Annotated in this window: 127 protein-coding genes, 1 tRNA gene and 4 pseudogenes (2 of these 132 cut by a window edge); 67 read left to right on the forward strand and 65 right to left on the reverse strand. The window is 62.4% G+C overall.

The window, feature by feature from the left end; genetic code table 11:
* Window positions 1-60 carry the 3' portion of a DUF6149 family protein gene (locus tag P1M51_RS02290; protein WP_276246574.1) on the forward strand. 531 nt of this gene lie to the left of the window's left edge, so only the last 60 of its 591 coding nucleotides appear in the window; its start codon lies off the left edge, out of view; it ends in the stop codon at window positions 58-60.
* 5 nt (window positions 61-65) lie between these two features.
* On the opposite strand, the gene P1M51_RS02295 is transcribed toward P1M51_RS02290, so the two are convergent.
* Both P1M51_RS02295 and P1M51_RS02300 read right to left on the reverse strand, forming a co-directional pair.
* The gene (locus tag P1M51_RS02295) at window positions 66-269 is read right to left on the reverse strand and encodes a glycerol ABC transporter substrate-binding protein (RefSeq protein WP_276246575.1); all 204 of its coding nucleotides are present in this window, start codon (window positions 267-269) and stop codon (window positions 66-68) included.
* 80 nt (window positions 270-349) lie between these two features.
* Complete coding sequence (locus tag P1M51_RS02300; RefSeq protein WP_276246576.1) at window positions 350-742, reverse strand: helix-turn-helix transcriptional regulator; 393 nt, start codon at window positions 740-742, stop codon at window positions 350-352.
* A 130-nt stretch (window positions 743-872) separates the two neighbouring features.
* Here P1M51_RS02300 and P1M51_RS02305 point away from each other — a divergent pair, with 130 nt between their 5' ends.
* Entirely contained in the window at window positions 873-1,640 is a 768-nt protein-coding gene (locus P1M51_RS02305; RefSeq protein ID WP_276246577.1) for a hypothetical protein, read from the forward strand.
* Here the strand turns inward: P1M51_RS02305 and P1M51_RS02310 are convergent, their stop codons facing one another.
* Window positions 1,641-2,951, reverse strand: a complete 1,311-nt coding sequence (locus P1M51_RS02310) for an NAD(P)/FAD-dependent oxidoreductase (RefSeq protein WP_276246578.1) — start codon at window positions 2,949-2,951, stop codon at window positions 1,641-1,643.
* Between the two features lie 100 nt (window positions 2,952-3,051).
* Here P1M51_RS02310 and P1M51_RS02315 point away from each other — a divergent pair, with 100 nt between their 5' ends.
* The 3 genes from P1M51_RS02315 (at window position 3,052) to P1M51_RS02325 (ending at window position 5,555) form a co-directional block, all read left to right on the forward strand.
* A complete protein-coding gene (locus tag P1M51_RS02315; protein ID WP_276246579.1) occupies window positions 3,052-3,930 on the forward strand; it encodes a homoserine kinase in 879 nt (292 codons plus the stop codon).
* 100 nt (window positions 3,931-4,030) lie between these two features.
* Window positions 4,031-4,453: an SCP2 sterol-binding domain-containing protein gene (locus P1M51_RS02320; RefSeq protein ID WP_276246580.1), complete on the forward strand. Its 423-nt coding sequence runs from the start codon at window positions 4,031-4,033 to the stop codon at window positions 4,451-4,453.
* Window position 4,454: 1 nt separating this feature from the next.
* On the forward strand, window positions 4,455-5,555 hold the full coding sequence (locus tag P1M51_RS02325) for a zinc-binding dehydrogenase (protein WP_276246581.1): 1,101 nt from the start codon (window positions 4,455-4,457) through the stop codon (window positions 5,553-5,555).
* Between the two features lie 42 nt (window positions 5,556-5,597).
* Here the strand turns inward: P1M51_RS02325 and pdxS are convergent, their stop codons facing one another.
* The 3 genes from pdxS to P1M51_RS20085 form a co-directional block, all read right to left on the reverse strand.
* On the reverse strand, window positions 5,598-6,506 hold the full coding sequence (gene pdxS, locus P1M51_RS02330) for a pyridoxal 5'-phosphate synthase lyase subunit PdxS (protein ID WP_276246582.1): 909 nt from the start codon (window positions 6,504-6,506) through the stop codon (window positions 5,598-5,600).
* Between the two features lie 537 nt (window positions 6,507-7,043).
* Window positions 7,044-7,853, reverse strand: coding sequence for a hypothetical protein (locus P1M51_RS02335; protein WP_276246583.1), 810 nt, complete (start codon window positions 7,851-7,853; stop codon window positions 7,044-7,046).
* Window positions 7,854-7,885: 32 nt separating this feature from the next.
* Window positions 7,886-8,218 (reverse strand): twin-arginine translocation signal domain-containing protein, encoded by a 333-nt coding sequence (locus P1M51_RS20085; protein WP_369685078.1) that lies wholly within the window; start codon window positions 8,216-8,218, stop codon window positions 7,886-7,888.
* Between the two features lie 303 nt (window positions 8,219-8,521).
* Here P1M51_RS20085 and P1M51_RS02340 point away from each other — a divergent pair, with 303 nt between their 5' ends.
* On the forward strand, window positions 8,522-9,241 hold the full coding sequence (locus tag P1M51_RS02340) for a DUF1405 domain-containing protein (RefSeq protein WP_276246584.1): 720 nt from the start codon (window positions 8,522-8,524) through the stop codon (window positions 9,239-9,241).
* 1 nt (window position 9,242) lies between these two features.
* On the opposite strand, the gene P1M51_RS02345 is transcribed toward P1M51_RS02340, so the two are convergent.
* From P1M51_RS02345 to P1M51_RS02360, 4 genes are all read right to left on the reverse strand, one after another.
* Window positions 9,243-10,154 (reverse strand): DUF6293 family protein, encoded by a 912-nt coding sequence (locus tag P1M51_RS02345; protein ID WP_276246585.1) that lies wholly within the window; start codon window positions 10,152-10,154, stop codon window positions 9,243-9,245.
* Window positions 10,154-11,617: a sodium:solute symporter gene (locus P1M51_RS02350; RefSeq protein WP_276246586.1), complete on the reverse strand. Its 1,464-nt coding sequence runs from the start codon at window positions 11,615-11,617 to the stop codon at window positions 10,154-10,156. The genes P1M51_RS02345 and P1M51_RS02350 overlap by 1 nt, the downstream gene beginning before the upstream one ends.
* Window positions 11,610-11,828 carry a DUF3311 domain-containing protein gene (locus tag P1M51_RS02355; protein ID WP_276246587.1) on the reverse strand — a complete coding sequence of 73 codons (219 nt, stop codon included), beginning with the start codon at window positions 11,826-11,828 and terminating at the stop codon, window positions 11,610-11,612. Before P1M51_RS02355 ends, P1M51_RS02350 begins: the two co-directional genes overlap by 8 nt.
* Before the next feature lie 79 nt (window positions 11,829-11,907).
* Window positions 11,908-12,255 (reverse strand): tRNA-binding protein, encoded by a 348-nt coding sequence (locus P1M51_RS02360; RefSeq protein ID WP_276246588.1) that lies wholly within the window; start codon window positions 12,253-12,255, stop codon window positions 11,908-11,910.
* Window positions 12,256-12,461: 206 nt separating this feature from the next.
* Here P1M51_RS02360 and dnaG point away from each other — a divergent pair, with 206 nt between their 5' ends.
* Entirely contained in the window at window positions 12,462-13,778 is a 1,317-nt protein-coding gene (gene dnaG / locus P1M51_RS02365; protein ID WP_276246589.1) for a DNA primase DnaG, read from the forward strand.
* Here dnaG and P1M51_RS02370 read toward each other — a convergent pair.
* Window positions 13,767-14,177, reverse strand: a complete 411-nt coding sequence (locus P1M51_RS02370; RefSeq protein WP_276246590.1) for an N-acetyltransferase — start codon at window positions 14,175-14,177, stop codon at window positions 13,767-13,769. The genes dnaG and P1M51_RS02370 overlap by 12 nt on opposite strands.
* A complete protein-coding gene (locus P1M51_RS02375) occupies window positions 14,174-15,493 on the reverse strand; it encodes a DUF92 domain-containing protein (RefSeq protein WP_276246591.1) in 1,320 nt (439 codons plus the stop codon). Before P1M51_RS02375 ends, P1M51_RS02370 begins: the two co-directional genes overlap by 4 nt.
* Window positions 15,494-15,659: 166 nt before the next feature.
* Between P1M51_RS02375 and P1M51_RS02380 the strand changes: the two genes are divergently transcribed.
* Together P1M51_RS02380 and P1M51_RS02385 are read left to right on the forward strand one after the other, a co-directional pair.
* Window positions 15,660-16,571, forward strand: a complete 912-nt coding sequence (locus P1M51_RS02380) for a hypothetical protein (protein ID WP_276246592.1) — start codon at window positions 15,660-15,662, stop codon at window positions 16,569-16,571.
* A gap of 52 nt (window positions 16,572-16,623) precedes the next feature.
* Window positions 16,624-17,232 (forward strand): undecaprenyl diphosphate synthase family protein, encoded by a 609-nt coding sequence (locus P1M51_RS02385; protein WP_276246593.1) that lies wholly within the window; start codon window positions 16,624-16,626, stop codon window positions 17,230-17,232.
* Window positions 17,233-17,281: 49 nt separating this feature from the next.
* On the opposite strand, the gene P1M51_RS02390 is transcribed toward P1M51_RS02385, so the two are convergent.
* Window positions 17,282-18,202, reverse strand: coding sequence for a DMT family transporter (locus P1M51_RS02390; protein WP_276246594.1), 921 nt, complete (start codon window positions 18,200-18,202; stop codon window positions 17,282-17,284).
* A gap of 52 nt (window positions 18,203-18,254) precedes the next feature.
* On the reverse strand, window positions 18,255-19,178 hold the full coding sequence (gene uppS / locus P1M51_RS02395) for a polyprenyl diphosphate synthase (RefSeq protein WP_276246595.1): 924 nt from the start codon (window positions 19,176-19,178) through the stop codon (window positions 18,255-18,257).
* Between the two features lie 129 nt (window positions 19,179-19,307).
* On the opposite strand from uppS, the gene P1M51_RS02400 reads away from it, so the two are divergent.
* The 14 genes from P1M51_RS02400 to P1M51_RS02465 all read left to right on the forward strand — a co-directional run bounded on the left by P1M51_RS02400 (window position 19,308) and on the right by P1M51_RS02465 (window position 26,992).
* Entirely contained in the window at window positions 19,308-19,502 is a 195-nt protein-coding gene (locus tag P1M51_RS02400) for a cold-shock protein (RefSeq protein WP_276246596.1), read from the forward strand.
* Between the two features lie 2 nt (window positions 19,503-19,504).
* A complete protein-coding gene (locus tag P1M51_RS02405) occupies window positions 19,505-19,699 on the forward strand; it encodes a cold-shock protein (RefSeq protein WP_276246597.1) in 195 nt (64 codons plus the stop codon).
* Window positions 19,700-19,701: 2 nt separating this feature from the next.
* Window positions 19,702-19,896, forward strand: a complete 195-nt coding sequence (locus P1M51_RS02410; protein ID WP_276246598.1) for a cold-shock protein — start codon at window positions 19,702-19,704, stop codon at window positions 19,894-19,896.
* A gap of 93 nt (window positions 19,897-19,989) precedes the next feature.
* On the forward strand, window positions 19,990-20,388 hold the full coding sequence (locus P1M51_RS02415; RefSeq protein WP_276246599.1) for a DUF5778 family protein: 399 nt from the start codon (window positions 19,990-19,992) through the stop codon (window positions 20,386-20,388).
* A gap of 238 nt (window positions 20,389-20,626) precedes the next feature.
* Window positions 20,627-21,118, forward strand: a complete 492-nt coding sequence (locus tag P1M51_RS02420; RefSeq protein WP_276246600.1) for a hypothetical protein — start codon at window positions 20,627-20,629, stop codon at window positions 21,116-21,118.
* Between the two features lie 78 nt (window positions 21,119-21,196).
* Window positions 21,197-21,784, forward strand: a complete 588-nt coding sequence (locus tag P1M51_RS02425) for a hypothetical protein (protein WP_276246601.1) — start codon at window positions 21,197-21,199, stop codon at window positions 21,782-21,784.
* Window positions 21,778-21,954 carry a hypothetical protein gene (locus P1M51_RS02430; protein WP_276246602.1) on the forward strand — a complete coding sequence of 59 codons (177 nt, stop codon included), beginning with the start codon at window positions 21,778-21,780 and terminating at the stop codon, window positions 21,952-21,954. Before P1M51_RS02425 ends, P1M51_RS02430 begins: the two co-directional genes overlap by 7 nt.
* Before the next feature lie 47 nt (window positions 21,955-22,001).
* Complete coding sequence (locus P1M51_RS02435) at window positions 22,002-23,057, forward strand: Lrp/AsnC family transcriptional regulator (protein WP_276246603.1); 1,056 nt, start codon at window positions 22,002-22,004, stop codon at window positions 23,055-23,057.
* Window positions 23,054-23,710 (forward strand): bifunctional precorrin-2 dehydrogenase/sirohydrochlorin ferrochelatase, encoded by a 657-nt coding sequence (locus tag P1M51_RS02440; RefSeq protein WP_276246604.1) that lies wholly within the window; start codon window positions 23,054-23,056, stop codon window positions 23,708-23,710. The genes P1M51_RS02435 and P1M51_RS02440 overlap by 4 nt, the downstream gene beginning before the upstream one ends.
* Window positions 23,703-25,022 carry a glutamyl-tRNA reductase gene (hemA, locus tag P1M51_RS02445; RefSeq protein WP_276246605.1) on the forward strand — a complete coding sequence of 440 codons (1,320 nt, stop codon included), beginning with the start codon at window positions 23,703-23,705 and terminating at the stop codon, window positions 25,020-25,022. Before P1M51_RS02440 ends, hemA begins: the two co-directional genes overlap by 8 nt.
* A gap of 96 nt (window positions 25,023-25,118) precedes the next feature.
* Window positions 25,119-25,553 (forward strand): CBS domain-containing protein, encoded by a 435-nt coding sequence (locus P1M51_RS02450; protein ID WP_276246606.1) that lies wholly within the window; start codon window positions 25,119-25,121, stop codon window positions 25,551-25,553.
* 49 nt (window positions 25,554-25,602) lie between these two features.
* On the forward strand, window positions 25,603-25,878 hold the full coding sequence (locus P1M51_RS02455; RefSeq protein WP_276246607.1) for a 4a-hydroxytetrahydrobiopterin dehydratase: 276 nt from the start codon (window positions 25,603-25,605) through the stop codon (window positions 25,876-25,878).
* A complete protein-coding gene (gene lwrS, locus P1M51_RS02460) occupies window positions 25,875-26,246 on the forward strand; it encodes an LWR-salt protein (protein WP_276246608.1) in 372 nt (123 codons plus the stop codon). The genes P1M51_RS02455 and lwrS overlap by 4 nt, the downstream gene beginning before the upstream one ends.
* 68 nt (window positions 26,247-26,314) lie before the next feature.
* A complete protein-coding gene (locus P1M51_RS02465; protein WP_276246609.1) occupies window positions 26,315-26,992 on the forward strand; it encodes an HAD family hydrolase in 678 nt (225 codons plus the stop codon).
* Here P1M51_RS02465 and P1M51_RS02470 read toward each other — a convergent pair.
* The 3 genes from P1M51_RS02470 to glp all read right to left on the reverse strand — a co-directional run bounded on the left by P1M51_RS02470 (window position 26,989) and on the right by glp (window position 30,384).
* Entirely contained in the window at window positions 26,989-27,207 is a 219-nt protein-coding gene (locus P1M51_RS02470; protein WP_276246610.1) for a hypothetical protein, read from the reverse strand. The two genes, P1M51_RS02465 and P1M51_RS02470, sit on opposite strands and share 4 nt — an antisense overlap.
* A gap of 79 nt (window positions 27,208-27,286) precedes the next feature.
* Window positions 27,287-29,179 carry a molybdopterin biosynthesis protein gene (locus P1M51_RS02475; RefSeq protein WP_276246611.1) on the reverse strand — a complete coding sequence of 631 codons (1,893 nt, stop codon included), beginning with the start codon at window positions 29,177-29,179 and terminating at the stop codon, window positions 27,287-27,289.
* Window positions 29,167-30,384 (reverse strand): gephyrin-like molybdotransferase Glp, encoded by a 1,218-nt coding sequence (gene glp, locus P1M51_RS02480; protein WP_276246612.1) that lies wholly within the window; start codon window positions 30,382-30,384, stop codon window positions 29,167-29,169. Before glp ends, P1M51_RS02475 begins: the two co-directional genes overlap by 13 nt.
* 89 nt (window positions 30,385-30,473) lie before the next feature.
* Here glp and P1M51_RS02485 point away from each other — a divergent pair, with 89 nt between their 5' ends.
* Both P1M51_RS02485 and P1M51_RS02490 read left to right on the forward strand, forming a co-directional pair.
* Window positions 30,474-30,830 (forward strand): Hsp20/alpha crystallin family protein, encoded by a 357-nt coding sequence (locus P1M51_RS02485; RefSeq protein ID WP_276246613.1) that lies wholly within the window; start codon window positions 30,474-30,476, stop codon window positions 30,828-30,830.
* A gap of 15 nt (window positions 30,831-30,845) precedes the next feature.
* A complete protein-coding gene (locus P1M51_RS02490) occupies window positions 30,846-32,504 on the forward strand; it encodes an AarF/ABC1/UbiB kinase family protein (RefSeq protein ID WP_276246614.1) in 1,659 nt (552 codons plus the stop codon).
* A 130-nt stretch (window positions 32,505-32,634) separates the two neighbouring features.
* Here the strand turns inward: P1M51_RS02490 and P1M51_RS02495 are convergent, their stop codons facing one another.
* The gene (locus P1M51_RS02495) at window positions 32,635-32,814 is read right to left on the reverse strand and encodes a PLDc N-terminal domain-containing protein (RefSeq protein ID WP_276246615.1); all 180 of its coding nucleotides are present in this window, start codon (window positions 32,812-32,814) and stop codon (window positions 32,635-32,637) included.
* Window positions 32,815-32,914: 100 nt separating this feature from the next.
* Between P1M51_RS02495 and P1M51_RS02500 the strand changes: the two genes are divergently transcribed.
* The 6 genes from P1M51_RS02500 to P1M51_RS02525 all read left to right on the forward strand — a co-directional run bounded on the left by P1M51_RS02500 (window position 32,915) and on the right by P1M51_RS02525 (window position 37,622).
* The gene (locus P1M51_RS02500) at window positions 32,915-33,982 is read left to right on the forward strand and encodes an aminotransferase class I/II-fold pyridoxal phosphate-dependent enzyme (protein WP_276246616.1); all 1,068 of its coding nucleotides are present in this window, start codon (window positions 32,915-32,917) and stop codon (window positions 33,980-33,982) included.
* A gap of 42 nt (window positions 33,983-34,024) precedes the next feature.
* The gene (locus P1M51_RS02505; RefSeq protein ID WP_276246617.1) at window positions 34,025-34,402 is read left to right on the forward strand and encodes a translation initiation factor IF-5A; all 378 of its coding nucleotides are present in this window, start codon (window positions 34,025-34,027) and stop codon (window positions 34,400-34,402) included.
* On the forward strand, window positions 34,402-35,202 hold the full coding sequence (speB, locus tag P1M51_RS02510; protein ID WP_276246618.1) for an agmatinase: 801 nt from the start codon (window positions 34,402-34,404) through the stop codon (window positions 35,200-35,202). The genes P1M51_RS02505 and speB overlap by 1 nt, the downstream gene beginning before the upstream one ends.
* A gap of 222 nt (window positions 35,203-35,424) precedes the next feature.
* On the forward strand, window positions 35,425-36,189 hold the full coding sequence (locus P1M51_RS02515; RefSeq protein WP_276246619.1) for a Nif3-like dinuclear metal center hexameric protein: 765 nt from the start codon (window positions 35,425-35,427) through the stop codon (window positions 36,187-36,189).
* Between the two features lie 63 nt (window positions 36,190-36,252).
* Window positions 36,253-37,269: a deoxyhypusine synthase gene (locus tag P1M51_RS02520; protein WP_276246620.1), complete on the forward strand. Its 1,017-nt coding sequence runs from the start codon at window positions 36,253-36,255 to the stop codon at window positions 37,267-37,269.
* Window positions 37,270-37,325: 56 nt separating this feature from the next.
* Window positions 37,326-37,622 carry a hypothetical protein gene (locus P1M51_RS02525; RefSeq protein WP_276246621.1) on the forward strand — a complete coding sequence of 99 codons (297 nt, stop codon included), beginning with the start codon at window positions 37,326-37,328 and terminating at the stop codon, window positions 37,620-37,622.
* Here the strand turns inward: P1M51_RS02525 and P1M51_RS02530 are convergent.
* Both P1M51_RS02530 and P1M51_RS02535 read right to left on the reverse strand, forming a co-directional pair.
* Window positions 37,619-38,074: an NUDIX hydrolase gene (locus P1M51_RS02530; RefSeq protein WP_276246622.1), complete on the reverse strand. Its 456-nt coding sequence runs from the start codon at window positions 38,072-38,074 to the stop codon at window positions 37,619-37,621. The two genes, P1M51_RS02525 and P1M51_RS02530, sit on opposite strands and share 4 nt — an antisense overlap.
* A gap of 183 nt (window positions 38,075-38,257) precedes the next feature.
* Window positions 38,258-39,343 (reverse strand): GNAT family N-acetyltransferase, encoded by a 1,086-nt coding sequence (locus tag P1M51_RS02535; protein ID WP_276246623.1) that lies wholly within the window; start codon window positions 39,341-39,343, stop codon window positions 38,258-38,260.
* Between the two features lie 189 nt (window positions 39,344-39,532).
* Between P1M51_RS02535 and P1M51_RS02540 the strand changes: the two are divergent.
* Window positions 39,533-39,613: pseudogene (locus P1M51_RS02540) on the forward strand (IS6 family transposase); the annotation flags it as partial.
* Window positions 39,602-40,453: pseudogene (locus P1M51_RS20090) on the forward strand (glutamate--cysteine ligase); the annotation flags it as partial. The pseudogenes P1M51_RS02540 and P1M51_RS20090, both read left to right, overlap by 12 nt.
* A gap of 73 nt (window positions 40,454-40,526) precedes the next feature.
* On the opposite strand, the gene P1M51_RS02545 reads toward P1M51_RS20090, so the two are convergent.
* Complete coding sequence (locus P1M51_RS02545) at window positions 40,527-40,673, reverse strand: alpha/beta fold hydrolase (protein ID WP_276246624.1); 147 nt, start codon at window positions 40,671-40,673, stop codon at window positions 40,527-40,529.
* Between the two features lie 281 nt (window positions 40,674-40,954).
* Here P1M51_RS02545 and P1M51_RS02550 point away from each other — a divergent pair, with 281 nt between their 5' ends.
* From P1M51_RS02550 to P1M51_RS02565, 4 genes are all read left to right on the forward strand, one after another.
* On the forward strand, window positions 40,955-41,785 hold the full coding sequence (locus P1M51_RS02550) for a formate/nitrite transporter family protein (RefSeq protein ID WP_276246625.1): 831 nt from the start codon (window positions 40,955-40,957) through the stop codon (window positions 41,783-41,785).
* 247 nt (window positions 41,786-42,032) lie between these two features.
* Window positions 42,033-42,230, forward strand: coding sequence for a cold-shock protein (locus P1M51_RS02555; RefSeq protein WP_276246626.1), 198 nt, complete (start codon window positions 42,033-42,035; stop codon window positions 42,228-42,230).
* A gap of 246 nt (window positions 42,231-42,476) precedes the next feature.
* Window positions 42,477-43,559, forward strand: coding sequence for a sulfite exporter TauE/SafE family protein (locus P1M51_RS02560; protein ID WP_276246627.1), 1,083 nt, complete (start codon window positions 42,477-42,479; stop codon window positions 43,557-43,559).
* A 39-nt stretch (window positions 43,560-43,598) separates the two neighbouring features.
* Complete coding sequence (locus P1M51_RS02565) at window positions 43,599-43,847, forward strand: hypothetical protein (RefSeq protein WP_276246628.1); 249 nt, start codon at window positions 43,599-43,601, stop codon at window positions 43,845-43,847.
* A gap of 65 nt (window positions 43,848-43,912) precedes the next feature.
* Here the strand turns inward: P1M51_RS02565 and P1M51_RS02570 are convergent, their stop codons facing one another.
* Together P1M51_RS02570 and P1M51_RS02575 are read right to left on the reverse strand one after the other, a co-directional pair.
* Window positions 43,913-44,767, reverse strand: a complete 855-nt coding sequence (locus P1M51_RS02570) for a DUF4397 domain-containing protein (protein ID WP_276246629.1) — start codon at window positions 44,765-44,767, stop codon at window positions 43,913-43,915.
* 289 nt (window positions 44,768-45,056) lie between these two features.
* The gene (locus P1M51_RS02575) at window positions 45,057-46,631 is read right to left on the reverse strand and encodes a spermidine synthase (RefSeq protein ID WP_276246630.1); all 1,575 of its coding nucleotides are present in this window, start codon (window positions 46,629-46,631) and stop codon (window positions 45,057-45,059) included.
* Between the two features lie 143 nt (window positions 46,632-46,774).
* Here P1M51_RS02575 and P1M51_RS02580 point away from each other — a divergent pair, with 143 nt between their 5' ends.
* Window positions 46,775-47,440, forward strand: coding sequence for a helix-turn-helix domain-containing protein (locus P1M51_RS02580; RefSeq protein ID WP_276246631.1), 666 nt, complete (start codon window positions 46,775-46,777; stop codon window positions 47,438-47,440).
* Between the two features lie 8 nt (window positions 47,441-47,448).
* On the opposite strand, the gene P1M51_RS02585 is transcribed toward P1M51_RS02580, so the two are convergent.
* Window positions 47,449-48,594 carry a glutamate-cysteine ligase family protein gene (locus tag P1M51_RS02585; RefSeq protein ID WP_276274809.1) on the reverse strand — a complete coding sequence of 382 codons (1,146 nt, stop codon included), beginning with the start codon at window positions 48,592-48,594 and terminating at the stop codon, window positions 47,449-47,451.
* A 142-nt stretch (window positions 48,595-48,736) separates the two neighbouring features.
* Window positions 48,737-49,876 carry an FAD-binding oxidoreductase gene (locus P1M51_RS02590; protein ID WP_276246633.1) on the reverse strand — a complete coding sequence of 380 codons (1,140 nt, stop codon included), beginning with the start codon at window positions 49,874-49,876 and terminating at the stop codon, window positions 48,737-48,739.
* Between the two features lie 470 nt (window positions 49,877-50,346).
* On the opposite strand from P1M51_RS02590, the gene P1M51_RS02595 reads away from it, so the two are divergent.
* The 3 genes and pseudogenes from P1M51_RS02595 to P1M51_RS02605 all read left to right on the forward strand — a co-directional run bounded on the left by P1M51_RS02595 (window position 50,347) and on the right by P1M51_RS02605 (window position 54,314).
* A complete protein-coding gene (locus tag P1M51_RS02595) occupies window positions 50,347-51,861 on the forward strand; it encodes a phosphoenolpyruvate carboxykinase (ATP) (protein ID WP_276246634.1) in 1,515 nt (504 codons plus the stop codon).
* Window positions 51,862-52,012: 151 nt separating this feature from the next.
* Complete coding sequence (locus tag P1M51_RS02600) at window positions 52,013-53,329, forward strand: ferritin-like domain-containing protein (RefSeq protein ID WP_276246635.1); 1,317 nt, start codon at window positions 52,013-52,015, stop codon at window positions 53,327-53,329.
* Between the two features lie 142 nt (window positions 53,330-53,471).
* Window positions 53,472-54,314: pseudogene (locus tag P1M51_RS02605) on the forward strand (ion transporter).
* Window position 54,315: 1 nt separating this feature from the next.
* Here P1M51_RS02605 and P1M51_RS02610 read toward each other — a convergent pair.
* The 3 genes from P1M51_RS02610 to P1M51_RS02620 all read right to left on the reverse strand — a co-directional run bounded on the left by P1M51_RS02610 (window position 54,316) and on the right by P1M51_RS02620 (window position 57,282).
* Window positions 54,316-55,377, reverse strand: coding sequence for a hypothetical protein (locus P1M51_RS02610; RefSeq protein ID WP_276246637.1), 1,062 nt, complete (start codon window positions 55,375-55,377; stop codon window positions 54,316-54,318).
* Window positions 55,378-55,450: 73 nt separating this feature from the next.
* Window positions 55,451-55,822, reverse strand: a complete 372-nt coding sequence (locus tag P1M51_RS02615; protein WP_276246638.1) for a rhodanese-like domain-containing protein — start codon at window positions 55,820-55,822, stop codon at window positions 55,451-55,453.
* Window positions 55,823-55,884: 62 nt separating this feature from the next.
* Window positions 55,885-57,282 carry an FAD-binding oxidoreductase gene (locus tag P1M51_RS02620; RefSeq protein ID WP_276246639.1) on the reverse strand — a complete coding sequence of 466 codons (1,398 nt, stop codon included), beginning with the start codon at window positions 57,280-57,282 and terminating at the stop codon, window positions 55,885-55,887.
* 190 nt (window positions 57,283-57,472) lie between these two features.
* Here P1M51_RS02620 and P1M51_RS02625 point away from each other — a divergent pair, with 190 nt between their 5' ends.
* Window positions 57,473-58,936, forward strand: coding sequence for a Na+/H+ antiporter NhaC family protein (locus tag P1M51_RS02625; protein ID WP_276246640.1), 1,464 nt, complete (start codon window positions 57,473-57,475; stop codon window positions 58,934-58,936).
* Here the strand turns inward: P1M51_RS02625 and P1M51_RS02630 are convergent.
* Window positions 58,933-59,778 (reverse strand): alpha/beta fold hydrolase, encoded by an 846-nt coding sequence (locus tag P1M51_RS02630; RefSeq protein WP_276246641.1) that lies wholly within the window; start codon window positions 59,776-59,778, stop codon window positions 58,933-58,935. The genes P1M51_RS02625 and P1M51_RS02630 overlap by 4 nt on opposite strands.
* Window positions 59,779-59,828: 50 nt before the next feature.
* Entirely contained in the window at window positions 59,829-60,428 is a 600-nt protein-coding gene (locus tag P1M51_RS02635; RefSeq protein ID WP_276246642.1) for a hypothetical protein, read from the reverse strand.
* A gap of 129 nt (window positions 60,429-60,557) precedes the next feature.
* On the opposite strand from P1M51_RS02635, the gene P1M51_RS02640 reads away from it, so the two are divergent.
* The 3 genes from P1M51_RS02640 to P1M51_RS02650 all read left to right on the forward strand — a co-directional run bounded on the left by P1M51_RS02640 (window position 60,558) and on the right by P1M51_RS02650 (window position 61,925).
* On the forward strand, window positions 60,558-60,842 hold the full coding sequence (locus tag P1M51_RS02640; RefSeq protein ID WP_276246643.1) for a hypothetical protein: 285 nt from the start codon (window positions 60,558-60,560) through the stop codon (window positions 60,840-60,842).
* Window positions 60,843-61,125: 283 nt separating this feature from the next.
* Window positions 61,126-61,410: a hypothetical protein gene (locus tag P1M51_RS02645; protein ID WP_276246644.1), complete on the forward strand. Its 285-nt coding sequence runs from the start codon at window positions 61,126-61,128 to the stop codon at window positions 61,408-61,410.
* Between the two features lie 32 nt (window positions 61,411-61,442).
* Window positions 61,443-61,925 (forward strand): isoprenylcysteine carboxylmethyltransferase family protein, encoded by a 483-nt coding sequence (locus P1M51_RS02650; RefSeq protein ID WP_276246645.1) that lies wholly within the window; start codon window positions 61,443-61,445, stop codon window positions 61,923-61,925.
* Window position 61,926: 1 nt separating this feature from the next.
* Here P1M51_RS02650 and P1M51_RS02655 read toward each other — a convergent pair whose 3' ends face one another.
* The 4 genes from P1M51_RS02655 to P1M51_RS02670 form a co-directional block, all read right to left on the reverse strand.
* Window positions 61,927-62,361 carry an ester cyclase gene (locus P1M51_RS02655; protein ID WP_276246646.1) on the reverse strand — a complete coding sequence of 145 codons (435 nt, stop codon included), beginning with the start codon at window positions 62,359-62,361 and terminating at the stop codon, window positions 61,927-61,929.
* Window positions 62,362-62,447: 86 nt separating this feature from the next.
* Window positions 62,448-62,999 (reverse strand): carboxymuconolactone decarboxylase family protein, encoded by a 552-nt coding sequence (locus P1M51_RS02660; RefSeq protein WP_276246647.1) that lies wholly within the window; start codon window positions 62,997-62,999, stop codon window positions 62,448-62,450.
* Window positions 63,000-63,038: 39 nt separating this feature from the next.
* Window positions 63,039-64,457 (reverse strand): carotenoid oxygenase family protein, encoded by a 1,419-nt coding sequence (locus tag P1M51_RS02665; protein ID WP_276246648.1) that lies wholly within the window; start codon window positions 64,455-64,457, stop codon window positions 63,039-63,041.
* Window positions 64,458-64,500: 43 nt separating this feature from the next.
* Window positions 64,501-65,691: a redox-regulated ATPase YchF gene (locus P1M51_RS02670; RefSeq protein ID WP_276246649.1), complete on the reverse strand. Its 1,191-nt coding sequence runs from the start codon at window positions 65,689-65,691 to the stop codon at window positions 64,501-64,503.
* Window positions 65,692-65,816: 125 nt separating this feature from the next.
* Here P1M51_RS02670 and P1M51_RS02675 point away from each other — a divergent pair, with 125 nt between their 5' ends.
* Entirely contained in the window at window positions 65,817-66,251 is a 435-nt protein-coding gene (locus P1M51_RS02675) for a PaaI family thioesterase (RefSeq protein ID WP_276246650.1), read from the forward strand.
* Here P1M51_RS02675 and P1M51_RS02680 read toward each other — a convergent pair whose 3' ends face one another.
* A complete protein-coding gene (locus P1M51_RS02680) occupies window positions 66,252-66,701 on the reverse strand; it encodes a signal peptidase I (protein WP_276246651.1) in 450 nt (149 codons plus the stop codon).
* Window positions 66,702-66,806: 105 nt separating this feature from the next.
* Here P1M51_RS02680 and P1M51_RS02685 point away from each other — a divergent pair, with 105 nt between their 5' ends.
* Window positions 66,807-67,148 (forward strand): winged helix-turn-helix domain-containing protein, encoded by a 342-nt coding sequence (locus P1M51_RS02685; protein ID WP_276246652.1) that lies wholly within the window; start codon window positions 66,807-66,809, stop codon window positions 67,146-67,148.
* Here P1M51_RS02685 and P1M51_RS02690 read toward each other — a convergent pair whose 3' ends face one another.
* Window positions 67,149-67,583 (reverse strand): universal stress protein, encoded by a 435-nt coding sequence (locus P1M51_RS02690; RefSeq protein ID WP_276246653.1) that lies wholly within the window; start codon window positions 67,581-67,583, stop codon window positions 67,149-67,151. It lies immediately after the preceding gene.
* Between the two features lie 41 nt (window positions 67,584-67,624).
* Complete coding sequence (locus P1M51_RS02695; protein WP_276246654.1) at window positions 67,625-68,341, reverse strand: fumarylacetoacetate hydrolase family protein; 717 nt, start codon at window positions 68,339-68,341, stop codon at window positions 67,625-67,627.
* Between the two features lie 99 nt (window positions 68,342-68,440).
* On the opposite strand from P1M51_RS02695, the gene P1M51_RS02700 reads away from it, so the two are divergent.
* A complete protein-coding gene (locus tag P1M51_RS02700; protein WP_276246655.1) occupies window positions 68,441-68,959 on the forward strand; it encodes a gamma carbonic anhydrase family protein in 519 nt (172 codons plus the stop codon).
* 40 nt (window positions 68,960-68,999) lie between these two features.
* Here P1M51_RS02700 and P1M51_RS02705 read toward each other — a convergent pair whose 3' ends face one another.
* Together P1M51_RS02705 and P1M51_RS02710 are read right to left on the reverse strand one after the other, a co-directional pair.
* A complete protein-coding gene (locus tag P1M51_RS02705; RefSeq protein ID WP_276246656.1) occupies window positions 69,000-69,446 on the reverse strand; it encodes a pyridoxamine 5'-phosphate oxidase family protein in 447 nt (148 codons plus the stop codon).
* Complete coding sequence (locus P1M51_RS02710) at window positions 69,443-70,159, reverse strand: SOS response-associated peptidase (protein ID WP_276246657.1); 717 nt, start codon at window positions 70,157-70,159, stop codon at window positions 69,443-69,445. The genes P1M51_RS02705 and P1M51_RS02710 overlap by 4 nt, the downstream gene beginning before the upstream one ends.
* Before the next feature lie 106 nt (window positions 70,160-70,265).
* Between P1M51_RS02710 and P1M51_RS02715 the strand changes: the two genes are divergently transcribed.
* The 4 genes from P1M51_RS02715 to P1M51_RS02730 are packed head-to-tail and all read left to right on the forward strand — an operon-like array spanning window position 70,266 to window position 73,256.
* The gene (locus tag P1M51_RS02715; RefSeq protein WP_276246658.1) at window positions 70,266-70,967 is read left to right on the forward strand and encodes a thioredoxin domain-containing protein; all 702 of its coding nucleotides are present in this window, start codon (window positions 70,266-70,268) and stop codon (window positions 70,965-70,967) included.
* A complete protein-coding gene (locus P1M51_RS02720; protein WP_369685079.1) occupies window positions 70,964-71,554 on the forward strand; it encodes a hypothetical protein in 591 nt (196 codons plus the stop codon). The genes P1M51_RS02715 and P1M51_RS02720 overlap by 4 nt, the downstream gene beginning before the upstream one ends.
* A 50-nt stretch (window positions 71,555-71,604) precedes the next feature.
* The gene (locus P1M51_RS02725) at window positions 71,605-71,988 is read left to right on the forward strand and encodes a hypothetical protein (protein WP_276246660.1); all 384 of its coding nucleotides are present in this window, start codon (window positions 71,605-71,607) and stop codon (window positions 71,986-71,988) included.
* A gap of 47 nt (window positions 71,989-72,035) precedes the next feature.
* Entirely contained in the window at window positions 72,036-73,256 is a 1,221-nt protein-coding gene (locus P1M51_RS02730; RefSeq protein ID WP_276246661.1) for a TIGR00300 family protein, read from the forward strand.
* Here P1M51_RS02730 and P1M51_RS02735 read toward each other — a convergent pair.
* Both P1M51_RS02735 and P1M51_RS02740 read right to left on the reverse strand, forming a co-directional pair.
* On the reverse strand, window positions 73,253-73,525 hold the full coding sequence (locus P1M51_RS02735; RefSeq protein ID WP_276246662.1) for a hypothetical protein: 273 nt from the start codon (window positions 73,523-73,525) through the stop codon (window positions 73,253-73,255). The genes P1M51_RS02730 and P1M51_RS02735 overlap by 4 nt on opposite strands.
* Before the next feature lie 38 nt (window positions 73,526-73,563).
* Window positions 73,564-73,962, reverse strand: a complete 399-nt coding sequence (locus tag P1M51_RS02740) for a universal stress protein (protein WP_276246663.1) — start codon at window positions 73,960-73,962, stop codon at window positions 73,564-73,566.
* 157 nt (window positions 73,963-74,119) lie between these two features.
* On the opposite strand from P1M51_RS02740, the gene P1M51_RS02745 reads away from it, so the two are divergent.
* Both P1M51_RS02745 and P1M51_RS02750 read left to right on the forward strand, forming a co-directional pair.
* On the forward strand, window positions 74,120-75,430 hold the full coding sequence (locus P1M51_RS02745) for a phosphoribosylamine--glycine ligase (RefSeq protein ID WP_276246664.1): 1,311 nt from the start codon (window positions 74,120-74,122) through the stop codon (window positions 75,428-75,430).
* Between the two features lie 362 nt (window positions 75,431-75,792).
* Window positions 75,793-76,743 carry a phytoene/squalene synthase family protein gene (locus P1M51_RS02750; RefSeq protein ID WP_276246665.1) on the forward strand — a complete coding sequence of 317 codons (951 nt, stop codon included), beginning with the start codon at window positions 75,793-75,795 and terminating at the stop codon, window positions 76,741-76,743.
* Here P1M51_RS02750 and cruF read toward each other — a convergent pair whose 3' ends face one another.
* Genes cruF through P1M51_RS02765 form a run of 3 tightly spaced genes read right to left on the reverse strand, consistent with a single transcriptional unit; the run spans window position 76,744 to window position 79,968 of the window.
* Window positions 76,744-77,598: a bisanhydrobacterioruberin hydratase gene (cruF, locus tag P1M51_RS02755; RefSeq protein WP_276246666.1), complete on the reverse strand. Its 855-nt coding sequence runs from the start codon at window positions 77,596-77,598 to the stop codon at window positions 76,744-76,746.
* Window positions 77,588-78,484, reverse strand: coding sequence for a prenyltransferase (locus tag P1M51_RS02760; RefSeq protein WP_276246667.1), 897 nt, complete (start codon window positions 78,482-78,484; stop codon window positions 77,588-77,590). Before P1M51_RS02760 ends, cruF begins: the two co-directional genes overlap by 11 nt.
* On the reverse strand, window positions 78,481-79,968 hold the full coding sequence (locus P1M51_RS02765; RefSeq protein ID WP_276246668.1) for an NAD(P)/FAD-dependent oxidoreductase: 1,488 nt from the start codon (window positions 79,966-79,968) through the stop codon (window positions 78,481-78,483). Before P1M51_RS02765 ends, P1M51_RS02760 begins: the two co-directional genes overlap by 4 nt.
* Window positions 79,969-80,055: 87 nt before the next feature.
* On the opposite strand from P1M51_RS02765, the gene P1M51_RS02770 reads away from it, so the two are divergent.
* The 3 genes from P1M51_RS02770 (at window position 80,056) to P1M51_RS02780 (ending at window position 82,622) form a co-directional block, all read left to right on the forward strand.
* The gene (locus P1M51_RS02770; protein WP_276246669.1) at window positions 80,056-80,745 is read left to right on the forward strand and encodes an SDR family oxidoreductase; all 690 of its coding nucleotides are present in this window, start codon (window positions 80,056-80,058) and stop codon (window positions 80,743-80,745) included.
* Between the two features lie 39 nt (window positions 80,746-80,784).
* Window positions 80,785-81,618 carry a ZIP family metal transporter gene (locus tag P1M51_RS02775; protein WP_276274810.1) on the forward strand — a complete coding sequence of 278 codons (834 nt, stop codon included), beginning with the start codon at window positions 80,785-80,787 and terminating at the stop codon, window positions 81,616-81,618.
* A 92-nt stretch (window positions 81,619-81,710) separates the two neighbouring features.
* The gene (locus P1M51_RS02780; RefSeq protein WP_276246671.1) at window positions 81,711-82,622 is read left to right on the forward strand and encodes a hypothetical protein; all 912 of its coding nucleotides are present in this window, start codon (window positions 81,711-81,713) and stop codon (window positions 82,620-82,622) included.
* Between the two features lies 1 nt (window position 82,623).
* On the opposite strand, the gene P1M51_RS02785 is transcribed toward P1M51_RS02780, so the two are convergent.
* The 8 genes from P1M51_RS02785 to P1M51_RS02820 form a co-directional block, all read right to left on the reverse strand.
* Entirely contained in the window at window positions 82,624-83,133 is a 510-nt protein-coding gene (locus tag P1M51_RS02785; RefSeq protein WP_276246672.1) for a YkgJ family cysteine cluster protein, read from the reverse strand.
* Window positions 83,134-83,214: 81 nt separating this feature from the next.
* Window positions 83,215-83,553: a CBS domain-containing protein gene (locus P1M51_RS02790; protein ID WP_276246673.1), complete on the reverse strand. Its 339-nt coding sequence runs from the start codon at window positions 83,551-83,553 to the stop codon at window positions 83,215-83,217.
* An 89-nt stretch (window positions 83,554-83,642) separates the two neighbouring features.
* On the reverse strand, window positions 83,643-83,963 hold the full coding sequence (locus P1M51_RS02795; protein ID WP_276246674.1) for a transcription factor S: 321 nt from the start codon (window positions 83,961-83,963) through the stop codon (window positions 83,643-83,645).
* A gap of 32 nt (window positions 83,964-83,995) precedes the next feature.
* Window positions 83,996-84,370, reverse strand: a complete 375-nt coding sequence (locus P1M51_RS02800) for a hypothetical protein (RefSeq protein ID WP_276246675.1) — start codon at window positions 84,368-84,370, stop codon at window positions 83,996-83,998.
* Window positions 84,367-85,215 (reverse strand): hypothetical protein, encoded by an 849-nt coding sequence (locus P1M51_RS02805; RefSeq protein ID WP_276246676.1) that lies wholly within the window; start codon window positions 85,213-85,215, stop codon window positions 84,367-84,369. The genes P1M51_RS02800 and P1M51_RS02805 overlap by 4 nt, the downstream gene beginning before the upstream one ends.
* A 44-nt stretch (window positions 85,216-85,259) precedes the next feature.
* Window positions 85,260-86,096: an HTR-like protein gene (locus P1M51_RS02810; protein WP_276246677.1), complete on the reverse strand. Its 837-nt coding sequence runs from the start codon at window positions 86,094-86,096 to the stop codon at window positions 85,260-85,262.
* Window positions 86,097-86,127: 31 nt separating this feature from the next.
* Entirely contained in the window at window positions 86,128-87,096 is a 969-nt protein-coding gene (locus tag P1M51_RS02815; protein ID WP_276246678.1) for a beta-ribofuranosylaminobenzene 5'-phosphate synthase family protein, read from the reverse strand.
* A 51-nt stretch (window positions 87,097-87,147) separates the two neighbouring features.
* Window positions 87,148-87,858, reverse strand: a complete 711-nt coding sequence (locus P1M51_RS02820; protein ID WP_276246679.1) for a glycosyltransferase family 2 protein — start codon at window positions 87,856-87,858, stop codon at window positions 87,148-87,150.
* 127 nt (window positions 87,859-87,985) lie between these two features.
* On the opposite strand from P1M51_RS02820, the pseudogene ilvD reads away from it, so the two are divergent.
* The 3 genes and pseudogenes from ilvD to P1M51_RS02835 all read left to right on the forward strand — a co-directional run bounded on the left by ilvD (window position 87,986) and on the right by P1M51_RS02835 (window position 91,211).
* Window positions 87,986-89,712, forward strand: a pseudogene (gene ilvD / locus P1M51_RS02825) (dihydroxy-acid dehydratase).
* 35 nt (window positions 89,713-89,747) lie between these two features.
* Window positions 89,748-90,719 carry an NAD(P)-dependent oxidoreductase gene (locus P1M51_RS02830; protein ID WP_276246681.1) on the forward strand — a complete coding sequence of 324 codons (972 nt, stop codon included), beginning with the start codon at window positions 89,748-89,750 and terminating at the stop codon, window positions 90,717-90,719.
* A gap of 51 nt (window positions 90,720-90,770) precedes the next feature.
* Complete coding sequence (locus P1M51_RS02835; RefSeq protein WP_276246682.1) at window positions 90,771-91,211, forward strand: hypothetical protein; 441 nt, start codon at window positions 90,771-90,773, stop codon at window positions 91,209-91,211.
* A gap of 50 nt (window positions 91,212-91,261) precedes the next feature.
* On the opposite strand, the gene P1M51_RS02840 is transcribed toward P1M51_RS02835, so the two are convergent.
* From P1M51_RS02840 to P1M51_RS02870, 7 genes are all read right to left on the reverse strand, one after another.
* The gene (locus P1M51_RS02840) at window positions 91,262-91,444 is read right to left on the reverse strand and encodes a hypothetical protein (RefSeq protein WP_276246683.1); all 183 of its coding nucleotides are present in this window, start codon (window positions 91,442-91,444) and stop codon (window positions 91,262-91,264) included.
* 12 nt (window positions 91,445-91,456) lie between these two features.
* The gene (locus P1M51_RS02845) at window positions 91,457-91,660 is read right to left on the reverse strand and encodes a hypothetical protein (RefSeq protein WP_276246684.1); all 204 of its coding nucleotides are present in this window, start codon (window positions 91,658-91,660) and stop codon (window positions 91,457-91,459) included.
* A 616-nt stretch (window positions 91,661-92,276) separates the two neighbouring features.
* Window positions 92,277-92,349 (reverse strand) — tRNA-Pro (locus P1M51_RS02850).
* Window positions 92,350-92,404: 55 nt separating this feature from the next.
* On the reverse strand, window positions 92,405-93,289 hold the full coding sequence (locus P1M51_RS02855) for an RNA-guided pseudouridylation complex pseudouridine synthase subunit Cbf5 (RefSeq protein ID WP_276246685.1): 885 nt from the start codon (window positions 93,287-93,289) through the stop codon (window positions 92,405-92,407).
* Window positions 93,289-93,864, reverse strand: a complete 576-nt coding sequence (cmk, locus tag P1M51_RS02860; RefSeq protein WP_276246686.1) for a (d)CMP kinase — start codon at window positions 93,862-93,864, stop codon at window positions 93,289-93,291. The genes P1M51_RS02855 and cmk overlap by 1 nt, the downstream gene beginning before the upstream one ends.
* A gap of 36 nt (window positions 93,865-93,900) precedes the next feature.
* Window positions 93,901-94,815 carry a DUF106 domain-containing protein gene (locus P1M51_RS02865; protein WP_276246687.1) on the reverse strand — a complete coding sequence of 305 codons (915 nt, stop codon included), beginning with the start codon at window positions 94,813-94,815 and terminating at the stop codon, window positions 93,901-93,903.
* 83 nt (window positions 94,816-94,898) lie between these two features.
* Complete coding sequence (locus P1M51_RS02870) at window positions 94,899-95,531, reverse strand: adenylate kinase (protein WP_276246688.1); 633 nt, start codon at window positions 95,529-95,531, stop codon at window positions 94,899-94,901.
* Window positions 95,532-95,630: 99 nt separating this feature from the next.
* Here P1M51_RS02870 and P1M51_RS02875 point away from each other — a divergent pair, with 99 nt between their 5' ends.
* The 3 genes from P1M51_RS02875 to P1M51_RS02885 are packed head-to-tail and all read left to right on the forward strand — an operon-like array spanning window position 95,631 to window position 98,327.
* Window positions 95,631-96,014, forward strand: a complete 384-nt coding sequence (locus tag P1M51_RS02875) for a hypothetical protein (RefSeq protein ID WP_276246689.1) — start codon at window positions 95,631-95,633, stop codon at window positions 96,012-96,014.
* 42 nt (window positions 96,015-96,056) lie between these two features.
* A complete protein-coding gene (locus P1M51_RS02880) occupies window positions 96,057-96,737 on the forward strand; it encodes a TrkA family potassium uptake protein (protein WP_276246690.1) in 681 nt (226 codons plus the stop codon).
* Window positions 96,738-96,740: 3 nt separating this feature from the next.
* Entirely contained in the window at window positions 96,741-98,327 is a 1,587-nt protein-coding gene (locus tag P1M51_RS02885; RefSeq protein ID WP_276246691.1) for a TrkH family potassium uptake protein, read from the forward strand.
* A 117-nt stretch (window positions 98,328-98,444) separates the two neighbouring features.
* Here P1M51_RS02885 and P1M51_RS02890 read toward each other — a convergent pair whose 3' ends face one another.
* Window positions 98,445-99,980 (reverse strand): TrkH family potassium uptake protein, encoded by a 1,536-nt coding sequence (locus tag P1M51_RS02890; RefSeq protein ID WP_276246692.1) that lies wholly within the window; start codon window positions 99,978-99,980, stop codon window positions 98,445-98,447.
* Window positions 99,977-101,311 carry a Trk system potassium transporter TrkA gene (trkA, locus tag P1M51_RS02895; RefSeq protein WP_276246693.1) on the reverse strand — a complete coding sequence of 445 codons (1,335 nt, stop codon included), beginning with the start codon at window positions 101,309-101,311 and terminating at the stop codon, window positions 99,977-99,979. The genes P1M51_RS02890 and trkA overlap by 4 nt, the downstream gene beginning before the upstream one ends.
* Window positions 101,312-101,543: 232 nt before the next feature.
* Here trkA and P1M51_RS02900 point away from each other — a divergent pair, with 232 nt between their 5' ends.
* The 3 genes from P1M51_RS02900 to P1M51_RS02910 all read left to right on the forward strand — a co-directional run bounded on the left by P1M51_RS02900 (window position 101,544) and on the right by P1M51_RS02910 (window position 104,751).
* Window positions 101,544-101,972: a universal stress protein gene (locus P1M51_RS02900; protein WP_276246694.1), complete on the forward strand. Its 429-nt coding sequence runs from the start codon at window positions 101,544-101,546 to the stop codon at window positions 101,970-101,972.
* The gene (locus tag P1M51_RS02905; protein WP_276246695.1) at window positions 101,969-104,206 is read left to right on the forward strand and encodes an amino acid permease; all 2,238 of its coding nucleotides are present in this window, start codon (window positions 101,969-101,971) and stop codon (window positions 104,204-104,206) included. The genes P1M51_RS02900 and P1M51_RS02905 overlap by 4 nt, the downstream gene beginning before the upstream one ends.
* Window positions 104,207-104,268: 62 nt before the next feature.
* Window positions 104,269-104,751, forward strand: coding sequence for a hypothetical protein (locus P1M51_RS02910; protein WP_276246696.1), 483 nt, complete (start codon window positions 104,269-104,271; stop codon window positions 104,749-104,751).
* 8 nt (window positions 104,752-104,759) lie between these two features.
* Here the strand turns inward: P1M51_RS02910 and P1M51_RS02915 are convergent, their stop codons facing one another.
* A complete protein-coding gene (locus P1M51_RS02915) occupies window positions 104,760-105,731 on the reverse strand; it encodes a PrsW family intramembrane metalloprotease (protein WP_276246697.1) in 972 nt (323 codons plus the stop codon).
* A gap of 140 nt (window positions 105,732-105,871) precedes the next feature.
* On the reverse strand, window positions 105,872-106,045 hold the full coding sequence (locus P1M51_RS02920; protein ID WP_276246698.1) for a hypothetical protein: 174 nt from the start codon (window positions 106,043-106,045) through the stop codon (window positions 105,872-105,874).
* 351 nt (window positions 106,046-106,396) lie between these two features.
* Here P1M51_RS02920 and P1M51_RS02925 point away from each other — a divergent pair, with 351 nt between their 5' ends.
* Window positions 106,397-106,888 carry an SRPBCC domain-containing protein gene (locus P1M51_RS02925; protein ID WP_276246699.1) on the forward strand — a complete coding sequence of 164 codons (492 nt, stop codon included), beginning with the start codon at window positions 106,397-106,399 and terminating at the stop codon, window positions 106,886-106,888.
* Between the two features lie 19 nt (window positions 106,889-106,907).
* Here P1M51_RS02925 and P1M51_RS02930 read toward each other — a convergent pair whose 3' ends face one another.
* Both P1M51_RS02930 and secY read right to left on the reverse strand, forming a co-directional pair.
* The gene (locus P1M51_RS02930; protein WP_276246700.1) at window positions 106,908-107,249 is read right to left on the reverse strand and encodes a hypothetical protein; all 342 of its coding nucleotides are present in this window, start codon (window positions 107,247-107,249) and stop codon (window positions 106,908-106,910) included.
* A gap of 130 nt (window positions 107,250-107,379) precedes the next feature.
* Window positions 107,380-107,795, reverse strand: the final stretch of a protein-coding gene (gene secY / locus P1M51_RS02935; RefSeq protein WP_276246701.1) for a preprotein translocase subunit SecY. Its footprint extends 1,057 nt past the window's final position; 416 of the gene's 1,473 nt are visible here — the last part of the coding sequence; the start codon falls outside the window, past its right edge; it ends in the stop codon at window positions 107,380-107,382.

Here is a 107,795-nt window from a genome sequence, read left to right on the forward strand (position 1 = left end):
GAGGAACCTGCTGACGTAGACGTGAGCGACGCCCCGGGGATGCGCGGGCGAGACGAGTAATCGGCTCAGGCCCGTTCTTTTTCTGCGATTTGCTGGAGCGCCGAGGCAATCTGCTCGAACGCGCGGATGAACCGAATCGCGAGGTAAATCCACAACACACCGAGGATGACCATCGCCCCGAGGAGCAGTTGCTGGGCGATGAGGACGCTGTAGAGCATCACGAGCACGCTCGCGACGCCGATGAGGACGAGGAGGGACCGTTCTTCCATACTGTTGATTACTCAACTGGTGTCGATAAAACTACCGTGGCGAGTCAGCCATCTGCTGTCGCGAGCGCTTCGAGCCGGTCTTATTCGGTGGGGTCGTGGCCCGTCACGTTTCGATAATCTGCATCCAGTTCCTGCTGTCCCAGGTGCGTGATTTTGTAGAAGGTCTGGCGGCCGTCTGCGCCCTCGGGCGCACCGGTCCGCGAGATGAGCCCGACGTCGACGAGTTCGCCGAGGTGGTGGCTCAGGTCGAAACTGCTGTCGGCGACAGCCACTTGAATCTCTTTTCGTGCCATCTCGCCGCGCTCTCCGAGCAGAAATAGGATGGCGTACCGGCGGGTGTCCCCGAGCGCTGCCTTCCTCGCGACGTGGTCTGCGAGCGTCCCGATGCTGTCGTCGAACAGTCGTTTGTCCACGTACTGTTCGAGGTCGTGCCCCTCAGTCTCGGCCGGACTGTCTTCGTCTATCGCGGCCATGATTACCTGACACTACGTGGAACTCGTATAAGTGTGTACCGACTACAAAGAATATTTTCTTTATTTATCTTCTACATATAGCTGTTCTCGCCCTGCGGTTATTTTACCCGTCACAGAGATTCCGTGAATAATGTTCGACGGGCAGACGACCTTCCGGTACGACGGGCGCCCAATCGCCGATATCCTCGCAGAGCAGGCGCCCACACCCCCACAGTTCGGTGCGCACAACGATTTCACCGTGTACGTCATGGGGCCGTACACTGCATTCGACGCGACGTACGCCTACGACGACGCGGACAAACTCCGAACGCCGTTTCAGGCAGACCCACTGTTCGACCCGGACGAACACGTAACCGACGACGGAACCGGCGATATGGAACAGGCGCTCCGCGATTTCTGTGCGGAACTCCGCGAGCACCACAACTGCCGTGCGTTCATCGCGACAGACATCGATATTCCGACTCACCAGCAGGCTGCGGCGCGAAATCGAGCGCGTGAGCCCGGAACCTCCCGCGTCGAGGGCATGGACCCGCTCGCCCAGTCGGTCGCCTTCGCGGCCCACAGCGACGCCGTCATCTTTCTGTTCACCGCTGGCGGTCTGACCACCGGCGTCGGAACCGAGACGGGCGGCATCCTCGGAGAGTTTCACCTGCGTCGCGGAAACAGCGCACTCACGCACAAACCGGGCCAGCGAATCAGCGTCTACCGACACGCTGCGTTCACCAGCGCGACGGTGACGGAACTCCCGCAAGGCTACGACGTTCGATACGACACGTTCGAGGAGAAAGCTGGCCTCCACGACAAGGTGCGAAACTGGCTGGATAGCCTCTCTCGTGAAGCCCGCGACACGAACCTCCCGGTGTTCGTCACGGGCGACACCTACGCGCCGGACAGCTAATCAGCGCTTGCTCGCAATCGCGTCGGCGGCCTCGTAGCCGGCGACGATACCGCCGTTCAACGACCGTTCTGGGTACTGCGCCTTCGAAGCCATGCCGGCGTAGTAGATGCCCTCGGCCACCTCGTCTCCGAGGTCGTAGGGCACGACCATGTCGAGGTAGCCGCGTTCGTACACGGGTGCTGTCCGCGGGTTTCGTGCGGTCTTTATCCAGTTCACCGAGTCGCGGTCGAAGTCGGGGAACAGGTCTTCTAACCCGGAGAGCCAGATTTCCTCAACTTCCGCGTCGCTCGCCTGCCAGAGACGCTCGCTTGGCTCCTGAATGTACATCGGCGCGTAGAGGATGTGTTCGCCGCCGTAGCGCTCGGGCGGGATGTAGTTCGTGTGTTCGATGAGCGCGCCAAAGGGCGCGTCGTCCGCGATGTTGAGCCAGTAGGTGTCGGTGAGCGGTTCGTCCATCGAGATGACCGAACAGACCGTCCCCTGGAAGTCGATGTCGCACTCGTAGCCCGTGAGGTCCTCTAAGACGTTCGGCATCGAGGCGACGACGACCGAATCGACCTCGTGGTCGGTCGCTCCGTCTTCAGTCTCGACGGTAATCGAGCGTACTTGTTCGTCGAAATCGACGGTCGTCACGCGCGCGCCGGTCGTGATGTTCTCGCGACCCACCTCGTCTACGAGGGCGTCGAGTAGTTGCCCGAAGCCACCGATGAGGTAGCCGAGTGGTTCGCCCCGGAGCAGGTCGCGCTCGCCGCGGAACTTGATGCGCCCGAGCAGCCACGCCGCGGAGACGTCCTCTTTTTTGCTCCCGAACTTGGCGTCGAGCAGCGGTTCGAAGAAGTTCTCGTAGACGCCGCGGGTGGTGTGCTCGATGAGGAAATCCTTGATGGGCACATCCTCGAAATCTTCGAGCTTCTCGTAGGTGTCGAACTTCGGGATGCCGCCGCGCATGTCGATTTCCATCGTGAGCATCGTCAGCCGGAACTTGTCGTAGACGCTCATGTGTGGATAGGCGGCGATTTCCCAGGGCTTGTCGAGCGGGTGGATGACGCCGTCTACGTAGTAGGCGTTCTTGCCGATGGGCCACTCCAGGTTCTCGTCGAGGCCGAGTTCCTCGATGAGGTCGATGATGGTCCGTTCAGAGGCAGAGAGATGGTGGTAGAACTTTTCGATGCGGTCGCCGCGCGTCTCGTAGACGGCGGCGAGTCCGCCAACGTCGTCACTGGCCTCGAAAACGTGCACGTCGTGGCCGTGGTTCTGGAGGCGATACGCCGCTGCGAGTCCGGCGATACCGCCGCCGACGACCCCTATCATGCCCGGAGGTTTTGAACCGGCAACAATGTACGTTTTGGCTTCCTGTCAGGCGAAACGATGCTCCGCCAATTATAAACAGACTCTCACACAACCCTGTGCCATGCTTACCGTGCGGGCGCCTGCGACGAGTGCGAATCTGGGGAGTGGCTTCGACGTGTTTGGGGTGGCGCTCGAACGGCCCGCGGACATCGTCCGCGTCGAAAAGGCCGACCGAACGACCATCGAGGTGACGGGTACTGGGGCGCAGTACATCCCCGAAGACCCGAACAAGAACACGGTCGGGGCCGTCGCCAGAGCACTCGACGCACCTGCCCACATTCAAATAGACAAGGGAGTCCGTCCGGCCTCCGGACTCGGCTCCTCTGCCGCGAGCGCCGCGGCCGCCGCCGTCGCGCTCAACGAACTCTACGACCGGGGACTCACCCGCGAGGAACTCGTCCCCATCGCCGCGAAGGGGGAAGCCGTCGTCTCCGGGGACGCCCACGACGACAATGTCGCGCCCTCGATTCTCGGTGGATTCACCATCGCGACGCCGGACGGTATCGCGCAGATTGACGCCTCCATCCCGCTCGTGGCGTGCCTGCCCGACATCGTCGTCTCTACGCGCGACGCCCGCCGGGTCGTCCCCGAGCAGGCGTCGGTCTCCCAGCTCATCGATACCGTTGGCAAGGCCGCCACCCTGACCGCGGGGATGGCGCGAAACGACCCGGTCCTCGTGGGGCGGGGCATGCACGACACCGTCGTCACCCCGGCGCGCGCAGAACTCATTACGGGCTACGACACCGTCCGTGACTTGGCGCTCGAAACCGGTGCCACGGGCGTTACCGTGAGCGGGGCGGGTCCGACGATTATCGCCGCCTGCCACGAGGGCGACCAGCGCCCCATCGCCAACGCGATGCTCGACGGGTTCGCCGACGTAGGCGTTGACGCCCGGGCCTACCAGACGCGCATCGGGCAAGGCGCGACGCTGTTCCCGTGAGACACTCTTAAAACACGGCGGTATTCCGGGCCAATGTTTAGGTGTCAATCGGTCTGAGTGTGAGACGTTGTCGCATCACGCGACGGAGACCGTTTCACCAATGGCAATCGAATTTCCGAGCGACCGATGGATCAGCGAGTGGGAGGACCGACTGCAGAACAACGAAGAATACGCGAAAGCCAGTCAGGGCTGGGGTGTGGGATTCAACGGCGACTTCATCTTCCATCTGAAACCCGACGATAGACTGCCCGACGACCGCTACTTCTTCATCGGCTTAGAAGACGGCGACGTGTACGACTGCCGTCAGGTAGAGAATCCGGAGGCCATCGACTACGGGTTCGCCTATCGGGGCGACTACACCGACTGGGTGCGCCTGACACAGGGCGAGGTGGGAGCCATCGACGGCCTGATGAGCGGCGTGTTCAACCTCGATGGGGACATGCAGAAGGTGCTCCAGTACAGCGACGCTGCAGTCTCGATGGTCGAGACGGCGAGCGAAATCGACACGGACTACAAGTACTGAGATGTTCGGGAAAGTCGTCGTCAAGGGAGACGAACGGGAGGTGGACATCGTCGAAATCGACGAACGTCCCGACGTCGAAAAGGGGGCCGTCCTCACCGAAGTCGTCCAGACGAACGTCTGCGGCTCGGAACTGCACTTCTGGCGCGAGGAGTTCCCCGTGCCGTCGGGCGCGGTGTTCGGCCACGAAGCTGTCCTCGAAATCACCGAACTCGGCGACGACGTAACCTCAGATTCTGCAGGCAACCGCCTCTCCGAGGGCGACCTCGTCGTCCCCGTCTACTTCCAGCAGTGCGGAGAGTGTCGGGCCTGCTCGAACGGCCAGTTCTACGCCTGCGACCTGATTCGCTCGACCGGCGAGTGGATGCAACCCCACCACATCGCGCCGCACTTCCGGGGGACGTTCGCGACGCACTACTACATCCACCCGGACCAGTACTTCTACAAAGTGCCCGAGGGCGTGCCAAACGAGGTCGCGGCGAGCGCGAACTGCGCGCTCAGCCAGATTCTATTTAGTGTGGACCACGCTGGCGGCATCACCGCAGGCGAGGAGGTCATCATCCAGGGAGCCGGCGGTCTCGGCCTCCACGCCATCGCCGTCGCCAAAGAGAACGGCGCAACCGTCACGGTTCTCGAAGGCGCGGAAAATCGCCTCGAACAGGCCGAGAACTTCGGTGCGGACAACGTCATCGACATCACGGACTTCGAATCGCCCGGCGAGCGCATCCGCCGCGCACAGGAAGTGACCGGTGGCGGTGCAGACCTCGCCATCGAGGTCGCCGGCTTCCCCGAGGTGTTCGACGAGGGGACGCGCATGATTCGCTCCGGCGGGCGGTACCTCGAAATCGGGAACATCTCGCCGAACCTGTCTGGCGAGTTCACGCCCGCGAACCTCACGCTGAACCGCATCACGACGTACTCGGTGCTGTTCTACCAGCCGTGGTACTTAAAGCGCGCACTGGAGTTCCTCGACGCCCACATCGACGACTACCCCTACGAGTCGTTGCTCGACGCGGAGTTCTGCCTCGCAGATGCCCAGCAGGCCTTAGAAAAGAGCGACCAACAGGCTGTCACCCGCGCGACGCTCGTCCCCGAACGGGACTGAGCGGTCGCTTTTCACGAGCGAAACCGAGAGAATTCGAGGGGCTTAGACGCCGCGACCCTGCAGCTTCTTCTCTTCGGGGAGGTCGACGTTCGCCTCGCCTTTCATGCCCTTGCCGATGTTCGACGAAATCTCGGCGAGTTTCTCGGGGTTGTCCCAGTTGTTGACCGCCTCGACGATTGCCTCGCCCATGACCGGCGGGTTCTCTGCGCCGAAAATCCCGCTGCCGACGAAGATGCCGTCACAGCCGTGGTGCATCATGAGCGCCGCGTCTGCGGGCGTCGCGATGCCACCGGCGGCGAAGTTCACCACAGGAAGCCGACCCATCTCGGCCGTCTCGTGGACGAGTTCGGCTGGGGCGCTGATTTCGCGGGCGTAGGCCTCGCGCTCTTCGAAGGTCATACCTTCGAGTTCGCGAATCGCGCCGCGAATGGCGCGCTGGTGTTTGACGGCCTGATTCACGTCGCCCGTGCCGGCCTCGCCCTTCGTGCGAATCATCGCCGCGCCCTCGTTGATGCGCCGGAGCGCCTCGCCGAGGTCACGTGCGCCACAGACGAACGGCGAGGTGAAGTTGCGCTTGTCGATGTGGTAGGCGTCGTCCGCGGGCGTCAGGACCTCGGACTCGTCGATCATGTCCACGCCGATGGCTTCGAGAATCTGCGCCTCGGTCGTGTGGCCGATGCGGGCCTTGCCCATGACCGGAATCGAGACTTCCTCGATGATTTCTTTGACCTTCGCCGGGTCGGCCATGCGCGAGACGCCCCCGCGTTTGCGGATGTCCGCGGGGACGGCTTCGAGCGCCATGACGGCAACCGCACCAGCGTCTTCCGCGATGCGGGCCTGCTCCGCGTTGACAACGTCCATGATGACGCCGCCCTTCTGCATCTTCGCGAATCCGCGCTTCACCAGTTCGGTGCCGCGCTTCAGTTCCTCAAGATTGGTCTCCTCAGGCATACGCGACTGTAGCGGTTGGGAGGGTTAATGCGTACCGATTGTGGTAGGGCGGCGCACGAGAAGGTGAATGGGCTTTCTGGATGCACGCTACTCTTTGTCTGTGTATTCCTTTTCACGCGAAAAAGGTGGTCCTTGACCTCTCAGCTACCACGTTGCATACGCGTCCCAAAAACGCGAACCAGTATGTCACATCGCTTCCACTCTAGAACTACTTCTCATCGATAGTAAGTTGGAACTCGATCTCGAACCTCTCTCGATCTATTCCGATTTCATCTGAAAAGATATACTCGCCAGTTTTGACACATTCACCAGGCGGTCCCAACAGTACATATTCGCCAGTGATTGCTGTCCCCGATTCAACCACTACTTCTCGACCCATCTCGTAGACTGAAATCCTGGCACTCGCACTCCAACAATCAGAACGTAATCCATCGGGAATAACTGCTGTTTCAGAAGCGATTCCCTGCTCAAGATGGTCTATAAGGAATAGCTCATCATCTGTTAATTATTTGGGCGATGAAAGTCTGAGAAGGCGAATTAGATAGTGACGTTTAATTCATTCTCAATTTCTTCCATGAACGTGAACCAGCGCCAGTCCGGATTATTATCGTCTTTGCGACTGAGGACCCCACCAATAGTTGTCCAAGTTGAGTATGAGCCTGTTTGAGGTCGGTGGGATGGACCACCAGAGTCTCCTTTCTCAGTTGGATTGTTTGTTGCGTATTGGTCGCCACTCACGGAGGTTACGTTACCGAGAGAGGTACCCGTTGTACTACCTTGAAAAGTGAGCTTCCCCTGAGTTCCTTCCATATCTTCGATGTATTGACGAGAAAGAGTCCCAGCAATACCCATATCGCGGTACGTGCCACCATCATCGGCGAGGTCGTATTTGGTGCCAACTCCATCTGTTTCGATTACTGCGGCATCGAAGTAGGGGCTCTCTTCGAAAGTATATCGACCTAGGAATCCTTCATGATTATTGTCAACATCTGACTGGTAAACCAGAGTATTCTGTGGGATTACAAAGCAGTGAGCAGCTGAAATTAATACCCCTTCTCCGTTGCTAATGTTAGTGGCGGGTGTGGCAATTGTACAGCGAGCGCCACTTTCAGTACGGTACGCACATCCATCTGGAATAGGACGGTAATCTGTGTCATAGTACGTTTGATACGTGCACGAGGTTTCACGAACATAGACTGGGATGTCTTCCACTGTCACCGGTGCAGTACCATTTCGACCTGCAATTCCGTTAATCTTCTGTGGGAGGGCGTTTTCAACATCTTGCTTCGATACTGAAATCTGGTTCAATTCATTGTTTGGATCCTTCGATGGGACAAACACTTCCACCTGTTTCTCGCCATTTTTTTGGGTTGAAACTGCTACTTGAAGTTCGAGGCCGAGCGTCGATTTGAGATGGTTCTCGACTTGCTTGCGGACGTCGTGTGCGCTTTGAGTGACAGCCCACTCGTCGCGGGAATGGTGTAATAGACCGGTTCTCGCTCAGGTTTCGCACCGTTGTTTATAACGTCTTCATGGTTGGTATGTGTAAGTGACTCAAGCCGTGGAACCTCGTCGTGAGGGTTTTCAGTAAGTTCAGCGAGTGCATCTTGACTCATGTAGTTGAGAGCTGCTCCTGCAACACCCAGACCAGATAGAGATTTTAGAAATTGGCGGCGACCTTGACTTGAAATTTTACGAGTGGAATCTGACATGAGTTATACTACTCCACTCATAACTCAAACAAACAACATATAAAATTATTCATTTGATTTAATTTATTAATGATTCTATGTATTAATTCTAAGAGGGATTTTAGTGAGCCGACTTAAACTTATATCTCCGTTGTAGAACCTCCACTCTATAGTCCATATCTCTATTTTGCACCTACTTTCTATCAATCAATTCAATTATAAGCCAACGTCATCAGCCGGCGTTTTACTATTGATATAGATAAGTTGGGCGCACCTTCTCCTCTTCAGTAGCGTTTTTGCCCCACCCGCCCCTCTCTGCGGGCAATGGCCTCTGAAACCGGACGCGGACTCCTCTCTCGTCTCTTCTCGAAGCCGGTTCCCGAACCCGACGACCTGCCGTGGTACGTCGCGCCCCTCCCCAAATGGCTCGAAGACTTCGGCCTGCGCATCGCGTGGCTCATCGTCTTCGTCAACCTCGCCGGGACGGCCTTTGGCTTCTACTACTACCTGTTCCAGTTCTCCATCGAACCGGTGGTGATGTGGCCTCTGGTTCCTGATAGCCCCATTGCCACCCTGTTCATCGCCCTCGCGCTCGGGGCGTGGCTCCTCGGCAGACAGAACGACTACCTCTCAGCATTGGCCTTCTTCGGGTGTCTGAAACTCGGCGCGTGGACGCCGTTCGTCCTCGGCGTGTTCATGACCGAGTTCGGCTACCTCCACTGGGCGATGTACAACTTCCTGTTCTGGAGCCACCTCGCCATGGTCGTCCAGGGCTTCCTCCTGCACCGCATCACCAACTTCCCGGTGAAGGCCGTCGCCGTCGCCGCCGGGTGGTACCTCCTCAACGACGTCGTGGATTACTTCGTGCCCATCGTCGGGAATCCCCACCACACGCTGCTCCCGCCCGCGGTGGAGCCAATCGTAGACGGCGTCGTGACCCACGCGAGTCCGGGCCACGAAATCGCCGCCGCGGGGGCGATTACCCTCACGGTGCTCGCGACGTTCCTCGCGCTCGCCACCCGCGTCAAAAAACTGGAAAACTAACTTACCGGTCTGCGTGGGCGCGAACCCACAGGCTTCCGATTCGAGAGAGCTTCGTCCGGTAGGATTTCCCTTCTTCACGTTGCTCGATGTAGCCTTTCCCGCCCGGTCCGAGGCGGTCGACCGTGTAAATCACCCGCGAGCGGAAGCTGTCCGAATACTCCTCGCCCAAATCGGCGGCGAGCGCCTGGGCCAGTTCGCTCACGCTCTCGAACTCGCCGTCCTCTCCGAGTTTGAACAGGATGACCTCCTCGAACGGTTTCACGCTCGAAAACGAGGCCACCGGTAGTTCAACGATGTGACTGCCCTCTACGGGTTTCGCGCCGATGGTCGTCCCGCGCTCGTCGAACTCCGAGAGGAGCGACTGCGCTTCCGACAGCCACGAGGAGACGCGCTCGTCCTGGTCGTCGGTCTGGAGTTCCGAGACGAGGTCGGTGCCCCGGCGCAGGGTTTCTGCCAGTTCCGTCTCCAGGTACTTCTCCGGGGCGGTGTAGTAGGTGTGGATGCGTTCGCGGTCCTCCTGGCGCTCGACCATCACGGAGTGGGCGGCCATCGCGAAGGCGAAACTCACGGTCCGGGGCATCGCAGAGAGGTTCACCCAGACCTCGTTGCCGGCGTCGAGTTCGTCGTTTACGAGTTCGTAGGCCTGTTCGAAGGCGGTGTCGTAGTCGTAGACGTTCTCGATGACCAGTCGTTCGGTTTCCGCGCCGAGCAGGTTCGCGAAGTCGCGTTCGAGTTTCTCGGCGAGGCGTCTGCTGTACTCGACGTTCGCCTCGCTGCCCACCGCGCCTTCGAGGAGAATCACGCGGTCCACCGAGTGCTGGTCGCGCACGAGCGGCGCGATGAGTCGGTCGTAGTCGAAGCCGACGGGGACGACGTGCGTCTGGTCGTGAGTAGTCGATTCAGTGCGCGCCATCAGTCAGCGCGAACCTCCTCGAAGTAGACTGCTCGATTTTCGCTCGCCGCGGGGGCCGTGACGAGCGAGATGCCGACCGTCAGGATGAGGCCAATCGCCATACCGTACAGTGACGAGTCCCAGGTCATTATCGTTCGGGGAACCTGCACGAGGAACACCGAGAACAGATAAAATCCCTGTGCACCGATGATTCCCGCGAGCATCCCCCATTTGGTCGTTCGCGCCCAGTAGAGCGCGACGATGACCGGGAGTGCGAGTTGAGCGAAGCCGCCGAATGCAGTTGCGCCGATTTCGATGAGCGTTCCGGGTGCGAAGAGACTCGCGACGAACGAGACGATGGCGAACACGGCGACGCCGATCCGTGCGACCGTGTCCTCGCGACGGGCGCTGCTGACCACCTGTCGGTAGATGTCCCGGGTGAGGTACGACGACCCCGAGAGGAGCATGGAGTCAGAGGAACTCATCATCGCGGCCATTGCCCCGGCGATGACGAGCGCCGCGAACCACGCGGGCGTCGTATCACGCAGGAGCACCGAGAGGACGTTGCCGTTTTCGGGCACGGTGAGGTTCAGGCCCGCCGCCCACGACCCGAGCATGAACGCGGGGACGAACAGCAGGACGACGAGCAGCGGCCAGAGCGCGAACGTGCGCTTCAGGACTTTCTTCGACCCGGCGACGAAGAATCGCTGGTTCACCTGCGGGAACATCGTCACGCCGAAGGCGATGCTCACGGCGGTGCCGATGATGTACTGGGGTGAGTAGAGACCCCCGCCGAGTGAGAGAAAGTCTGGCCGTGCCGCGCCCATCTGCGCGGTAGCGGCACTCGGGCCACCGAGCGAACTGAGAATCCAGAGGACAGCCGCCCAAACCATGACCAGCATGAACGCACCCTGGAGGGTGTCGGTCCACGCGACGCCGCGCATTCCGGAGGCGACGACGTAGGCGATCATGAACAGCGTGATGCCGCCGGCACCGACCCAGTAGGGAATCGCCCCATCGCTCAGGGCGACGAGGGCGGAGCCCGCACCCATCTGCTGGAGCATCACGTAGGGGAACAGCCAGAAGATGCTGATTGCGGCGACGAGAATGCGGAGCGATTTCGAGCCAAAGCGATGGCCGAGCATCTCCCCGAGTGTCACGTAGCCGTGGGCCTTTCCGACGACCCACTGTTTGTAGCCGACGACGTACCAGAGAATCCCGAACAGGACGCCGTCCATCACCCCCATGACCAGAATCCACTCGGGGCCGGCGCTAAAGGAGATGTTCGGGCCGCCGAAGAAGGTGAACGCAGAGAGGAGTGTCGCGAACGTCGTAAACAGGAGAACGACGGTGCCAAACGTCCTGCTCGCGAGGTAGTAATCTTCGGCCGTCCTGTCCGTGAGGCGGTAGGCGACGAGCCCGATGATGAGCGTGAGCAGCAGGTAGCCGCCGATGATACCGAGTTGCAGGGCGACGTCAGCCACTGGTGACCCCCTCGACGCCGAGGCCCCACGCCCGCTGGGCGAAGACGTAGAACGCGCCTGCGGTCACGAACATCCAGCCGACGTGCCACCATATCCAGAGTGGCAAGCCAAACGCGACCCGCGAGTCCCCCCAGAGGAACCACGGAACCGAGAGCGCCACCAGCACGAGCGCCACGGCAATCCAGAGAATGTACTTCCATGTACCGGGCATTATCACTGGTTAATACCTTCTACTAGTATCTAAACATTGCTAAATGTGACCAAAATTGCGGTTTGAAGAAATTTTCCCTTCAATACACGCGGGTTCCGTTCGGCACCTCGCGTTCGGGTCGCAGGTGGACGACGGTGCCCGACTCGTCGTCTACGCCGGTGACGAGACACTGACTCTCGAACCCGGCAATGTTGACGGTTCCGAGATTGACCACGGCGACCACTTGCTTGCCGAGCAGGTCGTCAGGGTCGTAGTTCTCGGTCAGGCCGGCTGCGGATTGGCGGACGGTCCCACCGAAATCGACGCGGAGTTTGTACACGTCCTTTCTGGCCTCCGGAAACGGCGCGACGTCCACGACTTCGCCGATTCGCATCTCTACGTCTGAGAGAAACTGTTCGGGGTCGATGTCGGCTTCTTCGATACCCATATCCCCGTGTCTCACGGGCCGAGAAGGTGTAGTTTCGGGTGGACGCAAACGGCGCGCGAACCGCCGCAAAAACCGGACGAGAGCGCCCACGCGATACCGCCGACGACAAGGTATATGAATCGCGCGCGGCGAATCTTTATTTGTGTCCATGAACGCACTCATGGCCTCATCATCATCCAGCCCCGCACAGGGGCAGTTCATCACTCATGGAGGATTCAGCAAAATACCTCATTCACGCAGACATCACCGCCGACGGGGTGGTCGAACGGAGTGACGTCGTCGGGGCCATCTTCGGCCAGACCGAGGGACTCCTCGGCGACGATTTAGACCTCCGCGACCTCCAGAACTCATCGAAGGTCGGTCGGATAGACGTCAGTATCGACTCAGAACGGGGCAACTCGTTCGGCAACATCACCATCGCGAGCAGTCTCGACAAGGTGGAGACGGCCATCCTCGCCGCGGCGCTCGAAACCATCGACCGTGTCGGCCCGTGTCGTTCGACCGTCGAGGTGGCGAACATCGAAGACGTTCGCGCCGCGAAACGCCGCCGCGTCGTCGACCGTGCGAAGGACCTCATCGTGAGTGCCTTCGACGACAGCGTCCTCTCCAGTGAGGAACTGATAGAGGAAGTCCGCCGGTCGATTCGCGTCGAGGACATCACCGAGTACGAGGGCCTCCCTGCTGGCCCACGAGTCGAAGACAGCGACGCCATCATCGTCGTCGAGGGCCGCGCAGACGTGCTCACGCTGCTTAAATACGGCATCAAGAACGCCATCGCCGTCGAGGGGACGAACGTCCCCGAGGCGGTTGCAAAACTCACGAAGCGAAAGACGGTCACGGCCTTCTTGGACGGCGACCGCGGGGGCGAACTCATCCTGAAGGAACTGTCCCAGGTCGGCGACCTGGATTTCGTCGCGTTCGCGCCCTCCGGCCTCTCGGTCGAGGATTTGGACCGCCACGAGGTCATGGCCGCACTCCGCGAGAAGGTTCCCTACGACGAGGTGACGAACGCGGCGGCCGCCCGCGAGGCCATTGCCGCAACCGACGGAAGCGCCCGTCCCGCACCACCCGAGGCAGGCGGAACAGTTCTCGAAGAACCGGACGTCGCCGTCGAATCGGACGCCGAGGCGGACGAGTCGGAACAGGAAGCCTCCGAAGACGTCGCCGAAACTGACGAGACAAGCGACGGCGAGGCGAGCGACGACGCGGACGAACCGCGCCCCGAACCGGAGACACTGCTCGGTCACGTCAAAGCCGTCATCGGCGACGAGACGGGGCTCGTGCGCTTGCTTGACGACGACTTCAAATCGGTGTCCGACGCCCCCGCGGCGAACGCCTTTGACCTGCTCAAGGACGCAGACGTGCCGCCACACGCGGTCGTTCTGGACGGCGAACTCGGCCAGAAAGTGCTCGACGTGGCCGCCCAGCGCGGCGTCGAGCAAATCGTCACAAAAAGTGAAGGCGAGTTCGTGAAGAAACCGGCGGCCGTGCGGATTCGAACCGCAGACCAGTTACTCGCCTGAGTCGCGGACGAGCAACAGGCCGTCACCGCTTTTATAGTAGTCTTCGAGGCGTTCTTCGACCGCGAAGCTGTGGCTGTCGTAGAATTTCCGCGCCCCCTCGTCGAATTCCTGAACCGTCAGTTCGAGCCGGCCATTCGTCCGGTCGAGAACAGCAACGAGTAAAGCGGTTCCGTAGCCGTTTCGTCGCGCCGTTGGTTCGACAGCCAGTTCCGCCAGATACGTCGCCTCCGAGCTCGATATCGCCACGGCGTAGCCGACGGGTGCTGGGTCTTCCGCGACGAGAATGAGCGGACCGCCTGCGTCGGCAGTCGAGAGCAGGTCCGGCCAGGGTTCGTCGAGCGACGCTTGCTGAATCGCTCGCAGCGTGGGCAGGTCACTCTTCGTCGCCTCACGAATCATAGCCCGACCAGGCCGGTTGCGAGGGCGAGGCCAACGCCGACGAGGGCGGCGGCGAGCGTCGCGAGGAAATTCACGCCCTGATTCGTGAGGCGGGTGCCCTCGAGCGTCGCCCCGAGCAGGCTATCGACGGTCATGCCCGCCACGCCCGCGAAGACGACGATGCCAGCGCCGAGCGTGCCGACGGTTTCGAACAGCAACAGGGCGATGACGGCGATGAGCGCGGCCCCGCCAACGCCGGCGACTTCCCCCTGCCACGTCACGCCGCCGTCGGTACCGGCGGGGACGGGTTCGAGCGTCGTGATGAGCCGTGGCGTGTCGTAGAGGCCACCGATTTCACTGGAGAGGGTGTCGCTCATCGCGGCGGCAAGCGACCCCGCGAACGCGTAGAGGAACAGTTCCGGGTCGAGCGTCGTGAGCGCAGAACTCGCCGTGTAGCCGACGACGGCGGCGATGGCCACCGCAGCGTTCGCGAGGACGTTCCCGCTGCCGCGCGCGCCGTCGTTGTCCTCTGCGATGCCGCGCTGTTGTTTTTCGGCGTAGCGGAACTTCGTCGAGAGGCCGCCGAGGCCGAAGAAGGCGATCAGCATGGCGAACCAGCCGTAGCCGCCGAGGACGATGGTGAGGAGGCTGAGGAGCACGCCGGTGAGCATTCCCGGGATGGATGCGGTCTGGAGGGCGTAGGAGACGTAGCCGAGGATGACCGTGATGACGAGCGCGAGGAGCACCTGCTGGCTCGATACCTCGATGCCGAGGTCGACGAACAGCCAGAGCAGGAAGCCGATGGTGAGCATCACGAGCGGGTCGTCGCGCTCGAAGAGGACCTCCCGCAGGAGCGCTCCGAGCAGCGCTCCGCTCGCGGCGAGGAACGCGGCCAGCGGGAGAGACGTGGGTGCGATGTTCACTATAGAAAGGGCGAGCATGCTCGCCACGCCAGCGAGGAAGCCACCCGTCGAGAAGCCAACGGTCGCGAGAAACGGCTCGTCGCTCCCCTGGCGGACGAGCTCCTGGGCGAGGTTGCCGAAGGCGAGAATCTGCACGCTCGAGATGAACACGGAGACGGGAAGCTGGAAGATGGACGCGAGGATGGCGAGACCGGCGGCCGCGAGCGAGAAGGCCGCGAGCCCGTAGAGACGCTTGTCCTGGTGGTCGCCCGGTCTGGCGAACAACTCGAACAGCGGCCCCTCGTCTACGACGAACAGCGCGAGGACGGCGACGGCGACGAACGGAATCGCCGCGGCCCGTCCCAGAACCGGCGCGGAGAGCGAAAGCATTCCAACGAGTGCGAATGCGCCGGCCCGCCGGACGGTCGAAGTCACGTCTCCGTTTTTCCTGCGTCGGTTATTTAACCTTCCTGAAGCAGTGTCGATACCGAGCCGCCGCCTTCGGTCTATTGTTATCGTACAGCATGATGTACTCACCGAGGGGGAATCGTGATGCGACTCGAACCGAATCTATCAATCGACACGGCCGCCGTCGAAGCATTTGCCAGTCTCGGCAACGAGACGCGCGTGGCGAATCTTATACGCCCTCTGGGAGGCACGAACCGCGGACGGGTTGGCCGACGACCCGCTTTCGTTTGCCGACCTCAGACGCCGCGTCGGGACGCGCGACGGCTCGCAGTTCAACTACCACCTGCAGAAACTCGTTGACCGGTTCGTCTTTCACGACGACGCAGGGTACGTACTCACCAGACGCGGTGAACAGGTCATGGGAACGGTCCACGCCGGAACGATGACGGAGTCGGTCACGTTCGACGCAGAACCTATCTCAGATCCGTGTCTCCTCTGTGGGGGAGCCATCGTCCTCCACTATGGCAACGAGGCGAGTCCGGACAAGTTCACGGTTTGCTGTACCACGTGTGAGGGTGCATGGTTTAATCCTGGACTCCCTCCCGGCCTCCTGATGATCGTCGACCCGTTGTTGCCGGTCGGCATTCTGGACCGGACGCCAGCGGAGATGTACGAGGCCCAGTACACGGCCACGCAGTTGCACATCGCGTCGCTCGTCGAGGGCAACTGCCCGACCTGTACGGGTCCGGTCACGGCGACGCCACGGCTGTGCCCCGTCCACGAGGTCGCTCCGGGCACCGTCTGTGATACCTGTGGGACGATTTTCCCGCTTCGCTTCTGTAACGTCTGTTCTGTGTGCAAACACGATTTTCTCACGGCAGCGGACCGCCACCTGATTGCCCACCCTATCGTCGCTGCGTTCTACTACGACCACGGCGTCGATTTCGTTGACCACGGCTGGCTCAGCGTGAAGGCAGAGACGATCGTCGAACAGACGGTCCTCACCGAAGACCCGCTCTCCGTCCGGTTCGTCGCGGAAATCGACGGCGACCGCCTCGAAATGACGCTCGACTGTGCGGGACCGACCACCACCGTCTACGTCTGACCGCTCGCCCCATCCGTGAGGTTTACCCCACCCGGCCCAGAACCTGCGAGCAATGGGTCTCTACGACCGGTACCTCGCCATGCGCATCCGCCGCCACGACGCGGCCGTCCCCGAACGGGTGGCCGTCGTCCTCACGGAGCGCGACCTCTTAGAGCGCGGGGCCTACCGGACGCTCGAATCGTTCCTCGAGTGGGCGTTCGAACTCGGCGCAGAGCGCGTCATGGTCTACATCAGCGTGCTCGACCCCGCCGCGGTGCCGTCGCTCCGGCGTGCCTTCACGCAGGTCGAAAGTCCGCGCCCGCTCGCGGTTCGGAGTCGTGACGACACGGAACGTGCCGACACGCCGGTGCAGGTGAGCATCGGGCTTGGTGGCAAACACGAGTTCGCGAAGGCCGTCCGCGCCGCGAGCGAGGACGTGGCCGCGGGAACGCTCGACCCCGAAGACATCGACGAGGCGGTCATCGAAGACCACCTCGTCTTCCCGACCGACCCCGACCTCGTCGTTAAAACCGGGGCCGAACGGCTCTCTGATTTCATGATCTGGCAATCGGTCTACTCGGAACTCTACTTCACGGATGTAAACTGGCGAGACTTCCGCCGCCGAGACTACCTGCGTGCGGTACTCGATTACCAGAATCGCCAGCGGCGATTCGGACGATAGTCCGCACCTCGTGGTGAGCGAAGCGAGAGACGTGGTTCGCTTTTCCTCGTCAACTCTGTACTGTTTCACGCCGCGTCCCGCGGACCAGGTCGGCTATCGCCTCGCGTTTGAGCACGAGGAAGCCGGCGAAAACGACGAGGAAGCCAAGGACTGTGAGCATCGTAATCTCCTCGCCGAGCACGACCACTCCCACAATCGTCGCGACGACGGGGACGAGGTAGGCGACGAGCGACGTTTCGAGTGCGCCGCGGACTTCGAGCAGCGTGAAGTAGATGAAGAAGGCGACGGCGGTTGCGAAGATACCGAGGTAGGCAACGGCGGCGGCGGTCTCGACCGTCTCTGGCAGCGAGAACGGCTCGCCGATGAGGGTGCTAATCGCGTGAAGGATGAGGCCGCCGAGGAGCATCGACCACCCCGAGAGGGCAGCTTTGTCGAGCGTCGGTTTGGCCCGCTGGACGAGCACGCCGCCGAGGGCAACCCCGGAGACTTGCAGGAAGATGAGGAGTCGGCCGACCACGCTCGACCCGAGCAGGTTCGACGGGTCCGGCCGGACGATGAGCACCACGCCGACGAATCCGAGGAGGATGCCGACCGCACCGACCGGCGAGACGCGTTCTTCCGGCAACAGGCCGAGCGCCCAGAGCGAGGTCATGATGGGAACGAGGCTCTGCATGATGGCGGCCACGCCGCTCGGCACTGTCTGCTGGCCGATGAAGAGGAAGGCGTTCGCGGCGACGAGAAACAGGCCGCCGCCCGCGATGGCGGAGAGGTTCGCCCGGCCCGTCGGTCGCCAATCAGTTTTCGCGACCAGCGCGAAGCCGAGCAAGAGGACGGCGGCTACGTCGTAGCGAAACGCCGCGAACACCACGGGTTCGAGCGTTTTCAGGCCGACGGTGATGGCGAGAAACGACAGACCCCAGAGGGTTGCGAGGAGGGCGAAGAGGGAGACGGTTCCGAAACGGTGGTTCACGGTGGGGTGGACGGCCGCCGGACAATTATCCCTCTCGGTCGCGGTCAGTCTTTCAGTCGGCCTGCGTCTCGCGACCGTCGTCTACGTCCATGCCCTCCAGTTCGCCACTCGGTAACTGGTCGCGAAAACGGTCGATGATGCGCTTTGCTTCGTCTAACTCCGTCCCGCCGAATGACTTGACGAGCGCGACGGCGCGCTGGGCGCGGGTGCGTCGCCAACTCGCTTCGCGGGCCTCGTAGGTGCGAATCGAGCGCAAGAAGTCGATTTTCGAGAACTCCGGCCAGTAGGGCGTACAGAAGAACACGGCCGCCTCGTTGCCGTTTGCGTGCCAGGGCAAGAAGTTGCTCGTGCGCTCGTCGCCGCCCGTGCGGATGATGAGGTCCACGTCACGGGCGGGACCGTCGTAGATGCGCTCTTCCAGGGTTTCGACCGTGATGTCCGCCGGCGCGAGGGTTCCTGAGTGGACCGACCGCGCCACGCCGCGGCAGGCTTCGAGGAGCTCCGCCCGGCCGCCGTAGGCGAGCGCGATGTTCAGGCGGAGGCGGTCGTAGTCTTTCGTCCGCTCGTGGGCGTATTCGATGGCCTCCTGAACACGTGGGGGGAGCATCTCGAGTTGGCCGATAGCGCGGATGCGCACCTCGCCCTCGTGGACGCGGTCTGCGTCGGCGAACTCGGTGAGTTTCTCGCAGATGAGGTCGAAGAGGTACTCGCGTTGCTCTGGCGGTCGGTTGAAATTCTCTGTCGAAAAGGCGTACAGGGTGAGCTCCTCGATGCCGAGGTCGTCACACCAGTAAAGTAGGTTCTCGGTGGTCTTCGCCCCCTGCCGGTGGCCGTCGTTCGCTTCCTCGCCGTGTTCTGAGGCGTAGCGTCGGTTGCCGTCTTGAATCACGGCGACGTGCGTCGGCGCACCCGAGATTTCGCGTAACAGCAGTCGCTCGTACGTCCGCTGGAGTTGGGTCCGGACCCACGTTCGCATTCATCTGACCATCTGGCTCCGGCTGTATCAGTCTTGCGTCACCCACGTTAGCAAGGCGGACGTTCACTCGCTGCTGTATATAACTGGGCAAGCAGGTATTTACGTGTGGGCCATCAAAAGGCGGTTGCAATGGCAAAAGGTACGGTTGACTTTTTCAACGATACCGGCGGTTACGGTTTCATCAAGTCTGACGACTCTGATGAAGACGTGTTCTTCCACATGGAAGACGTAGGAGGTCCTGACCTAGAAGAGGGTCAGGAAGTCGAATTCGAAATCGAGCAGGCGGACAAAGGTCCCCGAGCGAAGAACCTGGAGCGGCTCTGACCATGGCGAAAGGTACGGTTGATTTCTTCAACGATACTGGCGGCTACGGTTTCATCAAGACAGAAGACTCCGACGACGACGTGTTCTTCCACATGGAAGACATCGGCGGCCCCGACCTCGAGGAGGGGCAGGAAGTCGAATTCGAGATTGTGCAGGCCGACAAAGGCCCACGCGCGAAAAACCTGGAGCGCCTGTAATCATGGCGAAAGGGAAAGTCGACTTCTTCAACGACACCGGCGGCTACGGTTTCATCAAGACCGACGAGTCCGACGACGACGTGTTCTTCCACATGGAAGACGTCGGCGGTCCTGACTTAGAAGAAGGGACCGAAGTCGAGTTCGATATCGTGCAGGCGGACAAGGGTCCGCGTGCGAAGAACGTAAAGCGGCTGTAAGGCGCTTTCGAGCGACTCACACCAACATTTTCTGCGACTCAGCAGGCGAGGAGCGACCGTGACGTGTAAGCCTCCCCAGTGCGGACAGCGGGTATGAGCGACGTACTCGACGAGGACCTCTACCAACGCACGAAGGCACTGCTCGAACCGGGCGACATCGAACTTAACGGTGCGGTCGTCCACACGGGGCTCACCAGCGCAGCAGATATCGAGATGCACCAGGCGACCCTCGACGTCGGCGACATCATCGCGAAATATGCCGGCCACGAGGGCGACACCTACGTTTACTCGGGCAATGATAACCCGAAGTTCTCCTCGAACCAGCACCAGGGGCTGACCATCGACGGCGACGAGTTCGTCTGGGAGTGCCAGCAACTGCTTCGCAACGGCACCTTCCACATCGTCATCTACTACGAGGCGGCCCACGACCACGAGGCTATTCTCGACGAGATCCGCGACCTCGGCTTCGAGGTTACGGGCGTTCAGGGCTGACGGACGACCCAATACGTACCTTCTGCACGCCATTTTCCCCAAAGCTATTCATTCACGAAAATAACAGTGTAGTGACGATAGTCACCACAGTGCGAACCCGCCTCTGGGCGCGGAGGCAATAAGATGGGTTCCACGAAGGGGGAAGCCGGCACAGGCGGACGTTCTGGGGTACGTACTGGTCACGGCAATGGTCGTTTCACTGGTCACGTTTTTGTTGGTGACGGCGTCGGGTGGCATCGTGAGCGTTCAGCGGTCTGCGGACACCAGTCGGGCGGAGACGGCCCTTGGCGTGCTCGACATGCGTGCGAGCTCGGTGTCGCTTGGCGACTCGGACCTCCAGACGGTCCGCTTTGGCAATACGGGTGACGGCTCGCTTTCGGAAAACGAGACGGAGGGGTCGCTCAAAGTCTTCCACTCCGACCTCGAAAATCGTTCGACTGAGATTTACAACGGGTCGCTCGGCGCGCTGGTTTACGAGAACCATGGCACCGAAATCGCCTACCAGGGCGGCGGCGTCTGGCGACACGACCCGAACGACAAGGCGCGCGTCGTCTCGCCGCCGGAAGCTCACTACCGCGAGGCGACGCTCGTCATGCTCGTCGTTCGCCTGACCGGCAACGGGTCACTGTCGGGCAAGAACGCCCAACTCCAGGCCACCCGCGGCGAACCGCTCAAGCGTATCTTTCCGAACACGAATCCGAGCAAACGCCTCGCCAACGGCGACCCCTGAACGAATCCCGGGTCTGCGGGACGTGTCGAAGTCATCGTCCAGTCGCGCTACTACGAGGGCTGGGCGCAGTACTTCGAGATGCGCACCACGGGAACGGTAACTACTGACGACGCGACCCAGACGACGACGCTTGACCTGACGGTTCCCTACGACATGGGCTGGTTCAAGATGCCTGCAGAGGGCGACTCGCTCAGACTCCGGGCCGTCGGGCCTGACCACCCGCTTGACCAGTTCGCTCTCACGATGTACGCGGACGACTCTGATCAGGCGTGGTACAACAACCTCAAGTGGTCGTTCGTAGCCAAGGAGGGCGACGAAGAGTTCGAGATTCACCTTCGCAGAGGGAGTGGCGACGCTCCGGATGACGGTGAGGACTGCGATAAGCGCTGGGTGGGCGTGACCATCTACTACGAGAACGGGATGGTCTACGAGGGCTGGGAGAACGAACAGGCGTTCAAAACCTCGTGTTACGACGGTGACGGCGACGGCGTCGAAGACGAGTCGTACCTCGACATCGACCTTCGGAGCATGGACGTGACGATGGAGTACGAGTCAATCACCAACAGTGATGTTATCGGCGGTGCCGAAGGTGTGAGCCTCGATGCGTCTCAGACCGCCGCAGCCGACGCCAGAACGGTGCCGACACGAAACTCGGCGACGTGCTGAGCTACTACCTCGGCGAGATGGGCCCCAATGTCGACCTCACGGTCGTCGACAAGAGCGCCCAGACCATCAACGAGGCTGAATCCGAGGGCGTTATCCACTACGACCAGCGTAACTACACGCTGTACTACCTGCACATCTCCGACAACGAGGTCGTCATCGACGTGCAGTAAGCGGCGCAAACGAGGTTCTTATGCCTCGTGACTCCTGATACCCAGGTATGACAGAGGCGGACCTGAGTCCGACTGACCGCGCCATCGTCAACGCCTTCCAGGGCGGTTTCCCGGTGACTGAACGGCCCTTCGAACCGGCCGCCGCGGCCCTCCGGGAGCGCGGTATCGACATTTCTGCTGGCGAACTTCTCTCTCGTGTTCAGACGCTCGACGAGCAAGGGGTCCTCACCCGGTTCGGGGCGCTCATCAACGCCGAAGCCATCGGTGGGACGGCCACGCTCGTCGCGATGCACGCGCCGCCCGAACGGTACGACGAGGTGGCAGAGCAAGTCAATACCTTCCGCGAAGTCGCCCACAACTACGAGCGTGAGCACCCCCATCTCAACATGTGGTTCGTCGTCTCCGTGGGCCATCCGGACCGCGTCGACGAGGTACTCGGCGAAATCGAGGAGACGACCGGGCAGCGAACGTACAACCTCCCGAAACAGCAGGAGTTCCGCGTCGAAGCCAAATTCCTCCTCGACGGTCCCATCTCGGAGGGTGACGTGGACCTCTCGCATCTCGGTCCCGACGTGACACCGACCGAGCGCACTACCCTCACGCCCGCGGAGCGCGACCTCGTGCTCGAAATCCAGGGTGGATTGCCCATCACCGCCACGCCCTACGCCGACGTCGCCGCCGCGATTGGGCAGGAGACGGAGTGGGTCGTCGCCACCATCAAGCGGTTCAACGTCGAAGGAAAGGTCCGTCGGGTGGGCGTCATCCCGAACCACTACGCCCTCGGCTACACCGAGAATGGGATGACCGTCTGGAACGTCCCCGACGAGTTGCTGGACGAGGTCGGGCCGGCCATCGCGAGCCTCGATTTCGTCACTCACTGCTACGAACGGCCCCGCCACGAGGGGATCTGGCCGTACAACTTCTTCGCGATGACCCACGGTCGAACCGAGGCCGAGAGTCAGGAACACATCGAAATGGTCAAAGAACGCATGCACGAGTACTGGGACGTCGGCGACGACGACTGGGATACCCTGTTCTCGACCCGCATTCTGAAGAAGACGGGCATCCGCATGACGGAACGCGCAAACGCAAACACCGAATGATACCACTGTTTCACGACTTCCACGGCGAGACGGTCCTCGTGTTCGGCGGCGGTGCCGTCGGCGCACGGAAAGCCCGCCGTTTCGCCCGTGAGGCGACCGTGGTCGTCGTGAGCCCGGACTTTTCGGCCGGTTCCTACGGCGGCGCGGCGAAAGTTCGCGCCGCACCGACACTGGCCGCGGTCGGCGGCTGGCTCGACCGCATCGACCCCATCCTCGTCGTCGCGGCGACCGACGAACCCGCGCTCAACGCCGCCATCGAGGACGCCGCCCGCGAGCGGCGCATCCTCGTCAATCGCACCGACGTTTCCGGCGAGCGGGAGGCGGGCAGTGTGGTGGTTCCGGCGACTGTCGACGACGACCCCGTCACAGTGGCAATCTCGACGGGAGCATCGAGTCCAGCACTCGCGAAGTACCTGCGAGAACGCATCGAGGCAGACGTCGAAGGAGCAGGCGAAATGGCCGAACTGACCGCGACGTTGCGCCTCGAACTCCAGTCGGCCAAGGTCGCCCCGGCGGCCCGTCGGGACGCCATCCGCGCAGTCGTCAATTCTGACCGCGTTTGGAAGGCTTTAGGTAGTGGGAAGGCAAAGGCCCGCAACGAGGCACAGACCGTGATAGACGAGACTCTCGTTGGTGGTGATTCTGATGCGTGAGGCCGGCGTCATTTCGGGCGTGAGCGTTTCCCACAAGGACGCCTGCGTCGAGACGATTGAGGCGGCTTGCGCACCGGACCAGCAGATAGGTGTCGAGACGCTGCTCGCACAGGAGGGCGTCAAAGAGGCGTTCGTCCTCCAGACGTGTAACCGCGCAGAGGCCTACGTCGTCACGGCAACGCCAGAACTCGGTCGGCGCGTCCTCGCGGACTATCTCGCAGACGTCCCCGAGGAGGCAATCACGGAACGAACCCACGAGGCCAGCCTTCGCCACCTCATGCGCGTAGCGGCCGGCCTCGAATCGCTCGTCATCGGCGAAGACCAGATTCTCGGCCAGCTCCGCACCGCGTATCTCGACGCCCGCGGGGTCGGCGCGCTCGGCCGCCTGCTCGACGACGGGATTGCGAAGGCCATCCACGTCGGCGAACGCGCCCGTACCGAGACCGAAATCAACGAGGGAACCGTCTCGCTCGCGAGTGCGGCAACCTCACTCGCCGCTCGCGAGATGGACCTCACGAACGCGACGGCGCTCGTCATCGGCGCGGGCGAGATGGGGTCGCTCGCGGCTACTTCGCTCGCCGACACCGTTTCTCGACTCTACGTCGCGAACCGGACGCTGCCGCGTGCACAGGCCATCGTCGACGTCATCGAGGCGGAGGCGACCGCCATCTCGCTCGCCGACGTCCCGGCAGTCGTCCCCGACGTGGACCTCGTGGTCACGGCCACGGGCAGTCCAACGCCGATTCTCGATGGCAACACGCTGTCGAAAGCGGGCGAGTTGCTCGTCATCGACCTCGCCCAGCCCCGCGACGTCGCAAAGCGCGTCGAAGGGCTCGACAACGTCACCCTCTGGGACTTAGACCGACTCGAATCGATAACCGACGAGGCCCACGAACAGCGCAAAGAGGCGGCAGAACGGGTCGCAGAGATGATCGACCGCGAGTTCGAACACCTGCTCACCCAGTACAAGCGAAAGCGCGCAGACCGCGTCATCGCGGCGATGTACGAGAGCGCAGACCGCCTGAAGGCGCACGAACTCGCCACGGCGTTCTCCCAACTCGAAGCGAATGGCGACCTGAACGAAGACCAGCGTGCGGTCGTCGAATCGCTCGCCGATTCGCTCGTCGGGCAGTTGCTCTCCGCGCCGACACGGAGTCTTCGCGACGCGGCGGAGGAAGACGACTGGACGACCATCAACACCGCCTTGCAGTTGTTCGACCCGGATTTCGGGTCTGAACCACCCGCGTTCGTGAAGGCGCTCAGCGAGGCAGACCGCCCGAACTCCGCCGCGACCAGCGCCGAAGACGACTGATTCTCGGAGTATCCCGGCGTGCTGAACTAGGTATTTGCGCTCACGAGACGTATCTTCGGATAACCGTTTTCCCGGAAAACCGGAGACGGGGGGAACATGACACTGAGAGATATCGCGCGACCACGAGAGGAACTCGTCTCCGCGTCGCCAGACACACCAGTTACCGAACTCGCAACCCAGATGCGCGAACGCACCGTCGGCAGCGTCGTCATCGAGGAAGCCGGAAAGCCAATCGGTATCGTCACGGACCGCGACCTCGCGATGAAAATCGTCGCGACGGGTAAAGACCCGCTGAACATGACCGCCGCGGACGTGATGAACGGGAACACCGTCACCGTAGACATCGACGCGGGCGTCTTCGACGTCTGCCAGACGATGCGCGAACACGCGGTGCGCCGGCTTCCGGTGATGGAGAACAACCAACTGACCGGCATCATCACGCTGGACGATATCATCGTCCTGCTCGAAGACGAACTCCACGACCTCTCTGAGGTCATCCGGTCTGAATCGCCGCCGTATGCGCTCCCCTGAGCCTCAGGTGGCGACAACGATTATTTCAATCGAGTGAATAGTGGTAGCCATGGCAGACTTGCTCTCAGAGGACGAACTCGAATCGCGACTCCCGAGCGGCTGGGAGAAAGATGGCGACGAAATCACGCGAACCTACGAGTTCGACGACTACTTGGACGGAGTCGAGTTCGTGAACGAAATCGCGGAAATCGCCGACGAGGAGTTCCACCACCCGGAAATCATCATCGGTTACAAGGAGGTGGAAGTGCGCCTCACGAGCCACGAAGAGGGCGGCATCACCGAGAAGGATACCCACCTCGCGGGACGATTCAACGACGTGCAGTGACCGACGCAAACTACGCCTTCTCGGTTCGGGTTCGCCCCCGTATCGGTCGACCGGACCTGCGACTTTCGCCCGCGGAATTCGAGCTGCAACTGTCGAAAACGGCCTCCCAGCCGGGTGACGACGGCTGGCTGTTCTTTCGCGACTACCTCTGGCGGGGCAATCTGAACGACGAGGAGTACTTCCGGCGCGAACTCGAATCGGCGCTCGATATGCGGGTGACGAGCGTCTCCTTTAGCGGCCTGCGGACGTCTCCGGAGTATCTGGAGGCGCTGAAGAGCGAGATTCGTGCGCACCTGGACCTGTTCAACGCTGAAACGGTCGAAGAAGTGCTGAACAAGTATCTCGGCAGTTCGATTCAGGTCGAGTAGACGCGAGCGTCCTGATTGACCAGTGGGGCGGAAAGGCACTTAGCAGTCGGTGTCGTACCTCTTGGTGAATGGTTGGGGCTGACTACGATTTTTGGCTATTCGATTTAGACGGAACGCTCATCGACGTCGACTGGGGGTACACCCGCGAGGTGTTCGACCGGGTCGGCGACCGGATGGGCCGTCCGTTCACCGACCGGGAGGCCGAAATCCTCTGGCACGGCCTCGGCGGCAAGCGCGACGATAGGCTCGTCGAATGGGGCATCGACCCCAACGAATTCTGGCCCGCGTTCCACGCCGTAGAAGACCCACAGGCCCGCGCCGAGGCGACCTATCTCCACGACGACGCCACGTTCGTCGCGGACCTCACGACGCCCGTCGGCATCGTCACCCACTGCCAGCCGTTTTTGACTGGGCCGGTTCTCGCGCATCTCGGCATCGGCGACTGGTTCGACACCGTCGTCTGTTGTAGCGACGACCTCGGCTGGAAACCGGACCCCGGCCCAGTCACCCACGCGATGTCGCAGCTCGATGTCGAAACCAGCGCACGCGGTGTGCTCGCTGGTGACGGGTCGAACGACATCGGCGCGGCGTGGAACGCCGGCCTCGACGGGATTCACGTCGAACGCCACGACCCGCACCGACGGGGAGAGTGCGTCCTCGGCGACTATCGCGTCGCGTCGTTCGACGAACTCTGGCGACTCGTAAAAGCAACGGCTGACCGGACTGCGACCGAAGCGACTGATTAGTCGTAGGTGTCCTGGGGGTCTTCCATGCGCGCTTCCATCACTGTCTCTTCGACCGACGAGACCTGCGTCTCGACTCGCAGGTCGTGACCACATTCAGGACAGGGTAGCGCCAGCGTCACCACGAGGGCGTCGCTGTCGTCTCGCTGTTCGATTGCTAATACCTCTGCATCTGATGGGTACAGGAACTCTGCGTCGAGTGGATGGGAGCAACTCATGGGACACCACCGGAAACCGGTGTCTGGTATAACGCCCCACGCATGGTTATACACTTCGGCGACCCAGCAGGGCGAATCGCTATGCCGTTTCGAAGCCGGGGAGGTCTGCGAACACGGCGTCACCGTCCTCGATGGCCGTTTCGAGCGCCGCGACCCCTGGTTTCGAAACTCGATCCGGATTCGCGAACACGCGAACCTGTTCGGTTCCGAGCGAGACGAATCCGAGGTCCAGTTTTTCCGCGGTCGCACGAAGACCGAGTCCCACGTCGGCACGCCCGTCGGCGACCTTCCGGGCCGGACTCTCGTGGGCTTTCACGGTGAGGTCGAACCCGGAAATTGCGCTCACGAGGTCGTGGCGCGTCTGGCCGCGCTCCTCGGCGAGTGTGGCGAGGGCGTCGGTAAACGAAGTTCTTAGGCCGGCGGCCGTTCCGCGGTTGATGAATCGCAGGTCGCGGTCCACGAGGTCTGCGAGACCGGCCACGTTTTCGGGGTTGCCCGCCTGCACCACCAGCCCCCACTCGCGGGTCCAGCCGCCGAGTTCCACAGTGTCGAACTCCGGCTCGCCGCCCGTCGTCGTCACCGCAACGTCGGCGATGCCGTTTCGCAGGCGGCGGAGCCCCTCTCTGCTCCCCACGGACAGATAGCGCGGCCGTTCGATGCGGTCGAGCAATCGCGAGAGTGCAGGGTCGTCCTCGCCGACGCCGAACACGGTTGGCGGCCTGACGTCGGGCGAGAAGAGGTCCACCTCGACTTCTTCGCCAGCGTCGAGAAATGCCGTGTCCGGGTGGACGACGACGACGCCGTCTGCCTCCACGAGGCTCGTCGTCGCGCCGCTGCCCTTGTCAACTGGGTAGACGAGCAAGTCGCCTGCCCCGTCTTCGACGAGGCCGACCGGCATGAGGCGCATTCGACCCTCGCCGTAGCGCTCGCGGACGGCCATCTTCCCCCGAGCGGTCGCGACGGCGGGGGCCTGAACTCCCGCCGCATCACGAATCGCCGGCGCGACGAACGTCTGGAAGATGGTGAGCGCGGAGACGGGATACCCCGGCAAGCCGATGTACGCGGACTCTTCGAGTCGCCCGACGAGCATCGGTTTCCCGGGTTTCACGGCGACGCCGTGTAACAACAACTCGCCTTGTTCCTCGACGACGCGGTAGATGACGTCCACCGCGGAGGCGCTCGTCGAACCCGACGAGAGGACGAGGTCGCACTCGGTGGCGGCTTTCGTCAGCAGTCGCTCCATCTCGTCGTAGTCGTCACCGGCATGGGGGTAGAGAACCGCCTCGCCGCCCGCGTCTTCGACGCCCGCCGCGACGGTGTAGCTGTTCACGTCGAAAATCTGCCCGGCGGCGCTGTTGAGCGATTGGCCGGGGCGAACCAGTTCGTCTCCCGTCGAGATGATGCCGACGCGGGGTTTCGCCCGAACTGGCACCGACTCCACGCCGAGTGCAGAGAGCAGCCCAATTTCTCGGGGCGTAATTCGAGTTCCCGGGCCGAGAGCACGCTCACCCGCGGCGATGTCCGCCCCTGCGAGCATCACGCTGTCGCCGGGGGCCACCGCGGTTCGCATCTCGATTTTCCCGTCGCGTTCGTCGGTTCGCTCGACGATGACCACCGCATCCGCACCCGATGGCATCACCGCCCCGGTCGAAATTTCAGCACACTCACCCTCTGCGATTTCGACGTCCGGTTCGACCCCTGCGTGGACAGCCCCGACGAGGTCGAGGACGGCGGGGTCCGCTTCGTCCGCGCCGAAGGTGTCCCGCGCTCGCACGGCGTAGCCATCCATGCTCGCCCGGTCGAAGCCGGGGACGTCCATCCCCGCGTCGATGCGTTCTGCGAGAACGCGACCACGGGCTTCGGCCAGCGGCACCGATTCTGACCCGCCACCGAGGTTCAGCGACGCGATTGCTTCACGGGCTTCCTCTGGCGACGCGAGCTCACGAAACTCCTTGCGGCTCACGCCGACCACTCCCAGTTCTGGACCGCGACAGTCTCACCTTCGGCGATTCCTTCGCTCGATTCTGGCACTTCGACCCAGCCGTCTGCCAGCGCGACGCTCGAGAGGACGCCAGAGCCACTCGCTCGCGTCGGCGTCGCAACCGGTTCCGACTCGTCGTCGGTGAGCCGAACGCGGACGAACGTCCGGTCGCCGACGTCGCTTCGAATCTTCCGCGAGAGGCGCGCCTCGACCGTCGGGAACTCCTCGAGGGGCATCCTACCCGCCCATTTGAGCGCGGGGCGAAGGAACTGGACGGCGTTGATGATGCACGCGACGGGATAGCCAGGAAGCATGATGATTGGCGTGTCTTCGACCACGCCCATCGCGACGGGGTGGCCGGGTTTGAGCGCGACACCGTGGACGAACACGTCGCCCATGTCGGCGACGACGTCCGGAATCAGGTCGCGCTCGCCGACGGAGGACCCGCCCGTCGTGACGACGATATCTGCGTCGAGATTCCCCGCTACGGCTTCGCGGAGCGCGGTTTCGTCGTCGGTGACGATTTCCTGATAGTCGGCGTCACCGCCCCATCGTTCGACCAGCCGAGACACCGTGAGACCGTTCGTCTCGACGACCTCGCCCGGTTTCGGGTCCGCCTCGACGAGTTCTTCGCCGGTCGGAATCACGGTCACTCGGGGCGGTTCGTACACCGAAACCGTGGCAACGCCGGTCGATTTCAACAGGCCGAGGTCGGAGGGTCGGAGTCGATGTCCGGCGTCGTACAACTGCTGGCCCGCTTCGACGTCTTCGCCCTCCGGGGCGACGTTCTCGCCCTCCGCAACCGCGTCGAACACTTCGAGGTCGTCACCGACACGGTCTACGTGTTCGACCATGACGACGGCGTCCGCACCTGGGGGTAGTTCGCTCCCGGTGTGGACGCGGACGCCGCTTCCGGGTGCGACCTCGCCGGTTGCCACGCGAAGTACGTTCGGCGACCGGTCGGAGGCGCCGAAGGTGTCCGCTGCCCGGACGGCGAACCCGTCCATCGCGGCCCTCCGGTAATGGGGGACGTTGCGGTTGCTGGTAATCGGTTCTGCGAGAACGCGCCCGTCTGCGTCTTCGAGGGGCACGGCGCCAGTTCGACCGTGGGGGGAGACTGCGTCCCGGAGTCGGTCGCGGGCCGCATCGACGCGGGTCAGTTGCTTGAACCCCGCGTCACGAAGTTGGTCGCTCATGGCACGTCCCTACGACGCGGCCGACAAAAAACACCCGGACGGATTCCCCTACCGGGGGCTTTTTCGCTCCGGCGTCCGTACCCATGCGTATGTCAGCGCTGCGCGAAGCCCTGCGTGACCTCCCGGACGCAGTGTTCGCAGACCTCCTCGAGAGCGACGACTCGTACCTCCTCGTTATCGACTTCCCCGGTGTCACCAAAGAGACCGTGGACGTTCGCGTCGAAGACGGCCGCCTTCACATCGAGGCGCGGCGCGAGAAAGACCTACCGACGGAGTATCGCTACCTCAAGGAAGACCGCTCTATGTTCCTCGACGTGGACCTCCCACTCCCACCGAAGGTGACCGGCACGGACGCAGAAGGAGCCGTTTCGCGAGGCGTCCTCGAAATCACCCTCCCGAAGCGAAGTGCCGCTCCCGGGACCAGCATCCCAATCAGTGACGAGTAGGGGGTCGCACAGTCTGTGAACCTCCGCCCGTACAGACGGTTTTTCACCGTCGCCAGACAGTTCTTGCCGCTTCTCATCGCGTACGCCCGGGACCGCCGCCGATTCCTGCTGTTCGGCGGTCGGCGGACGGTCACGCCAGAGATTCGCCGCCGCAGAGCGCGGGCACTGCTTGACGCCATGCTCACGCTCGGGCCGACGTTCATCAAACTCGGCCAGTTGCTCTCGACGCGCCCGGACATCCTGCCGCCGGAGTACATCGACGAGTTCACGAAACTCCAGGACAGCGTGCCACCGGCCCCGTGGCCTGAGGCAAAACAGGTCATCGAAGACGAACTCGGGCCGCTCGAAGCGTGGTTCGACGAGTTCGACACCGACGCGATAAGCGGTGCAAGTCTCGGGCAGGTGTACTACGCCGAAATCGACGGCCAATCCGTCGCGGTGAAGGTGCGCCGGCCCGGCATCGAGGAGCTCGTGGAAGCGGACCTCAGGGTCATCCGCTGGAGTCTGCCGTTGCTCATGCGCTTTATCGGCACCGCTCGGGCGTTCTCGCTCGAAAACCTCGCCGACGAGTTCGCGAAGACCATTCGCGAGGAGATGGACTACGGTCGGGAAGGGCGGATGCTCACCGAGATTCGCGGGAACTTTGCGGACGAAGACCGCATCGCGATTCCCCGCGTCATCGAATCACACTCGGACGCTCGCGTCCTCACGATGGAGTACGTGAGCGGGACGAAGATAAGCGACATCGAGGATATCGACGCGATGAACGTAGACCGCTCGGAACTCGCAGAGACGCTCCAGCGAATCTACCTCCAGATGATCATCGATGACGGTGTGTTTCACGCTGACCCGCACCCGGGGAACCTCGCGGTGCGTCCGGACGGCACCATCGTCTTCTACGACTTCGGGATGAGCGGTCGCGTCGATTCGTTCGTCCAGGACAAAATCGTCGAGTTCTACATCGCCGTGGCGAACCAGGACATCGAGGGGATTCTCGATTCACTCATCGAGATGGGTACGCTGAGCCCGGAAGCCGACCGGCGGGTGATGGGCGACGTGATGGAACTCGCGATTGCGGACGCTCGCGGTGAGAATATCGAGCAATATCGCGTCCAGCAAATCGTGAGCCAGGTCGAAGATACAATCTACGAGTTCCCGCTTCGGCTGCCGTCGAACCTCGCGCTGGTGTTGCGCGTGGCGACGGTCGTCGAAGGCGTCTGCGTGACGCTCGACCCGGATTTCGACTTCATCGCGGTCGCGACCCAGTACCTCACCGAACAGGGGTATCGCGAAGCAGGCGTAAAGCAGTTCATCGAAGACCGCGGCGACGAGGTGCGCAAGGCGGCTCAATCGACGCTGCGCAGCCCGCCGAAACTTGAGCGTGCGCTCGACCGAATCAACCGCGACGATTTCTACGTTCGGGCAGACATCGAGGACTCGAACGGACACCTGACGAGACTCGCGAAGCGAATCGTCCTCGGGATGTTGCTTTCGGTCGGTCTCATCATGACGTCAATTTTCTACGCGTTTGGGACGCTCGAAGCGACGCTTCTGTCGGGTGGGTTCTCGCTCGTGATAGCCGGCTGGCTCTATGTCTCGTTTCGCAAGCGCCGGGGGATTCGTGCGACGCCGCAGTTCACGCGGCAGAATCTCCGCCAGCGGCGGGGGAAGTAGGGGCGAACAGACGGCACGGTGGGGCGCGAAGCGGTGGCCGTACTCCCGCAGGCCGCTTCGCGGCGAGGTGTCAACGCATGGGGTCGGTGGCTGCGTTTCCGTATAAAAATGTGTGCGTGGTGGGGGACGACTATCGCCGGCCGATGAGGAAGTACAGGAATAGTCCGATGACACCGCCGAGAAAGACGACGACGGTCCACAGAAGTGTTCCCTTCGAACGCCGGTATTCGGCGTCCTGAAAGACCCACAGGGTCACGCCGAGCCAGACGACGAGGTAGAGCAGTCCGACGGTGACCGTGGTGTCGACCATGATTCTACTACGCTGACCAGTTTGATGAGCGTTGCTGGCTGGGCGATTTTGTTGGGTGTAAGCCACGGTACTTTTCTTCGGTTCGGGCAAAGCAGTGGGTATGGAAATCGACCCGTTCGGCCTCGAACGCTGGTTCGCGAAGTACGAACACGAGGCCGACATCATGCTGGCAGAGAGCGGGATTCGGTCGCTTCCGGCGACGCGCTTCGACACCGACCCCGGCGAACTTGGTTACGTCATCCCCACGAACGGCGACCCCGACCTCCGCGAGCAGCTGGCGGCACGATACGGGCGGACTACCGACGAAGTCATCTTCACCTGTGGCGCACAGGAGGCAAACTTCCTCGTCTTCCTCGCGCTGCTCGGTCAGGGCGGCCACACGGTGACCGTCACGCCGACGTACCAGTCGCTGCACGCGATTCCAGACGCCTTCGGGGAGGTGACGACGGTACAACTCGAACCCCCCGAGTGGGACCTCGATGTCGACGCCGTCGCGGACGCGATTACCGACGACACGCGCCTGCTCGTCGTCAACAACCCGAACAACCCGACCGGGAAATATCACGACGAAGCGACGCTGTCCGCGCTCTACGACCTCGCCGTCGAACACGACGCCTACCTGCTCGTAGACGAGGTGTACCGACTGCTCGCAGACGACCCTCACCCGCCGGCAGCGAGTCTCGGTCGGCGGGCCATCAGCACGGCGAGTCTCTCGAAGGCGTACGGCCTCGCTGGCCTGCGCTTTGGCTGGATTGTCGGGCCGCCCGAAGTCGTCCAGGCGGCCTGGCACTGGAAAGATTACACGACCATCTCGCCTTCCCAGTTCGGCCAGCACATCGCCCGCCAGGCGTTCAAGCAGGAGGACGAACTGCTCGCCGAGAGTCGCGCGGTGCGACAGACGAATCACGACATCGTCGCCGAATTCATCGCGGAGACGGGCCTCTCGTGGTACGACCCCATCGGCGTGAACGCCTTCATCGAGATCCCAAACTCGTTTTCGAGTGGCAAGGAGTTCTGCCGGGCGGTGTTGAACGAGGAGAGCGTTGTACTCGCACCCGGTGAGTTCTTCGGCTATCCAGACCGGTTCCGCCTCGGCTTTGGGCTTCCGACCGAAGAATTGGTCGAGGGTCTCTCACGCGTCAAAACCTGTCTCCAGCGTCACGAATAGCGTTCCAAACCGTTTATACAGTCTCGTGGAAAAAGCAGACACATGGCGAAGCAGCAAGGCGAGGTCCGCGACCTCCAGGAAGGTAGCTACGTAATGATCAACGACGTGCCGTGTCTCATCACCGCGTACAGCACGGCCAAACCCGGCAAACACGGCAGTGCGAAAGCCCGTGTCGAGGGCAAGGGCGTCTTCGACGGGAAAAAGCGCAGCTTCTCCCAGCCTGTCGACGCGAAAATCTGGATTCCAATCATCGAGCGCAAGCAGGGCCAGGTCGTGAGCGTCGAGAGCTCCGACGTCGCACAGGTCATGGACTTAGACACCTACGAGACCTTCTCCATCAAGGTCCCCGGCGACAAGACTCTGACTCCGGAAGACGAAATCGAGTACCTCGAGATGGACGCCCAGCGTAAGATTATCTGATGTTTCCTGGCGCGCTGACTTCTCGCACAGACGCTTCCTACGTCATCCTCGGCGCGCCGCTCGACATTTCTACGTCTTTTCAACCCGGGACTCGCTTTGGGCCCGACCGTATTCGACAATACGCAGAGAATTTTGACGACTACGACCACCGGACGGACTCCCATTTCACCGACCTCGGCGTGGCAGACGACGGCGACCTCCACGCGTGGGACGACGCGGCCGACTATCTCGACTTTCTGCAGGGCATGGTCACCGACATTCGGCGCGACGAGGCGCTTCCCATTCTCGTCGGCGGCGAGCACACGGTGACGGTGGCTGGCGTCAGAGCGACGACCCCCGATACGTTCGTCTGTCTCGACGCGCACCTCGACCTCCGCGAGGAGTACGCCGGCAACCCGCTGAGCCACGCGACGGTCACGCGCCACGCGCTCGACGTCGCAGACGAGGCCATCATCCTCGGCGCACGCACCGGAAATAAGGTCGAGTGGGAGCGCGCTGCGCAGGGCGACGTGACTGTCGTCCCGCCGGAGGACGTCGCAGACTGGACGTTCGACGGCGACGGGTCGGTCTACCTGAGCGTGGATATCGATGCCGCCGATCCCGGGTTCGCGCCCGGGACGGGGACGATGGAACCCTACGGACTCACGCCGCGGGAAATGCGCGACGTGGTCAGGCAAGTTGCACCCACCGCTATCGGATTCGACGTGGTGGAAGTCAACGACAGAGACGACGGGCAGGCGGCGACGCTCGGCGCGAAACTCCTCAGAGAATTCGTCTTTTCACACGCGGCGCAATCGTAGAAAGCGAACTCGGGCCGGTTATGACCCGGGGGTCACCCGGCGCACGAGTCCTTTTCCAGTTCGGACAATCCGATTCTTTGTTCGTCGAGGCAATCGACGCCAAACGAATGCGGCTTTGCGGAATTTACCCATAGGGAATCAACTCCGTTGTCCGTCCCGCAGAAAGCGGGTACGCTGTCTGTTATCGCCGTCTTTCTTAACGCTGGTGGCTAACGTGAGACTATGCAACTCAGCGAACTCGTCTCTCGATACGACGACCGCCTCCGAACGGCCGACTACGCCGCCTTCGACGCGAGCGCCAACGGTTTGCAGGTCGGGCCGGAAGACAAGGAAGTCACGACGGTGGCTTTCGGCGTGGACGCCGCCGTTTCGACCATCGAGGCCGCCGCACGAGCAGACGCGGACGTGTTCGTCGTCCACCACGGGCTCTCGTGGGGTGGCTTCGACCGCGTGACCGGCTCCACATACGAACGAATCCGCCTCCTCGTCGAGAACGACATCGCACTCTACGTCTCTCACCTTCCGCTCGACGGGCACGAGGAACTCGGCAACGCCGCCGGTATCGCCGACGTGCTCGAACTCGAAAACCGCGAGCGATTCGGCGCGGAGGCCACCGAGTACATCGGCGTTCGCGGAACCGCGCCAGAACCGTTCTCCGTGACCGACCTCCGCGAGGAACTCGTCGGCCTCGACAACGGTGGCCAGCGCGTGCAGGTACTCGAACACGGCCCCGCGGAAATCGAGGACATCGGCATCATCACCGGCAGCGGGACGGACTGGATTCCGGAGGCAGAAGCGACGGGCGTGGACGCACTCATCACGGGCGAGGGGAAACAGCAGGCGTATCACAACTCGAAAGAAGCGGGTATTCACGTCTTCCTCGCGGGCCACTACGCCACCGAAACCTTTGGCGTCCGTGCCCTCCAGCAACTCGCAGAGGAGTGGGGACTGGAGACGACCTTCATCGGAGAACCGACCGGACTCTGAGCCGGGTTGGTCGCCCGCTCCAGACCGCGCCCTTCAAACCTTCGTAACCCACAATCTGTGGCAATGAGCGACGACGCAGACCACGAACTCCCGCCCCGCGAGGAGTTCCACCACGACCCAATCGGACACACCGACGTGTGGGCCGGCATGACCGTTGGCGACCTCGTCTCCGAGTACGGCAAGGCAGGCATTGGCGCGGCGGACCTCCACGAAGCGGTGGACATCTACGCCGAGATGATCGGCGACGACGACGTGACCAACTTTTTCGGCCTCGCCGGGGCGATGGTCCCGACGGGGATGCGAAAAATCGTCGCCGACCTCATCCGCGACGGCCACATCGACGTGCTCGTGACGACCGGCGCGAACCTCACCCACGACGCCATCGAGGCAATCGGCGGCAAGCACCACCACGGCCGCGAACACGACGGCGAATCCTCTCCTCGCGAGTTCGACGAAAAGCTCCGCGACGAGTGGGTCGACCGCATCTACAACGTCTACCTCCCGCAAGAGCACTTCACCGCGTTCGAGGGTCACCTGCGCGCTGAGGTGTTCCCGAACGTAGACGAGACGGTCACCATCCAGCAACTCACCGAGGAACTCGGCCGAGCGAACGCCGTGGTCAACGAGCGTGAGGGTATCGAGGAGGACGCTGGCATCGCCGCGGCCGCCTACGAAAATGACGTGCCAATCTACGTTCCCGCAATTCAGGACTCGGTCCTCGGCCTACAGGCGTGGATGTACTCGCAGGTCAACGACTTCAGTCTCGACGCGCTCTCCGACATGACTGGCCTCACGGACATCGCGTTCGACGCCGAGAAGGCGGCTGCGATGGTCGTCGGCGGCGGCGTCCCGAAGAATTTCGTCCTCCAGACGATGCTCGTGGTGCCAGAAGCCTACAACTACGCCGTCCAGCTCACGATGGACCCACCGAACACGGGTGGCCTCTCCGGGGCGACGCTCGACGAAGCGCGGTCATGGGGAAAGTTGGAGAAGGCGGCGCGGAACGTTTCGGTGTATGCAGACGCCACAATCACACTGCCGCTGGTGGTTGCAGGGGCGCGTGAACGGATTTCGGAGTAAGCCGACCGCGAGTGACGGTTAGTCGAATTCGTCTCTTTCCCGGCGGTTTGGCGCGCATGTTGCATTCACGCCCGCCCGAGTTGGAGTTTTCACTCGTCTACGCAGCGTTCGCCACACCTGAGCCACTCCGCGAGTACGCGGCGAAGGTTTCGACCGGGGCCCTGCTCGGCATCGGGTTCAGCGTCCTCTTGACCATCGTCGCCGTCGGCTTCGTCATGCCACTCTGGTTGCAGGCTATGGGGTTCCCGATGGCTCCGCCCGTGCCAAATCTGCAGGTCCCGAGTTTCGTCGGACACGCGGTCTACGGCGTCGTCCTCGGGGCGCTGTACCCGCTGCTCGCGGCGAAGTTCTAAGCCCCATCGCATCGCTCATTCTTTGCGACATCCACCACCGCTTCCGGATAGAGCGTTCTGTCACCCGACTCGAAATCGGCGAGCGGTAGCCACCGAACCTCGAACTCCTCGTCTAATTCCTCCTCGTAGCCGGTCATCGACTCGGCTTCGTACACATCGTCGTCCGCGAGGTCGCCCTCGTACAGCAGGACGATTTCGTGGCCCTGCTCGCCGTCGAAGGTAAACCGATTCTCGATGTGTGAGAGGAACTCGACCGTTTCGAGTTCGACGCCGAGTTCTTCTTCGAACTCCCGGCACACCGTCTCCTCGCTGGACTCGCCGAACTGCATTCCCCCGCCGAGTGGTCGCCAGAACACTTCGTCGCTTTCGGGGTCGTATCCTCGACCCACCAGTATCTCGTCGTTCCGTCGGACGAGGCCGAGCACCACCGGGCGAATGTCGCGCCAACTCATGGCCTCTCGGTTTGCCCGACGGCGCGAAAAACGTTCTGCCAGAGGAAAACTGACTTGCCCACCGGTGGGTAACTGTCGGGTGGCCTGTGACGAGGCACCGACTCCGAACCGACCTAGGCAGTCGGTGATGTGGAGCCCTATGAGTGCCGAGGCCTCTCTCGAAAAACCAAAAAACAACACTCCCTACAACTCCTTCGCAACGAACCTCTGCCGACCAAACTTAAAAAGCGGCCACACGAGCGGGTTCGTCCCTCGCTCCCAGCGGAGGACTGGGACCGCTTTCGCGCCGTATTGGGTTTTGAAGCGAAACACCGAATTGTCGAAGTGAGAGCCTGCGGCGCCGAAACTGTACTCTTTGAACCCCTGTTCTATGCCCCACTTGATGGCGCGGGTGTGCATGAGTTCGGAGGGATAGTGGTCGTAACACTCGCGCTCTGGAATCGCCGAAAACCAATGATGAAGAATCGATTTTTCGGTATCGAGGAGGTAGACGTATCGACCTACTATCTCCCCGTCTACGGTGGCCGTGAACACACGCACGCGGTCGGGAACGTAGTCCCGAAGCGTTTCGAAAAACGAGAACGGGATGAGGTTTCCGCCTACCCGTCTCGTATTCTTCTCGTACATGTCGTACGTTCGGCACATGTCGGAGCCTATCGGCGTTATCTCGACGTGGTAGTCCTGTTCGTGTGATCGTCTGATGTCTTTTCGCCGAGATTTGTCCATCCCCGCGAGGATGTCCTCCCAACCCGCCGAAAGGTCGATAAAGAACGTGGCGACGTTCGATTTCGGTTCGTAGCCGCGGGACCGCAGATACTGCCCGTAGCGGATCTGTCCGAGGTCGGCCGTCGAGATAAGGTGATACAGGATTTGGGGTTCGGTCGTGGCTTCGAGGGCGTCGAAGAGCAGGTCGATGTTCTCGCGTTCGTTGTTGGTGATAATCGGGCCGCCGTATCCGATTCCACCCGACTTCATCACCGAGATTTCGAGCGACGAAGCGAGAAGATTAGCGACGTCGTTCGGGACTGCTAACGCCGAGACGAAGTTGGGCATGATGGCGACCGGATTGGTATCTTTGCGCACGACGACGTGGCGGGGTTCGTAGTCGAGTCCGTTCTCGATAGCCGCGAGCCACTCGTGGCGATGGAACAGCGTTCCCTGGTCGGCGTGGGTCACGAGGTTGTTCCACTGGTTCTCGTTCACCTCGTCGATACTCCTGAGGATAGCCACCCCTTTCGCCCCCGAGTCAGCAGAGTTGCTCCGGGCCATTGTCTGGGCAATTGAGGGGGAATGCTCTTCGTTATGGTTCGCCTTATGAGTGCCGTTGCGCCAATCGACGCGAGGGGTTCAAATGTGATTTAATCGATATGTCACAGGAGCTTTCACCACTCATTAAAAGGCACTGTCTAGTTAAGCCAGTTTGAGAAACGAGCAGGTCGTTGAGTTTCTTGTCCAAAGATGCTCGCAGACCTGCTCAGTGAGTCGTTTGCGGCGGATTTAGAAGAATGTTGGGAGCGTGAGCGGACGGCGACGCCGTTGTCTGACGCGGAGGTCACCGAGATACCCAGCGAACGCACGCGAATTCAAAACGAGGTGGTGGGCGGGGACTTCGAATATGTCCGCCACTGTGCCGGGACGCACATACACGTAGATCAGCAACCCGGGCACGAGGTCGACCAGATGAATGCGTTCGTCGCGCTCGATCCAGCGCTGGCGCTGGTCAACTCTTCGCCATACTACAGGGGAGAATGGCTGGCGACGGGCGCGCGTTCGAAAATGTACCGACGAGAAGCGTACGACAGCATGCCACATCAGGGACTGCTGTGGTCGTATATCGACGACAAGCGAGAGTGGACGCGCCGTCTGGAGCGTCGCTACGAGGAGTTCGTCGCCGCCACGCTGGACGCGGGTGTCGACCGGGCGACCGTTGAGGCGAATTTCGACCCAGAGAGCGCCATCTGGACACCGGTTCAGTTCCGCAAGCGGTTCGGTACCGTCGAATGGCGCTCACCGGACGCGGCACTACCGGGCCATGTCATTCAGCTGGCCGACCGGTTGGCCGACGTGACCGCCACCGTCCGCGACGGCGAGGTGCGTATCGAGGGCGAGACCGGCCGGTGGACCGGGGAGGAGGTTGTCCTCCCGTCGTTCGACGCCGTCCTCGAGTACGTCGACGCCGCCATCAAGGACGGCCTCGGCTCAGAGGAGGTCCGTGGCTACCTCGAACGGATGGGATTCGATATCGCGGCGTACGACCCTCTCACCGAGCACGTCGACGACGGGCCGACGATCACAGCCGAGGCAGCCCGGAATCGACGACTGGAGTGTGCCGACCTGCTCGAACAAGAAGTTCGCCGCCTGTCGGTCGATATCGACTGACGATGCGGGCAGTTGCTCCGCTACCAATCTGTCTGTATCCCTGCACAAGATTTTTTATGGCATTGCCCTCTCACTACAGAGAAAATCGTTTTAAAAACGACCGCAACAACGCATTGAACTCCTCCGGCTTCTCGAGCGGCGGCACATGCGCCGTCCCTTCCATGACTTCAACCTGCACATCCGCCAAGCCCGCGTCCAACACCGACGCAATGTCTGCCATGACCGGCGCTTTGAGCGCAAATCGACGGTTCCCGACTGGTGAGGGTATTGCGCCTCTCGCCGCCGTCCGCGGTGTGATGCGTCTCACGCCCGTACTCTGGTGATGCAGCGTGCCTCCCGTGTTTGTGACTCTCGATGAACAGAGCCTCGGCGGCGCTCAGAGCGGTCGAGGGAGTGGTCCGAAGCGGGCGGCCACCATTTACGAAGCGTTCAGGCGCTCGGACCGGACAGCCGGCGGGGCCCGTAGGCTCTTACACCTGGCTCCAGAATGGCCATTCAGTCATGAGTACTGATGGGGAGGGAGAGCCATCGGGGGCGTCGCTGTCGTACGAAAACGTCCTCGACCGCGAGATGGAGAACGCGCTAAAGGAATTGAGTCGGCCGAGTGAGGGATTGTTCCTCTCGGGACTCGCCGCCGGACTCAACGTCAGTTTCGGGGCGCTGTTCATGGGCATGGTATTGACGTTCTCGCCGTCGTTTCCCTCCCCGCTGGTCAAACATCTCCTGCTCGCGGGCGCATCGGCGGTTGGCTTTCTCTTCGTCATCCTCGGGCAGACCGAACTGTTCACCGCCCACACGACGCTCGCCGTGTTGCCCGTCCTCGACGGTCGGTCGTCGCTTGCGGACCTCGGGCACCTGTGGGGCGTCGTGTACGTCGCGAACCTCGTTGGATGTGGACTCTTCGCGGCGCTCATCGCCGTGCTCGGCCCGTCGCTCGGCATCGTCACGCCTGCGGCGTTCGCCAGCATCGCCGATTCGCTGCTCGGCCTTCCGTGGTGGACCGTCCTCCTGAGTGGCGTTGTCGCCGGGTGGCTCATGGGCCTCGTGACGTGGCTCGTCGCCGCGAGTCGAGACACCATCAGCCGGATTGTTATCGTTCTCGTCGTCACCACGACCATCGGGTTCGGGCCGTTCCATCACGCGCTGCTTGGGACGACCGAACTCCTCTCCGCGATGTTCCTCGGAACCGGGGTAACCGCTGTGCAGTACGGCACCGTACTCTTCTGGACGACGCTCGGCAATGTCCTCGGAGGGAGCGTATTCGTCGCCGGCCTCAATTACGGGCACGCCGCCCGGGCTGGCAAGGACGTGTCTGTAACCACAGACGCGTGACGGCAACGGTGTCATCGCTGGTTTCGCCACGGACCGGTTCGAATACTATCACTATACTGGAAATTTGGGATACGACAGAACCACCCGGTTGATGTGACTATTCAGTCGCTCTTGCCACGTAGAACCTGTCTTTCAAAAACAAATGGGTGAGAATCTGTGGAATTGAAATTCATTTGCGCGGAAAAATCGAATTTTTGCGGACGAATGCACAACCCTTATCCGTACACTCCAATTTTGTGTAGATGCAATGGTAAACGGTAAAGTTGATTTCTTCAACGACACTGGCGGCTACGGTTTCATCGCGACTGACGAATCTGACGACGACGTATTCTTCCACATGGAAGACGTTGGCGGCGAGGACCTCACGGAAGGCACCGAGATCGAGTTCGACATCGAACAGGCCCCGAAAGGCCCTCGCGCGAAGAACGTCACCCGCGTCAACTAACTTTTCCGCATAGTCGCCCACAGGCGACGACGCGAATTTTCAGTTTATTACATACTCATAGCGTGAGCACTCGCCCCGCCAGCGTGGACACCGCGTCAACCCGTCCCCGGTAGCGTGCATACTCCGCTCGGTTCTCAATAATTGTTTATTCGAATGTTGCCGGTTCAACCCGTCAGACGGCGAAATCTGCCACTTCTCGATGAAAAATTCTTTTAGGGACGAACCACTGCCACCCGAGCACACCAAATGACCGCGGCTTCACCTGCAAGTCGAATCCAACGGACATTCCTCAAGTACCAGCACGTATTCGTTTTCGCCGCGCCGGTTCTGTTCGTTCTCGGGGTATTCTTTGCCGCTCCGACGCCGACGGGGACTGACAGTGCCTACTGGCTCGAATACTGGTGGTTGTTCCCCTTCTTCCTGCTCGGAGCGACCATCGTCAACACCGTCGGCATCAGTGGTTCCGCCATGTTCGTGCCGTTTCTCATCTTCCTGTTTCCGGTGTTCGCGTTCAACCTGGAACCCGAGACTATCGTGAAAATCGGGCTCATCAGCGAGTCGTTCGGCCTGTCGAGTTCGGCCATCGCGTTCATCCAGTACGGCCTCGTCGACCGCCGATTAGCCCTCACGCTGGTCGGTGGCTCGATTCCGTTCGTCATCGGTGGGGCGCTCTTGTCGTTCGTCATCCCCGAGCCAATCTTCCAGTTCCTGCTCGGCCTCGCGCTTATCGCCGCGTCGGCGCTCCTGTTCAAAGCCGACTTGGGCCACGAGGATTCAGAGAGCACGGACAGTGGTGCTGACCCCGCGGTCACCGACGGCGGCCAGTCGCTCCCCGACGACGACGACAAACTCGGCCCGGCGGGCGTCGACGTAAATAACGGCACCGTCACGCGCGTCGACAAGGACGGGAACGCCTACCGCTACTCCCGTTCGGGATACGGCGAACGCTTCGCAAACTACAGCGTCGGCGGCGTGTTCCAGGGACTCGCTGGGTTCGGCATCGGCGAACTGGGCATCATCTCGATGCTTCGGTCGAACGTGCCCGTCAAGGTCGCCATCGGGACGAACCACATCGTCGTCGCACTCACGGCGGTGCTCGCCTCGCTCGTCCACGTCTTCGGCGGCGGCCTCGTCGGTGGTCACGAGATGGACCTCGCCTCTACACCGTGGAACATGGTCGTCTGGACGGTTCCGGCGACGGTGACTGGCGGACAGATTGCCCCGTACGTCGCTTCCAGCCTCGATACGGGCGCCATCAAGAAGGGCGTCGGCATGTTGTTCGCCATCATCGCGGTGGCACTGTTCGGCATCTCGGCCGGCGGCCTGTAACCCCGAGACGCCTTCTCGCTCGAACGCGTACCGCACGACGTGAACCACGACCGGATTCACGCGAAACGACCCGCCCACGACGCAGCGAGATTCACTCCCGGCACCATCGAACAACTCGAAACGCGCGACGACCACTGCGTCGTCACCGTCGCAGACGAGTCGGGGACGACCCACGACCTCTGGGTCACGCTCGCGGTCCGCGACCTGTTTTTCAGTCGTCTCGACCTCGCAGAAGACGACTCACCCATCGGAAAGACCGTCTGGTTCCGAAAACACGGCGGGTCGTAATCAGCAGAGGTTAGGCGGCGCTAGCGCTCACCTGTCGCGACCAAAAAATCGAGTTCGAGGTTCACCTAACTCGCAGGCGAGTCGGGATCTTCAGGCACTTCTCCGTCGTCGTCAGACGGCTCTTCACCGGGGAGGACGACCGTCACGGTGGCGTCCTCGATGAGGAGGACCTCGAACGGTGCGTCACCGGTTGCCGAATCGGGGTCGAGGTACCCAACGGCGAGCGCGGAGTAGGCGACGCCGCTTTCGAGGGTCACGTCGACAGAGGTGACCACGGTGCCGTTGTTATCGTCGGATGCGGCCCGGATGTCCACAGTGTAGTTGCCGGCAGGCACGGTCAGGTACTCCGTCCCGTTGCCAAAGCTCACGTTGTCAGCGAGGACGATGGTCGTGTTATTGACCGTCGTCGTCACGTCCACGGCTGGCGCGTCGGGCGACAGGTGGATGACGCTCAGCGCCGACTCGTTTTCGGCGGGCGTGTAGGCGTCGTCTTCGAACACCTTCGGGGCGAAGGCCGTGCTCTCGTTCGTTCCGAGCGCACTCACCTCACCGGTCGCGATGACCGTGTTGATGCTCCGTGCGTCAAGGGTGAGCGTTCCGTTGAACACCTCCGCTTCGCGGTCACCGGCTGCGGTAATCGTCACGTTGTACGACCCCGCGGCGAGCGTCAGATAATCGCTTACGGTCGAGAAGGACACGTTCTCGAGAACGCTCTCGTTCTCTACGTAGACGTCAACGCTCGGCGCGTCGGGCGAGGCGTGAATCACGCGAAGGTAAGTTCGTTCCTGTGTCGGGATTTCGTCTCCCGCTGTCGGCTCTTCCTGGGCGAACGCCCCGCCAATGGTGGCGACGCTCCCAATGACGGTGAGCGCGAGCAGTACGGCGAGTACTGCTCGATAGGTTTTGCAACATGCCAGCAATATAGTGGCAGTTTCGTGGCTTTGTTATGAATCGCCGCTTTCGCGGGAAACCGGCCTCTCTCGCGCCGAAAAATCAGTCAGAGTAGCGGTATTTCACGACTGACAACTCGGCGCGCACAGACAGTCAGCCGGATTGAATTCGACCGGATACGGCGCTTTCACGTGAATTCTTCGCTTACTCGCTCAGCAATCACAGAGTATTCGGTGAAACTGCCAGTTTCTCCGATTTTTCACCGACAACTGGCGGTCTGACCCGTGTGACTATCAGGTCTGCCACACTGGTCCGTGCTCACCCGGCGAGTGCAGCTGGCGCGACTGTCGTGCGATTGTCGGCCTCCTGGACCACGTATCGCTGGCCGATAAGCGGGTCGAGCAGGTCGTCGACCGGTGCGCGGTCGTCGCGCAGCACGGGCACGTTCTCGACGTTTTCGCTGTTGCGATAGGTCCGGAGTTCGCTGCTGAGGTCGATACCGATGTCACGGTTTGCGTTCCGGGCGAGCAACTCCTCCTGGGTGAGCACCGTCGCGTTCTTCGTGGCCACCACCTCGATGTTCTGGATGACCGTGGCGTCTACCGTTGGAAAACTGTACACCTGCGGAAACACCTGCGCCATCGTCTTGTACTCGGCGCGGTAGAACTGCGAGGCCGCTCCCTGTGGCGCGGAGATGATGTTCGCAAAGAGCACACCGTCATCTGAGAGCCGGCTTTCGGCCAGTCGCATGAACTCCTCGGTGGTCAACTGGAAGGGAACTTTGTCCATCTTGTAGGCGTCGAGGATGATGAGGTCGTACGTTTCGTCCGTCTGCTGGAGGAACTGACGGCCGTCCATGTTGTGGATGCGAAGGCGGTCCGATTCTTCGACCGCGAAGTACTCTTTTGCCACCGAGATGACCTCGGGGTCGATTTCCACCACGTCCACGGTCACGTCGTAGTCCTCGACGAACCGTTTCGGTCCGGTGAATCCACCGCCGCCGATGAACAGCACGCGGTCTACGTCGTCAGTCATGAGCAGCGGAAGGTGAAAATAGCGCGTGTAGGTGAACACGTGTCGAGAGGGATTGTCGAGGTCCATCGCGCTGTGTCGCTGGCCGTCGAGGTACAGCGTGCGCGTGCCGCCGAGGTCGATGACCTGGAGTTCCTGGTAGGGGGTTTGCGTCTCGTAGACGATGCGTCCCTCGATGCTGACCCCGGCTGCGCCGCTGCCGACAGCGGCGACGAGTAAGAGCGTCACCGCCGCGCTCCCGAGTGCCTGGTCGGTCGTGATGTCGGGGCGGGCGACGAGGACGGCCGCGCCGACGGCGATGAGGCCGAGAACGAGACCAATCTGGTCGATACTCAACTCAGGAATGAGGATGAACGTCGTCCCGAACGCCCCGACGATGCTGCCGACCGTCCCGACCGCGTAGACGCGGCCAGAGGCCGCACCCGTGCTCTCCGTCTCAGAGAGTTCGGCGGCGTAGGGGCTCACGAACCCGAGCAGGTAGGTCGGCGGCCCGAACAGGAGAACCACGGCGGGCAGCGACGCGAATCGGCTGGGGAGTGGAAACGCCCCTGCTGCACGCAACAGTACCTCGCCGGCGAAAATCAGGACGGCGACGTACAACGCGGTGCCGAGCAGGAGACGGACGAGGCGTCTGGTCGAGGCGCGTTTTGCCGCGAGGCGGCCGCCGCGGTAGTAGCCGAGACTGAGCGCCGCGAGAAAGACGCCGATGATACTCCCCCAGGTGAAAATGCTGCTTCCGTACTGTGGGGCAATCATCCGGCCGGCGAGGATTTCCAGTCCCATACTGGTCATCCCCGAGGCGAACACGGCCAGTTCCGGCTTTGGGGGTAACGCGGGCAGGCGGGCGGTGCGGGTGGCCATTGCCCTCTCCTACGCGCACCGCGACATTAAAGGGTGCACGCGAAGTGACAGGTCGCCCTCGAAACGAGTCGTCACGGGTGTCAGTCATTTTCGGTGGCAGGTGAGCAGTTACGCATAAACGCATTGAGCGAATCAAAGGGGATATGACCGTCATCGTACGCGGGTCCATCCCCGCAGATGAATTCGCCCTGAACCACGTCCTGTGTTCCTATCCGGATGTGGAGTTCGACATCGAACGCGTGGTGAAAAGCGGGGAAGACGCCGTCATGCCACTCGTCTGGGTTCGAGGGACAGACCGTGAGGACTTCGAGCAACTGTTGGAGGAAGACGAGACGGTCAATTCGGTCTCACTGCTCGCCGACCTCGGCGACGAGTACCTCTATCGCATGGAGTGGGTGGACCAGGTAATCTTGCTCCTCGATATGCTCACCAGTTCGAAAGCGACGATTCTCGACGCTTACGGCCGCAACGACCGCTGGACCCTTCGGGTGATGTACCCCGACCGCGAGCGATTTTCAGACAACTACGACTTCGCCGAAGACGTGGGCGTCACCTTCGAAATCGAATCCATCCGCGAACTCGACGAGGAACCCGCCGGCCGGTTCGGTCTCACGAAGAGCCAGTACGAGACGCTCATCACCGCCGTTGAACACGGCTACTTCGAGGTTCCACGCGACAGTTCGTTAGAAGACCTCGCCGAAAAATTCGACGTGTCTCACCAGGCGCTTTCAGAGCGCCTCCGCAGGGGCATGAAAGCACTCGTCGAAGACGCGCTCGTCATCGGGCACGTCGACGAAGACGAAGAATAGGTCGCGAGTCAGACGTTACTGTCTGCGTCCGCGACTTGCCGCGTGTGCCCGGCCATCAAGTTGCCGTCGCCGCCCGCACGGGGTGGTGCAGGGGTCGCCAGCAGTTCTACGTCTGCCCGGAGCCGGTCTGCGTACTGACGGCGAATCGTTCGCGCTTCTGACTCTTTAAGCGTGCCCGGCCCGCGCAATTCCTGGGAAATCGGCTCGTAGGCCGACGGGTCGAAGCCCATCGCTTCCAGGTAGTTGCACACCATCCCCGAATCGAGCCCCCACCGAATCGCCTGCTGGCTGACGGACTGCAACTGTTCGAACGTGGGGACGCCGATGCGGTCGAACTGGACGCCCGTCGTGCCAATTTCGAGTGGCTTCGTCTCCGTCTGGGTGACGACGTCGCGCACGTCCATGGCCAATTGAACCGCCTGGCTCGGCAGCGTCGAGTCGGGTGCCCGCCACTCGACGGTCGGCTGTTCGTGACGCAGACGGACCGGGTTCAACACGGTGTTCTCTGCGCTGAAGTGTTCACAGACGTCTTCCTCTGCCACACCGCGCTCTGCAGCGAGGGTTTTGAACGCCTCGTAGGCATCCTCGGTCTGCTCGTTCCAGGCCTCGACGTTGTCTGCGTACCCGCGCAGGTCGCAGTAGCGTTCGAAGTCCGATCCGCACTTCTTGCGGTAAGCAGCGGCCCGCGAAGAGTCCACCTCTCGCTCGCCGCAGTAGTACGGCGAGGAACTCACGAGCGCGAGTGCGGGGTCGAGCGCCGTAAGCAGGTTGAGTTGCCGACAGACGTTCCCCTTCTCGAAGTGAACGTGCGTGCCGGCGCAGTTTTTCGCGCTCTTGACGCCGTCTTCGTAGATGTCCTCGAAGAGATGCCCGCGCCCCTTCTTGGCCGGCACCGTTGCGTCGGTGAGCGGCGTCCCGAGTGGGACGAGTTGCTTTTCGAGCGTGTCCGCGTACTGAATCGTTTTCCGAAGCGTGTCCTGTAAATCTCGTCGGAGTGCAGTCGCTGTTTCGTGCGGGTCTGTCCGCACCTCGATCAGTGGCCCGACGAACTCGGGTTCCACCTTGTCATGCGCGTCAGTGAGATCGTGGCCGTTACAAAGTCGTCCGTCGTCGTCGACGACCCAGAACTCGATCTCGATTCCTGTATTCATCATAGTGGACCGGCGTGACTGCATCCCACCCCGGTCTTTCCTCTTTTCTGCTCATCCCCTCTCACTCTCCTGCTTGCAGGTGCAGTCTGTTTGTATCGGGGTCGATAACCCGTCAAAATACCACAGTGAACCGACCCGTCGGTTCTCAGTCCCAGTGGCTCAGATACTCGAAATCCGCGGTCCGGTCGTCGAACCGACCGAGTCTGAACTGTTCCATCGGGAACGGGGCATCCTCACCCGTCACGAGACTCCGTACTGCACGACCGGTCACCGGCGAGAGCATGACCCCTCTGCCGTGCAGGCCAGTGACGAACACGAGACCCTCCGGGACCTCGTCGGGCGCGTCGATGATTGGAAGTCCATCCGGCGAAGCACAATCGGCAGTCGGACAGCAGTCTTCCCGTCGGATGTCGCCCGCTTCGACCCCCGCGAGCAGCGGCGCGACGCGCTCCATCACGAGGTCACGAAACGATTCCTCGACGCCCATCGGCGTTTCCTCGGGGTCAGAGAGGAGGTGCTCGTTCCCGCCGATGAGCACGTCGCCGCGGGGTGTGGGCCGCCAGTAGACGCGCATTGTGGGTTCGGACCCGAGCGGTGCGTCCGCCGGCAACGGCGTGTCTGGTTCGACGACGACGGCGTTCCAGCGAAGCGGTCTGACCGGGAGTTCGACGTACTCAGCGAGCAGGTCGCGCGTCTTCCAGCCGGTTGCGTAGACGACGTGGGCTGCGTCCACGGGGCCGTACTCGGTTTCGACGCCGACGACGCGGCCGTCTTCGACCCGCAGGTCGGTCACCGCGTGGTCGCGGAACACGGCGGCACCGGCCTGCTCTGCGGCCCACTTGAGCGTCATCGTGTAGTCGAGGGCGTCGAGGTAGCCGGTTCCCTCGTAGGCGAGCGCCCCGCCGTAGGCGGAGAGGTCCCCGAAGGCGTCAGGGTAGCGTGCCAGGAGCTCGTCCTTGGGGAGGAATTTACCGCCCGTCGGGGCCTGTTCGGTGTATCGCGCCGCGTCTTCTTCGGGGACGAGGCGGACGGTTTTCTGTTCGGTGAACGAGAAGATGCCCTGACCGTCTAACTCCCGAAACTGCGAGAGGGCGAACGATGCCCATTCCTCGGGGAACGGTTCGAGCGAGAGAGAAATCATCCCAGACGCCCGCGAGGACGTATCGGCTGCAACGCCACCTTTGTCGAACACCAACACGTCGTGGTCCGGGGCCAGCTCCCGGGCGATTGCGAGGCCGGAAACGCCCGCCCCGACGACCACGACGCGAGATTCATCGCTTGGCATGCGTGGACACAGGACAACCCAGAATAAAACGCTACGGGATGTCGATTCCTCACTCGACGGCGATGGTTTCGTCGCTCACGACGACACGGTCGGCCGAGGATGAGGGGTTCCCACTGCCCCGGCGAGGACGGTCAGGACGGCGAGGAGGACGGGGACGATTCGGCGGGACATATAATGGGAGTTCGGAAACCAACGAATTAGTTGCTTTACAAACATTAGTCCCGCACCATGGCGAAAATATAGACTCGAATCTGAGTGCAATTTGTCTTCGAATTATCTCCGTCGAACCACAAACGAACGTCCAGCAACGGCAGCGGATTGTAGGCGTTTCGACGGTTGTTCACCCACCTTCTGTGTCGCGCGTGACAACACTCGAAAAACTCGCCAACGGGTGTTACACACTCTCTACCGCGAGAAATCGGCCGTGAATGTTGTATAGTTATACCCCCCACTCCCCGTTAGTGAACACAATGACTGACCTGGCTACAACAGTCCAGTCGCTCAAAACAGCGCTCCCGAATCCGCAAACAGCAGACAACGTCATCTACAATCCCTCTCTCGAGGAACTCCGCGAACTCGCTCGCGGACACGAGACGACGACTGAGTTCGGGTCGCCATCCTACGTGAGCGAAGAACGTTCGCGCAACGCGGACAAGACCAAGAACGCAGTCGATTCTGACTTCGACGACAAGGATTACGCCTACCTCGAGTCCGCGTTCGAGTACGCCGCAGCAGAAGAGATGATTTGCGTCGACCGCCAGATGGGTCGCCACGAAGACCACTCCTACCGCTGCCGACTGTTCGTCCAGAAGGAGTTCGCCCGCATCGGGCTCGCGTGGGCGAAACTGTTCGAACCCGTTACTGACGACGCAGAACCCGACTTCGTCACCGTCCAGATTCCAGAGTGGGACGAAATCGCGGTCCGCATCCTTCCAGACGAGGGACTCACAGCAGTCCTCGGCAGCGATTACACCGGCGAGGCGAAGAAGTCCTTCCTCCGCCTGCACATGTACTACGCGAAGCAAGCAGGCGGCCTCGGCCTCCACGCCGGCAGCAAGCGCGTCACCCTCAAAGACGCAGACGGCGACCTGAAGAACGTCGGGCAGGCGTTCCTCGGACTCTCTGCGACGGGCAAATCCACGCTCACCGCCCACGGCCTCTGGCTGGACGGTGACGAGGAAGCCTCAATGCTCCAGGACGACGTGTGTGCCCTCCTTCCGGACGGCACCATCGCGGGCAGCGAAGGAAACGGCCTCTACGTGAAGACCATCGGCTTAGACCGCGAGGAACAGCCGACGATGTACGACGCTGTGACTCACGAATCGGCCGTCCTCGAAAACGTGGACGTCGCCGAAGACGGCACCGTCGATTTCGACTCCGACCTCCACACGAGTAACGGCCGGGCCATCATCGTCCGCGACCAGCTCGCCTCCGCAGACGAAGACATCGACTTGGACGAGGTAGACCAGGTGTTCTTCATCACGCGCAACCCCGTGATGCCGCCAGTCGCCAAACTCACGCCCGAAGAGGCCGCCGTCGCGTTCATGCTCGGCGAATCCATCCAGACGAGTGCGGGCGACCCATCCGCCGCCGGTGAATCCATCCGCGTCGTTGGCACCAACCCGTTCATCATGGGTTCGAAAGGCGAGGAGGGCAATCGCTTCCGCGACCTCGTCTCCGACCTCGGCGTCGAATGCTACGTCCTCAACACCGGCCACCTCGGCGCGAAGGCAAAGGACATCGGCGTCACCGAATCCGTCACCATTCTCCGCGAAATCGCTCGCGGAACCGTCGATTGGCAGGAAGACGAGCAAACCGGCCTCACTATTCCGGCGAACGTCCCCGGCATCGACATCACCGAGTTCTACGTCCCGGACCACGTCGAGGACTTCGACCAGCAGCAAATCGACCTCCGCGGCGAGCGCCTCGCCCACCTGACGCAGTTCGAGGACTTAGACAGCGAGATTCTCGACGCCGTCTACTGAAGGCAGTTTTTCTCGTTTTCGTCGAATCGACCAGCCAGCGACGCGGATAGCGGCCAATTTCGAACGAATTTGGGTGAGACTGATGCGCCACTGCTGTCGCAGTTCGGCAAACGCTCTTGTGTCGATTTGCGCTCGAAACAGGTACCGCATCATGAGCAACACTGATACGACACCTGGCCGTCGCGGGCTTCGCTCGCGTAGAACCGTCCTCGGAATCATCGCGAGTATCGGCGGCGTGGCCCTCGCCGGCTGTACCGGCGGCACCTCCGGCGGCGACGGCATGACCACGACCGAAGACGGCACCACGACGACCACCGAAGGTGGAATGCAAACTACCGAAGACGGGTCGATGGACGAGAACCCGGACGTGGCCATCCTGAACTACGCGCTTACGCTCGAACACTTGGAGAACGCGTTCTACCGCGACGGATTGGCCGAGTTCTCTACCGACGAACTCATGCAGGCCGACGCGCTGAGCAAGTTCAGCGAAACCGTCCGCATGCAGGTTCCCGAGTACCTGAAAGCCGCCGGCGAGCACGAGGCGGCCCACGTCTCCGCGCTCGGTGACACCATCGAACAGCTCGGCGGGACGCCCGTCGAAGAAGCCGACTACGACTTCGGCTACGAGACGCCTTCCGAGTTCCTCGCGGTGGGGAAGGCACTCGAAAACACCGGCGTCGCCGCTTACGCCGGCGCGGCCCCGTCCATCGTCAACAACGACGTGCTGACCGCCGCGCTTGGCATCCACAGCGTCGAAGCGCGTCACGCGAGTTTCCTCAACCTCGTGAACTCCTCGTCCCCGTTCCCGAAGGCGGTAGACGAGGCCCAGACGATGGAGGAAGTGCTCGAAATCGCCAGCCAGTTCGTCACGGAGAACCCGAACGACAGCGCCGCACTGGAGCGCCACGACTCGATGGCGACGCCACAGCGCAAGGAAGACGACGGCACGAGCGACGTGGACATTCTGAACTACGCGCTCACCTTAGAACACCTGGAAGCCGTGTTCTACCGCGAGGGGCTGGAGACCTTCAGCGCCGACGAACTCCGCAACGCCGACGTTCTCTCCGACTACGACGAGCACCTCCGCATGACCGTCCCCGACCGTCTCGCAGCCATTGGCGACCACGAGGCGGCCCACGTGACGGCAATCGCTGACACCGTAGAACAACTCGGTGGGACACCAGTCGAGGAGGCGACCTACGACTTCGGCTACGAGACGGCCTCCGAGTTCCTCGCGGTGGGGAAGGCACTCGAAAACACCGGCGTCGCAGCCTACGCTGGCGCGGCGACCTCCGTCTCGAACGACGACGTGTTCGCGGCCGCCGCGGGCATTCACAGCGTCGAGGCCCGCCACGCGAGTTTCCTGAACGAACTCAACGTGTCGAACCCGTTCCCGATGGCCGTCGACGAACCGATGACTATGGACGAGGTGGTGGAGATAGCCGGACAGTTTATCGTAGAGGAGTAATCCTCTCGGTTGGCGATTCCTGTGTGCCATCCCCGGTGACGTGGCCTTTCTTCGCCACGTCACCACCCTTTTCTCTCGGCTTTCGCCCTGGTGGTCTCCGTCAGGGATATGCTATTTATCCGTCGAGTAAATACAGCGTACAATGACCGGTCACGCCGGGATCGATGGACGCACCTCCAGAGAGGTGGTACGCTTCTACCTGCGCGACCACCGGACGCCCGTCGGGAAGACCATCGACATTGCGCTGCTCGCGCTCATCTTCGCCTTCATCGCATTGTTTATCGTCGAAACCTACGCCTGGGCGACTCCTTACCTGCCCATCCTCTTTCAGCTCGAAGTCGCTATCGCGCTCGTGTTCTTCGCCGAGTATCTGCTTCGTATCTACGGCGCTCGCGACCGGCTCGCGGAAGTCACCGACCCGTACACCGTGGTCGACTTGCTCGCGATTCTGCCGACGCTCCTGTTGTTCGTCGTGCCCTCGGTCGAATCCACCGTCCTCAACATCGGCTACCTGCGGGCGCTGCGAGTGATTCGCGTGCTTCGCTTCTACCGTTTTACCAAAGACGAGGAGTTCTTCTTCGGAACCGTCTCCGACTCCGCCCTCCGAGCGATGAAACCCGGTCTCACCGTTCTGACGCTCTTTTTCGTCGCCGCCGGACTGTTCTACAGTTTCGAACAGGCGACGAACCCGACGGTAAACAACTTCGGCGACGCGTTCTACTTCGTCGTCGTCACGCTCACGACGGTTGGGTTCGGCGACATCACGCCCGTCACCCGCGCCGGGCGCTGGGTGACGGTTTCTGCCATCGTCGTCGGCATTATCCTCATCCCGTGGCAGGCGGGCCGCATCGTCAAAGAGTGGGCGCACAGAGACCAGGTGAACGTCGTCTGCCGGAACTGCTGACTGGCCTACCACGACAGAGACGCCTCCCACTGCAAGGCGTGTGGGAACGTTATCTACCAGCAGTACGACTCTCGCGAGTGAGTCACCGCGCCAGCACGAGCGACCGCTCTATCGATCCGAGCGAGAAGGGTAGGCTGTCCCACGAGTCGCCGTAATCGGCGGAGAACCACACCTTCCCGTCTGCCGCTCCAGCGACGACGAGTCCCGGTTCGCCGGGGAGCGTACAGAGGGCGTACGGCATCGCGGCGAACGGCCGGGGCAATCCGCCGCCAAGTCGCACCCACGGCCCGTCACCGCGCCAGCGATAGATGTAGGCTCTCGCCCGTCCTTCGCGGTGGGCGGCGAACGCTCCCGTAGAGGCCGACAGATACCACGTGTCCGGGTCTTCGGGGTCCGCTGCGACGGCCCAGCCGTACGACCGGTCGAGGCCGTGTGTGGGGGCAATCCACGTCGCCCCGCCGTCCTGACTCGTCGCGCCGCCACGTCCACGCAGGCCCGCCCCACCCTCGTAGAGCCTCGTTCCGTCGGTCGTGTGGAACGTAAGGGTGTGGCAGTCGCGTATCGCCCCCTCGCAGTGGCCCGACCACGTCTCACCGCCATCCGTACTCCGGACGACGGCACCGAATTCGATACCCGCCACGACGAGGTCCGGGTCGGTCGGCGAGAGCGCAATCGCCTGCACGTAGGGTGAAAGCGGCAATTCGGCGGGCGAGAACCAGAGGCGCTTCCCGGGAATCGAGTTGAACCCCGTCAACTCGGTCCACGTTAGGCCGCCATCGACCGACTTGAACATGCCCGCGGGTTTCACTCCTGCGTAGATTGTCGCGGAGTCGTGGGGACTCACGGCCAGCGATTTCACGACCCTGCCCGCGAGACCCAGGTCGTCCCAGGTCACCCCGCCATCGACCGATTGGAACACGCCCTCGCCCTGTGTTCCGGCGTAGCTGATGGCGGGCGTTGTCGGGTCCACGGCGAGACAGCGCACGTCCACGTGCGAGAGCGGGAGCGTGACTGTCCACTCGCCGTCGGCGAAACTGGCTCTCGCAATCCCCGCAGCCGTGGTAGCGAGAAACGTCGTTGCGAGGAGCGATTCAGGAACTGTGATGCCGCCAACGCGTGGCGGACTCCGGGTCTTGATTGCCATTCCCCATCCCTGCTAGACAGAGGATGTCGCGGGCGAAAAGTCTACGTCTCGAACAGGGACACCGAACTCTCCGTCAGGGGAGCAACTTGTTCACGGCTGATTTCAGACGATACCCGAGCGAGTTCGACTGGTAGCCACGCCATCCTCGCCAGCCGCCTTCGAGTGTCTTCGCCTCGTATCCCTCGGCTTCGAGGACCTTCGTCGCTCGTTTCGCGACGATACCAGCTTTGCACACGGTGACCACGTCTCTGTCCGCCGGAATCGCACCCAATCGGTCTTCGAGTGTGGCCGTGTTCCCCCTGCGCAGGTCGTCGTAGACGGGAATGTTTTGACTGCCGTCGATGTGTCCGGCGTGAAAGTTCGACTCGGGCCGAATGTCGAGGACGAACAGCTGCTCACCGCGTTCCAGCCGCGCGGCCAATTCGGCGGGACGAACCTTGCTCATCACCCACAATTCCGCACCCAGCCGCAAAAACGGTGTTGTCCGAAGAATCCGCAGCCTGCCGGTCAGGCCGTCGGCTTCACGTTCTGGTTCACCCGGAACAGGTTGTGCGGGTCGTAGGCCTGCTTTAACTCGGAGAGTCGCTCGTAGTTCGCGCCGTAGGCGAGTCGCTCTTCGCCCGAATCCTCGCTGATGAAGTTCACGTAGACGCCCTCCTGGGCGTTCGGTGATTGGGCGTCGTAGTACTCCCTCGCCCACGCCTTGCACGTGTCGTCGAGAGCCGGGTCGTCCCACCGGGTGTGGACGTTCATGATGTAGGTCGCATCCCGGTGTGGATAGGCCGTTGCCTCCGCTGGCACCCGTGCCATCTCACCGCCGACGTGGCCGAAGAAAATTTCCGACATCGGCGACGGCAGGTTGTCCGCGTACTGGATGGCGATGTCGATGACTTCGTCGGTCATGTCGGCGAAGTTGTGCGACTTCCAGTAGTTGCGAAGCCCGGGCTCAAGCAGTGGGTCGACAAGCTGTTGGAAGGCTTCGTACGGCACCGGTCCGACGCCGTCGCCGAGTGGCGTGGCTATCTCTCGAAGCGGTGCAACGAGTTTCTCACCTTCCGCCGGGTCACCGGCGTAGAAGGGGATGACGATGAGGACGTCTTTGCCGACGTCCTCCTCGGCGAGGAACGGCAGCGGCGGCGCTTTTCTGAGGACCACCCACGTCGAAAGCTCGTCGGGGGCGGTCTGGTTGAACTCGCGGACGAACTGGAGGACTGTCGTCCTGTCCGCCGTGTCGTATACGATTGGTCCGCCAAAGATCTCCGGACCGACTTCGTGGAGATCGTATTCGAAGGAGGTGACGATGCCGAAGTTGCCACTTCCCCCGCGAATCCCCCAGAACAGGTCGGGGTGTTCGGTTTCACTGACGTGCAGAAGCGTCCCGGCGGAGGTCACTATATCGACCGACTGCAGGTTATCGATCGTCATCCCGTACTTCCGGCTCAACCACCCGAACCCGCCGCCGAGCGTCAGCCCCGCGACGCCGGTCGTCGAGTTGATGCCGAGCGGTGTCGCGAGTCCGAACGCCTGCGCCTCGTGGTCGAAGTCGGCGAGTGTGGCTCCCGCCTCGACCCGGGCGGTCTTCGCCTCCGGGTCGACGCGAATTGCCTTCATCTGCGAGAGGTCGATGACCACTCCATCGTCACACAGAGCCGTGCCGGCGATGTTGTGCCCGCCGCCTCTGACCGAGACCAGCAGGTTATGCTCGCGGGCGAAGTTGACCGCCGCGATGACGTCTGCGACTCCCGAACACTGAGCGATAAGCCCCGGTCGCTTGTCTATCGCCGCGTTCCAAATTGCACGCGCCTCGTCGTACCCCGGGTCCTCGGGCTCGAAGAGTTCTCCGCGGAACGCAAGCTCGAGTGCCGCTATCGCGCCCTCGTCTATGCGCATTTCACGAACTGCCATAGCACCTAGAATTTCGATAAGCCGGGAGAAATAGTGTGTTTACTGTTAGCACGATATTCACGACCGCTGTTCGATTCACGCGAGAAGTTGAGCGGGCACAGGACAGCGTTTCGTGAGAGGTGCCACCACGAAACATGCTCGATACGAATAATCCAAAGGCGTTTTATGCACCAGTTGCATACGACCGGTGATGAGTTCACAGTCGTTCACGCCGCTCGGGTACGATGATATCGACCCCGACCGGCGACCGTCGCTCGCGATTGCGTTGTTGCCAGTGCTCGCCGTGCTGGTCTTCCTCGGCATCGGTTCTGCGGTGTTACAGCTTTCACCGCACGTCCCATTGCTCTGGAGCATCATCTTCGTCGGGGCGCTCGCGCGCTTCCACCTCGGTTTTCGCTGGGACACCCTCGCAGAGGGGCTGACTCGCGGCCTGCTCATGGGCAAACAGGCGCTGTTCATCATCTTCATCATCTACGCCGTCATCGCGACGTGGGTGAGCGCGGGGACGATTCCTGCGCTGATGTACTTCGGTCTCGACCTGCTCACGCCGGTCATCTTCCTCCCGGTCACCGCCATCCTCGCCGGGGTCGTGGCCTTCTCCATCGGCTCGTCGTGGACGACGGTCGGAACGCTTGGCGTCGCGTTCGTCGGTATCGGGTCCGGCCTCGGCGTCCCCGCACCGATGACCGTCGGCGCGATTCTATCCGGCGCCTACGCCGGTGACAAGCAATCACCGCTCTCTGACACGACGAACCTCGCCGCAGGCGTCACGAACACGAACCTCTACGACCACATCCGAGCGATGCGAAACAGCACGCTCGTCGCCTTCTCGCTCGCGCTCGTCGGCTACGCGGTTCTCGGACTTCGGGGAAGTGGTTCAATTCCGGCCGGTCAGGTCGCAGAGATTCAGGGCGCGCTCGCCGGTACCTACTCGCTCAGCCCGCTCGTGGTCCTGCCTCTACTCGTCACCTTCGGCCTCGCTCTCAAGCGGTATCCGGCGATTCCGACGCTCATCGCCGGCGTCCTCGCTGGCGTGTTCACCACCATCGTCGTGCAGGGCGCGTCGTTCACGGGTGCGTGGACGGTGTTCATGAACGGGACCGCGCCCGAGACGGGCAGCGAACTCGTAAACGGACTGCTCGCCACTGGCGGGCTAACTGGCTCTGCGTGGACGATTACTGTCGTCGTCGCCGCCCTCTCGCTCGGCGGCCTGCTCGAACGCATTGGCGTCCTCGCGGTGCTCGCCTACCATCTCTCGAAGGGCGTCGCGAGCGTCGGCGGCCTCGTCGCCGGGACGGGTGCGGCGGCCATCGTGACGAACTTGCTCACCTCCCAGCAGTATATGAGCATCGTGGTCCCGGGGCTTACCCTCCGCGACGTGTACGACGAGTACGGCCTCGACAGCGACGACCTCTCGCGCGCCATCGAAGCCGCCGGCACGCCGACGGGGGCGCTCATCCCGTGGCACGCCGGTGCACTGTTCATGGCGGAGGCGACGGGCGTCCCGACACTCGCTGGAAGCTTCGGGCTCGCCGGCTACGCGCCGTACTACTTCTTCGGATTCCTCTCGCCGCTCGTCCTGTTCGCCATCGCGGCGACGGGATGGAGCCTGCACCCGGGGACGAAATCCACCACTGCACAGCCTGCTGATTAGTCCCGGAAGAACTGGCGAATCGGCCGAATCTGTTCGGGCGTGTTCAGCGACGGGGCGTGCCCACACTCGATTTCGAGCGCCGCCGCCGCCGGTTTTCGTTCCTGCATCTCCTCGAACGTGTCTTTCGCGAGAATGTCAGAGGTCTCTCCGCGGAGGATGAACAGGTCGGCTTCGATGGCGTCCCACAAGTCCCACGGGTCGCCCTCCGGTGTCGCGGTCAACATCGGCTCGACGATACGCGGGTCGTAGGCAGGCGTGAACGCGCCGTTTTCGAGCCGTCTGCTCGACGTTTTGGTGAACCGCCGCCACTCTGCGTCGGTCATCGCGCTGTACGTCGCATACGTCTCTCGGTAGTAGGCTTCCAGTTCGGTAAAGCGCGCAAAAGAGGGCGGGTTGGTGAGGTACTCGATAATTCGGTCGAGGCCTTCGTCTGCGCCGTCGTCTTCGGCGGGGGCCGGACTCACGTCGTTCACCACCATGTGGGTGATGCGCTCTGCGAGCGGGCCGGCCGCGAGCGCGATGCCGAGGATGCCGCCCATCGACGTGCCGACCCAGCGCATCGTGTCGATGTCGAGCGCCTCGCAGAAGGCGACCAGCATCTCGGTCATTGATTCCGGGCCGTAGGTCGTATCCTCTTCAGCCCACTCGCTCAGGCCGCGTCCGGGCATGTCGGGACAAAGTACCCAGTAGTCGTCTTCGAGGTGTCGTGCGAGTGGGTCGAAGTCCCGGCCGACCCGCGAGAGACCGTGGACGCAGACGACGGGCGGGTCGTCCGTGTCTCCCCACGCGGAGTAGTGTAGTTCGGTGTCGGCGACAGTGACGAACTCGTCAGTTCGGGGCATGCGTGGGGGTTCGTCACACGGGGTCAAATGCCTGCGGGTGACCGTACTCGTCAGTTCTTCTCTGCTGCGTCGGACGCTTCGGGCGACTCATCTGTCGCCTCCGTTGCCTTCTCGGCCTCTCGTATCGCCTTCTTCGCCGCCCGTTTCGCTTCCGAGGCATCGACTGCGGCCTCGTCCGCCTTCTGATTGGCCGCGTTCGCAAGCTCTTCGAGCTCCGTCGCCCGCGCCGCTGCCTCGTCCGCTTTCGTAATCGCCTTCGCGGCTTCGAGCGTCGATTCCTGGGCGACTTCGAGGGCGTCCGCCGCGGTCTCCTCCGCTCGTACCGCAGTGTCGAAGGCCTCTTCTGCAACTTGCTCGTCCCCCGTCACGCCAGTCGCGTCGCCCACGCGCTCCGCGGCAGAGTTCGCGGCTTTAGCCACCCGCTCCCACCAGACGAAGAGGGCAATCGCGAGGAAGAACATCACCGTCCAGCCGACCAGCTGGCGGACGTCGCTCGGCCCGAGGACGATGTTGATGACTTTCTCTACGATTTTCGCCGCCCCGGCACCCACCAGCACCGCCCCGAGCAACTGCCGGCTGAAGATTTCGTCCAGCCGTCGGCGGACGATTGGTTCGCCCACCCCCGGCAAGTAATCACGGAGTTGCGTCACATCTGAATTTGGTCCAACCCGTAGAAATACCTGTGGCTGGTGTGGACTGTTCGCGTTTCACGAGTGTCTGTCATTTGGCGAACGCCGTATTTCTCCTCGTTCGACGTACTTCCCTGTGGTGACACCAACATGGCACACATGCTCATTCACCACCGGGTGAAAGATTATCCGACGTGGAAGAAAGTGTTCGACGAACACGCAGAAACCCGAAAGCAGGCGGGAGAGCGGTCACACGAACTGTTCTGTAGCGGCGAAGACCAGAACGACATCACGATTCTGATGGACTTCGAATCGGAAGACGGCGCCCGGTCGTTCGCTGAATCCGACGACCTCCGCCAAACGATGGAACGCGCTGGCGTGGTCGGGAAACCCGAAATCACCTACCTCGACCACATGGAACACTATGCGTCGTAAACACGCGCACACCCGGGTTTTATGACAAAATTCAGAGGCGTAGTGGTCACGACTACACAGCACTCGAACTTTGGACTATTCCCTGATAATCCGGCGACACTGGGGGTCAATTTGGGTCTAACTCGGGCTCATTTCGGGAGTAGTCTCGGAATATCTACATTAAGTCGATGGGCGTCTGGTGTCCCTAGAGGCAAACGACAATGCAACGACTCGACAAACTGACCGTGATTCTCGTCGCGGGCATGTTCCTCGTCGCAGGGGCGGGCCGAGATTGGAGACGGTCTTGCGCCTCAAACTCTTCCTCACGACGTTCAACGTCGTCCTGTTGTTCGTCCTCGCGAAGGGGTACGTCTCCATCTACCGCGCGCTTCCGAACTCCTTCACTCGGAGTCTCGTCCTGTTTAGGGTCGCACTCCTGTTCTACGCCCTCGCGGCGAACCCGGCAGTGCACATCCTTCTCGGCTACCCGCAAGCGGGACTAGGAACGCTTCTCGGACCGTTCACCAATCTCTCTGACCTCTTTGCCGCCATCGCCATCGTCGCGTTGTTGTATCAGAGCTATAAGTAGGCATTTTATCCCACCCTTGCCTAGTGGGTCGTATGCATCCGTTGGCCCGGTCTGCACTGTTTACGCTCGTTGGGCCGGGGACGGTCGCCGTGCTCGTTCCGTACATCATCCTCACCGGATTCCCCCCACTCTTTCTGCTGGCGCTCGGCCCGTTCCGGTATCTCGGTATCTCTCTCCTGCTCGTCGGTATCGGCATCTACGCGACCACTGTCGGCCTCTTTGCCGTCGCTGGTGGCACGCCCGCGCCCATCGACGAACCCGCCTCACTCGTCTCCGTCGGCCTCTACCAACTGGTCCGCAACCCGATGTACGTGGGTATCCTCTCCATCATCTTCGGCGAGGCGCTGTTCTTCGAATCCGGGTTACTGGCCGTCTATGGAATCGTCGTCTGGTTGCTGTTTCACGTCTTCATCGTGGCCTACGAGGAACCCCACTTGCGCAAGAAGTTCGGTACCGACTACGAGCACTACGTCGAGTCGACGCCGCGCTGGTTCCCACGACTCCCCCGGCAGTGACTCACTCGACAGGCTCAGAGACGAGGCCGAGTTGCCGATACAGGTGGAGGTAATCGGCCTGCACCCACATCTCGGCGAGTTTGCCGTCGGCAAATCGCTCTACGGTAATGCCGGACATCTCGGTCTCGCCACCGGTCGGTGACGGTCCCCCGCGGACCATGTCGTTGGCAGTATACACTGTCCACCGAGTTACGACCGTATCGCCGGCCGCGAACCGCTCGTGAACGTCGTACCTGCTGGTTCCGAGCGCCGCGCCGAAATACGACCGAAGACCGTCCGCGCCCACGAGTTCCCCGTCGTGCCCACCGAAACCGTGGCCCCGAAAGTCCGGGGCGACGAGGTCGTCCAAGATGTCGATACCGCCCATCAGGTACTCGTCGAAAAACCGTTCGCTGAGGGCGAGGTGCCGTTGTTCCGGTGCTGTGCTGCGTGTCATCGTCAACCTCCGAGTCAACCGACTCGATAACCGTGTGTAGGAATAGCATGGAGAAAATCGTCGTTCATCGGTTGCCGGACTATCCGTCAGTTTGGTCGTTCCAGATTTGCGAGGTCCCAGCCGACGAACTCGTCTTCGGGTTCGACTGAAAGTGCTGCGATGGTCCGGGAGAGGGCGAAGTACTCGCCGGCCAGCATCGCAACGCCCACGACGGTTCGGTCGTCTACGTGCTCGCGCAACCGGTCGTGAACCGCGTCGTCCACTGACTCGTGGACGTACGCGGTCACGTAGTCGACCAGTGCGGCGTCAAGGGGTGCGAGCTCTGCCACCGCGCCCGAACTGATTGCGAGGATGGTCTCTTCGGCCAGCCCGGCGTCGAGTGCGACGGAAACGTGCTGGTGCCACTCGTACTCGCAGTCCGTGGCTCGGGCGACGGTCAGTATGACGAGTTCGACCGCGCGTATGTCGATGCCCGCCTCGGCCCAGAGCGTTCCTGCGGATTTGGTCAGGGTTGCCAGCGCAGGCGGGTTGTTCGCGATGGCGCGAAACACGTTCAGCGGGCCGAGATTCGTCTCCTCGACAAGCGCGTCCACTGCTGGGTCGGGATCGGAAAAATCAACGTATGGGACACGTGGCATATCCCTCTCTCGGGAGCGACGAAGATAACGGTTCGCGCGTCACCAGACGCGGTCGAAAAACTGACCGTGGAAGTCAAAGGGGAGGACGTGCGGGAGTTCTGCTCTCGCAACCTCGGTGAACGTCTCGCCGTCGAGGACGAGCAGCGAAGACGCTTCGCGGTCTGCGTCGAGAATCACGGACAGGACGACGCCGTCGTCCTCTCGCGCTGGGGCCGGTGCGGGTACGAACACCGGTTCGCCACAGAACGTCGCCGACTCGCTCCAGCGCGTCCCGGTCCGTTCTTCGATGTCGGCCTTGACGAGGTAGTTAGAGAACGTGCCTCCCTCGACGAGACTCCCCTGCCCGTAGACGTACCGGTAGGGTTGCCTGCGGACGTGCGGGGAGATGGTCGGCAGTTCCATCGGCGTCTCGCATAGCGACTCGCTCTCGATACGCCCCGTGTCGCCCTCGGTGAGGGGAACTGTGTAGCGACGGAGTTCGCCGACGAGTCCCTCGTACTCGCCGCTCGCGAGGCGTTCGAGATAGAGGCCCTGGATGACACGCGGGTCCGGGTACGCTACTAGGTCGATGACGAGGTAATCGTCGCGCTGGAACGCGTTCACGTGGTGGAACACGAAGAAGGCGTCCGTCTCGGGCGTCGCGACCATCGCCTCGCGTTCGCGGTCTACGATGATGAACGTCGTCTTCTCCGCCGCGTCCCACGAGAAGTGGTCGATGAATCCGTCGTCGCCCGGTTTGAGGAAGCTGAGTGGGTTCACGGTGAACGGCACCTCGGTGAGCACCGCGTACCGGTCGGTGAGCGCGAAACTGTGCGTGTACGCCGGTCTCGGGGCTTCGATGGTGGCGACGACTTCGCGGGTCGCAGTCCCGTCCGGGAGTCGGTAGATGGTGTAGGTGTTTCGCCGTCCGAACTTCGTGAGCAGGCCAACGGTCTCCGCGCGCGCTGCGTCGTGGTGGACGTGCGCCGTAGAGAGGTGCCCGGTGAGGTCGTCGTCGAACGTGAAGTGTCCGACCGTTTCGAGCGTTCCCGGTTCGAACTCGACGACGTTCGGAACCTCGGTGAGCGCGACGAACCGGGTGCCAAACTGCGCGACGGTGACGTTCGCGTTGTCGGTGGCTTCGGGGAAGACGAACGACTTGAGTTTTTTGAGCAGTCCCTGCGACCCCGCGGTGCCGAACGTCCCCAGTCTGAGGTCGCCGTTCATGCGAGTTTGGTATGTCTCAGACCGCAGGAACCGATTGGAGTAGGACACGTCGCCACCGTGGATGGCGAACTTTCGCACCATTCCGAGCCCGTCGAACCAGTGGTTCACGCGCCCGTTGCCGACCTCGAAGTGGGCGGGGCCGTTTCGGAGCAGGGTCCCCGAAAGCCACTGCGGGAGGTCGCCCTCGACCGGGAGTGGGTGTGCTGTTATCTCTTCTGTGAGCGTCGAAAATCCCCGCCCGTGGCCGTCCATGCAACCCTTCGGCCCGGAGGCGAGATAAGGATGACTCGCCGGGTCAGTTCGTCGAGACGATTTCGATGACGTCGCGGTGTGAGAGGTCGCGGTCCGCGCCGACCTGCCGCTTCGACCGGCAGTCGATGGCGTGGAGGAAGCCGTCGCCGATGTCCGTGTGGAGGTGGTAGGCGAACCCCTCTGCGGTTGCGTACTCGGGCAGTAAGAAGCAATCGCGGAACTTGCCCTTCTCGTCCCACTTGCCGTTTGCCGTGCCCGGGAAGATGGCCTTCACGCCGAGTTCGTCGAACAGCGCCGCTTCGAGCGCCTGCTGGACGCCCGTCCCGCCGTGGGCCTGCATGAACTCCCGAATCTGCTCTAACCCCTGTTGTTGTTCTGCGGAGAGGTCTGCGAGAATTTCAAAGTCTTCGTCGCCGGGTCGATAGTCGACGACGCCCTGTTCGTCTGCCTTCTTGAGCGCCTTCTCTGCGTGGGCACTCGCCGGGATGATGGTCAGGTGTTCATAATCGGGGTCGGCCGTGACTTCCTCGTAGTTCGCCTGCGCCTCTGGGGTGTCCATCTTGTTGGCCGCGATGATGATGGGCTTGGTCACCTTGCGAATCTCACGGGCGAGTCGTTCGCGGTCTGCCTCGTCCCACTCGTCGGGGTCGAGTTCGAGGTCACAGCGGAGGATGACCTGCTTCAGTTCGTCCTTGTTGGTCCGAAACGCGGACATCTGTTCTGCGAGTTCGACCTCGATTTTCAGCTCCTCGGCCTGGTACTTTCCGTTGTAGCGCTCGATGCCCTTCTCTAGAATCTCCAGATACCACATGTCGAGTTCGTTCTCCAAGAACTCGATGTCGTCGCGGGGGTCGTGACCCTCCGTCTGTTCGCCCTCGGCGTCGGTCTTGCCCGAGAAATCGACGATGTGGATGAGCACGTCGGCTTCGTTCAGGTCGGTGAGGAACTGGTTGCCGAGGCCCTTGCCCTCGTGTGCGCCCGGAATCAGGCCCGCCACGTCCACGAGTTTCGTCGGGACGAAGCGCATCCCGTGGTCGCAGTAGCCGGTCGTCGGGGTACACTCCTCGTCGAATTCGGGGGCCGCACACTCAACGCGAGCGTAGGCTTCTCCCACGCTCGGGTCGATGGTCGTAAACGGATACGCCCCCTCCGGCACATCGTTCATCGTGGCCGCATTGAAGAAACTCGACTTGCCGACAGACGGCTTGCCGACAAGGCCGATTTTGTAACTCATTGGCGATTTTAGCCCGAACGACAGGTAAAGCGTTTTGTTCCCAAAACGCCGTGTGGGGCGGTGACACGGCCACGCTGCATGCCGAAACCCTGTGAGTTATGGTGGCACATCGCTCCATTCCTCCCATGCCCAACACCGCCCACTTTCGCAAACTCGAGGAGATGTACGCAGATGCACCCTGCAACGAGTACTACGAACCCGAAATCACCATCGAGGAGGGGCGTGCCACGCTCACGATGCCGGTAAAGGAAGACCAGTTCCACGCCGCCAACGCCGTCCACGGTTCGACCTACTTCAAGGCGCTCGACGACGCCGCGTTCTTCGCCGCGAACTCGCTCGTCGAAGACGTGTTCGTCCTCACCTCGCAGTTCAATCTCTATCTCACCAAACCCATCACCGAGGGCTGGATGGAGGCCGAAGGCGAAGTCGTCCACCAGAGCGGGAGTCAACTCATCGCCGACGCGGTGGTCAGAGACAGCGACGGTGACGTCATCGCCCGCGGCACGGGGAACTTCATCAGGAGTCGTATCGAACTGGACGAGGACGTGGGCTATCGCTGATTAGGACTCGACGTAGCGCCACGCGCCGAGAACAGTCGCGCCCGCCAGCAGCGGCAGGTCGGCCAGTTGCAACAGCGCGCCGAGTCGCGGGACGACCAACGGCGCCCCATCGACGGTGAGGACTTCGCCGACGATGGCGTCTCGCTGAACCGGCGGCTCGCCCCGTTCCTGGTCGGTGGCGTGGTTCGCGTCGCCCTTGGTGACGAATCCGGCGGCCGTCTCGCTGACGACGCGGTGGGTGACCAGTTCGTCCTCGCGGGTCGCCTCGTAGACGACGATGTCGCCGCGTTCGACGGCTGTCGGCGGAACGACGACGAAGCCGTCGCCCGTGGCAATTGCGGGTTCCATGCTTCCAGAATAGACGTAGGTGACTTGCACGGGCGCACTCGCAGGGGCGAGCACGCCGACTGTGAGGCAGGCGACACACAGCGCCACCAGGGCGAAACGCATTGTCCAGAGTCTGCGAGCAGAGATTCATAATAACCGGACAGTGTTCTCTATCCCGGAAAAAGGCTAAGGGCAGAAGCACGGTACGTCGTCCTACGAGGCGAATTTGTGACCGTTGACACCGATAGCGAAAACGTACTCGACGTGTTTGGCGATGCCTATGCTCGGTCGATTCTCACTGCACTGTCCGGCACGCCGCGCTCTGCGAAGGAGCTGTGTGAGTGCTGTGACCTCTCCCCACCGACCGTCTACCGGCGGCTTCGCACGCTCGAAGCACACGGACTCGTCCGCGCTCGAACGCGGGTCGCGGCCGACGGCAACCACTTTCAGGTGTTTGAGACGGCGTTTACCACCGCCCACATCACGCTGCGAGACGGCACCCTCTCTGCGCGACTCGTAGACGCAGCGGCCGATTCGACGCCACAGCCGATTCCGTCGCAGGAAGACTGACTACTCCTCCGGTTTGCGCACCACGAGCACGGGCACGTCAGCCTCGCGGACGATGCGGTCGGTGACGCTCCCGAGCAGCAGTCTGGACAGTCCCGACCGGCCGTGGGTCCCCATCACGACGAGGTCGATGTCGTTTTCCTCGATGTAGGTGAGGATGCCGTCGCGGGGGTCGTCCCGAACCATGGTCGTCACCGTGGTCACGCCGGCGTCCTCTGCGCGGACCTCGACGTCTTCTAAAAGCTTCGCGCCTCTGGCTTCGAGTTCTTCCAGAAATCGCTCTACGTTCAGTTCCTCTAAGAGGTCGAGTCCGGTAAACTCGACGGCGTAGAGCACGTGCAGACTCGCTCCGTACGTCTTCGCCAGGTCGATTGCGTTCTCGACCGCGCGTTCTGTCCCCTCGCTGCCGTCAGTCGGCAGTAAAATGTGTTCGTACATGCGCCACCCTGCCTACCTGTTGGTTGGCGACGGTAATGAATCTATGACGGAGACACGGTGTTCCGGAGCGTGCCGATGCCCTCGTACCAGATTTCGATTTCGTCGCCCGGTTCGAGCAGGCCGGGGTTCGCCGGACTGCCAAAGGAGATGATATCGCCGGGTTTGAACGTAAACCGCTCGGAGAGAAACGCGATGACCTCGATGGGGTCGAACAGCATGTTCTCGGTGTGGTCCTTCTGGCGCTGCTCGCCGTTTATCGTCGTCTCCATCGCCAGATTCGAGGGGTCTACGTCGGTGGCGATGACCGGCCCGAGCGGGGCAGAGCCGTCGAACGCCTTTCGCGCCGTCCGGCGGGGCTGGTCGAGTGCGTCCAGGTCGTTCATGATGGTATAGCCGCGGACGACGTCGGGCACTTCCGCCGGCGTCAGGTCGTGGCACTGCTCGCCGATGACCGCGGCCAGCTCGCCGGCGTAGGTCAGTTCCTCGGTGAACGTGGGGTACTCGATGGGTTGGTCGGGATGGTGCAACGAGACGGCCGGTTTGATGAAGAAATCAGGTTCGTCCGGAATCTCGTAGGACATCTGCTCTATCTTCTTCCCGAAGTTTCGGCCGACACAGTAGAACGTCGAGGGGTCGCTCGGCGCGAGGAGCGTGGCGTTCTCACCCACCTCGTAAGCCGTTTCGTTGTGGATGACGACACCGTCTTCGTACTCGCCGGTAATCACGCCGTCCGGCGTGCGAACGCGGGCCAGATGCATGGACGAGGTGTCTCAGCACATTCGCATACGTGTTGTGCTTGCGGTGGTACTGACCGACGTGTGCGTATTGTTATCATGTTGGCGAACGTACACCCGGCCATGAGTGACCGTCGTCACTACGAATTCGAGGGGATGCGCCCGAACATTCACGAACAGGCACACGTGAGTCGCGAATCGACGCTCATCGGGGACGTGACGGTCGAGGCAGACGCGAGCGTCTGGCCGGGGGTCGTGTTGCGCGGGGACATCGGTCCCGTCCGCGTCGGAAAGCAATCGCACGTCGGAGACAACGCGATGATTCACGCCTCGAACGTCGGCAACCGCGTGATGGTCGGCCACGGGGCGGTCATCAACGAGGCGAGCGTCGAGGACGGGGCGCTCGTCGGCTTCAACGCCGTGTTGAACGCAGGTGTCGTCGTCGGGAAAAAGAGCATCGTCGCCTCGGGGTCCGTGGTTCCGGAGGACTACCACATCCCCGCCGAATCGTTCGTCCGCGGGGTACCGGCCATCGTGACGCCACTCTCTGAGACCACCATCGACCCAGAAACCATCTTCACCGACTACTCGTCCGGTGAGTACACGAATCTCGCAGAACGCTACACCGACCTGTTCGACTGACCAGCAACCGGTCCGACTGACCACCGACCAGTCGTCCCGACTAGCCGGTTCGTCGGCCAGTCAGTTCTCTAATTTCGAGTTCGAACAGTGCCGGTTCCAGTTCCTCGGTGGCTTCCCCGAAGATTCGAATCGGGATGAACGCCTCATTGACCGTCGCGTCGTCGTACGTCGCTCGCTCCGCACCCGTGAGTTCGCGTAGCGACCCGCGGGCGATGATGCTCCAGGAGTCATCGGGTGGGTCGTAGTCGTAGCAGGTGAGACACGCCTGCGTCGTCGTCTCGATGAAGGCCATCTTCTCGCTTCCCTGGTGTCGCCCGAGACGAATGATAATTCGCTCGCCGTCGTAGTGGAACGCGACCGGAATCGCGTAGGCTTCACCGCCTCGCGAGAGCGCGAGGACGCCCGTCTCGGTCGATTTCAGCATCCGGTCTACGTCCCGTTCGCTCATCCCCTCCGTGAACGTGTATTCGATGTGGTCAATCGTCATGCGGCGAGGTCGACCTCCTCTACAATCTCCGGGCGGTCGTTGCTCGGATTGTTGACGACCGTCGAGACGGGGTACGCCCGCAGGTCGCTGTCGTCGGGATACGGACGGAGCAGGTCGTAGACCTCCTCGGGGTCGCCGGTAAGCCACGCGTCTTCGGCCTCGGGTTCGAGGATGACGGCCATCCGGTTGTGCAGCGGTTCGATGAGGTCGTTTGGCTCCGTCGTGATGATGGTGAAACTCTCGATCGGCTCGACCCGGGCATCGGGTTTGTCACCGCCACCGAAGTCGCCGAGACCGGTCTGTTTCTGCGGCGGTGTCCACCGTTCCCAGAGGCCCGCCATCGCGAACGGGCGGTCGTCTTCGAACGAGACGCGGTAGGGCTGTTTTCCCGAGTCGGTCTTCGCCCACTCGTAGAACCCGTCGGCGAGAACGAGACAGCGGCGCTGTTCGTACGCTTCGGCAAAACTGCGTTTCTCGCGGACGGTCTCGGCCCGCGCATTGATGCGCTTGTTCCCCACCTTCGCGTCGTCTGCCCACGAGGGAATCAACCCCCAGCGGAGGGTGCGGATAGTGTCTCGGGAGGTGTTCTGAATCACGGGCAGGTTCTGGGAGGGGGCCGCGTTGTATCGCGGCCGAAACGAGCGTTCGAACCGCGCGTCGAACCGCTCCTCGACCTCTTCAGGCGGCGTAAACAGGCTGTAGCGCCCACACATACCGAACAAAACGCGTCGCAGTCGGTTAAACGCTCCCCGCGAATTTTGGTGTGAGTTTGGTGCAATTCCGAAAAACGATGATACGTCCACGGGTCGAACGAGAGCTATGCATCGACGGAGATTTCTCGCCGGAACGGCCCTCACGGGCGTTTCCGCGTTCGCTGGGTGCGTGGGTGGTGTCGGAGACGCCGGAATGGAGGGTACTGGCCCGACCACTGGGAAAGATGGCGGCTCGACTTCGGCGTCCGAGGAGCCCCAGTACCGGGCACTCGACGCCCTCGACGCCCAGCCCGTGCTCGGGTCGCTCGACCGCGACCGCCTCATCGTCGCCTACGAGGACCCGTCGTGTCCCACGTGCAGGCGCTTCGAGCAGAACACGCTTCCGGAACTCACGTCGAAACACATCGACACTGGCGTGGTCGCCTTCGTCTACCGCGGATTTCCGGTCATCTACCCGTGGGGGAAACCGGCGACGCAGGCCATGGAGGCCACGTTCGCCCGCGACGAAGACGCGTTCTGGGCGCTGACCGACCACTACTACGCAGAACAGCCGTCGTTCACCACTGACAACGTCTTAGCGAAGACCGAGGCGTTTCTCAGTGCGGAGACGGACCTCGATGCGGCGGCCATCGTTCAGGACGCCCGCGACAAGGCCTACGACGACGCGGTGCAGACGGACCTCGATACCGGGAAGGCCGCGGGCGCGTCGGCCACGCCGACGTTCTTCCTGTTCGTCGACGGCGAGTTCCAGACGACGGTTCGCGGCGCACAGGACCTCCGGGTGTTCGAAAGCGCCCTCCAGCTATGAGCCGAATCCGCCTGCCGACGCGTGGACGTGACTGGCGTCTCATGGCCCGTACTGCCCGACTGGTCGTCACCATTCCCACGTACACCATCGTCGCGCTGGTGGGAGCGTTTCTCGGCCTCACGCTGTTCGTCTTCTCGCTGAACCCGGACCTCGTGGGCTTCGCGCTGTTCTCGGGTAGCCTCACGCTCTCCGCCCAACTGTCGTTGCTCTCGGGACTCTACCCCTTCGTGAGTGAGTCGTTCGACCTGCTCACCGGTTCCCTCCTCGTCGGTATCGCGCTGTTGTTCGGCGTGGACATCGCGATGGTCACCTACCACCTGCGCGAACACGACCTGTCGGTTCGCACCGGGAGCACCGGCGTCGCCGGCCTCATCCTCGGCACGCTCGGGGCTGGCTGTGCCGCCTGCGGGTCCGTCCTCATCGTCGGCATCCTCTCGCTGTTTGGCATCTCCGTTTCGCTCACGTTCCTGCCGCTCGACGGCCTCGAATTCGCGCTGCTCGCGTTCGTGACGCTCTTGCTCTCGATTTACTGGATTGCAGAAGGCATGCGCGGCGGCGAGATAAATGGCTGTCCGGTCGATTTCTGAGCCAATACTATATAGGTGATTGCGAACGAATTGCACGGGTAAGAGGGGACATGAGTACGGACATTCCGGATTTCGAGATTCCACAGCGCCCGCGCCGGGAGTACCCCCGCGACGGCGGGGTCGTCTTCGCCGGACAGACCATCTTCACGCTGTCGCCCACGCCAGAACAGTCAGACACGGCGCTCGAATCGCTGGTCGTGGGTGTATTAGAGGACGACCCGTACACATTCGGCGACTGGTTCGACTTGCCGATGCCGCTGTTTCTGGTGTACGACCGCGAGACGGGCGACGTGTTCCGCGTCGCGGTGCGCGGCGGTGCCATCGAATTTCACGTTTTGCCCGCCACGGAACCGGAGGGACTACGGGCACTCTACCAGCGCCTCGACGCGGTGAGCGACTGTGCGTGGGCGGTTGCCTGTCGATTGGCTGACTGAGAGCTAATCCCACAACCGTCTTATCACCCCGTCTCTCACATCTTTCCATGAGCGTCTCGAGTGAAGTCGAACTCGAAGGCCACATCATCGACTCCGGGATGATGCAGGCCTGTTTCGGCATCATCATGGACTTCGACGGCTGGTTCAACGTAGAGGAGTTCAACATCGGCCGACAGAAGACAGACGAATCGTACGCCCGACTCACCGTTTCGGCCGAAACCGACGAGGAACTCCACCGCATCCTCCACGAACTTCACCAGATGGGGGCGAACCCCTCCGACGTGCGTGACGTGGAACTCGAACCCGCACCCCGCGACCAGGTCGTCCCCATCGGGTTCTATTCGACGACCAACCACCCGACGTGGATTCGCTACGAGGGTGAATGGCTCGAAGTCGAAGACATCGAAATGGACTGCGCCGTGGTCGTAGACGAGGACGAACCACGCGCCTACACGAAGGTGTTGAACGGCATCGACGAGGGCGACCTCGTGGTGACCGGCGAATCCGGTATCAAAGTAAAACCTCCAGAACGGCCCCGTGAGTCTGGTGGCGCGTTCGGCTTCATGCAGGGTGGCATCTCCTCTGAGCGCCCCTCGAAGACCACTATCTCGAACGTCGCAGACGCGATGCAGAAGACGAAAGACGAGGGTGGGAAGATTCTCGCCGTCTGTGGCCCCGCACTGCTCCATTCCGGGGCCGGGCCGGCACTCGCCCGTCTCGTCCGCGAGGGGTACATCGACGGTATCTCAGCCGGCAACGGCTTCGCCGTCCACGACCTGGAGCGCGACCTCTACGGCACCTCGCTCGGGATGGACGTCGAAACGCTCGAACACCCGCGCAAGGGTCACAAACACCACATCTACACCATCTCCGAAATCATCCGCGTCGGCGGCATCAAGGAGGCCGTCGCGGAGGGCCTCATCGACTCCGGTGTGATGTACGAGTGTGTCGCGAACGACGTGCCCTACGTCCTCGCCGGGTCGATTCGCGACGACGGGCCGCTTCCCGACACCATCACCGACTCCATCGAGGCCCAGAACGCCATCCGTGAGCAGGCTCGGGACGCCGACATGGTGCTCATGCTCTCGACGCTGCTGCATTCGGTCGCCGTCGGGAACTGCCTCCCCTCCACGACGAAGGTGGTCTGCGTGGACATCAGTCCGGCGACGGTCACGCAACTGCTCGACCGTGGCAGCGCACAGGCGATCGGGATGGTGACCGACATCGGGACGTTCGTCCCGATTCTCGCAGAAGAGTTACTCGACTAAATTCCGCTGACCGTCGACCGATAGGCCTTGATTTCTTCGTGGGCCTGCTCGATGGCGGCTTTCTGTTCTGCATCGACGCTGGCTTTTATCTCGTGCAGGGCATTTTCGATACGCGCCAGCCGCCCGTGGTCCGGGCCGCGGGTCTGTGTGGCGAACTTCCCGACCTGTTCTGCGAGGCCGGCCAGTCGCTCGCTCACTGCCTCGTCGTCTACGTCCTCGGCGATTCCTGCCAGTTGTTCGCTCGCCGTTTTGAGATGCTCTCGGCTCATAATCGATAGTTTGGAAGAGGGGAACAAAAAAGCGTGCCTTACTCGGAGAGGGGCACCGCGACGACGGGGCGTTCCGAACTCAGGAGGATGTCCTGTGCGTTCGACCCGAAGACGACCTTTCCGGTCGGACTGCGCTTGCGGATGCCGATGACGATTTCGTTTACGTCCTTGTCCGCAGCGAATTTCTGGATGTCTTCTGCGGCCGTGTTGCCCCGGACGAGCTGGTGGGTCTCGACCGTCACGCTGTCGCTGAGGGTGTCCTCTACGTACTCGATGGCGTCGCGTCCGGCGAACACGTCTTTGTCGTCGGTGTCGTCACCACCGACTAGCGAGTTGACGACGTACACCACGTCGCCGTCTGTTGCCCGGGTTTCGAGATACTCGACGAGCGATTCGCTCGTTTTGACGTCGTTGGTGGCGACGAGAAATCGAACCATGACAGGAAATTGGGGGTAGAGATTATAAAGGTGTCCGACCGGGTATCTCCCCGTCTCAGCCACACATGCCCGTCGGTACCACCCTTCGACGCCGACTCCCTCCGTCGAACCCGCGCTCTGAGGGAATTATTTATCGCTGGCCCGAGTCGGGTGGCGTATGGACTCGAAGAAGTTCCTCTTTTGTTCGCTCGATGCGGCCCTCATCGGAGACACCGCCTGGCAGGTCGCCCAGGAGGGCCACGACGTAAAGTACTACATCGAAACCGAGGAAGACCGCGAAATTGCAGACGGCTTCGTCGAGAAGACCGACGACTGGCGGGCAGAAATCGACTGGGCCGACGTCATCATCTTCGACGACATCTGGGTCGGTTCAGACGTGGGAACCGGAGAACTCGCCCAGGAACTGCGCGAGCAGGGCAAGGCCGTCGTCGGCGGGACGCCGAACACAGACCGCCTCGAAGCCGACCGGGGCTACGCGATGGAGATTCTCAAAGAACACGACGTGAACACTATCCAGCATCGTGAATTTTCGGATTTCGACGCCGGAATCGAGTACATCCACGAGAATCCCGGCCCGTACGTCATCAAACCGCTCGGCGAGGTGCAGAACGTCAAACGACTGCTCTACGTGGGCCGCGAAGACGACGGCAGCGACGTCGTGGACGTGCTTCGCGCCTACAAGAAGGCGTGGGGCCACCGCATGAAGGGCTTTCAGCTACAACGACGGGTCTCGGGCGTCGAAATCGCCGTCTGTGGCTTCTTTAACGGGAACAAATTCATCGAACCGATCAACTTCAACTTCGAGCACAAGAAACTCTTTCCAGGCAACATCGGCCCCTCGACCGGCGAGATGGGGACGTCGATGTTCTGGACCGCTCGCAACAAACTGTTCCGCGAGACGCTCGGCCGCCTCGAAGAGTGGCTCGCTGAGGAGGGCTACGTCGGGAGCATCGACATCAACTGCATCGTCAACAGTTCAGGCATCTACCCGCTCGAGTTCACGCCGCGCTTTGGCTACCCGACCATCGTCCTGCAAGAGGAATCGTTCAAGACGCCGACCGGTGAGTTCTTCTACAAACTCGCACACGGCGAGGACCCCGAACTGAAGGTCCACAACGGCTACCAGATTGCCGTTCGCATCTGCGTGCCGCCGTTCCCGTTCGACGACGACAAGACGTTCGACGAGAACTCGCGCAACGCGGCCATCGTCTTCGAGACCGACGACCGCGACGGCATCCACATCGAGGACACGAAGAAGGTAAACGGCCAGTGGCGCGTCGCGGGCACCTCGGGTATCGCCATCATCGCCACCGGCAAGGGACCGACGATGCAGAAGGCCCAGGAGAAAGCCTACGACCGCATCGAGAACATCATTATTCCGAATCTATACTACCGTGACGACATCGGCGAACGCTGGATCGAGGGCGACAACGACCGCCTGCTCGCGTGGGGCTACCTCGGACCCTGAACGGCCCTCCACTACGTCGCGCCGGTAGCGAAGAATTGCACGAGGGCCTGGCCACCTTCGATGAGTCCGACGGGGGAAGCCGCTGACGACCAGTTTCGCAGTGTCGCCGCCGATACTACGCCAGCGGTCGTCGGGATACGGTTCGAGAGAAACCACACTCAATAGTTCCAGGAAACATTCCATTAATGTGAGGGGGTCGTTCGTTTTGTCCCCACGGGTCACTCGAAAATCCCAGCAGTAAGCGTTCCGCGCTCTGTCGAGACTGCCGCTGGTTCACTGACGTGCCCAACTGGTTGGGGTATTTTCGCAGACCGCGCAAACCCCTATTACTGCACCAATCGTCAATTCAGTTATCGTTCCGCATGGTACACCGTGAGTCCCTCGCCAAAAGTAAGGCCATCCACCGCCGGACTGGCAAGACGTTCTACTACGCGACGAAGCTACTGCCAAAGCGCATTCGTCACGCCACCTACGTCCTGTACGCCTTCTTCCGCATTGCGGACGAAGTCGTGGACAGTGCGAACGACCTGAGTCCCGCCGCCCAGCGCGAGCGCCTCGAAACCCTCCGCGATGAGGCACTCGGTCGCAAGCCGACCGAAGAACCTGTGTTGCTCGCCTTCCGGGACCTCTGTGACGAGTACGACATCCCGGACGAGGAAGTCGTGGCGTTCGTCGACGCCATGCTCGCAGACATCGAGAAAGACCGGTACGAAACGTACGAGGAACTCGAAGGTTACATGCGCGGGTCGGCCGCGGCGGTCGGCCGGATGATGACCTGCGTGATGCAACCGGACGAACCAGAGCGGGCACTACCACACGCGACCAAACTCGGTGAGGCGTTCCAACTCACCAATTTCCTGCGCGACGTGGGCGAGGACGTCGTCGACCGCGACCGCATTTACCTCCCGCTCTCTACCCTCGAATCGTTCGGCGTGACCGAACAGCAAATCGAGGAACTCGAGTTCACTGATGGACTTGAGAAGGCTATGTCCTTCGAACTGAATCGTGCGGAGGAACTCTACCGCGAGGGCGTGGCGGGGATTCGCTACCTGCCCGAGGACAGCCAGTTCGCCATCCTCCTCTCGGCGATTCTCTACGCGGACCACCACCGCCTCATTCGCGCACAGGGGATGGACACGCTCTCGAAGACACCGTCTATCAGCGCCGCCCGCAAACTCCGCCTCATCGCCGAGACGCGCTGGGCGTGGCTCTGGAACTCTGACCCCGAGGCAGTCTTCGAGAAGGTGAGCGTCGCGGGAACCACGACCAGCAGACCGCCGGAACCGACCGGGACGCCGACGCAGGCCCGGTAATCAGCTACTTTTCGTCCACCGATTGAACGCAGGTGGCCCGACCACGAAGTCGAAGCGGTCGAGTCGCATCAAGACCACTGCGAACCCGACCGCGAGCGCCGCGGGAATCCAGTTACCGAAGTAGCCGTTTATGACGCCCCAGAGAATGGCGAAGCTCACGAGATCGTCGAGCATGAACGAACATCTGTCGAGGCGTGCGCGGACGCCAGCGGCGTCGAAGCCCAGGTCGACGAGCGTCATTGCCACCGTTGCGGAGAACACCCAGCCGAGGTAGTTAGAGACGGGCACGTCGTAGTACGCACCGCCGTCTGCATATGCCCAGAAGCCGAGGTCCACTGCGGCGGGGTCCAACACGAGGTCCATCACGAGCACGAGGGCAATGCCGGTGAGCACGCGGCGAAGCCGCGAGGTGGCACGCGGGCCGAGCAGGAGCAACCCGAGCAGATAGCCGTTGAGCAGCAAGGGGAAGTAGAAGATGGGCAGGGCGAGGGGGACCTCTCCGAACAGCATCGGACCGAGGGCGAGTTGGTAGGAGAACTCGCCGTAGGGAAGGCCGGTTCGCACGCCGACCAGTTCGATTGCGTAGGTGAACGTCGCGAGCGCGAGCAGTGCGGTGGCCGCCCGGCGCGTTACGAGCGGCATGAGACCGGCGATGAGCGGCAGGCGCATGACGAACGTCGCCGCGACGAGCAAGAACGGGTTCAGGGCGAGTTCCGACGGGACGTATCCCTCGCTGCCGAGAATCAGGAGCACGGTTCCAACGAGGGGAAAGACGACGGCGATGGTGAAACGGTTGTGGTGGACCAGCGAATCGAGGCGGTCGGAGACGGTCCGGCGGGGCTGCTCAGAAGCCATTTACGAACCTCCAGAGGCCGCCGAAGGTCAAGACCATGCCGACGACGGTGTTGACCGCCGGATACCACCAGTACGCCTCCTCAACGCCCACGTCCGACGCGACGATGCCGAAGACGAGCAGCGGGTAGACGACGAGCAGTGCGCCGAGCAGGGGGTGGACGAGGGCGAAGGCGACGGCTGCCGCGAACCAGCAGGCCGCACAGTAGACGTAGGTCCGCCGAGCGCCGAGTGCGGTCGCAGTCGTGCGAATTCCGGCGGACCGGTCCGGTTCGATGTCTGGAATCGCAGAGAACGTGTGCATTCCCATCGTCCAGAGCCACCCGCCGACGATGGCGAGCGTCGGTGGCAGTTCACCCGCGAGAGTGACGTACGCGATGACCGCCGGCAGGATGTAGAGGCCGTTCGAGACGGAGTCGAGCAGCGGCGTCGTCTTGAACCGGAACGGTGGCGCACTGTACTCTATCGCGAGGAAGTAGTAGACGGCAAACACCCCGAGAGCGACCGCCGGCAGGAATGGCACGAATGCGAGGCCGAGCAACCCGGAGACGAGGATGACCGCGAGCGCGGTTCGGTTCCCCGAATAGCGAACCTCTTTGTCCGCTTTCTTCGGGTTCTCCGTGTCCACGTCGCGGTCGAAGATGTCGTTTACGCCGTACAGAAAGACGTTCGCCGGGACGAGGAAGTACAGAAAGAGGGCGATTGCGACCGGTGAGAGCAACGCGCCGAGTGAGTCCGCGCCGTAGGCCGCCCCCACGATGACCGGGCCGGCGAGGTAGAACCAGAAGCGTGGCCGCGACAGGCGAAGCAGGTAGCCACTCAGCGTGCTTTCTGTTGGAAGGAGGCCAGCGAGTACGGTTGTCGCTCCCGAGAACGTGGGTGTCCTCATAACGTCGAATCGTGGATGACGGCGTTCGCGGCGTGCTCGCCGCTGATGAGGCACATCGGAACGCCGATGCCGGGGGTGGTGAACGACCCGGTGAAGTAGAGGCCGTCTACCTTCTTCGAACGGTGTGGCGGTCGCAGCAGGGCCGTCTGTCGGAGGGTGTGAGCGAGGCCGAGGGCCGACCCCTGCGTGCTGTTGTAACGCGTCGCGAAGTCGCGCACGCAGAACGATTTCTCGAAGACGATGCGTTCGTGGAGGTCCACGCCGGTGTTCTTCGCGATGTCGTCGAGAATCTTCGCCCGGTACTGGCGGCGAAGTTTCGGCGTGTCGGTGAGGCCCGCCGCGATGGGCACGAGCGCGAAGAGGTTGCTGTGGCCCTCCGGGGCGACGGTGTCGTCGGTTTTCGAGGGGACACAGAGGTAGTACGCCGGATTGTCGGGCCACGCGGGTCGGTCGAAAATTTGCTCGAAGTGCGGGTCCCAGTCTTCGGGGAGGACGAGCGTGTGGTGGGCCAATTCGTCTACGTCGCCTTCGACGCCGAGGTAGAGCAAGAACGCGGAGGGGGCGTACGTGCGCTCGTTCCAGTACTCCTTCGAGTACTGGCGTTCGTGTTTCGGCAGGAGGTCCTGTTCGGTGTGGGCGTAGTCCGCGTCAGAGACCACGAGGTCGGGGTGGTACTCGCCCTGTGTCGTCTCGACGAGGAATCCCTCGCGGCGTCGGGTGACCTCGGTCACTTCGCAGTCGGTGACGAATTTGACGCCGAGTTCTTCTGCGAGTTCGACCATGCCGTCTATCACGGCCCCGATGCCGCTCTCTGGGTAGTACACGCCGAGGTTGAAATCGACGTGGCTCATCATGTTGTAGAGCGCGGGCGTGTTCTTCGGCGACCCCCCGAGGAACACGAGCGTGTACTGCATAATCTGCTGGAGTTTCGGGTTCTCGAAGTAGTCCTCGACGTGGCCCTGCATCGACCCGATGAGGTTGAGGCCGATTGGCGCGGCTTTCAGCACCGAGGGGTCCACCCAGTCGCGCAGGCGTGGGCGGTCCTTGTAGACGAACTCGTTCATCGCCACCTCGTAGTTGCGTTCGCTCTCTTCGAGGTACGCTTCGAGTTTCGCGCCCGCGCCTTCCTCGTAGGACTCGAACACCTCTTTTACCTGCTCGTGGTCGGGCGTGATGTCTATCTTGTCGCCGTCTTTGAAGAAAATCCGGTAGTGGGGGTCGAGGCGCTCCAGTTCGTAGTACTCGGAGGGAAGTTTGCCAAAGTGCCGGAAGAACCGCTCGAAGACGTCGGGCATGAGATACCACGAGGGTCCCATATCGAAGCGAAAACCGTCTGCTTCGAGGCGGCTTGCACGCCCGCCGAGTTGCTCGTTTTTCTCCAGAACGGTGACCGAAAAGTCGGCGTCAGCGAGATAGCACGCAGTCGAGAGGCCGCCGACACCCCCACCGATGACGACGACAGATTGTCGCGAGGAAGGACTCATGGGATAATCTACATGTCCTACCACCATAAGGAAGGCCCCCAACGAGACAGGGAAATCGCCTTTATCTTCGGGTTCACAAGAATCGGTATGAAGGAGTACACCGTGGTCGTCACCGGGGCAACCCGTGGCATCGGGCGTGCTGTCGCCCGGACATTTGCAGCCGAGGGAGCACACGTCGTCTGCTGTGGCCGGGATGCAGACGCGCTCGCCGAACTCGCCACCGACCTCGACGGCCTCGAAGGCGACGTCACCACCCACCGGGCCGACGTGCGCGACGAGTTCGACGTGGAATTCCTGATGGAGACTGCGGCGCGCATAACCGGCGACATCGACCTCGTGGTGGCGAACGCCGGCGTCTACCACGGCGACCCCGGTCACACGCCACTGGCCGAGGAGTCCTACGCCGCCTTCGACGACCATCTCCGGACGAACGCTCGCGGCGTGTTCACCACCGTCGTCGAAGCCCTCCCGTATCTCGCTCCCGAGGCTCGAATCCTCGTTCCCTCCGGTTCTGTCGCCCGGGAGTTCAAACCCGGCTACGGAACCTACGCCATCTCGAAGTCGACGGCCGAGGCCCTCGTCCACGGCTTCGCCGCCGAACTCGACCACCCCATCGGCATCGTCGACCCCGGCGTGGTCGAAACGGATCTGACGGGTACGGGCCGCGACCCCGCTGACGTGGCTCCGATGTTCCGCTGGGTGGCCCTCGAATGCCCACCCGAAGACCTGAACGGGCAGGTCGTCGACCTCACGGTCTGGAAACAGGCCACTCGGTGAACCGACGCATTTATTAATTCGACTCTCTGCGTTAACAACATGTCTCAGTCAGCCACGCGTCCCCTCGTCGGGTACGCAGGCGTTCTCGCGTTCGTCGTTCTCTCCGGGCTTGCGGTCACCGCGGGGCTCTGGAAGGTCCTCACCATCGGCTGGGTGGCCTTCGTCGCCATGGCCGGCGCGTCGATTCCGGGCAAGCGCGCCGCCGCCTCGAAACACGCCGGTCGCCTCGTGTGGGGCTACGGCCTCGCCGCGGGGGCGATGGTCACGAGTGCTGCCGTCTTCTTGCTTCCGCAGGCGTTTGGTTTCGACCCAAAAATCGGCGGATTCGGCGTCGCTGCGGGCATCCTCCTCGGCTTCGCCTCCCACACCGTCGGCCACCGCCTCGCCCACTACGACCTGCCGTTCGACGCGACGACGGCCCACCTGACGGCCCACTCGCTCACCGCAGGACTCATCATCGGCGTCGTCTACGCCGCACTTCCGGAACTGGGACTCCTGCTCGGCCTCGCTATCGTCTCGCACAAGGGGCCTGCTGGCTACGCCGCCGCCCGCCGCCTCGCTACGAACGGCAAGTCCACCTCCGTCATCCTGCTCCCTGCCGCGGGCGTCGGCATCACGGCCATCCTCTCTGGCCTCTTTGCCCTGCCCGAATCTGCGACCCTCAATGCCGCAGTCTTCGGCTTTGCCGCCGGTATCTTCCTCCACATCGCGATGGACTTCCTGCCCCGGTGTGAGGTCGGCGGGGAAGTCGGCGAAGTCGCGAAACTCACCGACGACGCCCACGCGCTGCTCGACCGGTTGCGGATTCACGCCGTCGTAAGCACCTCCATCGGGGCATTCGCGGTGTTCGGCGCGTGGCTCGTCGTTGCATAACGCTCCCGACTCCATTCTTTCTCGAGGCGGATTTCATCACGGATAATCAGACATACGTGCAACGTTAAATACTTAGAATACTAACATGTTGTATGTCCTTCCAGTCGCTGTCACCCCGCGCACTCCAGCGAGTCCTCGTTGAACTCGGTCTCGTTGGCGCGATGTTGGGCGTGGTCTACCTCTGGCGTCAGGGATTGCGGGCGATAGCACAATCACACACTTCGGTGCTTGGCTCCGTACCAGTGGTCGGTGGCTTTGCCTCTGGGTTCATCTTCCTCGCGGGACTCATCGTGTTCATCGCGGCGTATGCGTCGATTCGAGACGTTCCGGTAGCGTTCAGACTCCCCGACCGAACCAACCGCTCTGCGTTCGTGGTCGCTGGATTTGTCCCACTTGCGCTCGTCGCCCTCACCAAACTCGTAGGCGTGCAAACCGGCGTTCCGTACGGAACACTCACCAAGACCTCGTACGCCACGGATGCGGCGCTTGCACCGATACTGCTGATACTCGGGTTAGCGGTGGTAATTGGCGTCCCAACGCTCGTCTTGATTTGTCAGGTGCTCGTGCAGGGAACGCTCCGGCAGGTGTTCGACGGAACGGCGACCTTCATCCTCACCGCCGTGTTCACCGGAGTTGCGATGATGAGTACGACCGGCGGTTTTGCGCTGGCTCCCGACCTCGGCAAACTCGTCGGGACGTTGCTGTTCGTGCTCGCATTCGGCGTTGCGCTGTACGCCACAGCGCGCACGCAGCGCGCCTCGATTCGCTACCTGGCGTATCTGCCGCTCGTGTTTCTCGCCGTAGTCGTCCTCGTTCCGGGCATCAACGCGACCGACTCTGTCGCGGAAGGGTTGTTCACGCTCACGCACCTCGCGGTGTTCGCTATCGCCGCCTACACCTACGAATGGAGCGACTCACTCCTCCCCCCGGCGGTCGCATACCTGAGCCTCACGCTCGCTAATTACGCGGTCGTCCTTGGGTTCGAAACCAGACTCCTGTTCTAACTCAAAGTTCTTTCAGCGTGTCCGGATCGTCAAGCTCCCAGAGCACCTGCGGGAGGAAGGCGTCTAAATTGTCGATGACCTTCCGCTCGCTCACGTCAAGACCCTCGCAGTGTTCGTGGGCCGACTCCCTGACGGAGACGTGAATGTCGCCGTCCTCGACGGTCACCTGGAGCGGAAACACAGAACACCGCGCAGGTTTCCAATCGTGTTCTAAATGCAGCGAACAGAGGCCGTCGTCGCGCAGGAAAAAGCAGGCCTGTCCCTCCTCGTTTACGTGTTCGTCGCGGTCTTTCTGCTCGCGCTTGACGAAGTTCTCCCCGCGGAACGTCGTCGTCGTTTCGTTCAGGTCGGCGTGTTTCGCGAGTTCGAAGAAGTCGGGTTCGTAGAGCAGGACGCCGTGGGTGCAACACCACGTACACTCCTCTACGCACTCGAAGGTGATGTCCGGGTCGAAGTCCACGACGGCCTCACAGCCCGGATGTACCTCTACTCGTCGCTCGGCTGTGCTCACGTTCGGGGTTCGGACACTCGCGGGGAAATCCCTTTCGCACTCGGCGATACCTCGTCGGGAATCGGCGCGCACACGGCGACGTTACGAGAGGTAGGCGGTGACGTCCGTCGAAGAGACCATCCCGATGTAGTCGTCCTCGACGACCGGGAGGTGCTTGATGCCGTACGTCGTCATCATCGCCGCGACTTCCTCCATGTAGAGGTCCGGGGTTGCGGTCTCTACGTTCTTCGTCATCACGTCGGTCACGCGCAGCGAGTTGATATCGCGACCCTCAGCGACCGCGTCGAGAATGTCTGTGCTGCTGATAATTCCGCGCTGAGTGGTCTGGACGACCAGCGCGCTGATGTCTCGCTTGCGCATCAGTTGGGCGGCCTCCATCACCGTCGCGTCCTTCGAAATCGTCTCTAATGGCGTCGACATTACATCTCGGACGGTCGCTCGCTGTTTCGAACTCATGCCTCTACAGAGGCAGAGCGACGGTATGGTGTTTTTGTCTGAAAACGATGACGTTAACTGTACCCTCGCCACCGATGACCACACTCCATGCACTTGAAAAAGCGCGTCGGCGGTTCGTCCGCAGACCCGGTCTGCTTGATGGTGTACCACGCCCGGTCGTGCCCGCACTTCTCGCAGGTCTCCTTGGCCGTTGGCTTCCCCTCGTCCGCCGCCTCCTCGCTCGTCTCGATGACGTCGTCGAAGGTCTGCTTCTCGGTGCTGACGAAGTTCTTCGCGGCCTCCTCGTCCTTTGGGACGCGAGCGCCACAACCCTTGCACACCATCTCGCTGCCGTCTGCGTGCATCATCGAGCCACACTCGTCGCAGAATTGCATGGACGGGCGTTGTCGCTCGCCGTAAAAAAGCGTTAGCGGTCGGCTTCGAGCTCGCGACGTTCCTCGACGATGGGGCAGTCGCGCACCCGAAAGTGACGCATATCGACTTGCTCTAGGATGGTCGTCCCTTCGTGGGTACAGCCGACTCCCGGCGGCGCGGTAAAGTGCTCACACCGCTCGCAGAAGCTCTGTTTCGGGACGACGGCCTCCTGGGGCTCACCCGGTTCATTTGTAATCGTGAACTCCGGGCCGGTGTCGAGTTCGTCCCACAGGTCTGCCTCCTCGGTCTGAGCGACCTCGACGTTGGTGAACATCTCCCCGTCGAGTTCCGCAAACGGGTCCTGTTCTTCGTGGGACGTTTCTGCGGCGAGTTGGTCGAACACGTCCTCGTCGGCGTCGTCGCTCATCGTTCGTCACCGCCGTCAGTGGTCGCCTCGCCGACGACCGCAGAGAGCACGTCGAGTTCGCTCTCCTCCTCTAGAGGCGCTTCGAGTTCCGGATGGGTGTTGACCAATCGCGGCGACCGGATGAGCCAGGAACCGGGTTCGACGTCAGTAAAGAGATAGCCACAGCCGGGACATGTGGGGTCGCTGAGGAGCGCGATATCGACGGGTGCGCCACACCCGGCGCACTTCGCCTTCCGCACGTCGTGTTCGAGGGCACGCTCTCGCAGGGCTGCGAGCATTTTGGTGCGCTCTGCGGAGACGGCCTCGCTCCGCAGTTGTCTGCGCACGTCGAGCGTGACCCGGGCGACGGTTTCGAGTTTGGATTCGAGGTCGTCGAGGCGTTCCTCCACCGCGGCGCTCACTTCTGCCCGGTCGCGCCGTACCTCGTCGACCGTCGCTTCGACCTGCGCGAGTTCGTCGTGCAGGTCACCGATGGCTCGTTCGAGTGACGCGAACTCCTCGTGGGTGTGGTCGCGGGCCGCTTTCGTGTCGACCTCTTTTTTCACCTGAATGACCCGCCCGCGAAGGTCCTCGATGTACGAATCTACTTTGTCCGAAAGTGCGCCGAGGTCGCGAGAGAAGTCGGCAGAAAGCGACGACTCCACGGCTTCGAGTCGCTGCTCGTCTACCGCATCTGCGGTCTCTCTCACTGCCAGTCCAGTCTCGTCAGTAACTCGATACGCTGCCACCAGCTGGACCAACAGCTCTTCACGCGTCACACCAAGCGCACTCGATTTCTCAGAGAGCCACTCGTCGAGCGCAACTGGTACGCTCACAGACAGGTCTCTCGACTCCTCACCCTCCATTCGTTACACCTTTTCGAACAATCACCTTAAACGTTCCTTCCACTTTACCGGATTTTCCGCACGTCGCTAATGTCGAATCCAGCATCGCCGATGTCCGTCTCGAAGCGAACGATGTCTTCGGCCTCGATGCGCGGCAGCACCCCACGGAACTGCTTTACGAACATCGTCCGCGCCCGACTGGACCCGCCGGTTTCCCAGGTGAATTCCATCGTCCCGTCGGTCGCTTCGACCAGTTGCTCGTGCGACTGGGAGTCGATGGTCTGGGGATTGATAGAGAGGAGAATCAGCCCCTGCCAGCGGTAGGCTGCCTTCTGAAGGCCTTTCAAGATGAGCGTGACGTCGGCCCAGGGGCGCTCCTCGGTGACGACGTTTACGAGGTCGGTAAGCGAGTCGATGACGACCAGATTGCCGGTGGCCACCTGGTCGAGACAGTTAGACAGCGCCGTAAGCACGCCTTCCGTGTCGTGTGACGCCCCGAGGTCGTCGATGGTCAGCGCCTGTTCTGCGTACCACTCGCGGGGGACTTGACTCTCGTTGAAGTACTCGTCCGAGAGGTCGTGGAATGTGATTGCGTCGACGCTCCCGTTTACGATTTCTTCGTCTATCGTCAGCCCGATTTCGCGGGTGAGCTGGGCTTCGTCCGCGGTGAACGAGAGATAGTGTACTTCTGCCGGGGACGCCGCCTCGGCTTGCAAGTCGCCGTAGTAGAGTTCGAACTGGTCGGGGTCGCCGTGTGCGAGTGCGTTCATGACCGCGCTCGTGTACATGAACTCACGCGCCCCCGCCCCCGCTTCGCCCGACAGCAGGACGACGCTCCCGGCCGGTGCGCCACCGTTGATGATGGTGTCCAGTCGCGGGATGCCAAAGGGGATTCGCTTCATACCGGGCAAATGCAGGCCTTCCGCTTACGTGTTACTCTGTCTCAACGGTCGCTCCCGCGTTCCGCCCCGCACTCACGACCACGGACCCACCCACGCCGACGCTGTCTAATATCTCTCGGGCCGCCGCTCGGGCTGCCGGGGCGTGTGCGCGGTCGGTCACGCCGAACACGGCCGGCCCCCACGACGATTGGCCCGCGCCTGAGACTGCCCCGCTCACCGTCAATCGGTTCACGATTTCACCGAGCGGCGGACGGAACACGCCGCCCTGCTCATCTGCGTACCACGCGCCGTTGAGCCGGCTGATGGTCGCCACGGCCGCCCCGAAGGTGCGCCAGTCGCCTTCTGCCATCGCGGGGAGCACGCGTCGGGCGACGACTGCCGCGATGTCGTCTGCGATGCCCGGGTCCGCGTCCTCGACGACGGTTCGGATGCTGTCGTCCTCGTTCGCCCCGCTGCGCCCCGAGGGCAGGTCGGGTATCACGACGACGAATCGCCAGTCTGCCGGAATTTCGTGGTGGGCGGCCACCGCGGGCACGTCCCACTCGCCGTCCGCCGGGCGGTCTGTGGTGAACCGTTCGGTCGGATGGCCCGCATCGAGGACGAACCCGCCCGATTCGAAGCCGGCGACGCCGATGCCGCTTCGCCCACCTCTGCCGAGGCGAGGGGCGACGTCTCTAACTGAAACAGCTTGCCCGTTTGCCGCGGCGACGGCCTGCAGCGTGGCGAGCGCCAGTTGCGTTCCGCTTCCGAGGCCGACGTGGCGAGGCAGTTCCTCGTGGACGATCACGCGTGCGCCTAGCACGCCGAGAACCGCCGCCGCCTCCCTCGCGTAGCGAGTCGCAACCGGGTGGTCACAGACCACGTCGTCTGCGGCGTGGGCTTCGACGACCACGCGTGGCTCTGAAAGCGTGACGCCGACGCCGCCGTAGAGGCGGGCGTGGGCGAGCGAGAGATTCTGAAAGCCAAAGTGGAGACGCCCCCCAGTCGTGACTCGCACCATACCCGTCACGTGGAGACGGTATCGTATCGGGGTTTCGGCAGTGGCAACTCCCTACTTGAAATAGCCGTCGTCGGGGCGACGCCCGAGGACGAAGTAATCGAGGTAGCCCCGAGCGTAGATGAGAAATAGGCCAAGGTATCCCTGGTCCGATTGCCGGCGTGTCGAGGTGTACACCGGACACTCCTTGTCGTAGACGACGCGGCCGTATTGCTTCATTCGCAGGGAGAGTTCCGTGTCCTCCATGAACGGAATCTCCTCGTCGAACCCGTCGGCGTCGAGAAACGCGCTCCGGCGGTACGAACAGTTGTTGCCCGATTGCTGGACGAAACCCACGGGCCACGCCGCCCGATACCAGTAATCGGTGAGTAGTTTGAACAGCACGCGATGTTTCGTGCTGTCCTCCGTCGGGCGCAGGGGGCCGCCGACGCCAACCACGTCGTCGTCCGTGTAGTGACGGCGGTGTTTCGCCACCCAGTGGTTCGGGACCACGGTGTCGGCGTCGGTGAAACAGACGACCGGCGCGTCCGCCGCGCGTGCGCCCTGATTGCGGGCCGCGCTCGGCCCGTCTTCTTCCTCGTCGGGAAGGACGCGGTCTACAGCAGGATGCTCGGTGGCGATGTCGTCGGTTCCATCGTCGCCGCCGACCACGACGATGACCTCGGCGTCTTGCCCGTCGAGGGAATCGAGCGTGCGACCGATTGAATCGGCTTCCTCGTAGGCGGCGATGACGACGGCTGCGGCCGGCCAGTCGGCGACTTTCATCACCCCTCACTCCCGCGTGCGCCGGCAAAGGTTTTCTGTTGTTTTCCGATATGACAGCAACTTCCGATAATACAGCAACATCTGTTCACGTGCGGCCTTTTAAGCATCCGCGTGGCTACCTCCGGGTATGAGCCAACAGCACACCGAAAAGCGGGAGAAGGCGGCGGGCCTTCCCTCTCGCGACGTGACAGAAGGGCCAGAACGCGCCCCGCACCGAGCGATGTTCCGGGCGATGGGGTTCGACGACGAGGACCTCGCCTCGCCGATGATCGGCGTCGCGAACCCCGCGGCCGACATCACCCCGTGTAACGTGCACTTAGATGATGTCGCCGCCTCAGCTATCGAAGGCGTCGACGAAGCGGGCGGGATGCCAATCGAATTCGGCACCATCACCATTTCAGACGCCATCTCGATGGGCACCGAGGGGATGAAGGCGTCGCTCATCTCGCGGGAGGTCATCGCCGACAGCGTCGAACTCGTCGCCTTCGGCGAGCGTCTGGACGGCCTCGTGACCGTCGCTGGCTGTGATAAGAACCTGCCGGGAATGATGATGGCGGCAATCCGCACGGACCTGCCGAGCGTCTTCCTCTACGGCGGTTCGATTATGCCCGGCCAGCACAACGGCCGCGACGTGACCATCGTGCAGGTGTTCGAGGGCGTCGGCGCGTACGCAAGCGGCGACATGAGCGCGGAAGAACTGGACGACTTAGAACGCCACGCCTGCCCCGGCGCGGGGTCCTGCGGCGGGATGTTCACGGCGAACACGATGGCCTCCATCAGCGAAGCCATCGGCCTCGCTCCCCTCGGAAGCGCGAGCGCTCCAGCAGAACACGACGAACGCTACGACGTGGCCCGCCGCGCCGGCGAACTCGCCGTCGAAGTCATCCGCGAGGAACGTCGCCCCTCCGACATTCTCACCCGGGAATCCTTCGAGAACGCCATCGCCGTCCAGACGGCGATTGGCGGTTCGACGAATGGGGTGCTCCACCTGCTGGCGATGGCCGCAGAAGCGGGCATCGACCTCTCCATCGACGACTTCGACGAAATTTCCCGACGCACGCCGAAAATCGCCGACCTCCAACCCGGCGGCACGAGCGTCATGAACGACCTCCACGAGATTGGGGGCGTCCCGGTGGTCATCCGTCGCCTGTTGGAAGCGGGTCTCATCCATGGTGACGCCATGACCGTCACCGGCCGCACCATCGCCGAGGAATTGGAACAGCTCGACCTGCCCGCAGACGAGGACATCGAGGCCGATTTCCTCTACACCGTCGAAGAACCAAAGCAGGCAGAGGGAGCCATCAAGATTCTCAAGGGCAATCTCGCTCCCGACGGAGCCGTCCTCAAAGTGACTGGCGACGACAAGTTCCACCACGAGGGCCCTGCGCGTATCTTCGAAAACGAAGAAGACGCGATGGCCTACGTCCAGGAGGGCCACATCGAGTCGGGCGACGTCATCGTCATCAGAAACGAGGGCCGCGCGGCGGCCCTGGCATGCGTGAGATGCTCGGCGTCACCGCCGCCGTCGTCGGCGCGGGCCACGAAGACGACGTCGCCCTCCTCACTGACGGTCGGTTCTCGGGCGGGACGCGCGGCCCCATGATTGGCCACGTCGCCCCCGAGGCGTTCGTCGGCGGGCCAATCGCGGCACTCGAAGACGGCGACATCGTCACGGTGGACATCCCCGAACGAACCCTCGAAGTGGACCTTACGGACGCGGAACTCGCCGCCCGCCTCGACGACTGGGAGGCCCCCGCGCCCGCCTACGATTCTGGCGTCCTCGCGAAGTACGGCCAACTGTTCGACTCGGCGGCCAACGGTGCGGTCACCAATCCCGGCGCGAAGCGCGACTAAGCGTCCTTTTTCTTCCCGGTTGACGTAGGTCTCCTATGCGCGTGCTCATCGCTGGCGCGACAGGTGTTCTCGGTCGCCGTCTCGTCGCAGACTGCGTGGAGCGCGGCCACGAGGTCATAGGCCTCGCCCGCGACCGGGACGGGGCGTGGAGTGTCAGACGTGCCGGTGGAACGGCGCGATACGGCGACGTGCTCGACCGGGAGTCGCTGTCCGCCGCCGCGACGGGTGCGGATGTCGTCATCAACGCCGCGACGGCCATTCCAACCTCTGCGCGACCACGACGCACCGAGTGGCGGCTCAACGACCGCGTCCGACGCGAGGGAACCCGAAATCTCACTGAGGTCGCCGTCGAAGCTGGCGTTTCCCAGTTCATCCAGCAGAGCATCGTCTGGGTCGCCCGCCAACCGGACGGGAGCGACTTCGACGAGGACTCGACGCCACACCCCGACCGCACGACGGCGTCCGCCCTCGACGCAGAACACATCGTGACCGCGGCGGGGACGACCCACGGGTTCGACACCACGCTGTTGCGCTGTGGCTGGTTCTATTCTGCGGACAGTGCCCAGACACAGGCCATCGCCCGTGGCTTGCTCGCCCGACGGATGCCGATTATCGGCCGCGGCGACGCCCGAATGAGCCACATTCACGTCGCAGACGCGAGTACCGCGTTCGTCACCGCGATGGAAACCGGCGTCGCGGGACGCTATCACATCGTAGACGACGCGCCCGTCAGCATGGCCCACTACCTCGGGACGTTCGCCCTCGCCCTCGGCGCACCTGAACCACGACACATCCCGCCGCTGCTCGGCCGACTGGTCGCCGGCGGCGACGTCGTGCGCTTTCTCACCCAACCGATGCCAACCAGCGCGACCCGATTCCACGACGCAACTGGGTGGACGCCTCGATATCCCACGATAACCGAGGGCCTGCCCGCCGTCTGCGAGGAGTGGCGCGGCGCTGGCGTCGTGGTCGAAACCGACACCGGCACCGCCTGGGCCGCCGCCTGACCCGACGACCAGACCGGAACCATTTGGACGCCCCGGTGCCATGACTCCAGTATGTCACTCATCGATACGACAATGGCCGTCTTTCACATGCTCTTCGCCGGCCTCTGGGTCGGCGGGACGCTCTTCTTCGTCGGCATCGTCCTCCCCGCCGCTCGCGCCGGACAGATGAGCACCGACGGCCTGAAGTGGATCGCCGGCCGCTTCACCACGATTACCACCGCGTCGATTCTCCTCTTGCTCATCACCGGCGGCCACCTCGCCGGCACCTTCTACACCTTCGAGGGTCTTGCCACGACAGGACGGGGCCACCTCGTCGTCTCGATGGTCGTCCTCTGGCTGATTCTCGCCGGCCTCCTCCAGGTCGGCCTCCGCCGCCTCCGCCGGGAACTCGGCAGCGTGACCGCCAAGGTGGCCGTCGAACAGAACCTCCCGCTGTTCTTCACCGCCGGTATCGTCGCGTTCGCACTGCTCGTCGTCGCTGGATTACTCTAAACTGCTGAAAAACGAACCGCGTCGTCGAAACCGCGTGGCCGCTTCCCAGATTAGCTCTGGAACGGCTCGCCGTCGCGGTGGTTGTCCGGATTCTCCGCTTTCTCGGCTTCCTGCTCGCGCTGTTGGTCCTCGCGTTCGAGCTTCTCCTGCTTTCGCTCTTTTTCGTGCTCTTTGCGGGCTTCACGCTGCTTCTCTTCTGCTTCTGCCTTCGTTTCGGATTTGTCGTCGGACATAGTTTTCTGGTATCAGACCACAGGTCGTTTGCGACGGTACAGTCGCACCAGTGCTTCACCGGCTAGCCCCACCGCACTCCACCGCATGGAGAGCGTGGCCGCACCGATGAGCATAGCGGCGACTTTCGGTTCCCCCCGCTTAAACGCCATGGCCGCCTCGACCAGCATCGAAACCGTGCTGAGTCGCTTGGCGCTGTTCGAGTTAAGGAATTTCATCAACCCCATACCCATGCTTACGTCAGTCTCACTTATTTTCTCTTGGGCCGTGAAAGTGGTAATTCCGGGCCGGAGAAGCGTTCTTGCTTGCGAGTGCAAGTTCCGAGACAGTCTCGCTTGCTGGTGCAAGGTGGGTGAAACTGCGTCTTCATTTTTGCTCGCGTGGAATCCAGTCGCTCCCTATCCTGCGCTCGCTACCGCTCGCGTGAAACGCTGAGATGAATCTCAGCTCCATCCACCAATCAGTCGCTCCTTCGTTTGCTTCGCTCCGCTCAGCAAACCACCGTCACTCCCGAAGGTCGTGACGAAATCCGCACTCACTCTGTTCGTGCGGACCGCTGTTGCTCACTGCGTTCGCAACATGCCTTGCGCTCGCTACCGCTCGCGCAAGACGCCAAGGCTCGTTCCACAAATCAGTTGGCGCTCGAAAGTGAGCGCCAGCAGAATTAATGTGGGACCGCCGTTGCTCCCTCCGGTCGCAACGTGCTTCACGCTCACTGACGCTCGCGTGAAACGCTGAGATGAATCTCAAGCTTCATCCACTAATCAGTCGCTCACGCCGTGACTCGCACACGCTACGCGGTGCTCGTCGGAGTTGTTCGCGACAGAAGTTAGGTGGGACCGCTGAGATTCGAACTCAGGTCCTACGGACCCCATCCGCAGAGGATACCAGGCTACCCCACGGTCCCGCATATCGGCAGATGAGAGAGTGGGCATTAAGCCCTTCGCTTCGGTCGAATTCTCTCAGACGAGCACACGCTCTAAGGAGACCACACAGCCGCGCTCACGAGACGGCGCACCGACCAGTCTGCCGAGGCAGACCACCGCACCATCGGGCGTGTAGCAGGCCACGAGTGGTCGGTCCGCCTCGTCGCCGTCTGCGACGCCCTCGACGGAGATGACGCCGGGGGCGTACACCTGTGCGCCGTTTGCGACCTGTTCGGCCGCACTCGGGGCGATGGTGATTTTCGGAAGGTGCGTGAGGGCGCGTTCTGCGGGCAGGACGATGTCACCGAGCCAACTTTCGTCGCCTTGTTTGGCGAATTCGAGGGCGTCGGCGAAGTCGTGGAGGGTGACCATCGTCGAATCGTCGAACGGCGTCGTGGCCGTCCGTCGGAGGTGGCCCATGTGCCCGCCCGTCCCGAGCGCGAGGCCGATGTCGTGACACAGCTTCCGGATGTACGTCCCACTCTCGCAACTGATGCGGAGCAGGGCTTGGCGGTCGGTCACTTCGAGCACGTCGATGTCGTAGATTTCCCGGACGCGGAGTTTGCGCCGGACGGCACTCTTTCGCGGCGGTTTCTGGAAAATCGGGCCGACGAACTCTTCAACGGTGGTTTCGAGGTCCGCGGGAGCGCGGCCGTGAAGTTCCAGGACGGCGACGTACTCCTTTTCGCCCTCCAGAAACACCTGCGCCATCCGGGTGGCGTCGCCGAGCAGAATCGGGAGACAGCCCGTAACCTTCGGGTCGAGCGTCCCGGAGTGGGCGGCCTGTTCGACTCCGGCCAGGTCGCGGACCCAACCGGTCACCTGGTGGGCGGAGGGGCCGGGCTGTTTGTCGAGGTTGATGACCCCGAACTGGAGTCGGTCGAGCGGGCGTCTGTCCTCGGGTGGGCCGCGTTCGTCCATTAGAACGTGTAGTCGATGGTTATCTCGACCGTCCCCTCGTCCTCCTCTGCCGTGTACTCCTCTGCGGCAGTTCGGACGATGGCGAGCGCGCTCTCGGGACTCCAGCGCGCCGTGTTGACGTTCAGGTCGTAGATTGAGAGGTTGTTGATGTCGATGCCGTAGTACTCCTGGTAGCGCTGGGCCTCGCTGCTCGACCGGGCACGCGTCTCCTTTCGCGCCTGCTCTACGGTCTTGCCTTCGCGGTCTGCGATCCGCGCGGCTCTGACGTGAAGGGGTGCGTCGAGCCAGAGTCTGAGGTCCGCGTACTCGCCAGCGAGCCAGCCTGCGAGGCGGGATTCGAGGACGACGTTGTCGCTATCTCGCGCGATGTCGCGGAGTTTGCGGTCTAAGTCGCGGTCGATTTGCTCGTCTTCTTCTGCGAGTTTGTTCAGTTCGAGCGGTGTCAGGCCGCGTTCGTCGGCGAGGGAGCGAAAGAGGTCGCCACCGCTGATGTGCTCGTAGCCGAGGGCCTCGGCGAGCGCCTTCGCGGTGGTACTCTTGCCGCTTCCGGCGGGTCCGGAGACGGTGATTAGCATATACACCCTCCGTCCGAGAGCGTAAAAAGAAGTTCGTTACGTCGGCGTCGTCTGGATGTTGAGCGACTTGCGGATAATCTGGGTGAAGCTCACAGAGCAGACGAAGTACCAGAGAATCCACGCCTGCAGTGGGCCGAGGACCCCCTCTTGCCAGCCGACGGTCCCGATGAGCGGGAGCGTAATCTCGGCGGGCGTAATTGAGCCAGGAGCCGTGAGCAGCTTCCAGTACATCCAGAGGAACACCGGGATGGTCAGGAGCATAATCCAGACCATCGGGCGGAACTGCTCTTTAAACATGCCGAGGTTGTCGCCCATGGCGTCCATCTGCTCTTGCTGGATGCGTTCGAGCTCGGCGTCGTCGCCGCGCTCCTGGGCGGCCTTGCGCCGTTCCTGAATCTCCTTCATCGCGGCCTGGTATTCGCCCATCTTGTCCATGTCCATCAGGTTCGCTTGCAGGAGCGTCGAGTAGAGACCGGTAAACAGGGCGAGCACCATCACGACGACGTAGAAGGGCAGCATCGATTCGAGTGGGCCGAGCAGGGCGTTCATCGTCTCGCCGATGATGTCCCGGACCGGGCCGTAGGAGTAGCCCGCGAACAGGCCCACGGTGAGCAGTGCCGCCGCCTTGTCGTACTGCGACCAGCTCGAATCGGTGTCGCTGTCCGTCTTCGACGACTTCTTCGACCGACTTCGCGTCCCGCCGGTCGAATCGTCGAGCGCCTTCCGAACCTCGTCAGGGTTGTTGACGACGAAGCCTTCGCCGTCACCCTCCACGAGGATGCCCTTCTCGATGAGCCGACCCCACTCGCCGCTCGTAATCTCGCCTTTGACGTCGCCCCAGGTGACGGAGCCATCGCCGTTCTCGGCGGTTTCGAGGACGACTTCGAGTGCGTCGGCCATCGACCCGTCTTGTTTGACGAGTGTGGTGACTTTTTCCGCTGTCCGTGCCATTGACCTCTCTTGGCACTAGCCGTTAATCAACCTTTTACTCTCCGTGCGAGGGCGTAGGGACCAAAAACCAGCAGAAAAGTCGCTTACTGAGCGTTCTCGATGGCCGCGTTCAGGTCCGCCCAGACCTCGTCGGGCGTCCCTTCGCCGTCGATTTCGACGAGCTGGCCGCGCTTGCGGTAGAATTCGATGACCGGTTCCGTGTTCTCACGGAAGACGCGTAGCCGCTCGCGGACGGTCTCTTCGGTGTCGTCGTCGCGCTGGATGAGGTCTCCACCGCACTCGTCACAGACCCCCTCGACTTCTGGCTGGTTGAACTTCACGTGGAAGTTCGTCCCACACTCGCTGCAGACGCGGCGGCCGGTGAGGCGTTCGACGAGTTCCTCTTCGTCTACCTTGAGGTAGGCGACGAGGTCCAAGTCGGTCATGTCGTCGAGTTCTTCGGCCTGGTCTACGTTGCGTGGGTAGCCGTCGAGGACGTAGCCGTCTGCGCTCGTGAGCGCCTCTTCGACGATGGCGTTGACAACGGGGTCGGGGACGAGTTCGCCGGCTTCCATGAACGAGCGGGGCGTCCCGTACTCAGTCTCCATGTCCTTGTTGGCGCGCAGGGCGTCACCAGTCGTGACGTGCTCGACGTCGTACGCCTCGACGATGCGACTGCTCTGTGTGCCTTTACCAGCGCCGGGTGCGCCGAGCAGCAGGATGTGCGGCTGACTCATAGCCGACGATTTGGGGCCAGCCCTAAAAGGCGTATGGAAACGGGCGAAGGTTCGCCCGTGGCCGTCCCGTTTTTACCACTCCGAGACGAATTCGTCCGCATGACGCGATTCGCCGCCGACACGGCTAGCGGGCGACGGGACCTCTTCGTCGATGCAATCGCTGCCCACCAGACACGCGACAGCGCCTTTTTGACCATCGAAGCCGCGATAACGGGCGACGAACTCACGCCTTGGTTGCAGTACGCAGACGGCACGCTCAACCTCGACTGTACCGAGGACGAACTCGACCGACTGAAATCCCTCCTCGAATCGTACGACGCGTTTACTATCGACGACCTCACCCGCCCGGAGGACGCAGAAGGGGCAAACGTCCGTATCGCGGCTCGTACCGACCCCGAGCGCGTTGCGGAGTTCGTAGACGACGCCTTCTGTACCGTCTACGAACAGCCGGACGACTACACGGCCTGGGTCACGCAAATCTAGGAACGTCACACTTTCAATAGCCAACGGAGAACTCCAGTTCACATGTACATCGTCATCGTCGGTGCCGGTTCTATCGGCCTTCCACTCATCGAGATTGCGACGGCTGGCGGAAACGAGGTGGTCGTCGTCGAACGCGACGAGGCGAAGGCGGAACTCGTGGCCGCGGAGTACGACTGTCTCGTCATCCACGACGACGCCACGGTCAAGGACACGCTCGAAGATGCGGGCGCGGCTCGCGCAGACGCCTTCATCTGCACGACCGACCAGGACGCAGTCAACATCATGGTGAGCCTTCTCGCGAAGGAACTCGAGGTTCCTGCAATCGTCTCTGTCGTCCACAACCCAGAGCACATGAACATCTTCAAGCAGATCGGCGTGAACACGATGGAGAATCCACAGCGACTCATCGCCGAGTACCTCTATCGGGCGGTCAAACGCCCGGCTATCGTGGATTACATGCACGTCGGCGAGCAGGCGGAGGTGTTCGAAATCTCTGTGACCGAAGACGCTCGAATCGCCGGAAAAACCCTTCAAGAAGCGGCCGGCGAGGGGCTCATCTCCGACGATATCCTCATCGTTGCAGTAGAGCGAAACGGCGACGGGGAACCGATTACACCTCGCGGCAAGACGCGAATCGAAGCGGGCGACCTGCTCATCGTCTACTCCGGCGCTGGCGCGACGCCCGACGTGACGGACATCTTCGGCCACTTTGAGGACCACTAAGCGATGGCGACACGGACGCGCGAGGGAGTTTTCCCGACCGACCTCGCCATCATCTTCCGCGACGTCGGCGCGCTCCTGTTGATGGAAGCCGCGCTACTCGCCCTCTCTGCGGGCGTCGCCCTCGCGTTCACCGAGTTCTACGTCGCCGGCGCGTTCGTTCTCGCTGCCGGGCTCACGGCGGGCGTCGGCGGCCTCGCCCGCAAATCGTTCGACGATGCGCCAGCCCCGCGCATGAAACACGGCATGGTCATCGCCGCCGCTGGCTGGTTCTCGACGGCACTCTTTGGGGCGCTGCCGTTCCTGTTTGCCGCCTATCTGGTTCCGCCGGCCGTCGCCGCGGCGTACGTCCCGGCGGGGGTCGACTACGGGTCCAGTCTGTTCTACTTCCGGTCGCCGCTGCACGCCTTCTTCGAATCGATGAGCGGGTGGACGGGCAGCGGTCTCACGATGGCGGTTCACGAACCGACCATGCCGCGGGCGTTGCTCTGGTGGCGCTCGCTCATGCAGTGGGTCGGTGGCGTAGGCGTCATCGTCCTCACCGTCTCCATCCTCGCCCGGCCCGGCAGCGGCAGTTATGCGCTTTACCAGAGCGAGACACGCGAGGAGAAGATTCACCCGAGCGTCGTCTCCACGGTGCGCACCGTCTGGAAAATGTTCCTCGGCTACACGCTACTCTCGATTGCGGCGCTTTTCGCGGCCATCCGCGCGTCTGCCTACGGCGCGACACTTCCGACGAGCGAAGTACTCTGGCAGGCAATCAACCACGCCATGACGGCACTCTCGACGGGCGGGTTCTCCGTCACGGACAACTCGATTGCCACCTACAACTCGCCGCTCATCGAAGTCGTCCTCCTCCCGGTGATGACGATTGGAGCCATCGCATTTCCTATCCACTACATCGTACTTCGAGACCGCGACCCACGCCATTTCTTCGACGACCTCCAGACTCGCTGGTTGTTCATCCTCTTTGGTCTCGGCGTCGTCGCGCTCACGCTCCAGAATCTGGCGACGCTCGCGCCTGCGCTCTCGTTTCGCGATTCGACGTTCCAGTTCATCAGCGCCCTCACCTGTACTGGGTTCCAGTCTGCCCCCATCGGGACGTGGACCGCTGGCGGGAAGGTCATTCTCTCGGGGGCGATGACGATGGGCGGCGCGGCGGGCAGCACCGTCGGCGGCATCAAAATCATCCGTGGATACACCATCGGCCGGGGCATCCGCTGGCAGTTCAAGCGCGTGTTCCTGCCGGAAAACGCCGTCATCACGCTCAAGATGGACGGTCGCACGCTCAATCGAACCGAGATGGAACGCGAGTTCGCGGAGGCCGCCATCGTCACCATCCTGTGGCTCATCCTCCTCATCGTCGGGAGCGTCCTGCTCGCTAACCTCGCCGGCCCCGACTTCAGCTACGCCGACGCGCTGTTCGAGGTGGCGAGCGCACAGGGTAACGTCGGGCTTTCGACGGGCATCACGACGCCTTCGATGCCTTCGCTGGCAGAGGGAATGCTCATCCTCAACATGTGGGTGGGTCGCCTCGAAATCATCCCGATTCTCGTGTTCGCACGGGCGGCCATCTATGGTCTCAATCCCTGACGTGTGGCCAAAGAGGTTTTTGCCACGACCTTCATAGCGCCCACCGCGCCTCACCGCGAGGCGCCTCATGGAGTCCAACTGGGGGGTTGGACTGGGTTGGTCCCCACTTTTTCGTTTTCACCGCCGCCAGTACGCCGACGTGAGCAACACCAGCACGGGGAAGATTTCCAGTCTGCCCACCCACATCAGGAACACCATTAGCAGTTTGCTCTCCTGGGTGAACACGAGGTAATTGTTCATCGGCCCGACTGCACCGAATCCCGGCCCGACGTTCCCGAGCGTCGCGGCGACGGCGCTCATCACTTCGAGCACGGAGAGCGAGGACTGGACGCGCGTCATGTCCACGAGGACGAACAACACACCCAGGAAGAAGATGAGCACGTAGAGCAGCGTGAAGGCGTAGATGCCGCGGATGGCCCGTTCGTCCACCGCCAGACCGCCGAGTCTGACCGGCGAGATTGCCTCCGGGTGAACGGTCGTGAACAGCTCGCGGCGCAGCGATTTGAGGATGACGAGCCAGCGGACGATTTTCACGGCCCCACCGGTGGACCCTGCACTGCCGCCGATGAACATGGCGAACAGCAGGAGGTACTGTGCCGGGGCGCTCCACGAGTTGAAGTCCATGGAGGCATACCCGGTGGTGGTCACAATAGACACGACCTGAAACGTCGCGTGTCGCAGCGAGTCTTCGGCCTCAGTGATGATTGGCGGCACCTGTCCGGTGATGGTTTCGATGCCAGCACCCGTGAACAGCAGCCCCGCAACCATCGCCGAGAGGACGCCCATGACGCCGAGGTAGGCGCGAAACTCGCTGTCGGTGACGAGACGCTTTGGTTGCCCTGTAAGGACGTGCCAGAACAGCGCGAAGTTGGTCCCCGCGACGACCATGAACGGGATGATGACCCACTGGACGGCCGCAGAGAAGGCCTCGATGCTGCGCGCCTCAGGTGAGAACCCACCCGTTGGCAACGTGGTGAGCGCGTGGGCGACGGCGTTGTAGATGTGCATATTCGGCGCTAACCCGCCCAGGTGGAGGCCGTAGAGCAACAGTATTTCGAGGATGGTGAAGCCGAGATAGGCCCCCCAGAGTGCCCGCGCCGTCTCCGCAATGCGCGGCGTCAGCTTTTCGAGTCCCGGTCCGGGGGCCTCCGCATCCATGAGCTGTGCGCCACCGACCGAGAGTTCGGGGAGAATCGCCACGGCGAGGACGACGATACCCATCCCACCGAGCCACTGGGTGAGCTGTCGCCAGATGAGCACGGCTCGCGAGTGGATGGTGAAATCACCCATCACCGTCGCGCCCGTCGTCGTGAAGCCGCTCATCGACTCGAACAGCGCGTTGACCGGGTTCGCGAGCATGGACGCCGTGCCGTACCCCGAAATGATGTACGGAATCGTCCCAATGACGGCCACGCCGAACCACGTCAGCGCGACCATCAGGAATCCCTCGCGGAAGCCGAGTTCGTCGTCGCGTTCGACCCGTTCCAGTGCGGTTCCGACGACGAGGGTGATGGCGATGGTGATGACGAACGTCTCGATGTCTACGCCATCTACGAGTGCGACGAACAGCGGCAACAGCAGCGCAACCGAGAGGTACTTGATGACCGTCCCGGTGAGACTGACGCTCGTCCGCCAGTGCACTCGCACGTTCATACGTTGGCGGTCACGGCATCGATTGCGTCGTGGTCGACGAACATCACGACGTGGTCGTTCACTTCGATGACGGTGTCACCGCGTGGAGTGATCATCTGGTTGCCCCGGGTGACCGCGCCAATAACGACACCCTCTGGAAGTTCCTTGACTGACTCCTGAATCGGCCGGTTCGCGAGGATGCTGTCTGCGTTGATTTCGAATTCGAGAACCTCCGCACGGTCGGATTCGATGAGTGCGACGTTCTCTGCCTGCTCGTCGCGAGTAAAGCGCGTAATCTCCTCTGCGGTCGCCTCCCGGGGGTTCACGGCCACGTCCACGCCGACGGCCTCGAACAGGTCTACGTACTCGCCCGCATCGACGATGGCGACGGTGCGCTTCGCCCCGAGGCGCTTTGCGAGCAACGAGGCGAGCAAATTCCGCTCGTCTGAGTCGAGTCCGGCGATGACGATGTCTGCCTGCCCCACCATCTCACGCGTGAGGAATTCGATATCTGTCGGGTCAGACTCCATCACGGTGGTGTTCGGGAGTTTCTCTGCGAGGTCACGAGCGCGTGCTTCTCGGTCCTCGATGAGCCGTGGGTGGAATCCGCGGGCTTCGAGCAGGCGGGCGGTCTGGAAGGCGATTTCACTGCCGCCGATGATGACCACGTCCTGTCCGTTGCCCCCCTGTCCGGGGGCGAGTTCCATCGCGAACCCGCGGACGCTATCGGGGCTGCCGATGACGATAACCTGGTCACCGTTTTCGATGACCGTTTCCCCGCGGGGGATGACCACGTCGTCACCGCGGAGGATTGCGGCGAAGGTGAGCGAATCGAAGCGGTCCGCGTCCCGAATCGTCTGTCCCGCGACGGGACTCTGTTCGTTCACCCCGAACTGCGCCATGAGGACGTTCCCGCCGGCGAAGGCGTCTACGTCCTGGGTCGCGGGAAGGCCCACGACGCGGACGATGCTCTCCGCGGTCAGGAGGTCTGTACAGACGAGGAAATCGACGCCGAACGCGCCCTGCTTGTTCTGCCAGGTCGTGAGATACTTCGTGTTCTTGACCCGGGCGATGGTGAACGCGTCGCTGATCGTCTTTACCGTCCCACACGTCACGATGTTCGTTTCGTCGTCGTCCGTGCTGGCGATGACCATGTCGGTCTGTTCGATATTCGCCTCTCGCAGGGTCGAGAGGTCGGCTCCGTCACCCTCGATGGCGAGCACGTCGAGTGAGTACGTGAGCGCCTCCACGCGGTCGCGGTCGATATCGATGACGACGACTTCGTGGCTGTCTGCGAGGCTCGCAGCGATGCTCGAACCGACCTCTCCGGCCCCGACGACGATTACTCGCATCGACACCCCTCACGAGCGAGACTCTTCATGCTTGTCGTATTTCGTTGGCGCAGGTAAGTTCATTTCTATTCCTCAGGGTCGCTCACCGTGCAATTTGCTCACGAAGTGACCGCCGACACCGACCAGTTAAGTTCGAGTAGTCTGTCTGCTCCTATCATGAACCAATCGCTCGCCAGCAACGGGTCACTCGACAATCAGGTAATCGAACGAACACAGACAGGGGGGTTCGTCGATGGGTAAGTCCATCTTCGAGTGCGTCGTCGTCCCGGTCGCTGACGAGGACGATGCGCGGACGACCTGTTTGGCACTCGCTCCGTATTTGGACGCCGAGAGTCGCGTCGTCGCACTCCACGTCATCGAAAAAGCCGGTGGCGCACCCGACAAGGCCTCGGTCGAACAGCGCCAGGAAGGCGCGACGAAGATTTTCGACGTCGTCCAGGACACCCTCGCGGATGCCACCGTCGAAACCGATCTGCGCTACGGCACGGACATTGCGGACACGATTTTCGCTGCCGCCGCCGACGTCGACGCCAGTTCAATCGCGTTCTCGCCACGGGGTGGCAGCCGGTGGGTTCGACTCCTCACCGGTGACGTCGCACTGTCGCTCGTGACCGAAACCGACCGGCCGGTGGTCGTCTTGCCGGACGCGCCTGACGAATGAGCGACGAAGAACTCGCGAAAGACCTCGGCCCGCTCGCCGCGCTGACCATCGGCGTGGGGACGATGATTGGGGCCGGCATCTTCGTGCTGCCCGGCGTGGCCGTCGAGTCTGCCGGGCCACTCGCAGCAGGCGCGTTCGTCCTCGGCGGCGGTATCGCCCTGCTCACGGCGCTCTCGGCTAGCGAACTCGGCACCGCCATGCCGAAAGCCGGCGGGGCGTACTACTACGTCAACCACGCCCTCGGCCCCCTCTTTGGCAGCGTCGCTGGCTGGGCGAACTGGATGGGACTGGCCTTCGCCTCCGCGTTCTACATGTTCGGCTTCGGCCAGTACGTCGCCGTGTTCGTAGACGTTCCCTCGTTTACCATCGGGCCACTGGCGCTCACGTCGGCGAAGATTATCGCCCTCGTCGGGGCGGCGCTGTTCACGCTCATCAACTACGTCGGCGCGAAGGAGACGGGTCGTCTCCAGAACATCATCGTCATCACGCTCGTCGCCATCCTCACCGTGTTCACACTCTTTGGCGCACTTCAGGCAGACCTCTCTTCGCTTCGACCGTTCGCCCCCGACGGCTACGGGGCGCTCCTGCCGGTGACGGGCATCATCTTCGTCTCCTACCTCGGATTCGTCCAGATTACGTCGGTCGCAGAGGAAATCAAAGACCCCGGACGCAACCTCCCTCGCGCAGTCATCGGGAGCGTCCTCCTCGTGACCGCCATCTACGCGCTCGTCCTGCTCGTCGTGCTTGCCGCCGTGCCGAACAGCGTGGTCGCGGGCAACGACACGGCGGTCGTGGACGTGGCGCGAATCCTCCTCGGCCCAATCGGCGCAATCGCCCTCCTCTTTGGCGGGTTGCTCGCCACCGCGTCGAGCGCGAACGCCTCGATTCTCGCGTCCTCGCGCATCAACTTCGCCATGGGGCGAGACAAGATCGTCTCCGAGGAACTGAACACGATTCACCCGCGCTTTGGGACGCCCTATCGGGCCATCGGCCTCACGGGCGCGTTCATCTTGCTGTTCATCCTCTTTGGCGACCTAGAGACGCTCTCGACGGCCGGGAGTACGCTCCACCTCATCATCTACGGCCTGCTCAATATCGCGCTCATCGTGATGCGCGAGGCGAATCCAGCGGACTACCAGCCGGATTACCGGGTTCCGTTCTACCCGATTGTCCCGATTCTCGGGGCGGTCATCTCGTTCGCACTCGTGGCGTTCATCGAACCGTTCGTCGTCGTTCTCAGCCTCGGGTTCGTCGCCTTCGCCGCCCTCTGGTACATCTTCTACGCCCGGTCGCGGACGGAAAAACAGGGCATCTTGAGCCAGTACATCCTGAACCGGTCCGACGTGATGCCGGAACCCGCCGTCTCCGCCGCCGGCGCAGTCCAGCCCGACGGCGGCTCCTACCGCGTCATGGTTCCCCTCGCGAACCCGAAAAGCGAGAAGGACCTCATCACCCTCGGGAGCGCGATTGCGAAACAGAACGGTGGCACCGTAGACGCCATCCACATCATCACGGTTCCCGACCAGACAGCGCTCGCAGGCGCAGCGGCCTACAAGGACCAGTTGGACGCAGAATCCTCCACGCTGCTCGAACGCGCTCGGGAAGACGCGACCACGTTTGGCGTAGACGTAGACACCCACACCATCCTCTCGCATCGCTCGTTCGAGGAAATCTTCGACGCCGCGAAAACGCACGAGGCCGACCTCGTCGTCATGGGCTGGGGCGAGGACGCCCACGGCTCTCCCGGCCGCGCGGAGGGTGCTCTCGACGAACTGACCGAGGACATCCCGTGTGACTTCCTCGTGCTCAAAGACCGCGGCCTCGACCCCTCGAAGCTCCTCGTGCCGACCGCCGGCGGGCCCGACTCGGACCTGTCTGCGGCCGTCGCGAAACTGCTCCGCGTAGAGTACGGCTCGGAAATCACGCTCTTGCACGCCGTCAATAGCCCCGAAGAGGAATCGGAGGGACGGGCCTTCCTCGAAGGCTGGGCGGCAGACCACGACCTCACGGACGCCTCGCTGCGCATCGACACCTCCGGCAACGTAGAGCGGGCAATCGAGACGGCGGCCGAAGACTCGACGCTCGTCATAATCGGCGCGACCGAACGCGGCCTCCTCACGCGCCTGCTCCGTGGGTCGCTCGTCCTCGACGTGGTGGACGACATCTCGTGTTCGGTGTTGCTCGCAGAGAAGGCTCGCAGCCGAACGCTGAAAGAGCGCCTGTTCGGTCGCTGACCCGTTCACCCCTTTTAGTCTGCGGATAATAACGGTTGCTCGCCCCAGAGCAACTACCAACGATGGGCATTACCCAGAAGTCCCTCTACCTCGTCGGCGCGCTGCTGTTCGTCTCCGGCATCGCCGTCGCGACGGGCATCGCACCGTTCTCGCCTGACGTCGGTCCCTCGATGAACCAACTCCCCGACGGTAATCAGTCGGACGCCCCGAACACGGCAACCCAGACGCAGTCCCCGTCGGCCACCACCGAACCGACCGAGACTGACTCGACACCAGAGGCTACAGCGACGACCGAGACGACGACGCCGGAACCGACGACCGAAACCGACGCTGGCGATGAAACCACGACCGAGGATGAGGCCGATTCGGACGACGAACAGGAGACTGACGACGAAGAGAGCGACGACTCTGACGACGGAATCATCGTCATCAGCGACGACGATGACACAGAGACGACGGACGGCCCCGGCAACTCAGAGAACAGCAACGGGCAGAAAAACGGGAAAGACAAAAACAACGACCTTCTTTCGGGCGTCTTCGGCTAACGCCCGCGTCAGTCGTCCGTCGCTACTGCCTGTTTCTGCGTGGTCGCCTCCCGGTGGCGGTGTTTGTACCGCGCCAGCTTCCGGTACAGCAAGTAGCCAAAGACCCCATCGTAGAGGATGACGAAACCGATAAACGCGACGCCGCCCCCGAACGGAAGCACGGTCACGAGGGTGTTGTACGTCGCGTGAATCACGGTGGCGATGAGCAGGCCCTTCACGACGATGGGGCCGCGATTCTCGGGGTTGAATTTGGCGAGGCCGAGGTAGTAGCCCGCGAACGCAGAGTAGATGACGTGGCCTGGCCCGGCGAACGCCCGCGAGGTGGCCGTTTGTAGTGCGACCTGTAACTGGGACGCTGCACCGGAATTCTGGGCTGCGGTGAGCACCTCACGGGTAATGTACAGCGAGTTTTCGATGGTAGCGAAGCCGAGGCCCGCGACTGCGCCGTACACCGCACCATCGACCACCGCGTCGAACTCGCTCGTGTTGAAGGCGTGGACGCGAACGGCGAGTATCTTCACCGTCTCCTCGATTGGGCCGACGACGAGGAAGAAAAACAAGATGGTTCCGACGAGCGGAATCAGCCCGAAGGCCAGCTTGAGCGCGGAGTTCACCACGGCGGCGAAACTCGCAAACAGGACGCCGAGCAGGAACGTAATGGCGAGCGTTTCCCACGGTTCGCGCATCGTCACGTCCTCGTACCAGATGAACGCCGCGAGCGCGAACGCCGGCACCACCGAGATGAGCGTGAGCACGCCGAGCGTCGGACTGGTCGCGATGGCGTATCCAGTCAATCCGAGTTGCCCGAGGAACACGAGCAGGGCGAGCGCGACGAGAAAGCGCCCCTTGTTGTTGGTAATCGCCCCGTGGATGGCAGTTGCGAGTCTGTCCACCGGCGACCTGACCTCCCAGCGAGTGACGTCATAGAGGTCGTCATCGCCGTCGTAACCGTCTTCTACCGGGTCGGTCGGCTGGCTCATGCAACACGCGGGGGCAAGGACTCGTCTTACAAAGGAATTACTGCCGAGTTTGTGCGCCAGCAGGGTTCGCGAAAACGAAGCTTTCGCTCACTTCCGATGCGGCTTTGCCGCATCGGCGTTCGCAACGGCTACGCCGTTGCTCACTCCCACTCCTCGTCGACGACCGGATTGAAAAATTCGTAGAAGAAATCGTACGCCTTGCCCATGAGCAAGGCGAGCACTATCACGCCAGCCCAGATGACGGCCGCCGCAACGAGGTCTCCCAACCCCGTCTCGACACCGGTCCCCCCGAGACCGGTTTGGAAAATCCACATGTGTGAACAATTGGCGTACGACGTACTTCAACCTCTCGCCGAGTCATGAGGACGCGATAGTCTGAATTTGTTGAAAAATTTTCACTATCTCTGCTATCGAATGTCATGTGGGTACTACGGTACCCAGTAAGAGTATGGGAGACAGAACGATATTACACGTTTGCAGACACTGCGGTGCCGTCTTCGCGACGTCGTCTACGACGTCGCCACGAACGTGCGCCGTCTGTGGAGACGCGGCCAACTTCTCGCTATTCGCGCCAGAACCATTCGGCCCGATGCCAGTAGCACGTCCACGCGCACCTCGAGTGCGTTGAGAGCACAGTTTACACGCACTGCTGACCTACTTCATTTATGCACCTACGAACCACCGGGCGCGAGCGAGTTATCCACGCGACGGTGACCGTTCCGGCGAGCCGTGACGCAGTCTGGGACGCCTGGACGACCGAGGCTGGACTTCGGAGTTTCTTCGCGCCCGACTGCACCGTCGAACTCGAACCGATGGGAGCCTACGAGCTGTTCTTTGACCTTGACGCAGACGAGGGCCTTCGCGGTGGCGAGGGCAACGTCGTTCTCGCAATCGAACCGAAGCGCATGCTGAGTTTCACCTGGAACGCACCGCCGAGGCTCCCGTCGGTTCGTGACCAGCGCACGAGCGTCGTCGTCCGATTCCGTGACCTCCCGAACGACCGCACGCAGGTCACCCTGACGCACAGTGGCTGGGGCGAGGGACCAAACTGGACGAAAGCCTACGACTACTTCGTCGAAGCGTGGTCTGAGACGGTGTTGCCACGGCTCAAAAAGCGATTCGTAAGCGGGCCAGTGGATTGGAACGCGCGTCGGTAAAAACAGGACGGGGTTTGAGTTACTCCTCGGGCGCAGACACAGCCTCGTTCGGGAAGCACTCTGCGAGGTCGTTGAGCATGTTGATGGTCTCCTTGCGCGTTCCCGGGTCGATGTCGTCTAAGGTCTCTACGTCTTCGAGCGCCTGTTCGAGCAGTGGAAGGCTCAGTCGCTGGTCTAAGTGGGCCACCGGGAGGTACAGGTCGTCGAACGACTCCGGTGGAATTCCCGACGTCGAAAGCAGGAAGTAGTCGTCTAAGTCAGCGAGGTCGTCGGTCTCGAAGTCGTCGGCACTCAACGCACGATTCGGTGCCGCCTTGGTTACCCCTCGAATCGACGGGACGTGCAGCGTATAGTCCGTCATGGCAAACCCACCCGGCGGAAGCGTAAAAGCGATTTTGGCAGGCAAAGTGGTATGCCCCACCGTTCGCCAGTTCAAGAGCAGGCGCTGTCGCTCGCTGCGCGAAAGACGAGAGAAATGTAGAGAGGGTGCGTTAGTCGCCGCCGCCGAACATCTGGCGCATCATCGGGTGCATCTCCATGAGCTGTTCCTCAGCGATTTCCTCGTACAGTTTGTACGTGATGGAGACCGTGAGCAGCAGCCCCGTTCCGGAGACGGCACCGATGGTGCCGAGCATGTTCGCCATGACGGCGAGCAGGCCCACGAGGGCACCACCGATGATGGTGACCTGCGGGATGTAGCGTTCTAAGACCTTCTCCATGACGCCAGGACTCTGACGGAAGCCGGGAATCTGCATTCCCGAGCGCTGAATCTGTCGCGCCGTCGCTTCCGGCCCCATGTCGGTGGTCTCCACCCAGAAGATGGCGAAGATTGCGCCACCGATGACCATGAAGGTCAGGTCGATGAGCACGCGGATGATGATCATCCACGGCTCCGCGGTCGTCTGCC

Origin of the sequence: Haladaptatus sp. QDMS2, assembly GCF_029338295.1 — an archaeon.
Taxonomy (GTDB): Archaea; Halobacteriota; Halobacteria; order Halobacteriales; family Halococcaceae; genus QDMS2.

Coding starts and splice junctions, on each gene's coding strand:
- P1M51_RS02745 (WP_276246664.1), top strand. CDS start 74,120: ATGGACTCGAAGAAGTTCCTCTTTTGTTCGCTCGATGCGGCCCTCATC.
- pdxS (WP_276246582.1), bottom strand. CDS start 6,506: ATGCCTGAGGAGACCAATCTTGAGGAACTGAAGCGCGGCACCGAACTG.
- P1M51_RS02875 (WP_276246689.1), top strand. CDS start 95,631: ATGACGCGATTCGCCGCCGACACGGCTAGCGGGCGACGGGACCTCTTC.
- P1M51_RS02610 (WP_276246637.1), bottom strand. CDS start 55,377: ATGGCAATCAAGACCCGGAGTCCGCCACGCGTTGGCGGCATCACAGTT.
- P1M51_RS02660 (WP_276246647.1), bottom strand. CDS start 62,999: ATGCCACGTGTCCCATACGTTGATTTTTCCGATCCCGACCCAGCAGTG.
- uppS (WP_276246595.1), bottom strand. CDS start 19,178: ATGCGAACGTGGGTCCGGACCCAACTCCAGCGGACGTACGAGCGACTG.
- P1M51_RS20085 (WP_369685078.1), bottom strand. CDS start 8,218: ATGTCAGATTCCACTCGTAAAATTTCAAGTCAAGGTCGCCGCCAATTT.
- P1M51_RS02815 (WP_276246678.1), bottom strand. CDS start 87,096: ATGGTGCGAGTCACGACTGGGGGGCGTCTCCACTTTGGCTTTCAGAAT.
- P1M51_RS02735 (WP_276246662.1), bottom strand. CDS start 73,525: ATGAGCCGAGAGCATCTCAAAACGGCGAGCGAACAACTGGCAGGAATC.
- P1M51_RS02600 (WP_276246635.1), top strand. CDS start 52,013: ATGAGCAACACTGATACGACACCTGGCCGTCGCGGGCTTCGCTCGCGT.
- P1M51_RS02500 (WP_276246616.1), top strand. CDS start 32,915: ATGGAAATCGACCCGTTCGGCCTCGAACGCTGGTTCGCGAAGTACGAA.
- P1M51_RS02520 (WP_276246620.1), top strand. CDS start 36,253: ATGAGCGACGACGCAGACCACGAACTCCCGCCCCGCGAGGAGTTCCAC.
- P1M51_RS02705 (WP_276246656.1), bottom strand. CDS start 69,446: ATGACGATTGACCACATCGAATACACGTTCACGGAGGGGATGAGCGAA.
- P1M51_RS02505 (WP_276246617.1), top strand. CDS start 34,025: ATGGCGAAGCAGCAAGGCGAGGTCCGCGACCTCCAGGAAGGTAGCTAC.
- P1M51_RS02415 (WP_276246599.1), top strand. CDS start 19,990: ATGAGCGACGTACTCGACGAGGACCTCTACCAACGCACGAAGGCACTG.
- P1M51_RS02730 (WP_276246661.1), top strand. CDS start 72,036: ATGAGCGTCTCGAGTGAAGTCGAACTCGAAGGCCACATCATCGACTCC.
- P1M51_RS02690 (WP_276246653.1), bottom strand. CDS start 67,583: ATGTACGAACACATTTTACTGCCGACTGACGGCAGCGAGGGGACAGAA.
- P1M51_RS02525 (WP_276246621.1), top strand. CDS start 37,326: ATGTTGCATTCACGCCCGCCCGAGTTGGAGTTTTCACTCGTCTACGCA.
- P1M51_RS02665 (WP_276246648.1), bottom strand. CDS start 64,457: ATGGACGGCCACGGGCGGGGATTTTCGACGCTCACAGAAGAGATAACA.
- P1M51_RS02305 (WP_276246577.1), top strand. CDS start 873: ATGTTCGACGGGCAGACGACCTTCCGGTACGACGGGCGCCCAATCGCC.
- hemA (WP_276246605.1), top strand. CDS start 23,703: ATGCGTGAGGCCGGCGTCATTTCGGGCGTGAGCGTTTCCCACAAGGAC.
- P1M51_RS02885 (WP_276246691.1), top strand. CDS start 96,741: ATGGCGACACGGACGCGCGAGGGAGTTTTCCCGACCGACCTCGCCATC.
- P1M51_RS02870 (WP_276246688.1), bottom strand. CDS start 95,531: ATGAGTCAGCCGCACATCCTGCTGCTCGGCGCACCCGGCGCTGGTAAA.
- cmk (WP_276246686.1), bottom strand. CDS start 93,864: ATGCTAATCACCGTCTCCGGACCCGCCGGAAGCGGCAAGAGTACCACC.
- glp (WP_276246612.1), bottom strand. CDS start 30,384: ATGAGCGACCAACTTCGTGACGCGGGGTTCAAGCAACTGACCCGCGTC.
- P1M51_RS02675 (WP_276246650.1), top strand. CDS start 65,817: ATGCCCAACACCGCCCACTTTCGCAAACTCGAGGAGATGTACGCAGAT.
- P1M51_RS02805 (WP_276246676.1), bottom strand. CDS start 85,215: ATGGAGGGTGAGGAGTCGAGAGACCTGTCTGTGAGCGTACCAGTTGCG.
- P1M51_RS02325 (WP_276246581.1), top strand. CDS start 4,455: ATGTTCGGGAAAGTCGTCGTCAAGGGAGACGAACGGGAGGTGGACATC.
- P1M51_RS02720 (WP_369685079.1), top strand. CDS start 70,964: ATGAGCCGAATCCGCCTGCCGACGCGTGGACGTGACTGGCGTCTCATG.
- P1M51_RS02920 (WP_276246698.1), bottom strand. CDS start 106,045: ATGTGGATTTTCCAAACCGGTCTCGGGGGGACCGGTGTCGAGACGGGG.
- P1M51_RS02855 (WP_276246685.1), bottom strand. CDS start 93,289: ATGGACGAACGCGGCCCACCCGAGGACAGACGCCCGCTCGACCGACTC.
- P1M51_RS02710 (WP_276246657.1), bottom strand. CDS start 70,159: ATGTGTGGGCGCTACAGCCTGTTTACGCCGCCTGAAGAGGTCGAGGAG.
- P1M51_RS02345 (WP_276246585.1), bottom strand. CDS start 10,154: ATGGCGCGCACTGAATCGACTACTCACGACCAGACGCACGTCGTCCCC.
- P1M51_RS02435 (WP_276246603.1), top strand. CDS start 22,002: ATGACAGAGGCGGACCTGAGTCCGACTGACCGCGCCATCGTCAACGCC.
- P1M51_RS02910 (WP_276246696.1), top strand. CDS start 104,269: ATGGGCATTACCCAGAAGTCCCTCTACCTCGTCGGCGCGCTGCTGTTC.
- P1M51_RS02695 (WP_276246654.1), bottom strand. CDS start 68,341: ATGCATCTGGCCCGCGTTCGCACGCCGGACGGCGTGATTACCGGCGAG.
- P1M51_RS02455 (WP_276246607.1), top strand. CDS start 25,603: ATGGCAGACTTGCTCTCAGAGGACGAACTCGAATCGCGACTCCCGAGC.
- P1M51_RS02470 (WP_276246610.1), bottom strand. CDS start 27,207: ATGAGTTGCTCCCATCCACTCGACGCAGAGTTCCTGTACCCATCAGAT.
- P1M51_RS02545 (WP_276246624.1), bottom strand. CDS start 40,673: ATGGCAGACATTGCGTCGGTGTTGGACGCGGGCTTGGCGGATGTGCAG.
- speB (WP_276246618.1), top strand. CDS start 34,402: ATGTTTCCTGGCGCGCTGACTTCTCGCACAGACGCTTCCTACGTCATC.
- P1M51_RS02680 (WP_276246651.1), bottom strand. CDS start 66,701: ATGCGTTTCGCCCTGGTGGCGCTGTGTGTCGCCTGCCTCACAGTCGGC.
- P1M51_RS02760 (WP_276246667.1), bottom strand. CDS start 78,484: ATGAGGACACCCACGTTCTCGGGAGCGACAACCGTACTCGCTGGCCTC.
- P1M51_RS02655 (WP_276246646.1), bottom strand. CDS start 62,361: ATGACACGCAGCACAGCACCGGAACAACGGCACCTCGCCCTCAGCGAA.
- P1M51_RS02300 (WP_276246576.1), bottom strand. CDS start 742: ATGGCCGCGATAGACGAAGACAGTCCGGCCGAGACTGAGGGGCACGAC.
- P1M51_RS02765 (WP_276246668.1), bottom strand. CDS start 79,968: ATGAGTCCTTCCTCGCGACAATCTGTCGTCGTCATCGGTGGGGGTGTC.
- P1M51_RS02925 (WP_276246699.1), top strand. CDS start 106,397: ATGCACCTACGAACCACCGGGCGCGAGCGAGTTATCCACGCGACGGTG.
- P1M51_RS02410 (WP_276246598.1), top strand. CDS start 19,702: ATGGCGAAAGGGAAAGTCGACTTCTTCAACGACACCGGCGGCTACGGT.
- P1M51_RS02425 (WP_276246601.1), top strand. CDS start 21,197: ATGCGCACCACGGGAACGGTAACTACTGACGACGCGACCCAGACGACG.
- P1M51_RS02615 (WP_276246638.1), bottom strand. CDS start 55,822: ATGAGCAAGGTTCGTCCCGCCGAATTGGCCGCGCGGCTGGAACGCGGT.
- P1M51_RS02880 (WP_276246690.1), top strand. CDS start 96,057: ATGTACATCGTCATCGTCGGTGCCGGTTCTATCGGCCTTCCACTCATC.
- P1M51_RS02790 (WP_276246673.1), bottom strand. CDS start 83,553: ATGTCGACGCCATTAGAGACGATTTCGAAGGACGCGACGGTGATGGAG.
- P1M51_RS02495 (WP_276246615.1), bottom strand. CDS start 32,814: ATGGTCGACACCACGGTCACCGTCGGACTGCTCTACCTCGTCGTCTGG.
- P1M51_RS02740 (WP_276246663.1), bottom strand. CDS start 73,962: ATGGTTCGATTTCTCGTCGCCACCAACGACGTCAAAACGAGCGAATCG.
- P1M51_RS02800 (WP_276246675.1), bottom strand. CDS start 84,370: ATGAGCGACGACGCCGACGAGGACGTGTTCGACCAACTCGCCGCAGAA.
- P1M51_RS02315 (WP_276246579.1), top strand. CDS start 3,052: ATGCTTACCGTGCGGGCGCCTGCGACGAGTGCGAATCTGGGGAGTGGC.
- P1M51_RS02770 (WP_276246669.1), top strand. CDS start 80,056: ATGAAGGAGTACACCGTGGTCGTCACCGGGGCAACCCGTGGCATCGGG.
- P1M51_RS02595 (WP_276246634.1), top strand. CDS start 50,347: ATGACTGACCTGGCTACAACAGTCCAGTCGCTCAAAACAGCGCTCCCG.
- P1M51_RS02405 (WP_276246597.1), top strand. CDS start 19,505: ATGGCGAAAGGTACGGTTGATTTCTTCAACGATACTGGCGGCTACGGT.
- P1M51_RS02310 (WP_276246578.1), bottom strand. CDS start 2,951: ATGATAGGGGTCGTCGGCGGCGGTATCGCCGGACTCGCAGCGGCGTAT.
- P1M51_RS02555 (WP_276246626.1), top strand. CDS start 42,033: ATGGTAAACGGTAAAGTTGATTTCTTCAACGACACTGGCGGCTACGGT.
- P1M51_RS02820 (WP_276246679.1), bottom strand. CDS start 87,858: ATGAAAGTCGCCGACTGGCCGGCCGCAGCCGTCGTCATCGCCGCCTAC.
- P1M51_RS02715 (WP_276246658.1), top strand. CDS start 70,266: ATGCATCGACGGAGATTTCTCGCCGGAACGGCCCTCACGGGCGTTTCC.
- P1M51_RS02930 (WP_276246700.1), bottom strand. CDS start 107,249: ATGACGGACTATACGCTGCACGTCCCGTCGATTCGAGGGGTAACCAAG.
- P1M51_RS02575 (WP_276246630.1), bottom strand. CDS start 46,631: ATGGCCACCCGCACCGCCCGCCTGCCCGCGTTACCCCCAAAGCCGGAA.
- P1M51_RS02560 (WP_276246627.1), top strand. CDS start 42,477: ATGACCGCGGCTTCACCTGCAAGTCGAATCCAACGGACATTCCTCAAG.
- P1M51_RS02700 (WP_276246655.1), top strand. CDS start 68,441: ATGAGTGACCGTCGTCACTACGAATTCGAGGGGATGCGCCCGAACATT.
- P1M51_RS02355 (WP_276246587.1), bottom strand. CDS start 11,828: ATGCCCGGTACATGGAAGTACATTCTCTGGATTGCCGTGGCGCTCGTG.
- P1M51_RS02320 (WP_276246580.1), top strand. CDS start 4,031: ATGGCAATCGAATTTCCGAGCGACCGATGGATCAGCGAGTGGGAGGAC.
- P1M51_RS02725 (WP_276246660.1), top strand. CDS start 71,605: ATGAGTACGGACATTCCGGATTTCGAGATTCCACAGCGCCCGCGCCGG.
- P1M51_RS02840 (WP_276246683.1), bottom strand. CDS start 91,444: ATGTCCGACGACAAATCCGAAACGAAGGCAGAAGCAGAAGAGAAGCAG.
- P1M51_RS02485 (WP_276246613.1), top strand. CDS start 30,474: ATGTCAGCGCTGCGCGAAGCCCTGCGTGACCTCCCGGACGCAGTGTTC.
- P1M51_RS02865 (WP_276246687.1), bottom strand. CDS start 94,815: ATGGCACGGACAGCGGAAAAAGTCACCACACTCGTCAAACAAGACGGG.
- P1M51_RS02535 (WP_276246623.1), bottom strand. CDS start 39,343: ATGGCCCGGAGCAACTCTGCTGACTCGGGGGCGAAAGGGGTGGCTATC.
- P1M51_RS02750 (WP_276246665.1), top strand. CDS start 75,793: ATGGTACACCGTGAGTCCCTCGCCAAAAGTAAGGCCATCCACCGCCGG.
- P1M51_RS02385 (WP_276246593.1), top strand. CDS start 16,624: ATGGGTCTCTACGACCGGTACCTCGCCATGCGCATCCGCCGCCACGAC.
- P1M51_RS02465 (WP_276246609.1), top strand. CDS start 26,315: ATGGTTGGGGCTGACTACGATTTTTGGCTATTCGATTTAGACGGAACG.
- P1M51_RS02625 (WP_276246640.1), top strand. CDS start 57,473: ATGAGTTCACAGTCGTTCACGCCGCTCGGGTACGATGATATCGACCCC.
- P1M51_RS02795 (WP_276246674.1), bottom strand. CDS start 83,963: ATGCAATTCTGCGACGAGTGTGGCTCGATGATGCACGCAGACGGCAGC.
- P1M51_RS02650 (WP_276246645.1), top strand. CDS start 61,443: ATGCATCCGTTGGCCCGGTCTGCACTGTTTACGCTCGTTGGGCCGGGG.
- P1M51_RS02915 (WP_276246697.1), bottom strand. CDS start 105,731: ATGAGCCAGCCGACCGACCCGGTAGAAGACGGTTACGACGGCGATGAC.
- P1M51_RS02400 (WP_276246596.1), top strand. CDS start 19,308: ATGGCAAAAGGTACGGTTGACTTTTTCAACGATACCGGCGGTTACGGT.
- P1M51_RS02360 (WP_276246588.1), bottom strand. CDS start 12,255: ATGGGTATCGAAGAAGCCGACATCGACCCCGAACAGTTTCTCTCAGAC.
- P1M51_RS02780 (WP_276246671.1), top strand. CDS start 81,711: ATGTCCTTCCAGTCGCTGTCACCCCGCGCACTCCAGCGAGTCCTCGTT.
- P1M51_RS02900 (WP_276246694.1), top strand. CDS start 101,544: ATGGGTAAGTCCATCTTCGAGTGCGTCGTCGTCCCGGTCGCTGACGAG.
- P1M51_RS02630 (WP_276246641.1), bottom strand. CDS start 59,778: ATGCCCCGAACTGACGAGTTCGTCACTGTCGCCGACACCGAACTACAC.
- P1M51_RS02450 (WP_276246606.1), top strand. CDS start 25,119: ATGACACTGAGAGATATCGCGCGACCACGAGAGGAACTCGTCTCCGCG.
- trkA (WP_276246693.1), bottom strand. CDS start 101,311: ATGCGAGTAATCGTCGTCGGGGCCGGAGAGGTCGGTTCGAGCATCGCT.
- dnaG (WP_276246589.1), top strand. CDS start 12,462: ATGGAGGATTCAGCAAAATACCTCATTCACGCAGACATCACCGCCGAC.
- P1M51_RS02775 (WP_276274810.1), top strand. CDS start 80,785: ATGTCTCAGTCAGCCACGCGTCCCCTCGTCGGGTACGCAGGCGTTCTC.
- P1M51_RS02890 (WP_276246692.1), bottom strand. CDS start 99,980: ATGAACGTGCGAGTGCACTGGCGGACGAGCGTCAGTCTCACCGGGACG.
- P1M51_RS02530 (WP_276246622.1), bottom strand. CDS start 38,074: ATGAGTTGGCGCGACATTCGCCCGGTGGTGCTCGGCCTCGTCCGACGG.
- P1M51_RS02810 (WP_276246677.1), bottom strand. CDS start 86,096: ATGAAGCGAATCCCCTTTGGCATCCCGCGACTGGACACCATCATCAAC.
- cruF (WP_276246666.1), bottom strand. CDS start 77,598: ATGGCTTCTGAGCAGCCCCGCCGGACCGTCTCCGACCGCCTCGATTCG.
- P1M51_RS02340 (WP_276246584.1), top strand. CDS start 8,522: ATGGCCTCTGAAACCGGACGCGGACTCCTCTCTCGTCTCTTCTCGAAG.
- P1M51_RS02590 (WP_276246633.1), bottom strand. CDS start 49,876: ATGCCAAGCGATGAATCTCGCGTCGTGGTCGTCGGGGCGGGCGTTTCC.
- P1M51_RS02670 (WP_276246649.1), bottom strand. CDS start 65,691: ATGAGTTACAAAATCGGCCTTGTCGGCAAGCCGTCTGTCGGCAAGTCG.
- P1M51_RS02835 (WP_276246682.1), top strand. CDS start 90,771: ATGTCACTCATCGATACGACAATGGCCGTCTTTCACATGCTCTTCGCC.
- P1M51_RS02580 (WP_276246631.1), top strand. CDS start 46,775: ATGACCGTCATCGTACGCGGGTCCATCCCCGCAGATGAATTCGCCCTG.
- P1M51_RS02640 (WP_276246643.1), top strand. CDS start 60,558: ATGGCACACATGCTCATTCACCACCGGGTGAAAGATTATCCGACGTGG.
- P1M51_RS02515 (WP_276246619.1), top strand. CDS start 35,425: ATGCAACTCAGCGAACTCGTCTCTCGATACGACGACCGCCTCCGAACG.
- P1M51_RS02550 (WP_276246625.1), top strand. CDS start 40,955: ATGAGTACTGATGGGGAGGGAGAGCCATCGGGGGCGTCGCTGTCGTAC.
- P1M51_RS02905 (WP_276246695.1), top strand. CDS start 101,969: ATGAGCGACGAAGAACTCGCGAAAGACCTCGGCCCGCTCGCCGCGCTG.
- P1M51_RS02585 (WP_276274809.1), bottom strand. CDS start 48,594: ATGATGAATACAGGAATCGAGATCGAGTTCTGGGTCGTCGACGACGAC.
- P1M51_RS02620 (WP_276246639.1), bottom strand. CDS start 57,282: ATGGCAGTTCGTGAAATGCGCATAGACGAGGGCGCGATAGCGGCACTC.
- P1M51_RS02845 (WP_276246684.1), bottom strand. CDS start 91,660: ATGAAATTCCTTAACTCGAACAGCGCCAAGCGACTCAGCACGGTTTCG.
- P1M51_RS02440 (WP_276246604.1), top strand. CDS start 23,054: ATGATACCACTGTTTCACGACTTCCACGGCGAGACGGTCCTCGTGTTC.
- P1M51_RS02830 (WP_276246681.1), top strand. CDS start 89,748: ATGCGCGTGCTCATCGCTGGCGCGACAGGTGTTCTCGGTCGCCGTCTC.
- P1M51_RS02370 (WP_276246590.1), bottom strand. CDS start 14,177: ATGATTCGTGAGGCGACGAAGAGTGACCTGCCCACGCTGCGAGCGATT.
- P1M51_RS02295 (WP_276246575.1), bottom strand. CDS start 269: ATGGAAGAACGGTCCCTCCTCGTCCTCATCGGCGTCGCGAGCGTGCTC.